Below are 93,459 nucleotides of genomic sequence, written 5' to 3'. Positions count from 1 at the left end.
TGACATAAAAAATCCTCCAGTTTGTTTTTTATAACAGTATACTGGAGGAAGGAGTGATTGGATAGATACCTTGTTATTGGGCGGTTACTTTGGAAAAAATGTCTCAAATAGATTCATAATGAAAAGCGACAAGAATATTTATTAGAATGATTAATATGGAATAAATTAAGTGTCAGTGAATCGGCCCTTGATTCCTGAGCTTAGAATTTGAAATTGAAGAAATAATCGCAAAAAAGAGAGAACGAATTTCGTCCTCTCTAGGTGTCAGATTTTCATCAACCCATTACAGTTTATAAAGAATAGATTTTATCACTCAAATAAGTCCTCTAAAGGTCTTTTATCAACTGCACTGTTGTATTCGAGCTGTAAATATGTTTGGTAGAGCGATAGGGTTGATAAGTCCTCAATTTGTTGGCCATTACCATCTAAATTACCCCAGCTAGTAATGATAGGCAGCTCGAGTTGCATATCACTCAAAAACTGCTGATAAGGTGATCGAGGAAGTGCATATTCAGATTCAGAGAGTATACTCATCAAATAAGGAACGAGATAGTTTGGGCTTATCGTTATAGCTTCCCGTTCATTGATATCAAAATTCGCCCAAATCACAAATGGAGTAGAATACTTGGAGGAGGGATTACTTTCATCCATAAACTGTGAATAAAATTCTTGACTTAAACTTGGTTGGTGATCACCGTACATAACGATGACAGTTGGTTCATTATAAGAACTGAAATAAGTAATTAAATCTGCAAAAGCTTCATCAGTTTTCTTCAAATTTGTCAGGAATTCTGTTTCAGCTAAGTATTCGGATGTTGAACCATTAATGCTAACTTCGCGAGGATAGGTTTCTTCTGAATTTAGATACCCACCATGACCTTGCATGGTAACTACAAAGCTAAATAATGGAGTATCTCCTTTTTGTTCATAGAGTTCTTTTATTCCGTTGAATAGAAATTGATCAGATGGCCAGCCCCTATCAATTGTCAGTGGTGCGAGTTCACTAATTGCACGTTCTGAATCTAAAAAATAGGATTTCGTAAATCCTAGTAAAGGATATACTTTTTGGCGATTGTAATTATTTCCTGATTGAGGATGAAGTGCAACAGTATCATAATCCTTATCCTTTAAATAAGATGCAAAACTTGGCCGTTCTTGAGTAATAATCTGTTGGTAAGGGAATAAATTTGAAGACAAAAAACTGATAGCGTTGCTTGTTAGAACTTCATATTCTGTATTTGCTGTACCACCACCGTAAACCGAGACGTTAAGCGTTCCATGTACAGAATTATCTAATAAAGCATGTTGATTCAAGAGTGGGTCTGGTTCCAAATTTAAACCTTGTAAAGTTGAAAAATCACTCTGAGATTCATTTTGTATAAAAATTATATTTGGTTTGGTTGCGCTTGTAATTGTATCTGAGGAGTATGTCTCAAGTAGTTGCTCAAGATTTGATGTTGAGTATCCCTCTGGTTTTGATATTTTACTATCTTCGTAGAACGATACAAGCGATAGTGGGAGTCCATACTGACCGTAGGTAATGTACATTCGCCAGTAATTTAATGAAATATTTGCATTAGAAACTATTGTTTGATTAATAAAAGGAAATACTGTTATTAAAGTTACGAAACTTAGTAAAATCCTACCTAAACGATTTAACCATTTAAAATCATGTCTAGAATAAAAAGTTTGTGATGGTAATAGTCTTGGTGAAGATAATTTAGGAATGAAAAGGAAGCACGTAAACAAAATATAAGAGAAAACTATACTTTGTAACATCCTATTATTGATATTGACTGTTACACTTGAAGCTACGTTTAAACCATCTGTAATTTGAAAGAAATTATAAAACAGTATTGGTGTTCCTCTGTTGTCAATCAATATTTGATTGCTTAATCCAATAATGATTGAAGCAGAAAGAATTATGAGGCTTGCCAATCGAAGAGAAGTTGCTAATGCTACAATTAGATAAATTACTCCAATAATGATTAGATTGTTCAATAGACTATTTTGAGAAAGAGTAGAGAATTGTGAATAGCTATTTTCAATAAGAAATAGTGAAAAAAAGGGAACTAAAAGATAAATCACGGATAGAATAATTCTTTGAAATGCGTTAAAGACTCGACCTCTAAGTTGTTTATATCCGAAAAGACCAAAAAATATCAGAATAGTTAGTGAAATTAATAGCTGTTGAGTTTCGATTTTATTAAAGTTCGAATTAAATAGCACTAATTCATTGCGGTATAACCGTGGGAATGCAAAAGTAGTGAATATATATTGAGCAATTAATAATAGTATTAAGAAAATGATCTCTCTTTTTTTTATTCTCGAGGTTGCTTTATTGAAAATAAAGCAGGTTATGCCAAAGGCAATGACTATTAAGTGGAGATACCAAAATTGATTGTTTTTAGTTATCCGTAAAGTAGAGGGAAGTTTAAAGAAGGCTAAATTTTTATATTTATCGCCATTTGAGGTATCAATAGTTCCAACCAATTGTCCTCCAACTTTAATATTTACAATAACCGGATTTTCACTAATAAAGTACTCAAAGGATATGGTTTTTACAGTAGAAGAAGATTTAATTACGAGTGAATTGTCTTCACTTAGAGAAGAAAAATTAGGAATTAACTCAGCATCATTGATTCCCCATTGGTTTTTGATAATTTCTGATGATTGAACATAGTGTCCATTAATTTGGATGCTGTCTATTACTTGGTTTGGTTGTTCTGCCATTATTTCTACAGTTCCATCATTTTTTATGGAACCCAATTCGTTTTGAATTAGATGTGCATACAGGAAAAAATTTCCGAGCAATCCTATGGAGATTAGTGTGTGAATAAGCTGCTTGATTAATTTCATATTTACTAACAATTCTAAGTTTTATATTTTTATGTGAAAACCAGTACACATTATAACAAATTTTTCTAATTTACTCAAAATTTGTTTTTTAAATTTAAAAGTTGAATAGGGAAAAAATAAGCATGTGTGTGAAGCCTAATTGATACTGGAAATATGGATATGAAACTAAAACTGCTGATAGAATTAGGAAATTATTTCAAAAAATGGTATAATGAAAAGAACTGCTATTTGATGGAGAGGATTCATGAAACACGTTTTTATTATCGGTAGTCGTGGACTGCCTGCAAAATATGGTGGCTTTGAGACCTTTGTCCAACAATTGGTCAGCCATCAGGAATCTGAGGAGATTCAGTACCATGTAGCGTGCTTGTCAGATACAAGTCATCATCAACATTCAACCTACCTGGGTGCAGATTGCTTTACCATTAATCCACCAAAACTTGGACCGGCTCGTGTGATTGCTTATGATATGATGGCGATTACTTATGCCCTTAAAATCATCAAGAAACAGCAGATTGAGCGACCAATTTTCTATATCTTGGGAAATACCATAGGTGGCTTCATAGTGCCTTTTGCAAAAATGATACACTCTGTAGGAGGTACCTTGTTTGTCAATCCAGATGGTTTGGAGTGGAAACGAGCAAAATGGGCTAAACCAATTCAACGTTATCTGAAATTTTCTGAAAAAATGATGGTTCGTTATGCGGATTTGATTGTCGCTGACAATGAAGGTATCGAAGATTACCTTCAGTCTGAATACTCAGCTACAAATACAACTTTTATAGCATATGGTACAGATTTGACACCGACAACTCTGACGAATGAATCAGAGAAGGTTCGTCACTATTTTGAAAAATGGAAAATAAAAGAGAAAGAATATTTCCTTATAGTTGGTCGCTTTGTTCCAGAAAATAATTATGTAACAGCTATCAAGGAATTTATGGTCAGCAAGACAAAACGTGATTTGGTCATTGTAGCCAATCATGAAGGATCTGCTTATTTCCAAAAGCTCAAAGAGGAGACGGATTTTGCATCTGATTCACGTATCAAATTTGTTGGAACAGTGTACGATCAAGAACTATTAAAGTATCTTCGACAGGAGTGTCGTGCCTATATCCATGGACATGAAGTTGGTGGAACAAATCCTGGTCTACTCGAGGCCTTGGCACAAACCAATGAAAATTTGGTTTTAGGTGTTGATTTTAATAAAAAAGTTGCCCTGAAAGGTGCTCATTATTGGAGCAAAGATGGAGGAAATTTGGCTCATTTGATTGATCAAATAGATGGACAAGCAGAATTCATCGAGCTAGGAAAAACTGCAAAAAAACACATGCAAGAAGCCTATACATGGGAAAAAATCGCACGTGAGTACGAGGAATTATTTTTACGATGAAAGTCAATATTTTGATGTCGACCTATAATGGTCAACAGTTCTTGGCTGAGCAAATTCGTTCTATTCAAGAACAGTCATACACAGACTGGACTCTCTTCATCCGTGATGATGGTTCCAGTGACAATACAAAAGAAATCCTTAAGGATTTTGAGCATCAAGATAGTCGGATTCATCTTATTGATAGTGATAAGAGTGACAATCTTGGAGTTATAAAAAGTTTTCACAAACTCGTGAACCACGATAGGGCTGACTATTATTTTTTTAGTGATCAGGATGATGTTTGGTTGCCAAATAAATTGCAACTTAGTCTAAAGGAAGCTCAAAACTATCTAGCTGACCTTCCCTTAATGGTTTATATGGATTTAAAAGTGGTCAATCAAGATTTAAAGATTATGACTGAAAGCATGGTTAAATCTCAATCTCACCATGCAAATACTGAATTAGTTCAAGAGTTGACCGAAAACACGGTAACAGGTGGGGTCGCCATGATCAATCATGCTCTCGCAGAAATGTGGCAAGAGACGGATGATATACTCATGCACGATTGGTACTTAGCCTTACTTGCTTCAGCCTTTGGGAATTTGGTGTTTATTGATCAACCAGGTGAACTGTACCGCCAGCATTCAGATAATGTTTTAGGGGCTCGTACTCTCTCAAAACGCTTTAAAAAATGGATTCGTCCTCACATTTTATTTGCGGTTTATTGGGACTTGATTAAAAATAGTCAAAAACAAGCCAGTCATTTACTACAAATGCCTCTATCTCAGTCAAATAGAGAGTTAATTGAAGCATTTGTAACCATTATGGATAAACCGATGCTTAAACGATTCAGGATTTTGAGAAAATATGGATTGAAAAAAAACAAAGCCTTCCATACATTAGTATTCACAACACTGATTGTGACAAAATTTGCATATAAGGAATAGTTATGAATTTATTTAATAAAGAAAATCAAATACTCTTGAGAGAGATGATTAAAACAGATTTTAAGTTACGTTACCAAGGTTCTCTCATTGGGCATCTTTGGTCGATTTTGAAACCATTATTACTTTTTACAATTATGTATTTAGTATTTGTCCGCTTTTTGCGTTTTGATGACGGAACTCCTCATTATGCAGTGGGGTTATTGTTAGGTATGGTAACCTGGAACTTTTTTACAGAAGCAACTAATATGGGGATGATGTCAATTGTTTCACGCGGAGATTTATTGCGGAAGTTAAACTTTTCGAAAGAAATTATTGTTTTTTCATCAGTAGCGGGAGCAGCAATTAATTATGCTATTAATTTAATAGTTGTATTTGTATTCGCTGCCATTAACGGGGTTCCTCTTACTTGGTCTATTTTTATTATTATCCCTTTGTTTTTTGAATTGGCATTACTAGCAACAGGTATAGCTTTCATTTTATCTTCATTATTTGTAAAATTTAGAGATATTGGTCCAATTTGGGAAGTGTTTTTACAAGCTGGAATGTATGCAACACCAATTATTTATTCATTAACGTTCATTTTACAGCGAGGGCAAGTAACATTTGCTAAGTTGATGATGTTGAATCCTGTTGCACAAATTATTCAAGACTTGAGACATTTTATCGTTTATTCTGGGAATACTACAGTTAGTGAATTGATAGAAAATCCTTTTATTGTGGCAATTCCGTACATTCTTCCAGTCGTTATTTACCTATTGGGTATAACTGTGTTTAGAAAAAATGCTAAAAAGTTTGCGGAGATTTTGTAATGGTAAAAAATAAGAATATTGCTGTAAAGGTAGAACATGTTAGCAAGAGTTTTAAACTTCCAACGGAGAGTAGTCAGAGTTTAAGAACTACATTAGTTAATCTTTTTAAAGGAATTAAAGGCTACGTGGAATATAATGTTTTGCAGGATATCAGTTTCGAAGTTGAAAAAGGGGACTTTTTTGGAATTGTTGGTCGCAATGGATCTGGTAAGTCAACACTGTTAAAAATTTTATCTCAAATATATGTTCCTGAAAGAGGGACTGTAGCTGTGGATGGTAAATTAGTTTCTTTTATTGAACTTGGTGTTGGTTTTAATCCGGAACTAACTGGTAAGGAAAATGTATACCTAAACGGTGCGATGCTAGGATTTACTGCAGAAGAAATTGATGCAATGTATGATGATATTGTTGAATTTGCGGAATTAAGTGAATTCATGAATCAGAAACTCAAAAATTATTCTAGTGGTATGCAAGTACGTTTAGCCTTTTCAGTTGCTATAAAAGCTCAAGGAGATATTCTGATACTTGATGAGGTTCTAGCAGTCGGTGATGAGGCCTTTCAGCGTAAATGTAATGATTATTTCCTAGAGCGTAAAAAAAGTGGAAAAACGACAATTCTTGTTACACACGATATGGGAGCTGTGAAAAAGTATTGTAATAAAGCTCTTCTTATAGAGAAAGGATACGTCAAGGCATTAGGAGAACCTGATGACGTAGCTAATCAATACAGTTTTGATAATGTGCTTGCCTCAATAAGCGAAGTTACAGAAAACGAAGAACCTCTGCATCAGAGTGATATTGTAAAAGATTTGCAGATTAACCTGGTCTCAAAAAATCAAATTGAACCAGATGAATCAATTGAAATCGAGTTTAGATATACGGTTTTAGAAGATATTGAAACACATGTTGCATTTACATTTTTAGATTTAGAACGTCATTTTGATGTATATAACGACAATTCTATGGATTTAAAAACATTTGGTAAAGGCGAGAAGTTTTTCCGAGTGAAATGTAAGCTACCTTCAATTAATCAGGCAAAATTAAAAATGGCGGTGTCAGTACGAAATAGTAATAAGCAGCCATTATTATTTGCCAAGACTTCTGATACACCAGCTATTATTATTAGTAGGAAGTTTAGCACTGATAATATTGCAGAGCAAGACGCAGCAACCGGGTTTATTCAGAGAAATAGCCAATGGGAGCTACTAGATTAATAAAATATAACGGAGGCAGAATGTCGCATTTGTTGGTATATGTTCACTATAATAAATATAATGTAGTCAGTGAATATATTTATTATCAATTAAAGTCGATACGAAGTATTTATTCAGACATAGTTTTTGTTTCTAACAGCCATGTTTCAAAGGACAAAGTACAATATTTACAGTCGGAACGACTGATTGATTTTTTTATCCAAAGAGATAATATTGGCTATGATTTTGCGGCATGGAAAGAAGGGCTGAATCAAGTAACAATTTATCAATATGATTCGGTAACTCTGATGAATGATACATGTTTCGGCCCCCTCTGGAACCTGGAGGATTATTATAGTCAATTTGACAGTGATGTTAATGTAGATTTTTGGGGGATGACCAATCACTTAGAGACAAGAATAGATAGTGTAGTTGTCCCTGAACATTTACAGTCATATTTTATGGTATTTAAAAAACGAATCTTGCAGAGTCAAGCATTTGTTGGATTTTGGTCATCTGTAAGTGAGTTAACAAATATTCAAGATGTTATAAAATTATATGAGAGCCAATTGACTAAAATACTTTTATCAGAGGGCTATAGCTATAAGTGTGTATTAGATACGTCCATTTGTTGTAAGAACCTTGAAAATAGTAACGTTACACTAGAATATCCAGAAGTTATACTTAAAAATAATGTTCCATTCATAAAAATAAAGAGTTTTACTGAATATCCAGATAGAATATACTCTTTATTACATCTTATTAGGATGAAAACGAAATATCCAGTTGAATTAATCGAAAGGCATTTGAGACAGATAATTATTCCGGGTACGAGTTTCATTCCTCAAATACAGGTTTCGCAAACGACGGAAACCGTTCTATCTTCGACGTCGGTACTTTTTCATATTCACATAGAATCAGTATCTATTTTTGAAGAGTATATTGAAGAGTTATGCAAAATAGCCGATAGGTGCCAGTTACTAATAACATTGCCAGAAGCTGATTTTTCAAATAAGTGTATTATAGTTGAGAGATATTTGTTCACCTACCATTTGAGAGCTCAGATTATAAAAGTCACAGATGAATTGCATTTTTTTGAAATAGTAAAAAACTATATGGGAAATGCCAAATATCTTGCTCATATAACTGTCAAACAAACAAAGGAAATAAAATATTCTGTAGAGGATATTATTGACAGGTATCAGTTGAGGAAAATGTTTTTTACATCATTTGATACAGTGATTTCTAATTTTGAATCCCAATCTAATTTGGCTGTAGTTATTCCAGACTTAACAACTAATCAAAGATATGATAGAAAAAGTCTTCGAGAGGGCAATCCAGAACTTATTCGTCAATTGAACATACTTTATGAATCACTTGTGAGAACTAAGAAAGTTGATTTTTATAAAGTACCTTATATAATTGGAGAAGAAGTAAGTTGGTATTGGATAAAAACAGAACACTTTAATAAGATTGAGGAAGAATTTAGAAACATTGATTTTTCAAAAGAAGTTAGATCATTGCTAGTTCCAATATTATTTATTTATAGCGCGTGGGATTTATCAAACGATTATGCAGTGGTCGAGAATACTGAAAATGTGAGTCCAATATTGGAAAAGATTAGTTTTTCAAGCGAAAGGGAATTGCGTTTAATTATTGAAGAAAAGGAATTTTTACAAATTGGACTGAAAAGAACACTAAAGATAATATCAGTTGGGATTGTAAGCGTGTTTAAGATGATAAAGAAATCTCTATTTAAAAATTAGGGATAATGGATAATAAACAAGAGGAAGATAGTGTGAAGAGCAGAATAGTATCACCAAAAACAATATTTATTTGGAATTTATTAGGAAGTGTTTCATCAGCAGCAATATCAATATTTTTATTGTTACTAGTAACACGTTTGTTGACGGAATTAGAGGCTGATATTTTTAGTTTTGCTTATGCAGTAGCAAATCTTTTTGTAATCATTGCTGGTTTTCAGGTAAGAGATTATCAAGCGACTGATGTTTCGAAAAAGTTTTCGTTTAGCCAGTATCTTGCAACAAGGCTTATAACAATCACTATTATGCTATTACTTGCCTTAAGCTATATTTTTCTGTCTAAATATGAATTTCAAAAATCTGCTTGTATTTTCCTAATATGTTTGTATCGAGGAAGTGATGCTCTATCGGATGTTTTTCAAGGATTGTTTCAACAAAATGCTCGGCTAGATATTGCAGGTAAATCACTTTTTTTGAGAAACTCTATTGTAATTTTAACATTTGGTTTTGGTTTGTTTTTAACTAATAACCTGCTACTCTCATTAATCTATCTAGTAATTAGCTCATATTTATTTGTTTTCTTTTTTGATGTTCCGAATGTGTTTCAATTTACGAGGGTTATCAAAGAAGAAATTAATTTGAAAGCCATTAAAAATATATTATTAGAATGCTTGCCGTTATTTATTAATGCATTTTTACTTGTTACTATCTATAATCAACCTAAATATGCTCTCAATACTTTTTTTGAGAGAGGTGTTATAGGAACAGGTGTTCAAAGAGATTTTAATATTTTATTTATGCCTGTTTTTTCAATGAATATTTTATTGATTTTGTTTAGACCCATGATAACTCAGTTAGCTATATATAGAAGAGCTGGGGACTATAATCAATTTAAACAATATCAGAAGCGTATCATTAAAATGGTTGTCGGATTGGCTGTGTTAGTTTTGGTTGGGGGAATAGTATTGGGGATTCCAGCATTAAATATTCTCTACGGAACGAATCTTAATAAATACTGGCTCAGCTTTATTATAACAATGCTTGGGGGAATTGCGAGTACCTTTGCAACCATTTGTGATAACATGCTTACTGTTTTGAGGAAGCAAAAGTATCTCGTAATTTCATTTGCAATTTCTTGTTTATTATCCATATTGATTTCTAATCCACTGGTAGAATATTATGGAATATTGGGGGCAGCTATTGCTTTTGTTAGTTCGATGTGGACTTGGTTTTTAATTTCTTTCGTAATATATCTAAAATTGCAAAAACATTTGAATTGGGAAGTACAAGAATGAAGATAGAAAAATTATTTTTAAGGTTAGCAATCCCCTTTTTGTTGATTTCAATATTTGTTATGCCTGTGACAAAGGTTCCTGATGAAGCAACACATGCTTTTATGTCGTGGAATATATTATTTGATTCTCCGACAAGTAGAGATACAGAGGCAATGAATGGATTACGGACAGCAGATTTTACGTATTCAGAACCGGAGATTCATGCAGTTGATTCTACAGAATATTCAAGCCTTTTTACCAAAATTCGTGATTTTTCAAAGGATAAATTATCTATCGATTTTTCTCTGAAATCGTTAATGAGTACACCTCAGCTAATTGGTCTAGTTGTAGGTAAATTGATTTATCCGTCATATGGTATGATGGTCACTATAGGGCGCCTTTTTAATACAATAGTCTATATTATAGGTATCTACTATTTGATAAAAAAAATAAAGTATGGGAAGATGACCCTGTTTTTTGTCTCACTTTTACCTATGATGATTCAGCAGGCTGGCTCACTGTCTTATGATGTGGTGAACTATCTGGCTGTTGTTGCATTTTTTGTTTTTTATGTTAACTTATTGGTAGACAAGGTACTGACCACCAGGAAATTTATTAACTTAATATTACTATCCTTGCTACTATATCTAACAAAAGCAAATAATGTTTTGCTCTTGGCGTTATTATTTTTTGTTGATTTTGAATTTGAAGGTATCTTATCTAAGTTTAATTCGATTTTAAAATGGATTCAAAAGAGAAGATTACCAATTCTTATTTTGGGGTTTGGACTAGTTTTACTTGTTAGCTATCTATTCCTACATAACAGAGGTGGTGTCGTGCACTTTGTGAAAGTGATGATAAACAGTTTATTTATCAATAATAGAAATGATCATCTTAATGGTATTTTAACGGTTGGTATTTTTGGTTATTTTGGCTGGTTTGTCACTCAACTACCTCTCTGGTTAATTTTTATAGATATTTTCATTTTTACGCTATTATTATTTAATGATGGAAATTTTAAAATAAGTAAAACAGAAGGTCTTGCTTCGTTATTTGTACTCCCTGTTCAGGTAGCTATCATTGTAGCGGGCATGTATTTTGCATGGACACCAACAGCTATTGGACCAAATGCAATAATTTCTCAGGGGGCTCAAGGAAGATACTTTACTCCGTTTTTAGTCTATCTATTTCCGGCATGTTTAATGTTAAAAGAGCAGGTAAGTGTATCGGTAAAACAGAAGTATTTGACACGGTTGCTCACTGGCACGGTAGTCATTAACTTTATCATGTATCTATTTTTGATAGTGGATTATTATTGGTTGTAAGAAGATAGTGGAAGAGGGAAACGTGAATATATTATTTACATTGAATGATGTTTTTGTCCCGCAAGTTGCAGCTTGTATGGGCTCAATCATGCGAACATTAAACGAAGACGATACATGCCATTTTTATCTTTTCTCAGATGGTATAAGTCAACAGAATAAAGAAAACCTTCATCAATTTGTTACCGACGGAGGTAATAAATTGACAATCGTTGAATTGGAAAACTTGGAATCATATTTTGATTTTGAAGTTGACACAAATGGTTGGGCTTCGGTTGTACTTGCAAGATTACTTGTAGATAAATTACTGCCCAAAGAAGTTGATAGAATCATCTATTTAGATGGAGATACTTTAGTTTTAGAAAATATTCGGGAGCTATGGGAAGTAGATTTGGAGGGGAAAGTCCTTGGAATGTGCCCAGAACCGACAGCTTCATCTGAGAGAAGAAAAGGCTTAAATTTGGGTACGTATACATATCATAATGCGGGAGTTCTTCTAATCGATTTGAAACGGTGGCGTTCAAAAAGTATAGGTACAATTATTTTTGATTATTATAAAGAAAAAAATGGAGAGCTTTTTGCTAATGATCAAGATGCACTGAATGGGGCATTGAAAGAAGAGATAAAAACACTCTCAATCACTTATAATTATTTTAATATTTTTGATGTTTATCCATATCGTACGTTGGAAAAATTAAGTAGGCCTTCAACGTTTATTTCAAAAGAAGAATTTGTAAAAATCCGTAAGCAACCACGTATTGTTCATTTTTTAGGCGAAGAACGCCCATGGAGAATCGGGAATAAACATCGATTTAGAGAGGACTATGTTTCTGCATTAAATCAGACGCCATGGAGAGGTACCCAGTTTGAGAGTGGTTGGCAGCTTTACTTTTTCTGCTTTAATCTTTTCAATATTGTTATGAAGCCTTTTCCTATGTTACGCTATAAAATTATTACAGTCTTAATTCCTGTATTTATGATATATAGAAAGACTAGATTGCAAAAAGGAGTGTAGGAGTGAAGTTTTCCGTTATTATCCCAGCGTATAACGTCGCTGATTATCTTGAAGAATGCGTGTATAGTGTATTGAATCAGACACACGAAGAATTTGAAATTTTGTTGATTGATGATGGTTCTACAGATGGAAAAACCTCCAATATATGCGATAAATTAGCAGCTAAAGATGATAGGGTAAGGGTATTCCATCAATCTAATGGGGGATTATCTGCAGCCAGAAATACAGGGATAAAGAATGCTAGTGGTGACTATATTTTATTTCTGGATGGAGATGACTTTTGGACCGATATATGCTTTTTAGATGAAGTTAATAGAGAAATAATTTCACATGATGAAGTTATTGATGCAGTCATCTATCCGTTTTCCTACTTTTACGGCAAGGATGATGTAGCAGTTCGAACTTTTTCTAAAAAATTACCGCTTCATCAGGTTATTACAGATACAAGATTACTTGTCGAAACAGGAGCACTAATCACTCCTGCTTGGAATAAATGTGTTAGAAGAGATAAATTTTCTTCAAATCTTAATTTCTTGAGTGGCTATCTATATGAAGACGGCATTTGGTGTGCAAATTTACTTAAGGAACTGAATAATTTTATAGTCATGGACAACACACAGTGCATGTATCGTCAGAATCGAACTGGAAGTATTACAAACACTATCACGCTTCGGCATATAGAACATGCCTTTAGAGGAATTGAAGAAAATTTAAAGAATTATAAACAACTATCGAATGAGAAGCAAGAAGCACTTTTGATTTATTTATCAAATTCTTATATTTCCATCTTGCCATTTGTATTTCCATATCTGAATAATTCTGATATAAAAATGTTTGTGAAAAAATTTAGATATTTGCTAAAATATTCACAGAGGGTAGAACTTGTTTCGTTTAGAATCTCAGGTTTACTGACCAGAGTTCTGGGGATATATTTATCGACATTTATTCAAAATAAACTTTTGAAAATTTATAAAAGTAGATAATAATAGAAAGTGATTGGTAACACTGTGAAAAGGTGGATTAGAAGTTTCACAACGCGATTATTTATCTTATCAGGTAAATACAAACTATTGTTTTATATATTGGAGCTTACCAAAAATGTTGCAAAGTTTTTCTGGAGAATTCCAAAAAATATTAAGAGAACACTACTAGCTTTGCAACGTGATAAGCAACGTAGAAATAATTATTCAGATATCAAAAATCGTTATTTGATTTACACAATTTATGAATATCAATCATCTTTACAGGACTATAAAGTAATTTTTTTAGAGGCATTAGCTAAAATTTCTCGAGATGTTTTAATTGTTGTAAATGGTAAACTTCCACAGGCTGATATAAATCGTTTAGCACAATATGGTAAGGTTGTGGAAAGAGAAAATGAGGGGTATGACGTTGCGGCTTTCCGACATGGGATAATACATACTGGAAAAGAGGCGTTACAACAGTATAATCAGCTCATCTTGGTTAATGATACGAATATTGGTCCTTTTAGAGATTTGGAAGAGGTTTTCTCCGAGTTTAATTCCGATCAGCTAGACTTTTGGGGAATTTCTATGGGTGAGGAGCAACTAGACTTTACTGGTTATAACCCTTATGGTAAAATTCCTAAGCACTTACAATCATATTTTGTTGTTATTGAAAATAGCTTGCTTAGGTATGAAGGATTCTATGATTATTGGGAAAAGCTCTCTGATACGGATTCTCGTAATAAGGCAATTGGAAAACATGAAACTGTGTTTGCAAAATATTTTTATGATCGAGGCTTTAAGTATGATGCACTGATTAAAGACACGAAAGATAGTGCATTGTATATTCATCCGCTTACATTATTAAAGCAAGGTTGTCCATTAGTTAAGTATTCGGCCTTTAGAAATTATGACAGAGAACAATATTTTTGGCATGGTTTAGAAAGAGAATCTGAGATTCCAGATTTGATGGAGTATATTGCTAAGGAAACAGATTATCCGATTGAAGTGGTGTCTTCTATATTAGAAGATTTTAAAACTAGAGAAAATCAATCTTATATTTTGATTATTGATGGTGTCGAAAATATTATTCCACAATGTACACGTTATCGTGTGTTAAATAAGGCTGAGCAATTGCGAGAACTTGGTTATACAGTTCGAGTGATAAATAATTCTCTTGTACAACTTCAGGATGTACAGTTTGCTAGTCATATTATTATTTATAGAGCTCCATTCAATGATATGCTGAAAGAAATTTGTAGGGCAGCACACACAAAGAACAGACCTGTTTATTTTGATATTGATGATTTAGTTTTTGATACAAAATTTACAGATGAACTTGTATTTACCCAAGGTTTGAGCAAGAGAGAGAAAAAAGGCTATGATACAAGTGTCTTAGCTTACAAAAAAATGCTTTCTCTCTGCGACTATGCTATCACATCGACTTCGAAATTGAAAGAGGAGCTCGAACAATATAAAAACAAGGTTATCTTGAATCGCAACGTCTTGTCTAAAGAATTAGTTAAGCGCAGTTTACAAGTTAAGAAAAATTCGAACGACAATAACGTCAAAATAGGATATTTCTCAGGATCGATTACACACAACGAAAATTTTGATTTAATTAGTCAAGCATTGCTACATCTACTTCAAAAGTATCCGCAAGTGGAATTGCATATAGTAGGATATTTAGACATTCCTAAACCATTCCAAAAATTCAAAAAACAGATTGTGAGTCATGAGTATGTTGATTGGAGAAAGCTTCCAAATTTAATTTCACAAGTTGATATTAACTTGGCGCCACTTGTAACCACAACCTTTAATGAAGCAAAGTCGGAAATTAAATGGATAGAAGCGGCAGCAGTCAAAGTTGTGACAGTCGCAAGTAATATTGGGGCATTTGAAGAGATGATTCAAGATGGAGTGACTGGAGTTCTAGCAGATGATAACGAATGGGAAAGTAAATTGGAGAGATTGATTCTTGATCAAGACTTGAGAGAACAAATAGCAGAAAATGCTTTTGAGTTTGTAATGAATCATTGCACTACAGCAAATAGAATTAATGATTTTTTGAAAGAAGAGTTAGTCTAATGAAACGTATTTTGTTTATTTCTCCTACGACTAGTATGGATAATGGTGCGGAGAAGTCGATTTATTATCTAATGAAGTACCTTATTCAACTGGGACACACAGTTATAAATGTTACTCATGCAATAGGAGGGGAACCACAAGATAAGCATGAGCAACTTTATAAAATGATAGGGGTTAAGAATTACTATTTGCCAACTATTAAGTGGTGGTGGCCGGATGCACCAGGTGGAGAAATCCTTAATAGAGAAGAGGCTACAAGCTACTATCGCCAGAATGTTCAAGACATAGCTGAAATTATTGAGCAAAATGAGATAGACTTGGTTATTTCAAATACTGTTAATGTTTTTCAAGGAGCAATTGCTGCCTCATGTCAAAAGGTTCCTCATTTCTGGCTAATTCATGAATTTCCTAAAAATGAGTTTGCTTATTATGTTGATAAAATTGACTTCATAGAAGAGTATTCTTCAGAATTATTTAGTGTGACTGGAGAGTTAAATAATTTTTTAACACCACTATTTAATAAGAAAGTCCATTCGTTTATTTCTTATACTGAGCAAGAAACAAAAGTTTTAAAAAAAGGCAATCAAGTTAGAATTGTTTCTGTTGGTCGATTAACAGAAGGAAAAAATCAATTAGAACTTATAAAAGCATATAAGACACTAAATAGATTAGATATTGAATTGGTTTTTATTGGAGGATGGGATAGTAAATACAAAGCTATTTGTGATGAATATATCCATGAAAATAAATTACAGAAAAATGTTAAATTTTTAGGTAACTTAGATAATCCTTGGGAAGAAGTAACTGATAGAGATATCTGTGTTTTCCCCTCATCTATGGAAACTTTTGGCTTAGTCTATGTTGAAGCAATCTTAAGAGGGCTTCCAGTAATTCTATCAGATAATTTAGGACATTTGACGGCATTTGAAATATTCTCAGCAGGTCAAATTTATAAATTGGGCGATATAGAGGAGTTGGTGACTAAGTTAGAGCAAGTGATTGAATCCTTTAGAAATTTTTCAGATAAAGCTCGGCTTGATGTGGAACGTTTACGTACTTTATATACACCGGAAGTTGCCTATAAAGAAATACTGAACGGCATCAATCACTTAGAATATACTGGACACCAAAATACAAATTTAAGTCACATAAAAGAGTTACTGACTTTAAATATGCGTCCAACAAGATTGGAGCGTTATGCAAGATTGATCAGCAATATCGCGACAAAAATCAGACATAAACTTCGACTTTAATGAATAATAGGATAGCTATGCTGAAATATGTATATTATAGTTTCTTCAAATGAGTAAGTAGAATCTAAAAAGTTATATAGAATTCTAGTTTTAGAGAGAAAAAATGAAAGTATTAATGATTATCCCTGCCTACAATGAAGAAGAAAGTATCCTTCAAACTGTTCAGGGAATTATAGATTATAGAAATAGTGTGAATTTCCAATTGGATTATGTTGTCATCAATGATGGTTCAACAGATAGCACGAAAGAAATTTTGATTCAAAATAAATTAAATGCTGTTCACCTAGTACAAAATTTAGGAATTGGTGGAGCTGTTCAGACGGGATATAAATATGCCTTGGACAATGACTATGACGTAGCAGTTCAATTTGATGGTGATGGTCAGCATGACATTCGTTCATTAAATAGCTTAATTCAGCCAATCTTAGTTGGTCAGGCTGATATGGTGATTGGTTCACGATTTGTTGGTGAAACTTTATCAGAATTTCAAACTAGTTTTATGAGACGATTTGGAATCGGGGTAATATCCAATATGATCAAATTAACGACAGGGATACGCATTTGGGATACGACATCAGGTTATCGCTTAGGTAATAAAAAAGTGATTGCTCAATTTGCAAGGAGATACCCTACAAAATATCCAGAACCAGAATCAAGTGTACATTTGATAAAACAGAATTTTAAGATTGTTGAATCACCTGCTAACATGTTCGAGAGGGCAGGAGGTGTTTCGTCAATTACTCCTTTTAAATCAATTCGTTACATGGTGGAAGTATGTTCTTCCATTTTGATTGCATCACTTATGAAGGAGGGAGAATAATGACAATTCAATCCCTTGCAATGCTCTTGGCTTCAATCGGTTTTCTCTACTATATTTTCCGAAATATCAATAAAAACAATATCCTATTTGAACATGCTTTTATGTGGATAGTGATTGGTTTTGGAATGATTGTTTTTGTTCTGTTTGAGGTTATTCCAGTTAAATTGGCTTATTTGTTTGGGTTTGGCCTAACTTCGAACTTCTTATTATCTGTGGCAATCTTTATTCTTTTGGTAATTGAATTTTTGCATAGTATGGCTCTATCTCAACAAAAGCAGCAGATTAAAAATCTTATTCAAGAAGTTTCGATGGCTAAAAAAAGAATTGATGAAATGGAGGAATCTGATGCAGAATAATCATACGTTTGTTATCTGTGCTTATGGAGATAGTAAGTATCTAGAAGAATGCATCCATTCGTTAAAGAAGCAAACACTTAAATCACAACTTATCCTATATACTAGTACTCCGAGTGAATATATAGAGCAAATTTGCCAAAATAATGCAATCGTAATGCATACCGCACAAGGAGGGGGTATTGGAAAAGATTGGAATTTAGCACTCTCTTTTGTAACAACCCCTTATGCTACAATTGCTCATCAAGATGATATTTATTTACCAGACTATTGTGAAAAAATAATGTCTCAGATGACAGAGGAAACGCTGATTGCCTATTCTGACTATCAAGAAGTGAAAGATGGTAACATTATTCCATTAACTTCAAACTTGAAAATCAAGCATCTCATGTTACGGACAATGGCCATGTTTCCCAAATGGAAGTTTTGGCGGAATAGGGTTTTAGCTTTTGGTAATCCAATTTCTTGTCCAGCTGTGACCTATAATTTGAAGAAACTGAATGATTTCAAGTTCAATGAAGAAATGAAAGTTTCTCTTGATTGGTTTGCTTGGTATCAAATTGCTCAGAAAAATGGTAGCTTTACCTTTGTAGATGAGAGTTTGATGTATCATCGTATCCATGAGGAATCTGAGACGACAAATAGCATTGAAAACAATATTCGTACAAAAGAAGACTATGAAATGTATTTGTTGTTCTGGCCAAAGTTTATTGCTAGTCTTTTGTTGAAGTACTATAAGAAAAGCCAAGACACAAATGTTTGATTGAAATTGTAATCAGTAGCTTTTTTCAAAAGTATATGAAAGAAAAAGTTTTCAATTTGTATTTATTCCCCTCCCCACCTTAACATGATAGTAACCAACCTACCCCAAAAGAAGGCCGCAAGGTCTTCTTTTTCTTACCATCCATTTTAGCAAACCTTAAGCAAAGGGACTTATAATGACTGTATGGTAAGAATATCATAGGAAAAGCGGAAGTGTGAGGAATGTTACCAAGAAATCAAAATGTAAGGTAATGTATGTCATTCTTAAGCAAATTAAAAGAGCAACCACTTATTTTACTAGCGAATGTGGGGATTACTGCAGCAACCTTTGGCTTTGCTGGAGGAATGGGGGTAGGCAAATTATCCAATTCTACTTCTACCCAAAGTCAATCAACTACTGTACAAAATCAATCTCCTGAAGGTTTTGATAAATCACAAATGCCCAATGAACCTGGGCAAGGTGGCGGTCGAGGTGGTCAAGGTATGACTCCACCAGATGCAACGATCGGGGCATCACAATCGGATTCAACTACAAGTGAAAATTCTAGCTCATCGGATGAAGTGAATGAGTTGAAGAAACGGAATGAAGAAATAAAAGCACAAATAGAAAACGAGGAAAGCTCAAGCGAGTAGAATCATAAATTATTTTGGTTTTTAAAATTCCGTGTTATAATGATGTTGATAATTTCCATGTAATAAATGGTCTTGGATAGAGTAAAGGAGTAGTATATGATAAAAATATTATTGATCGAAGACGATTTAAGCCTTTCTAATTCAGTCTTTGATTTTTTAGATGATTTTGCAGACGTTATGCAAGTTTTTGATGGTGAAGAAGGTATTTACGAAGCGGAAACAGGGGTTTATGATTTAATTCTTTTAGATTTAATGTTACCTGAGAAAGATGGTTTTCAAGTATTAAAAGAATTGCGTGAAAAAGGGGTCTCAACTCCTGTTCTGATTACGACAGCCAAGGAAGGCCTAGAGGATAAAGGACATGGGTTTGAATTGGGTGCAGATGACTATCTCACAAAACCATTCTATTTAGAAGAACTCAAAATGCGTATTCAAGCCTTGTTAAAACGAGCAGGGAAGTTCAATGAAAATACTCTAACATACGGAGATGTTACTGTCGACTTATCTACAAATACTACGACAGTCAATGGTCAAGAAGTAGAATTGTTAGGGAAAGAGTTCGATTTGTTGGTATATTTCTTACAGAACCAGAATGTGATTTTACCTAAAACACAGATTTTTGATCGTATTTGGGGATTTGATAGTGATACAACCATTTCAGTTGTTGAAGTTTACGTATCGAAAGTAAGGAAAAAATTGAAAGGAACCGCATTTGGAGAAAATCTTCAAACTCTTCGTAGTGTCGGCTACATTTTGAAAAATGTCTAAGCGATTTAAAAAAATCATTTCAACAGATAAATTTTCATTTTTTATCAGATATTTTGCTGTTTTTACACTCATTTTCGGATTAATGACCGCCATTATCTTCCAGTTAATGCGCTCAACTATGTATCAGACTTCTGATTCAACACTGGCTCGTATCAAAGATGCCCCTGCTTTGGTGGTTGGTTTTGCCATTGCACGGACCTATGAACCAAATTCAGAATTCATTATTCAAGATGGAAATATTGCTGATGAAAGTGATTCTGCAGAATCTAATTCAGATACACCAAACTCCCCTAAAAATCAGAAAGACGATCAGTTGAAACTTGGTTACAATACACATGTATTGCTTTATTCAAAAGATGGTCAAGTAGTTAACCCCGATAGCTTTACCGGTTTGTCTGATTTATCCTTAGACAAGAAAAATTTAGGCGAAATAAAGGAAGTAACGGTTGATTCTACATTCGGGGGTTCAGAAGATTATCGTTATGTTACTATTGAATTGGCACCAGATGACCTTGGCTATTATTCTTCCTATGATATTAAATACGCGACAATTTTCGTGAATGTGAGTCAGATAAAATCATCCATTGAGACGTATGAAACTGCTGTAGCTATTGTAATGGTATCTGCTTGGCTTATTTCCATCTTGGCTAGTATTTATCTGTCAAATTTGAGTATGCGACCTATCTTAATTAGCTATCAAAAACAAAAGGATTTCGTTGAGAATGCTAGTCATGAATTGAGAACGCCTTTAGCTGTGTTACAGAATCGTCTGGAAGGTCTTTTTAGACATCCAAATGCAACCATTTTGGAAAGTAGTGAGAGTATAGGATCAAGCCTAGAGGAAGTTCGTAATATGCGTATGTTAACTACGAATTTACTGAATTTAGCTCGTCGAGATGATGGTTTCAAATTAGATATAGTTGAAGTCCCACCTAGCTATTTTGATGAAATCTTTGAGAATTACATGATGATTGCAGATGAAAATGGTAAAACAGTCACGGTTAATAATTTGATTGATCAACCAATTCGGACGGATAAGGTGTTGGTAAAACAGCTTCTAACCATACTATTTGATAATGCAATGAAGTATACCGAAGATGATGGTGCTATACAAGTAACAGCCAATATCAAAGATAAGTTAGTTTACTTTACGGTAGCAGACAATGGATTGGGTATCAGTGATAGTGATAAAAAGAAAATTTTCGATCGATTTTATCGTGTAGACAAGGCCCGTACTCGGAGCAAGGGTGGGTTTGGTCTCGGTTTATCCTTAGCCTTACAAATTTCCAATAGTTTGAAAGGCACAATCACTGTGCGGGATAATCAGCCTAAAGGAACTATTTTTGAGGTAAGATTACCGAGATAAAATAAGAAAAATGATAGGAATGTGGCCTATCATTTTTTATGTCGGTTCAAAAGTATGATATACTAGGATGGAGGAGAGGAGTAGGTCATGAAAAAGAAGAGTTACTTAATTATATTAATCATATTGGCTTGCACCCAGTTGACAGGCTGTTCATACTTTCCTCAAAAAGAGGATTTTAGCAAGGTAATCAGCGGAGAAGCATCACAAGAAGCTAAAGTCCTTGAAAATGAGTTGCAACAGATGAGGGAGGAAGTTGCTGATTATTTTTATTATCAACAATTAGACACTGATGAGGAACGCCGTGTCTACCTCCAATTAGCTAATGGTTTGCGTACCTTCAAACAGCAGATTACAATTGACAGAGTAGACGATGAGACCTATACGCGTGCATTTTTCTCTGTAGCAAATGATTTCCCTGAGTATTACTGGATGACTGACGCAATGAGGGATGGCATTGATTATCAGGACCTTTCTGAGCCTGACTATCCGTTGCAGGTTGAAGAAGAAAGTGAAAAAATAGCAACTTTGGCACAATCTATCGTTAGTCAAGCTCCAAAGGATCACGTATACGATACTGTGAAATTCTTCTATGAATACATTATTCAGCATACGGATTATAATCTTGCAGCTTTGAGTGATAGTCAGATTAGTTGGGACAATCAATCCATAAAATCAGTTTTGCTAGCTAATAGCTCGGTATGTGCAGGGTATAGCCGAACCTTTCAATATTTATGTAAATTGGCTGGGATAGAAGCTGTCTATGTATCTGGTAATGTGACTGGAACAAATGGTGAAACCATTGAACACGCTTGGAATTTAGTGAAGATTGATCAGCAATACTATGGTGTAGATTCAACCTGGGGTGATCCAGTCTTTGAAGAAGCTATGGGGAGTCAAGCGCAATCTACTATTAGCTATGACTATCTATGTGTTCCAGATTCCATCTTGTATAGAAATAGAGTTGCTGATGTGGACTTACTGAGTTATTGGGGAACAGAATATCCATATACGGAAAGACCACTTGTCTATCCTTCTTGTACTGACAATGCCTTAAATTATTACGTTCAGCAAGGCACTTATTTTGAGAATTTTGATGAGGAATTAGTTGTTCAAACTGTTTCTAATCTTTATCAGGCAGGTCAGCGCCGGATTGCGTGTCAATTTTCTAATCAAGCAGCCTTGAATCAAATGGTGGAATATGCAGCTTCGGGTACGAATCGACTATTTGAAGTACTGGGCTGGATTGAAACTTACCAATATCTTTACAATGAACAGACCTTAACATTTGAATTAGTATTAGACTAGAAAAAAAGAAGTCCTTGATAGACTTCTTTTTTATTATGCAAGTTTTGATGCAAGACGTGCTTTGTCGCGGCTTGCTTTGTTTTTATGAATCAAACCTTTAGTTTCTGCTTTATCGATTGCTGAGCTAGCAAAGCGGAAAAGCTCTTCAGATGGGTTAGCTTCAAATGCTTTAATTGCAGTACGCATAGCTGATTTTTGTGCTGAGTTTTTTTTGTTTTGTTTAACGTTCAATTCAGCGCGTTTGATAGCTGACTTAATGTTTGCCAATGGTTTCACCTCCACCCTTTCTTGTACTAACTATAACATTATACATGAAAACACTGCATTTGACAAGTGAAATTTATTTTTTTAAGTAAATTTCATCGATTTCGTGATTCAATCCTTTGTGTAGGATGATATCTGCTCGGTTTCGTGTCGGTTCAATATACTTTTCTAGGTTGGCCAAGTTAATATTTTTCCAGATCCTTTGAGCCATTTCAATGACTTCTGCAAATGGTAAATGTGTGAACCGATGGTAATAGTTTGTGGGATCTTTTTCAGCTAGTTTCAGCAATTTTTGGAATCGTTCCAAGTACCAGGTTTCAATATTATCCACGTCAGCATCTACATAAATCGAAACATCAAAATAGTCGCTCACATACAATCGTTGGTTTTGAGGATTTTGGAATACGTTGATGCCTTCCACAATGAGGAAATCAGGTGCTTCGATGGTTTGATAAGAATCTGGAACGATATCGTAAATTTCGTGTGAATAAGTAGGAATGCTAAAAGATTCACCATTTTTTATAGTATCCACAAAATTCAGTAACAGCTCCATATTGTATGATTCAGGAAACCCTTTTTTGTCAAGAAGACCTTTTTCTTGAAGCACTGCATTTGGATAAAGAAATCCATCTGTCGTAACCAACTCAACTTTTGCATGCCTAAATGTTTGGGAAAGTAATATTTGCAGAAGTCGACTGGTTGTAGATTTTCCGACAGCAACACTACCAGACACACCTATGATAAAGGGTTGTTCTTCGATTTTCTTTTGTAAAAACAAACTTTTTGAAAAGGTTAAATCCGTGCGAGCTTTACGATAAATGCGAATGAGATTGATCAATGGTAAATAGACGTCCGAAACTTCCTGGAGTTTTATATTATCATTGAAACTCTTTATGGAGTTTAGATCTTCTTGTGTAAGTGGAACTGTCGTATGGCGGTGAAGTTGTTGCCAGGTTTCTCTGCTAATGCGTTCAAAATTTATAAATTCATTTTTCATGGGCCTATTGTAGCACGAATTAGATTTCAAGTAAAATATCTTGTAAACGCTTTTTGGAAATGATATAATTAAGACATGTCAAATATGTATTACGAGAAAAATCCAAGTACTGCACATGATATTCATGAACTTCGTGTTCTTTTACTGGATACCCCAATGACATTCCAAACAGACGCAGGGGTATTTAGTAAGAAAATGATAGATTATGGAAGTCAGGTGCTTTTAAAGTCTCTTCATTTAGAAGAAGGAAAGTCTTTGCTTGACGTAGGTTGTGGCTATGGTCCGATTGGCTTAACACTTGCAAAGGTCTATCATGTTGACACTACAATGATAGATATCAATAACAGAGCCTTGGCATTGGCTGAAAAAAATGCTACACTAAACAATGTTGCTGTCGATATTTTCCAATCCGATATCTATGAAAATGTGACAAAACAATTTGATTATATTGTTTCAAATCCTCCAATTCGCGCTGGTAAGGCGGTTGTTCACCAAGTGATTTCAGGAGCTAAGAATCATCTATCCGAAAATGGCACGCTTACTATTGTAATTCAGAAAAAACAAGGTGCACCAAGTGCAAAGGCTAAGATGGAAGAGGTTTTTGGAAACTGTGAAATTATCAGGAAAGATAAAGGATATTATATCCTCGAAAGTGTGAACAAATGAGAGCAGTTGACTTAATTCAAAAAAAAAGAGATGGTTTAGAATTATCTTCAGATGAGATCAAATGGTTGATTGACGGTTACGTAGCTGGAACTGTTCCAGATTATCAGATGTCTGCTCTTGCGATGGCTATTTACTTTAAGGGCATGTCAACGCGTGAAATTTCAGATTTAACCATGTCTATGGTTGCAACGGGTGAACAGATTGATTTATCGGCCATTCCAGGTATAAAAGTGGATAAACATTCTACTGGTGGTGTTGGTGACAAGGTCACCCTGATTCTTGCCCCTCTGGTTGCAAGTTTTGGTGTTCCTGTAGCAAAAATGAGCGGTCGTGGTTTAGGCCATACTGGTGGTACACTAGACAAGTTAGAATCGATTAATGGTTTTCAAATTGAAGTTAGTCAAGAAGATTTTATTAAACAAGTCCAAGAAATTGGTGTTGCAGTAATTGGCCAATCAGACAATCTGGTGAAAGCAGACAAATTACTCTACGCCCTTCGAGATGTCACTGCCACAGTTGATATTATTCCTTTAATTGCAAGTTCTGTCATGTCTAAAAAAATTGCAGCAGGTGCAGATGCGATTCTTCTAGATGTCACTGTTGGTGAGGGGGCTTTCATGAAGACTGTGGAGGATGCGCGTGTTCTTGCACAAACCATGGTTGATTTAGGGAATGCTGTTGGCCGTAAAACAATCGCAGTTTTGACAGACATGTCACAACCAGTAGGGACTTCAATTGGTAATCGATTAGAAATTTTAGAAGCCCTTGAAATATTGCAAGGGAGAGGTCGCGAGGATGTAACCAATTTCATTTGCGAGTTAGCACATATCATGTTAGGTCTTGCGAATGTTGAAAAAAGCGTTGAAGAAGTTAAACAGCATATTGATAATGGCCTCGCATTGAAGAAGTTTGAGGAAATGGTGCTTGCACAGGGTGGTGATTTATCTGATCTCTACCGACCTGTAGAAGTGTCACACCAAGTTCCTGTTTATGCAGAGAAAGACGGTTATATCGTGGCACTACCAGCATTAGAGTTTGGCTTATTTGCCATGAAACTTGGTGCAGGTCGCGCTGTAAAATCGGATCAATTGGATTACGAAACGGGAATTGTTTTCCATAAAAAAGTAGGTGAATCTGTTACAGAAGGTGAACAGATTGCGACAATATATGCCAATGAAAATATTTCGGAAAATATGCTTACAAATTTTCAAAAAAATGTTAAAATAGATAAAGTAAGTGTAAAGACGAAAGAAATTATTGAAATAATTTATTAATGTACGGAGAAAACCATGAGATTGAATAAATATATTGATCATACAATCTTAAAACCAGAAACAACACAAGAACAGGTTGAAAAGATTCTTTCTGAAGCAAAAGAATATGATTTTGCTAGTGTCTGTGTAAATCCAACATGGGTTTCATTGGCAGCAGAAAGCCTGAAAGACAGTGATGTTAAAGTTTGTACAGTAATTGGCTTCCCTTTGGGAGCAAATACTTCTGCAGTTAAAGCCTTTGAAACCAAAGATGCTATTGCTAATGGTGCTGATGAGATTGATATGGTGATCAATGTAGGTGCTTTAAAAGCAGGAAATGATGCCTTGGTTTTGGATGATATTAAAGCAGTTGTAGATGCTAGTGGTGATAAACTTGTTAAAGTAATCATCGAAGCTTGCTTATTAACAGATGATGAGAAAGTGAGAGCTTGTCAATTGTCAAAAGAAGCTGGAGCTGATTATGTGAAGACTTCTACCGGTTTTTCAACTGGTGGTGCTACAGTTGCTGACGTCGCCTTGATGAGAAAAACTGTGGGTCCAGACATGGGCGTTAAAGCTTCTGGTGGTGCACGTTCTTATGAAGATGCTATTGCCTTCATCGAAGCTGGAGCATCTCGAATTGGTGCATCGTCAGGTGTAGCAATTATGAACGGAGCACAGGCGGATGGAGACTACTAATTTAATAGAACTAGTTGTAGACAATAGCAAATATGCCTATGTGCCCTATTCACATTTTCCAGTCAGTGCTATTCTTGTTACAAAGTCTGGGCAACTATATTCAGGTGTGAATATAGAAAATGCTAGTTTTGGGTTGACGAATTGTGCCGAGAGAACAGCGATTTTTAAAGCAATCTCCGAGGGAGTACGTGACTTCTCTGAAATTATTATTTATGGTGAAACAGAGAAGCCAATATCTCCTTGTGGAGCATGTCGCCAAGTTATGACGGAATTTTTTGATAAGGATTTAAAAGTGACTCTTGTCGCTAAAGATAAATCGACAGTCGTGATGACAGTCGGGGAATTACTTCCATATTCTTTTACAGACTTATCTTAGTCTATATGGGCAGTCTAATGACTGTAGCAATCTCATTCTGCAACACAATAGTTGCAAAACTTTTTTTAGGAGGGTTCAGAAATGAACAAGAAATTTGTTGGCCTTGGTCTAGCTTCAGTTGCAGCTCTTTCTTTAGCAGCTTGCGGAAGCCGTACTGCAAAGAATGATTCGTCATCATCTGATAGTGCTTCAAACATTAAAGCAGCAATTGTTACCGATATCGGTGGCGTTGATGACCGTTCATTTAACCAATCTGCGTGGGAAGGTCTTCAAGAGTGGGGCGATGCAGCGGGTCTTTCTAAAGGTAATGGTTATGACTATTTCCAATCAGCAAGTGAATCAGACTACATTACTAACCTTGATTCAGCAGTTTCAGCTGGTTACAACCTAATATTTGGTATTGGTTTTGCGTTGGAATCAGCGATTAAAGAAGTGGCTCCAAATAACCCAGATATACACTATGTTATCGTTGATAGTGTTGTAGCTGACGAAGATAACGTAGTTAGCGTTGGTTTCGCTGACCATGAAGCTTCTTACCTTGCTGGTGTTGCGGCTGCTAAATCAACTAAAACGAAACAAGTTGGTTTTGTCGGTGGTATGAAAGGTGAAGTTATCGACCGTTTTGAAGCTGGTTTTGTAGCTGGTGTTAAATCTGTCGATGAGTCAATCAAAATTGATATTCAGTACGCTGGTTCATTTGGTGATGCTGCTAAAGGTCAAACTATCGCTGCTGCTCAATACGCTGCAGGTGCAGATATTATCTTCCACGCTTCTGGTGGCACTGGTAATGGTGTTTTTGCCGCTGCTAAAGCTGAAAACGAAACTCGTAATGAAGCAGATAAAGTTTGGGTAATCGGTGTTGACCGTGACCAATCTGCAGAAGGTGCTTACACTTCTAAAGATGGTAAAGAATCTAACTTTGTATTGGCATCTACTTTGAAACAAGTTGGTGCAGCAGTAAAAGATATTGCTACAAAAGCTGAAAATGGTGAATTCCCTGGTGGTGAAATCGTTCGTTATACTCTTGCTGATAAAGGTGTAGAGTTGGCTGAAACTAACCTTTCAGATGATGCTGCGAAAGCTGTTGCTGACGCAAAACAAGCTATTCTTGATGGTAAAATAGAAGTACCAGAAAAACCATAAGTTTTATATTGATGAATTCCGAAAGGGCGTCCACTCGGTCGCCCTTTTAGAAGCTGAGATTTTTCTCAGTAAAGCCTATCATAATTGGTAGGTTTTACTGGTAAAAATGGTACAGTTAGCTGGAATGAACCTGCTAGTAACCCTACTTTCTTAAATGGGAATTAGTGGTTGTGGTTGGCAGTCGGCTCACTCTGTTTAACTGTAATCAGAAAGGAACTAGATTATGACTAAGGATTATGTCATTGAGATGCGTAATATCACCAAAATATTTGGTGAGTTTGTTGCCAACGACCATATTAATTTGAATGTCAGACGTGGAGAAATTCACGCCCTTTTGGGTGAAAATGGTGCGGGTAAATCGACACTTATGAATATGCTTGCAGGCTTATTGGAGCCTACAAGCGGTGAGATTGTCATTAATGGTAAGGAAGTGAAAATTGATTCCCCTTCCAAAGCTGCACACTTGGGTATCGGGATGGTCCATCAACACTTTATGTTAGTGGATGCCTTTACTGTTGCTGAAAATATCATTTTAGGTAGTGAAACTACTAAAGCCGGTGTTATTGACCTTAAGAAGGCTATTGCAGAAATTAAAGAACTCTCTGCTCGCTACGGTCTTGAATTAGATCCGACTGCAAAAGTTGCGGATATTTCTGTAGGGGCACAACAACGTGTGGAAATTTTAAAAACACTGTATCGTGGTGCAGACTTATTAATCTTTGATGAACCAACTGCTGTACTTACTCCGGCAGAGATTGCAGAGCTGTTGAAGATTATGAAGACCTTAGTCTCAGAAGGCAAATCAATTATTTTGATTACACATAAATTGGATGAGATTCGTGCTGTTGCAGATAGTGTAACGGTTATTCGACGTGGTAAATCGATTCAAACTGTGCCAGTTGAAGGAGCAACTAACCAAGATTTGGCTGAATGGATGGTTGGGCGTTCTGTTTCTTTCAAAACAGAGAAAATTGAATCCCATCCAAAAGAAGTTGTTCTTTCTATTAAAGATTTGGTAGTCAATGAAAACCGCGGTATCCCAGCAGTGAAAGGTCTATCTCTTGACGTACGTGCAGGGGAAATAGTGGGTATTGCAGGTATTGATGGCAATGGACAAAGTGAATTGATTCAAGCAATTACTGGACTTCGCAAAGTGAAATCTGGTTCTATCATGATTAAAGGTGAGGAAGTGGTTGGTAAATCACCACGTAAGATTACTGAGATGCAGGTGAGTCACGTTCCTGAAGATCGTCACCGTGATGGTTTAGTGCTTCCGTTGACCGTTGCTGAAAATATTGCTCTACTAACTTACTATAAAGAACCAAATTCTAAAAATGGTATTTTGAATTACACAGCGATTAATGAAAAGGCCCGTCAATTGATGCAAGAATTTGATGTGCGTGGTGCAAGTGAATTAGTTCCAGCAAAAGCTCTTTCAGGTGGTAACCAACAAAAAGCGATTATTGCAAGGGAAATCGATCGCAATCCTGATTTATTGATTGTCAGTCAACCAACACGTGGTTTGGATGTTGGCGCCATTGAATATATTCGTAAACGTCTTATTGCTGAACGGGATAAGGGGAAAGCAGTATTGGTTGTCAGCTTCGAATTGGATGAAATTTTGGATGTATCAGACCGTATTGCTGTCATCCACGATGGTGTCATTCATGGTATTGTTGATCCTGCTAAGACAAACAAACAAGAATTGGGTGTCTTGATGGCTGGTGGTCACATCGAGGAGGGAGAAGTGCATGCTTAAGAAATATCAAACACTACTATTCCCATTGCTAGCGGCAATCAGTGGCTTAGTGCTTGGGGCAATCATCATGTTCATTTTTGGCTACGATCCAATTTGGGGATATGAGGAATTATTCTACTCTGCTTTTGGGAACATCAAATCAATCGGTGAGATTTTCCGGGCAATGGCTCCTTTAATCTTTACTGCGTTAGGATTCGCAGTCGCAAGTCGCGCAGGTTTCTTCAACGTTGGTTTGTCTGGTCAAGCCTATGTCGGCTGGGTCTTTGCAGGTTGGTTTGCATTGTTAAATCCTGATTTACCACGACCAGTTTTGATTTTGGGTACGGTTGTGATAGCGATGGTAGCAGGTGGTATTGCTGGCGCAATTCCTGGTATCCTTCGTGCCTATCTCGGAACGAGTGAAGTTATTGTTACGATTATGATGAACTACATCATTCTCTATTCATGTAACTATATCATTCGTGATGTATTTTCAGAAAATTTGATGAAAAATACAGATTCTACAATTAACGTTTCTGCTAACGCCTCTTATCAAACAGAATGGTTGCGAGCTCTAACGAACAACTCACGGATGAATATTGGTATTTTCTTTGCCATTATTGCTGTCATAGTTATTTGGTTCTTACTGACAAAGACAACGCTTGGTTTTGAAATTCGTTCAGTGGGTATCAACCCAACTGCATCTAACTACGCTGGTATGTCAGTTAAACAAACGATTATTCTATCAATGGTTATTTCCGGTGCTTTAGCTGGACTTGGTGGTGCAATCCAAGGGTTAGGAACTTTCCAGAACGTTTATATTCAAAGTGGTAATTTAGATATTGGATTCAATGGTATGTCAGTTGCCCTACTGGCTTCGAACTCACCACTGGGAATTCCTTTTGCAGCCTTCTTATTTGGTACACTTTCTGTAGGTGCACCTGGTATGGTTCGTGCACAAATTCCACCAGAATTGATAAACGTTGTTACAGCGTCCATTATTTTCTTCATTGGTGTGAAGTATATCTTTGAACTATTTTTGAATTCAAAAAAAGTAGCGAAAGGAGCTAAGTAAGATGAACTTATCTATTTTAACCCTACTCATTTCGCAAATGCTCATTTATTCAGCACCTTTGATTTTCACAAGTCTTGGAGGAGTATTCTCTGAGCGAAGTGGTATCGTAAACGTTGGTTTGGAAGGAATCATGGTTATTGGTGCCTTTGCTGGTGTTGTCTTCAACATTGAATTTGCTGAAACTTTTGGTAAAGCTACACCATTTTTAGCGGTCATTGTTGGTGGTTTGGCTGGTGTTGTCTTTGCCGCTATCCATGCGATAGCCACTATTAACTTTAGAGCGGATCATGTAGTTTCTGGTACCGTATTGAACTTACTAGCACCTGCACTCGGTGTTTTCCTTGTTAAGGTTCTCTATAATAAAGGACAAACTGATAGTATTCGTGAGTCTTTTGGTAAGTTCTCTTTCCCAGTATTGGCAGATATTCCTGTTATTGGTGATTTATTCTTTAAAAATACAAGTTTGATGGGTTATGTCGCTATACTGACTGCATTTGCTTCTTGGTTTGTTTTGTATAAAACAAAATTTGGTTTGCGACTTCGCTCTGTTGGTGAACACCCTCAAGCAGCTGATACCCTTGGTATCAATGTATACGCAATGCGTTATGCAGGTGTACTGATTTCAGGTTTCTTAGGCGGTGTTGGTGGTGCTGTAAGTGCCCAATCTGTTAATATCAACTTCTCGGCGACTACGATTGTTGGTTCTGGATTCATTGCCTTGGCGGCAGTTATCTTCGGTAAATGGAACCCAATTGGTGCAATGCTTGCTAGTCTATTCTTCGGACTATCACAAAGTCTTGCGGTTATTGGTAGTCAATTGCCTGGTTTGAAAGATATTCCATCAGTATATCTCCAAATCGCTCCATACTTGATTACAGTTATTGCCCTTTCTGCCTTCTTTGGACAAGCAGTAGCGCCAAAAGCAGACGGTGTTAACTACATTAAATCTAAATAAGGTAGGTACACTCTCAATTTTGAGCATGAGAATTGAGATAATCTAACAATAAAACGCATAAAATCAGTGTTTTTGGAACATAATTTTATGCGTTTTTTCTTTGTTTTTTTCCTTATGTAAAATAGCTGACCTGAAGTGAATATTTTTGACTTGATTGGATTTATTTTTGATGATACTTTTTCTTCTTTTCCTAGCTACTTGTGGTATAATAATTTTTCGATAAAACGTTGAATTGAGGGAAACATATGAGAAGATTAGTATTAAATATTGCAATGAGTCTAGATGGTTTTATTGCTAGAAAAGATGGAAGTTATGATTGGATTGAAGGACATGGTACAAATAAATATGATACCCCCTTGCAGTTTGACAATCCTTCATTTTTTCAGTCATGTGATACTGTTATTATGGGTCGTAAATCTTTAGATGATTGCCCCTTAGAGATGATTGAGGGCTATCAAGATAAGCAATTTCTTGTGGCTAGCCATGCTGACAAATCAGACTATGAAAATGTTCGTTTTGTCAAAGACATTCTTACCGAAATTGAGTGGTTACGACATGATGAAGGGGGAGATATCTGGTTGTTTGGTGGGGGCTCCCTTGTTCAAGAATGCTTGAAAGCTGGGGTCATTGATCATTTTATCATCGGCATAATCCCTACCATTTTAGGAGATGGAATTCCCTTATTCCAACAATTGCCAGAGGAACAAAAATTAACCTTAGTTGAATCAACTGTAACCGATGGAATTGCAATGTTGAGATATGATCGAAGAAATTATAGTCGAATGAATTAGCTTTCAGACAAGGAACTGAGATGCAGGTTATTAGAACAGCCTAGAGTCTGGCTGTTCTAGGTTTGAAATATGACTTACGTAACAAATCACTTTCGTGGAGTACGGCAAGCGGAAAATGACGATATATCAAAGCTAATTCAAATGGATATAAAAAAGGTGGCCTAATTGACTCACCTTTTTTGCTATTTAATAATAGAATTAGTTTTTAACACCAGCAGCGATTTCTGGGTTAGCGAAAGCATCGTCAATGATGTCTTTCAATTGGGCAGCAGATGCTTGCATTTTTTGCAATTCAGCTTCGCTCAATGGAATGTTAACTGGACGAACGATACCATGTGCACCGATGATAGCTGGTTGACCGATGAAGACATCTTCAACGCCTTCGTATTGACCAGATTGGTAAACTGACAATGGAAGTACTGAATTTTCATCGTCAAAGATAGCTTTTGTGATACGTGCAAGTGCAGCACCGATACCATAATATGTAGCACCTTTTTTATTGATGATTGAGTAAGCTGCATCACGTACAGATACGAACAAGTCTACAAGACCTTGCTCATCAATATCGCGGTTATCTTGTAACCAGTCATACAATTTCACACCAGCAACGTTTGCATGTGACCAAACAGCAAATTCAGAGTCACCGTGTTCACCCATGATGTAAGCGTGAACTGAACGAGCGTCAACACCGATTTTTTCAGCCAATGCTTGACGGAAACGAGCTGAGTCAAGAGAAGTACCAGAACCGATGACACGTTCTTTAGGGAAACCAGAGAATTTCCAAGTTGAGTAAGTAAGAACGTCAACTGGGTTAGCAGCAACAAGGAAAATACCATCGAAGCCAGATTTAACAATTTCAGATACGATTTGTTGGTTGATACGAAGGTTTTTCTCAACCAATTCAAGACGAGTTTCACCTGGTTTTTGTGGCAAACCAGCTGTCAATACAACAAGATCTGCATCATGAGCATCAGAATAATCTGCTGAATAAATTTTCTTAGGTGAAGTGAAGGCCAAAGCGTGGCTCAAATCCTCTGCGTCACCTTGTGTACGGTCTTTATTGATATCTACGATACCCAATTCTTGACCAATACCTTGGATTACAAGGGCATATGCATAAGCAGAACCTACGGCACCATCACCGACAAGGATCACTTTTTTGTGTTGTTTAGTTGCAGTCATTATCTAAACATCTCCTTAGTTTTATTTAGGGATAGCTATCCCAACCACTAACCATTCTAGCATTTTTTCAGACCTTTGTCACTAAAGAAAGATCGTTTGAAAATGTTTACATAGTGATTTCAAAAGAAGAAAACGTTTGAAAAATATGGTATAATAGTAGTATTAACGACAGTTGAAACGAGGCATATTAATGCAAGACAAAAATTTAGTTACGGTAAATTTGACTAATGAGATGAAGACCTCTTTCATCGATTATGCCATGAGTGTAATCGTTGCACGCGCTCTCCCTGATGTACGTGATGGTCTTAAGCCCGTACACCGACGCATTCTTTATGGAATGAACGAACTTGGTCTTACTCCAGATAAGCCACATAAAAAATCTGCACGTATCACTGGTGATGTAATGGGTAAATACCACCCTCATGGTGATAGTGCTATTTATGATGCAATGGTCCGTATGGCTCAATGGTGGAGCTATCGTCACATGCTGGTTGACGGTCATGGTAACTTTGGTTCCATGGACGGTGATGGTGCCGCTGCCCAGCGGTATACTGAGGCGCGCATGAGCAAGATTGCTCTTGAAATGTTGCGTGATATCAATAAAAATACGGTTGATTTTGTGGATAACTATGACTCGAGCGAGCGTGAGCCAGAAGTACTTCCAGCACGTTTCCCTAATCTATTGGTGAACGGGACTACTGGTATTGCGGTTGGTATGGCAACAAACATTCCACCGCACAATTTGGGTGAAACCATTGATGCTGTTAAGCTCGTGATGGACAATCCTGATTTAACGACGCGTGAAATTATGGAAGTCCTACCTGGGCCAGACTTTCCAACAGGAGCTCTGGTCATGGGTAAATCTGGAATTCACCGTGCTTATGAAACTGGTAAAGGCTCAATTGTTCTTCGTTCTCGTACTGAAATTGAAGAATATGGAAACGGACGTGAACGTATCGTTGTTACTGAATTCCCATATATGGTCAATAAGTCTAAGGTTCAAGAGCATATTGTTAAATTGGTTCAAGAAAAACGTATTGATGGCATTACAGCTGTTCGAGACGAATCTAACCGTGAAGGGGTTCGCTTTGTAATTGAAGTGCGTCGAGATGCCTCAGCTAATGTTATTTTGAACAATCTCTTTAAACAAACGCAAATGCAAACCAACTTTAGTTTCAATATGTTGGCTATTCAAAATGGGGTACCGAAGATTCTTTCTGTACGTCAAATTTTAGAGTCTTATATTGAACACCAAAAAGAAGTTGTTACACGTCGCACTCAATTTGATAAGGAAAAAGCAGAAGCACGCGCTCATATTTTAGAAGGCATGCTGATTGCTCTGGACCATATTGATGAAGTCATACGTATCATTCGTAATTCAGAAACGGATGCACTTGCTCAAGCTGAATTAATGGAACGTTTTGACTTGTCCGAACGACAAAGTCAGGCTATCTTGGATATGCGTCTTCGTCGTTTGACCGGATTGGAACGTGATAAAATCCAGTCAGAGTATGACGAATTGGTTTCTTTGATAGCTGATTTGACAGATATTTTGGCAAAACCTGAACGTGTTGTCTCGATCATCAAAGAAGAACTAGAAGAAGTAAAACGCAAACATGCTGACCCACGTCGTACTGAATTGATGGTTGGTGAAGTCCTTTCCTTGGAAGATGAGGATCTTATTGAGGAAGCAGATGTATTGATTACCTTATCCAATCAAGGCTATATCAAACGGTTGGCACAAGATGAATTCCAAGCTCAAAAACGTGGCGGACGTGGAGTCCAAGGTACAGGTGTGAAAGATGATGACTTCGTTCGCGAACTAATATCAACCAGTACCCATGATCACCTGCTTTTCTTCACCAATAAGGGGCGTGTATATCGTCTCAAGGGCTATGAAATTCCTGAATATGGTCGAACCGCTAAGGGGCTCCCAGTTGTCAACTTATTGAAACTGGAAGAAAATGAGTCTATTCAGACCATTATCAATGTGACAAAGGATCAAGCCGCTGATCACTATCTTTTCTTTGCGACGCGGCAAGGGATTGTTAAACGTACAAATGTAAATGAATTCTCCAATATTCGACAAAACGGTCTCAAGGCTTTGAATTTGAAAGATGATGATGAACTAATCAATGTTTTCCTTACTGATGGTCAAGCTGATGTTATTATGGGGACAAAATTTGGCTATTCTGTTCGATTTGCAGAAACAGATGTTCGAAATATGGGCCGTACCGCAACAGGCGTACGTGGAATAAAACTCCGTGAAGGAGATCATTTAGTCGGTGCGACCATTGTATCTGATGATCAAGAAGTGTTAGTCCTTTCAGAAAAAGGTTATGGAAAACGTACACCAGCCTCTGAATATCCAAGGAAAGGCCGCGGTGGTAAAGGTATCATCACTCTGAAAGTTGCTGATAAAAATGGCCCTCTTGCTGGTTTAACAACTGTACAGGGTAATGAAGATATTATGGTTATTACGGATACAGGAGTTATCATCCGTACAAGTGTTGCTAATATCTCACAGACCGGTCGTTCAACAATGGGTGTTAAAGTCATGCGACTAGATGAAGAAGCAAAAATTATGACCTTTGCCTTAGTTGATGCAGCAGATCAGAAAGATCAAGAGGAGTAGGGAATGTCAAAACGTTCACCGAAAAAGAAGGGCAAGAACAGAACATGGATGAATTTACTTGCCTTGATACTCTTTTTGATTTCACTAGCCCTTATTTTCAATACTTCGATTAGAAATTTTATTATTGGTTGGAATACTAATAAGTATCAGATTACAAATATCAGTTCTGAAGATATTGAAAAGAATAAACAAGCGGACTCAACTTTTGATTTTGATCAAGTTGAAGCCGTTTCGACGGAGGCTATTCTCAAGGCGCAATGGGAAGCACAGAGACTGCCAGTTATTGGTGGAATTGCTGTGCCAGAATTGGGAATTAATTTGCCAATTTTCAAGGGTGTAGGGAATACGTCGCTAATGTATGGAGCTGGAACGATGAAAGAGACTCAAGAAATGGGAATAGGAAACTATGCCCTAGCCAGTCACCATATCTTCGGTGTTGCCGGGTCTGCGAATGTCCTTTTCTCTCCATTGGATCGAGCTGAAAAAGGAATGAAGATTTACCTAACTGATAAAAATACAATCTATACCTATGTGATTGATAGTGTTGAAGTTGTAAGTCCAGAAAGCGTCTATGTTATTGACGATGTCGAAGGACGCACAGAAGTGACTTTGGTTACTTGTACGGACTACTATTCAACACAAAGGATTATTGTAAAAGGTATTCTTGAAATTTCTATTCCATATGCTGATGCAGCAGAGGATATAAAAAAAGCTTTCTCTCACGGATACAATCAGTTTGATTATGGTCAATAAGACAAGACGATTGCCAGCTTTTAAATCATTTTTATGTAACCTTCGAATTAATTTAGAAAGTTGAATGAATAGAGCACGTATTCTCTATATCTTTCAACTTTCTTTTTCCTTGTTTTACGAATAGATGTATGAGGAGGAAATTATGTATCAAATTGATTTTAAAGAAGAATCGCTTTTACCACGTGAGCGTTTAGTCGAAGTTGGGCCAGAACGCCTAAGTAATCAAGAGTTATTAGCTATTTTTATTCGAACGGGTACGAAAAACGAACCTGTCACCATTTTATCCAATAAATTATTGAATCAATTGGAGAATTTAGCAAGTTTAAGAGATTTATCTATCGAAGAATTGCAGACTTTAACGGGTATTGGTCGTGTAAAAGCAATAGAGATTAAAGCCATGATTGAGCTCGGAAAACGGATCAATCAATCCCACTTGTTGCTAAATGAGCAAGTACTAGGTAGTGAAAAATTGGGTCGCAAGATGATTCAAGAAATTGGAGATAAAAAACAAGAGCATTTGGTTGCGCTCTATCTCAATACACAAAATCAAATCATCAAACAGGAGACAATATTTATTGGAAGTGTGAATCGTAGTATTGCAGAACCACGGGAAATCCTGCATCATGCTATCAAATGCATGGCCACATCGGTGATTATTGTCCATAATCACCCTTCGGGGTCGGTTCACCCTAGTAAGAATGACTTACTTTTTACAGAAAATTTAAAACAGTCCTGCGATGTGCTAGGACTGGTCTTATTAGATCATTTAATTGTAGGTAATAAAAATTACTATTCCTTCCGAGAGGAAAGTGAGCTGTTTTAGAACTGATTGACGATGTAATCAAATAGCTTATTTTCCGTCTCTCGTTCGCCGTAAAGTAATTCAGGATGCCATTGAACACCCAAAAAGGTATGAGAGTCTCTTGTAGACTGTACCGCTTCAATGGTTTGTTTATCTGGGGATAGGGCGATAATTTCCAAAGAGGGAGCTAATTTGTTGATTGCTTGGCGATGGAATGAGTTAACGGTTGGCTCTTGAGCATAGATCTGTGATAATTGGCTTTCAATTGGGAAATAGAGATCTTGGCTAGGTTGATTGCCGGTATTTTCCTGCCAATGCCCTAAAACCTCTTGATGGAGTCTGCCACCTTGGGCGACGTTATAGAGCTGCAGGCCTCTACAAATGCCAAATATAGGTTTTTCTTGATGGTGAGCAGCTTCTATCAGTGCTAGTTCAAATCGGTCTCGCTCAGGAAAATAATTGCTACTATCTATGAGTAATTTTTCCTGATAGTGAATAGGCTCAACATTTTGTCCACCAGTCAATACTAATTTATCAACTAGTTTCATATACTGCTCAGCAAGTTGTGGACGAGTGACTGGAAAAATTAGTGGAATGCCACCAGCATCTTCAATAGCATTCACTAAGCAAGTTTGAGTATAAGAAAGCAGGGGTTCTGTATGATCCCCTGTTTTATAATGATTTCCGGAAATACCAATGATTGGTTGACTCATTTTCTATCCTTTGCGCATGAAATAAAGTAGTGTCTGTAGTTCACTTGTCAAGTCTACATATTGGACAACAACATCTTTAGGAACGGTCAAGTTGACTGGTGAAAAGCTAAGAATACCTTTAACGCCAGCTTCAACCAATACATCAGCAACTTCTTGAGCTTTAACGCTCGGAACCGTTAAGATGGCAGTCTGAGAATTAGCTTCCTTGATGCGATCTTTTAACTCTGAAATCGCATGGATAGGAACATTTTCATCTATGGTTCCGACTGCAGGATTATCATCAGCTTCAAAAGCCATGATGATTTTCATTTTATTTCTTTCGTGAAACTTGTAGTGAAGAAGGGCTCGACCCATATTCCCAACTCCGATTAACATAACATTGGTAATCGAGTTATCGTTTAAAATATCGGCAAAAAAGTCCATTAAATCCTTCACATTATATCCAAACCCACGGCGTCCAAGTTCACCAAAATATGAGAAATCTCGGCGGACAGTAGCAGAGTCGATTCCGATTGCCTCTGCAATCTCTTTTGAACTTGCTTTTTCGATTTTCTCCGCATAGAATCTTTTAAATACGCGATAGTAAATGGATAGTCGTTTAGCTGTGGCGCGTGGAATTTCAGTATTTTTATCGTTTTTCACATGTATCTCCTTAAAAACATTTTATGTTGTTCTACAAAATATAGAATAATATTTTTTTTGTAAATGATAGATTATCTTCTACTATTTTAGTGCAAGTTTGTGAAAAAATCAACAGATTGAACTGAAAAAGATTAAACAGTTTTCTGTTTAATCTATGGATTGTAAATACTGATAGAGGTCCCCAATTCTTCCTTGAAAATCCAATGGAATTCCATCTCTAAGAATTTGAGTTACTGGGTAATAATCAGGTAAAGTGACACAACCTGCAAATGCGAGTCTTGCTGCTTCCAGATTGTCAAATTCTTGATGTCTCTCAATTTGAAAAGCATCTTTATAATATATAGTAATCATAATTTTCCTTCTTTAGTAAAGATATCACGATCTACCAAACTATCCATCAGGAAGTAAAATTTTTCTTGAATGACTTTATTGTTTTCTGCTTTAAAAATATTCACTAAATGAAGTCCGGATTGATCAGTAATATTTATTTTAAAGCCTTGTAGATCTTGATTGATGATGATTTTTAGTAAAAATCCTTGGTTTGAATTTGGGACCTCTTCTAATAAGCGAGTGAGTTGGTAGTGACCAGCCTTTGTTACCTCAAAGGTATTGTCTCGTAATGTATATTTTTTTACAGTTGGACTAATATGGTAAATATAATCGCAATCTTTCAATGCTACGGTTTGTTGGAATGCCATGCTAACCTCCAATAATTATTTTTAAAGCTGATAGTAAGATATCAATTTCTTTTTTGGTATTCAATTCTGAAAAACTAATACGTACGGATTCTTTCAATCGAGGAGAGTCACTTCCATACATTGCCTCAAGTACATGACTATTTTCAACGACACCTGCTGTGCAAGCAGATCCAGTGGAAATAGCGATTCCTGCCAAATCTAATCGCATTAGCAATTGTTCGTTGAGTCGTCCCGGAAAGCCAATATTCAGTACATGAGGTAAGTGAGAACCGGCTTGATTAACGTAAAAATCAAATTCACTTAAATTTTTGAGTGTATAGGATTTCAAATCATGGATATACTCAATATTTTGAATCATTTGTGTTGATTGATGGACGAGCGCTGCAGCCATCCCTGCAATTGCAGGGAGATTTTCTGTTCCTGCTCTGTGTTGATTTTCTTGCTTCCCACCGTGAATCAGTGAATCGAATTTGTGAATTGAAGAGTAGAGAAAACCAATCCCTTTCGGTCCATGGAATTTATGGGCAGAAGCGGACAGAAAATCAATACCAAGTTCTTGTGGTTTTATTGGAATTTTCCCAACTACTTGAACAGCATCGACATGGAATACAGCTTGATGTTGAGACAAGAGAGAACCGATTTCCCTTATAGGTAGCAGTTGCCCAGTCTCGTTATTGGCATACATGACACTAACAAGAATTGTATCAGGTCGTAGGGCTTCTTTAATCTGTTGAGCTGTGATTTCTTGATTTTCTGGCTTTATATATGTAATTTCAAAGCCGAAACGTTGCTCTAAGTATTCCATGGTATGCAACACAGCATGGTGTTCAATGGCTGTTGTAATAAGGTGTTTTCCACGATGCATATTTGCTAAAGCGTAACCTTGAATAGCAAGATTATCTGCTTCAGATCCGCCAGATGTGAAAATGATTGTATCAGGACTTACAGAAAGTACTCTGGCAATATCTGCTCGTGCTTTTCTGAGTACTTTGTTAGCATCTCGGCCAAATCCGTGGATGCTGGAAGGATTTCCATAGTGACGTTGAGTAACTTCAAACATGCTTGATATGGCTGCCTGAGATAGAGCAGTAGTAGCAGCATTATCTAAATATATCAAAGACTGTACTCCTAGTTTTCTTTTTCTGGATTTGTAAATTTAAAGAGCGGGCTGAGTGGACGATGTTCTTGAATGCGGTGAATAGCATCAGCGATTAAGTCACTTGCAGTTAGGAATGCGATATTTTTTGGATGTTGTTCTTTACTTGCAACTGAGTCAGTCACTAAAATTTCTTTTATAGATGTTTCATCCAACAATTGCGCAGCTGTTCCAGCGAAAAGACCATGGCTGGCAACAGCGTAAATCTCAGTAGCTCCGCCATCTTCAACAATTTTTGAAGCTTGTGAGAATGTACGGCCAGTATTTAAAATGTCATCGACCAAGATTGCTTTTTTGCCAGCTACGTCACCGATGATATAGCCTTCTGCACGGTCAGAATCGTCTTGAGCATAATCAATAATCGCAATCGGAGCATTCAAAAATTCTGCAATATTACGAGCACGCTTGATACCGGAATTTTTTGGACTGACAATGACGACATCCTCGCCGCAGAGTCCTTTTTGCATGTAGTATGCTGCGAACAATGGTTCGGTCAGCAGGTTATCTACTGGAATATCAAAGAAACCTTGAATTTGAGAAGCGTGTAAATCAAGAGTCAATACACGATCAATACCCGCTTTAACAAGCATATTTGCAACTAGTTTTGCTGTAATTGGTTCACGTGGTGCAGCAGTGCGGTCTTGACGAGCATAGCCGAAATATGGAATGACAGCAGTTACTGAGTTTGCACTTGCACGTTTACATGCATCAATCATGATAAGCAATTCCAAAAGGTGGTTGTTGACTGGAAAACTAGTTGATTGAATAATATAAACGTCAACGCCACGAACGCTCTCTTCAATATTTATTTGAATTTCTCCATCTGAGAATTGGCGAGAAGAAAGTTTTCCTAGAGGCAGTCCAGCAGCAGCTGCTATTTTTTCAGCGATATCACGGTTACTGTTTAGCGAGAATAGTTTAATTTTATGATCACCAGTTGGTTGAACCATTTGAGAAACTCCTTTTTTAATGCTTTTTATGAAAAATCATAAAAGTAATTTAACAACACATAACTCCATTTTATCAAAAAATCCTATTTTTTTCAGTAGTAAAGTCAAAAAAATCAGCTTTATTGAGCTGATTTTATCTGAGCTGCAGTTCGAGCTACTTTGCTACTAGCGTATTTGAATTGGATAGATTTTTTCTTTAGGAATTCATCGAATAGTATTTTCCCTTCTTCAGCGTCTGATACTTCAACTTCTAGTTCATAATCCGTTTGCCCAAAATAGTCATTCTCATCAAGGGCCATCAATCCGATTGAGGTTTCTTTTTCCAATCGCTTGGTCTTTAAATGTCCCCAAACTGCTAGTTGATTTAATGGAATTGATGTTTTAGAAATAATATCAGAGATTGGACCGGATGGAAGTTCAAAATGGTCAATATAGCCCTGTGCAGTTTTAATATCTAACAATTGATTGTATTCATGATTTCCGATTTCTTGAGGAATTTTCAATGTTAGCTCTGCTATATCCGCAAACGTACGAATGCGAAGCGAAAAGCGGTGGTTTTTCAGGTCAAGATTCGGAGTATCAATGTAGTAGTTAGTTTGATAAATGGGGGTAACATCAGAAAATTCAGAGAGGAGCCGATTATATTCTGATTTTGTTAATAAGGTTTTATACTCAATTTCGAGATGGTTTTTCATACAGAAAACCCTTTCATATGTTATAATATATTCGTCTTTGTGTTATTCTAATACATTTTAATAGTTTTTACAAGAAAGGGGACCTTATGGAATTTAATTGGGAAGAATTTTTAGATCCCTATATTCAGACAGTGGGAGAATTAAAGATTAAATTAAGGGGTATTCGGAAACAATACCGCAAAGCCAATCGTCATTCTCCAATTGAATTTGTTACTGGTCGAGTTAAGCCGATTGAGTCTATTCAAGAGAAAATGGCGCTTAGGCACATTAAGTTGGAACATTTGGCTCAAGATATGCAAGATATTGCAGGCGTCCGTATTATGGTACAATTTGTTGATGACATCGAGGAAGTGTTGGCTATCCTCCGTAAACGGAAAGATATGAAAATTGTCCATGAACGCGATTATATCAACAATATGAAGGCCTCTGGCTATCGTTCTTACCATGTAGTGATATCTTATCCAGTTGATACTATAAATGGAAATGAAACTGTTTTGGCAGAAATCCAAATTCGCACCCTTTCAATGAATTTTTGGGCTACTATTGAACATTCACTCAATTACAAATATAAAGGGAATTTTCCTGAAGAAATTAAAAAGCGTTTGGAAATTACCGCAAAGATAGCTTATCAATTAGACGAGGAGATGCGAAAAATCCGCGACGACATTCAAGAGGCTCAGGCACTCTTTGATCCTGCTTATCGAAAGTTGAATGACGGCGTTGGAAATAGCGATGATACAGATGAAGAATACAGGTAGAAAAAAAGTCGCATTGCTCGCCAGTCGGAACCCAAAAAGCGAGGTTGTTTCTAAGGAGCTTTGGAAAAGGTTAAAAGAAGAGAATTTTATTTTAACACCTAAAAATCCAGATATTGTTATTTCGATCGGTGGTGATGGTATGCTTTTATCAGCCTTTCATAAATATGAGAAGTTGATAGATCGGGTCCGTTTTGTCGGTATTCATACTGGGCATTTAGGATTTTATACTGATTATAGGGACTTTGAGGTTGAAAATCTTGTCGAGAATTTAAAATTAGATACGGGAGCGCGTATTTCTTATCCGATTTTAAATGTAAAAGTGAAATTGACGGATGGAAGAATCGTTGAAATGAAAGCTCTCAACGAGGCGACAATCAAGCGCTTGTCTAAAACGATGGTAGCAGATATTATTATCAATAATGTGCCATTTGAACGTTTTCGTGGCGATGGTATTTCAGTTTCAACACCAACTGGTTCAACTGCCTATAATAAGTCACTTGGTGGAGCAGTATTGCACCCTACAATTGAGGCCATGCAAATAGCTGAAGTGGCTAGTTTAAACAATCGTGTTTACAGGACACTTGGGTCTTCCATCGTTGTGCCGAAAAAAGACAAGATTGTCATTGAACCAAAACATAGTGATCGCTACTCCATAGCGGTGGATAATAAAACGATTATCTACGACAACATTGATTGCATTGAGTATCAGATTGACAATAGCAAAATCCATTTTGTTGCGACACCTAGCCACACTAGTTTTTGGAATCGTGTTAAGGATGCCTTTATTGGAGAGGTGGAGTAATGCGATTTGATTTTGTTGCGGATCAGCACACAAAGGTGAAAACTTTTTTAAAAGCCCAGGGAGTTTCCAAAGGACTTTTGGCAAAAATTAAATATACAGGTGGTAGTATTTTGGTCAATGGTAGTGAACAGAATGCTACTTACTTGCTTGAAATTGGAGATAGCGTTACAATAAACATACCTGCGGAAGAAGATGTCACTGGAAGTTTGAAACCGATTTCTTTTCCTTTGGATATTGTCTATGAGGATGAACATTTTTTAGCAATCAACAAGCCTGTTGGTTATGCCTCTATTCCTTCGATTCTCCATTCTTCTACAATTGCTAATTTCGTTAAAGGATATTTAGTCGAACAAAAATATGAAAACAAACAGGTTCACATTGTAACGCGATTGGATCGAGATACATCTGGGCTCATGTTGTTTGCTAAGCATGGCTATGCCCATGCCCGATTAGATAAACAATTACAGGCGAAGCAAATTAGTAAGAGATATTTCGCCTTGGTTCGAGGGGATGGGGAGTTAGAGCAAGAAGGGGACATTATCGCCCCTATTGGTCGACCAGAGGATAGTATTATTACCCGTTGTGTAACGCAGAATGGGAAGTATGCTCATACTTCTTATAAACTTGTCCAGTCTTGGGGCAATATTCATCTTGTGGATATACAACTACATACAGGTCGCACTCATCAGATACGTGTCCATTTTTCCCATATTGGATTTCCACTACTTGGTGATGATTTATATGGTGGGAGTTTAGAGTGTGGTATGGAGCGTCAAGCTCTTCATTGCCACAATCTTGTGTTTACTAACCCTTTTTCAGTCGAAAGGGTTGATTTGGAAGCAGCGCTTCCGGAGGATTTTCAGGCTGTTATCAATCAGTTAAAAAGTTAATAAAATTTAAGGAGTTTGCTCATGAAAATTTTTGAACAGCTAGTTAGCAAGCTAGAGGGAAAAAAAGTGCGTATTGTTTTACCTGAAGGTGAAGAACCTCGTATCCTTCAAGCGACGAAGCGTTTGGTGAATGAATCAGATGTAGTGCCAGTCTTGCTTGGTAACCCAGAACGTATCAAGATTTATTTGGATATTGAAGGTATTACTGAAGGGTTTGAAATCATTGATCCTGCTCATTATGATAAGTATGATGAGATGGTTGGAGCTTTTGTGGAACGCCGTAAAGGGAAGGTAACGGAAGAACAAGCTCATGAATTATTGAAAGATGTCAATTACTTTGGTGTCATGTTGGTTTACATGGGCGTTGTAGAAGGAATGGTTTCTGGTGCTATTCACTCAACTGCCTCAACAGTTCGTCCTGCGCTTCAAATTATTAAGACTGAGCCAGGTGTTTCTAAAACATCCGGCGCCTTCTTGTTGGTGAGAGGTGAAGAACGCTATATCTTTGGTGACTGTGCCATAAACATTGATCCAGATGCCCAAACATTGGCAGAGATTGCAATTAACTCTGCACGTACTGCAAAAATGTTTGGTATTGATCCAAAAGTTGCGATGCTCAGCTATTCTACAAAAGGCTCTGGTGCGGGTCCTAAAGTGGATAAGGTTGTTGAAGCTACAAAAATTGCTCAAAAATTGCGTCCAGAATTGGATTTGGATGGTGAATTACAATTTGATGCAGCCTTTGTTCCAACTACTGGTAAATTAAAAGCTCCAGGTTCAAAAGTAGCAGGCCAAGCGACTGTATTTATATTCCCTGGTATTTCAGCTGGTAATATTGGTTACAAAATTGCTGAACGTATGGGTGGATTCGCGGCTGTCGGTCCGGTTTTACAAGGGTTGAACCAACCGGTAAATGACTTGTCTCGTGGTTGTAACCCAGACGATGTTTATAATTTGACCTTGATTACGGCAGTTCAAGCTTTGGAGCACCGTTAATATGAGATTTTTATCACGGTATTTTAAGGACTATATCAAGGAATCCATTCTAGGTCCAGTTTTCAAGCTATTGGAAGCTAGCTTTGAACTTCTTGTTCCGTTGATAATCGCCTATATCGTAGATACAATTATTCCAAATGGCAACCGGGAAGACCTGGTTGCTATGCTTTTTTTACTAGTTGGACTCGCTTGTATTGGAATTATTGTCTCGATTACAGCGCAATATTTCTCAGCCAAAGCAGCAGTCGGAGTGACAAAAGCATTAACGAATGATTTGTATCAGAAAGTCCTTTCTCTTCCAAAATCAAGTCGAGACATACTTTCATCTGCCAGTTTATTAACCAGATTGACGAGTGATACTTTGCAGGTTCAAACAGGTATCAATACTTTTTTACGTTTATTCCTACGGGCTCCGATTGTCGTATTTGGTTCACTGATCATGGCATTCTATATTAGCCCAAGTCTATCAATCTATTTTCTAGGAATGATTCTGCTGTTGTTGGTCATCGTAACGGGAATTTCAGTCCTGACCAGTCGTATTTATCAATCTATTCGAAAGGAATTAGATGGTTTGGTAGGACAGGTACGAGAAACAATTACTGGCTGGAGAGTGATTCGAGCTTTTGGGCAGAGAGAACGGGAAATCAAGATATTTCAAGGCATAAATCAACGATATAAGAAGCAACAGCTACAGGCTGGTTTTTGGTCCAGTCTCTTATCGCCTTTGACGTTTTTGGTAGTTAATGGGACCTTGATTCTTCTCATCTGGCAGGGCAATAGTGCTATTTCCGATAATCGTTTGGAGCAAGGAATGCTGGTTGCTCTAATCAATTATCTTCTTCAAATTTTAGTTGAATTGGTGAAATTGATTATGGTTGTGACAACTCTTAATCAGACCTATATTTCAGCACAGCGTATTCAAGAGGTTTTTGAGCAGAAATCTGAAGATGTGGATGCCAATTTGCCAGTAGTTTATAGTAGAGACAAGGAATTGATTTTTTCTGTGAACCATCTTTCCTTTTCTTATCCAAAATCTGCTGAGGAATCACTAATTGATATTGATTTTGAATTATGTAAGAGACAGTTTATGGGTCTGATTGGTGGGACTGGTTCAGGGAAATCAACCTTAGTAGACCTTTTACAGGCACTTTATTCCATACCGACCAGCCAACTCTCTTTCTTTATTGAGGGGAAAAGTCCTAGGAATTTGAAAGAGTGGCGGCAGCAATTAGCTATCGTTCCACAACAGGCTCAGCTTTTTGCTGGGACTGTGCGTTCTAACCTGTCATTAGGCTTAGAAAGTGTATTGGACAGTGAGTTATGGGCAGCGCTAGAAATCGCACAGGCTAGGTCCTTCATTGAGGACAAAGGAGGCTTGGATAGTCCTGTCGAAGCCTTTGGGAAGAATTTTTCTGGTGGACAGCGTCAACGTTTGACCATTGCACGCGCTATTTTACAGAAAGCACCGATATTGGTTTTAGATGATGCGACCTCTGCTTTGGATTATCTGACAGAGAGTCGGTTATTGTCCGCTATTCGTCGTGCATTTCCTGAGCAAACCTTAATAATGGTATCTCAGAGAACCAATAGTTTACGAACAGCTGATCAGATTTTGGTCTTGGATCAAGGGCGTCAAGTGGGACTTGGCCGTCATGAAGACTTGCTGAGAAGCTCTGCCATTTACCAAGAAATCGATCAATCACAACATAGGGAGGAGGACAGCCATGAAACAATCTAGTTTTAAGGAACTGGTCAGATTGGTTTTAGGCCAACCCTTTCGAATGTCCTTTATGTTGGTGGGAACTGTGGTGCAGGTGCTTCTGACAGTTTATCTGCCTATCTTGATTGGTCAGGCAGTTGATGCAGTATTGATAGCGGATGGTCAGGTCTTGCTAGGGATAATTGGCAAAATGGTGATGGTTATCTTGCTTAATACGCTGGTGCAATGGTATCTCCCACTAGTAACCAATCGCTTGGTTTATGGAATGGTGGCTGACTTGCGTGAACAGGTCTATGTTAAGCTGCACCACATGCCCTTGTCTTATCTGGATCGTCATTCAGTTGGTGATTTGGTAGCTCGTTTTTCAAGTGATAGTGAGCAATTAACCAACGGACTCTTAATGGTTTTCAATCAATTTTTCATAGGTATCTTAACCATTTTCTTAACCATTTTCACTATGGCTAGGCTTGACTTGACGATGATGTTGGTTGTTGTTGCCCTGACTCCTGTGTCTCTGCTTGTTGCACGTTATATCGCTAAGAAATCCTATGGTTATTATAGAAAACAAACACAGGCACGTGGGAAGCAAGCTCAACTTTTGGAAGAGTCCATCAGTCAACTGACCTTGGTCCAATCTTTCAATGCTCAAGAGCAATTTACGCATGGTTTTCAAGTTGTGAATGAACAGTATGCGACCTATTCCCAACAGGCTATTTTTGCCTCTTCAACGGTCAATCCAAGTACGCGGTTTATCAATGCTATTATCTATGCCTTACTTGCAGGACTTGGAGCGCTGAGAATTATGGCAGGGCAGTTTACAGTGGGTTCACTGACAACTTTTCTCAATTATGCTAGTCAGTACAGCAAGCCCTTTAATGATATTTCCTCAGTCCTATCGGAATTGCAGAGCGCCTTAGCTTGTGCAGACAGGCTGTTTGCTATCTTGGCTTTAGATAGCATTGACGATCAGGCTGAGCGGAAAATCGATTCAGAGGAGTTGAAGGGAGCTATTTCTTTTGACAATGTGTCTTTCTCATACAGCCCTGACCGTTCTCTGATAGAACATTTGGACATTGATGTCGAAGCTGGACAAAAGGTAGCCATTGTTGGACCTACTGGTGCTGGTAAATCAACCATGATTAACCTGCTTATGCGCTTCTACGATGTAACGGCTGGTCAGATTGTTTTAGACGGGGTTCCGATTAGCCAGTACAGTCGTGAGGATCTTCGCAGACAGATTGGGATGGTTTTACAGGAGACTTGGATCAAATCTGGTACCATTCATGATAATATTGCCTATGGCTATCCAAATGCCACGCGGGAATTGGTCATTGAGGCGGCTAAGGCAGCTAATGCAGACTTCTTTATTCGTCAGCTTCCACAAGGCTATGATACAGTTTTGGCAGATGGAGGAGAAGCCTTATCCCAAGGGCAACGTCAGCTCTTGTCTATTGCTCGTGTCTTTGTCAAGATACCTAAAATCCTGATTTTAGACGAGGCGACTTCTTCTATTGATACACGGACAGAAATTTTAGTACAAGAAGCATTTGCCAAATTGATGGAAGGACGGACCAGTTTTATTATTGCTCATCGCCTATCAACCATTCAATCAGCTGACTTGATTTTAGTCATGGTGGATGGAAAAATTGTTGAACAAGGAAATCATAGAGAGTTGATGAAGGAGCAGGGTGTATATTACCAAATGCAAACGAGTCAGCAATCAGAGGAGGATGAACGTGTTAGATAAATTAGAATTACAACCGATTACAGTTTTAGATGACTATCAAGCTACAATGCTCAATGAGAGAGAGGTGTTACTGACTACTAAGGTGACTGAAAATTCTCTCAATCCATATGGTATGGCTCATGGAGGCTTCCTCTTTACTTTAGCAGATTCAGTAGCAGGCTTGACAACAGTAGCAGGTGGTTCTTATTCTGTCACCCTACAGTCCAATATCCATTATATGAAGGCGGCAAAACTTGGTGATACCTTATCCGTCACTGGTTCTTGCACACATGATGGAAGTAGAACAAAGGTCGTTGAAGTAAAGATAGAAAATCAAGATAAACAGCTACTTGCTTCAGCAAGCTTTACCATGTTTGTAACAGGTAAAGTAGAATAATACTCAACGAACATCAAAAGCAGACAGTCTTGGTTAGATTGAGAGAAACAAATTCATTCGCTTATTAGTACAAACAGCGCAACAGCATTAAGTATCTGTCTGCATTTCTTTAGATTCATTGTGCTCCCACCGTGTATTATTATTTTTTATATAATACCCTCAAATGAAAAAATCTAATAGCGTGAAAGTGTAAAAATGTGTAAAAAAACAAGTAAAATTATTATCATAAGTTAAAATAGGAGGATATTTTGATGGCATATTGTCTATTTATTGGTAATTGTGAAGTAGTTAACCTATATTATATGTAGAGCAGAGTTAAAATATCGGCCCAAAAGTCATAAAACTTACATTAAACTGTTTAAGAAGAATGATGATGAAGCTAAGTATAAACAAGATAAGGGAGTTGGCAAAAGCTGGCTCCCTTTCTTTGTGTTATACTAAACTTATGTTAGATTTGAATGAATATGGAATTGAAATGTGGCCGGAGGAAAAGATTCAAGCTTTTCGCAAGGCACTCTTAGACTGGTATGATGATAATAAACGTGATTTGCCTTGGAGAAGGACAAGGGACCCATATGCTATATGGGTGTCGGAAATCATGCTACAACAGACAAGAGTTGACACTGTCATTCCTTATTATGAACGGTTTCTCCATCACTTGCCTACGATTAGTGATTTAGCACAAGCACCAGAGGAGGTCATTCTCAAACTCTGGGAGGGATTGGGCTATTATTCGCGCGTGCGGAATATGCAAAAGGCAGCGCAGCAAATGGTAGAAGATTTTGATGGGCAATTTCCGACCACGCATGCAGCCATTTCAAGCCTAAAGGGCATTGGTCCTTATACTGCTGGAGCAATTTCCAGTATTGCTTTTAATTTGCCAGAACCAGCGGTAGATGGCAATGTGATGCGGGTTCTCAGCCGCTTGTTTGAGGTTGATTATGATATTGGTTTGCCTGCCAATCGCAAGATTTTCCAAGCGATGATGGAGCTATTGATTGATCCAGAGCGACCGGGTGATTTCAACCAAGCCCTGATGGATCTGGGTTCGGATATTGAATCGCCAGTTAATCCACGTCCCCAGGACAGCCCAGTCAAAGCCTTTAGCGCAGCCTACTTAAACGGTACAATGGACAAGTATCCAATCAAAGCACCAAAGAAAAAGCCGATTCCCGTGGCCTACCAAGGATTTCTCATTAGAAATAAAGAAAATCAATTTTTATTGGAAAAAAATAATGAAGCAGGTCTTCTATCAGGTTTTTGGTCCTTTCCGCTTTTGGAAAAAGGAGCAGTCGTTGACAAACAAGTCTCTCTCTTTGATGTTGCAGAAGAAGTTGTTCAGCCAGATATTCGGCAGAGCTTTACGGAACTTTATGGTCTGACTGTTGATTGGCAAGAGCAAGAATTTGATAACGTACAGCACGTTTTTAGTCACCGCAAATGGCAAATCGAATTGATAGAAGGTATATCTGATTCAAGCACACTTCCAGATTCAAAAGAATTGAAATGGGTCTCTGTAGAAGATTTTCCTACCTATCCATTTGCAAAACCGCAGCAGAAAATGTGGGAATCTTTTGTAAAAGCAAAAGAAAGTTAAAAAAATTGAATTTGGAGCACATAATTATTTGAAAGCGCTTTACAATAATGGTATAATCTAATTGAAAAAAGGAAATAGTTTGATTTAAGATGTTGAACGCCATCTGGCTTAATTGAAAGGAGTCTATTTGCGTTCAGTAAGTTTGTTTATACTACTAGGATTCTGAATCTTTTGCAAAAGAGTTGCAGATTCTAGTAGGGGAAAAGTCTTTCATCGGTTATCCAAGTAATATTTTGGAAATTATAATTTCGTAATGTGAAGCATTTGTACCTTACATTAGCCTAGCTATCCGGTTCAATCAACATTAAAGGCTAATATTTTCGTACCATAATAACTCATTCTTAAAATATGTGTTTTAGAAAAGTGAGAAATCAAAACCTCTAGTGATTTTCAATAATAAGCAATCTCCACACTTTTAATAAAATAGTAGAGGACAATCAATCGACATAAGGATAGCTAAATTAATAATTAATTTACATATTAAATCAACTCTATCAAGATTAAAAGTTGACACCAGTTCATTTTGGTTTTGAAAAGAGTATCAATTGTCAACAGTCATCAGATGAGAGACTTTTCCATTAAAAGAAAAGGGAGGCGAGTAAGCCTCCTTTTTTTACTCATAAATTGCAACCACTTGACCAATTGGGCGGATATCGTCATCTGCATTAAGATATATATCATCATAGTCTGGATTGAGTGATTGTAAGTAGTCGCCTTTGAACTTTTTAACAAAATTTTCCCCATTTACGGAGAAAATCCCAATGGCATTTAATGGAATATGTGGAGTTAATCGAATAAATAAATAATCTCCATCTTGAATCTGTGGAGCCATGGAATCCCCAACTACTTGGGCGATTGTATCATATGTGTGGCTGTCGGGAATGTCATCACTGAAGAATGATACTAGGTTATTCAAATCAGTATCCTGCCAATAACCAGTACCAGCAGAGACTTTACCTGGAACGGCTAACTCAACCCGATCACGGTAATCATCCATTTGTAAAATATTTGTCTGACTAGTTTCCCGCATAGCCAGTAACTGTTCTTGACCAAAGGCTAGCCATTGACTGTGAAATGGTTCTTGTAACTCTTTATCCAAGAGCTGGACCTGAGGATGGATTGGTTGCTGAAAAAGCTTGAATTGCCTAGGAGTAATTGTCAAAGCAATATCTTGATTGGTGTCTAACTGTTCGATCAATTCCCCAACGGATATGGACATTCCTTTTGCTACTTTTTCAAGAGTATCCAATGTCGGCAAAAGAGCTTTTTTTGTTTTGGGATGTTGGTTCTTTTCTAACATGGAAATATATCCCTTTGTTAAACCAGATAGCTCCGCAAATTTATCCATTGATAATGAATGTTTGCTTCGGTATTCCTTTAATATTTCGCCTAGTATCATGGTTGTCTCCTTATTTGTTTAACTAATTATACCATTTTATATTTCTGTTTGCAAATATTGTTTAACATGTTTGACAAAACAGAAAATTGGTGTTAAAATTATCTCACATAAATGAAAAACGGAGGTAGGATCGATTATGAAGACAGTTATTTCTTGGAATGATATTTATAAGGAATGGGAAACATATGCTAGCCATTTTGGGTTGACCTCTCCGTTAAACATGGAAGATTTTGAAGGCAGGTGGTCTGAGGATTTTGGAAAGGGAAGTTTGTTCACAGCAAACTTATTACGTACTAACCAATTCGATGTTGAAAAGACAGCTGCTGTGTGGATTGCATCATTTTGTCGGGATTTGATGCAGGATTATGCCTATTTGTTAAATGGCAAAGCCTATCTCATGGTCAATCACCTATATTTTTTGGCCATCAAACAACTTAAAGATGAACAAGTTATTTGGTCAAAACCTCTGACACATTTACAGCCGAAGTTATTTTTATCTTACCGTTTGTTGGAGAATTTAGATTTAAGTCAGTATCCTTGTATTGTCGAGCTGGCAATGCTACAAGCGAGTATGATTCGGTCACAACTATTGGAAAATAAATAAGGATTTAAGGGAGAATGAAGATGTTAAAGATGTTATCTATGCAAAATACTAAAATGGATTTATCAAAGATTGAGGACTACTGGATGGACACCTTGGTTGAGCGAGGGATTTTTGATGATACAGAAGTTCACAACGGTCTATGTTGGAGATGTAAAACTTCTCATGCTATGGCTGCTTATCAAATTGTATCGCATAAATGGAAAACAGACATGACTAGTTTTGCGAATCAAATGGTACTCTGTCAATCGTGTCAGTATGAAAAACCAGATGTGGCAGATGCTGAAATTGTATGGCAGTGGTTAGAAGTCGAAAGTGATCACAGATATTGGGTGCTACAAGGTATGGCAGAGTATGAAAAGATGTATAATAAAACAGTACTTCAAGAATTGTGGGATATGGGGACTAGAGAAGGAGAAGAAGTGGAAAGACTTGTTACTAAAGTGATGAATTCTTCTCGTGAAAATAGTGTCGTTTTAAATCGTGCAACAATAGCAGGCCTCTTTCGAACTGAGATTGAACGGATGCGCAGAAAGGCTTTCTTGAATTGGACAGGAATTTTTAAGTTGGTTAGCTAGTCGACATACTTGTAAGGATAGATTCCATAAGGGTAAGAATAGTAGATAAATATAAAAACGCATTGGTTAGAATTCCAAGTAAAGGAATCTAAGCAATGCGTTTTAAGATAGAAGTTAACGAATAAAAATTAGGTGGGGTTATTCAATGTTGGAGATAAAACGGTTTTCTTTTCTGGAAAAACGTTGACCACAGTATTGGCAGCGATAATATGTTCTATTGGCTTCATAGAGCATTGCAAACATTGCTCCTTCAACACCGTTGATTGCATGGCCGACCATTCCAGCTTTACGAAAATATTGTTTTCGACTTGGAGTATAGGTTTGAAGCTTAATAGACTTACATTTTGGACACCTAGGTGGCTGTTTGGTATCCTTAGTATCGGGATGGAACCGCCGATAAAAACTATAAGAAATTATCAAGATAACAAGGAATATTGGCCCAATATATTCTAGTAATGTATTCATAATATCATTGTATCTGTTCTTCTTATTTTATTCAAGTAATATGAGTATTGGATTAAAATGGAAGAATTATTCAGTAAATAGCTATAGTTATTAACTATAGAGTCCCGTAACATTTAAATATTAGTCAAGATGGTAAAAATAAGGTAGAATACTGAAAAAGACCAAAGGAGTATCTTTATGGCTAGAGAATTTTCATTTGAAACCCTTCAACTTCATGCTGGACAGGAGGTTGATGCTGCTTCAAAATCGCGTGCGGTACCTATTTATCAGACAACTTCCTATGTATTTGAAGATGCTCAAGAAGCGGAGGATTTGTTTGCTCTACGTAAACCTGGTAATATCTACACTCGTATTACCAATCCAACGGTTGCTACTTTTGAGAATCGTATTGCTGCCTTAGAAGGTGGCATTGGGGCGCTCGCAACAGCTTCTGGTATGGCAGCGATTACCTATACTGTTTTAGCATTGGCACACGCTGGGGATCATATTGTGGCGGCAACGACGCTCTATGGTGGGACCTTTAATCTTTTCAAAGAAACCCTTCCTCGCTATGGTATTACAACAAGCTTTGTAGATATTGATGATTTTGAAGCAGTAGAAGCTGCCATTCAAGATAATACAAAACTGGTATTTATTGAAACTTTGGGAAATCCTGTTATCAATATTCCTGATCTTGAAAAATTGGCAGAAATTGCACACAATCACCACATCCCGCTTGTTTCAGATAATACCTTTGCAACTCCATATTTGATTAATGTATTTTCTCATGGTGTTGATATCGCAGTTCATTCTGCAACAAAGTTTATTGGTGGGCATGGTACGACCATTGGCGGTGTGATTGTCGATAGTGGCAAGTTTGATTGGGCGGCATCTGGTAAGTTTCCGCAATTTGTTGAAGAAGATCCAAGTTATCACAATATTAGTTACACTCGTGATATTGGTGCAGCAGCTTTTATTTTAGCAGTTCGTGTACAATTACTTCGCGATACAGGTGCAGCCCTTTCTCCATTTAACGCCTTCTTGCTTTTGCAAGGGTTAGAAACCTTGTCTCTCCGTGTAGAGCGTCATGTGTCAAATGCTGAAAAGATTGTTGATTTCTTGCTCAATCACCCTAATGTTGAGTCGGTCAATTATCCATCACTTCCAGATAGTCCTTATAAGGCTTTGGCAGATAAATACCTGCCTAAAGGTGTTGGATCTATTTTCTCTTTCCAAGTAAAAGGCGGAACAGAAGAAGCTCGTAAGGTTATTGATGGCTTGGAAATCTTTTCTAATCTAGCAAACGTTGCCGATGCGAAATCACTAGTAGTTCATCCAGCTACAACCACGCACGCTCAGTTAGCTCCAGAAGATTTGCTTGCTGCTGGTGTCACACCAAATCAAATTCGCCTATCCATCGGACTTGAAAACGTCGATGATTTGATTGAAGATTTGCAACTTGCTCTTGATAAATTATAGGCTATGAGTTAATTTGCTTGACTTCATTCTTTATGAATAAATAATAAAAGGAAATTTGGCATGTGCGCCAGTTTCCTTTTTTATATTTGTTGTAGTTCTTCCAGTCCACTTCCAGTTAGTCGGTAGATTCTTTGACAAACTTCTTTCAAAAAACGTCTGTCGTGTGATACGCATACCAAACCACCTGGATAATCGGCAAATAGTTGACGAATATATGGCTGAGAAGTAGGAGAGAAGTTTCGACTGGGTTCATCTAATAAGAGAAAATTGGCTTTATCAAGAACCATTTTTAACAAGAGTAACTTGGCTTTTTGTCCCCCTGAAAGTTCACAGTTCCTGTGATGAACTTCTTGTCGTGTAAACTGCAGACTGGCTAGATGTGTCAAGATTAGTTGTTCCTGCTCACGATTGCCATTTTCCAATAAAAAATCAAGTGGAGTTTTAGACTCATCAAGGACTTCTGAATAGTGCTGGGGCATGTATCCCAAGTTTATATCTGCTCGTTGCCCGAGTTCTTGATAGATTAGCTTTAGAAAACTGGATTTTCCAATTCCATTTTGTCCAATGATGCCAATTTTCTCTTGTCCATTTATGTTGAAATGGATATTGCTAACTAATTGCTGCTTGTCAACGTTCAATTGAAAGTTTTCTAAGTGAAGCACTTGCTTTCTAGCTGGTAGTGGTGAAATGTCTGAGAAGAAGAGGGAAATGGCATCTTCATGAAAAGGTACTTCTGTGAGATTTTCCTTCATTCTTTCATAGCGTTTTTCACGTGATAAGACATTCTTCATTTTCTTGGCAATGAGGCGTCCCATAGTAGCATCATGTGTATTGAGCAAGGTATTGCGCACCTGTGATTTTTGTCGTAGGTGCTTATTCATGGCTTTGTCAAATTCTTTTTGGTCATTCCGAGCTTGTTGAACTTGTTTCTGATAGGCTTGTTGGCGCTTCTGTGCGTAGTCCTGATAGTCCAATTCTTCAACTTTGGTTTGAGCAAGTGCTTTCTTTTTAACCGATTCTAGGTGAATAATTTTTGTAGCTGTTCTGCTAAGAAAGTCTTCATCGTGAGAAACAAATAGGATGGTCTTTGGGCTCGTGATGATATAGTTTTCAAGCCACAGTAAGGTATTTAAATCCAAGTCATTGGACGGCTCATCCAGAAAAATCATATCAGAAGGAGTGGCTAGCTTTTTTATCAACTGAATTTTTAGTTTTTCTCCACCTGACAGGCTTTCAATCAATTGTTGACTGGCAAATCGCTCGCTGTCAAACTGGAGCTGGTCAGCATAGAGGTAGAGTAGGCCGTAATCAATGTCGCTGTCCAAGTCAGCGAAGAAGTAGTCGTTCAAGGTTAGCTCTGCTATTTCCAGTGGAAGACTTTGGGGAATATAGACTGGTGAGTGAAAATATCGGTGAATACTGCCTGATTGAAGCAGGTAGTTGGCGACAAGTGTTGAATCCATCAAGGTTAGTAAGAGACTGGATTTTCCATTTCCTTCTTCGCCGATAATGGCTATTTTATCGCCAGGGTTGACATTGAGGTTCAGGTCGTGAACTAGATTTCGCAAATCTTTTTGATGGTCGAGGGATAGGTGATGAGTGGTTAGTAGCATAAGGCCTCCTTTACAAGAAAAAAACACACTACCTATTTAGTAGTGTGTCAAAATCTGCTCAAAAAGACCCTATTCAAGGAATAGAGGGAACAGAAAAATGGACGCAAGAAAACTACTAAATAAGCATTGAACTTAAATTGAGTTTACTTGTTACTGTCCATTTCTCCTTACCTCGCAATTACAATTTTCTAATAGTTTACCATATGTATTGAGATTTGTCAATTTTTAAAGAGATAGTCAGCAAGACGAATGATTGGTCGTAGGTGACTACTTGTTGAAAAATAATGAAAATAATTCATAGATAGGGTGTTACTTTTTTCCTTAACCTGTGCTATAATACACACAATGTTAGGTTTCTTTTACTTGATCATGCTGGTTAGGTATGATGTAGAGCTGACAGATGATTCAAATCTTTGGTTTGAAAATAAATAGGGAGGAAATGAAAAAAATTATGGATATCTTTTTAAGTGTCTTACCCATTGTTGTCTTGATTTTTCTGATGATAAAATTGAGGGTGGCAGCGAATTATGCCTTGCCAGCGATAGCAGGTTTGGTTTATTTGATTTTGCTTGTCTATTTCAAAACTGACTTTGCTTTACTTAATTCAGGTCTGGTGACAGGTTTTTGGGCAACTCTGACGCCAATTACCGTCATTATGGGAGCTGTGTTATTTAATAATTTTCAACAGAAAACAGGAAATCAGTCGATTATCAATAGGTGGATGTCTGGTTTGACTCCGAATCCTGTTGCACAAATGATGATTATTGGCTATGCCTTTGCTTTTATGGTTGAAGGAGCTTCTGGTTTTGGAACTCCAGCTGCGATTGCTGCACCCATTTTAATTGCCCTAGGATTTGAGCCTATAAAAGTTGTCATCGCAGTATTGATTTTTAACTCCATACCGGTTTCATTCGGTGCGGTTGGAACACCTACTTGGTTTGGTTTTGGAGCATTGGGGTTGACGAGTCAGCAGATAGGAGAACTTGGTTTTAAAGCCTCTCTTGTTCATTTAGCTGCTGGATTGGTTATTCCAATTATTGCTTTAAGGTATGTGTTCAGCTGGAAACAGATTAAAGAGAATCTTCTTTTTGTTTATTTGACTGTATTTTCATGCGCACTTCCAATGACACTTCTGGCAACTATAAACTATGAGTTTCCTTCCTTAATCGGGGGTGCAATTGGTTTTCTTATTTCCATTGTATTGGCTAAGAAAAAAATTGGATTAAGCAAATTTGATACGAGCATTACTGAACTGGAACCTGTGAATCTGAACGAATTATTTAGGGCTCTATTACCATTAATTAGTCTGGTGCTTATCTTAGTTGTGACACGGGTTCCTCAATTAGGAATTAAGGCCTTGATGAGGACAGATTCTATCTTGTTTAAGACTAATCTTGGCTTTGCAGATTTGGAAGTAACAAAGGCTTTAAAAATCACTTTGACCAATGTGTTTGGTACGAGTTCCAGCGAATCGTTTGAACTGCTGTATGCACCAGCATTTATTCCATTCTTCCTTATCGTTTTTATGTTATCTTGGTTGTATCCAAGTATGAAAGGGAATGTTTGGAGAACAATTGGACAAACAGCTCATCAAGTTGCAGAACCATTCTTTGCTCTTCTTGGCGGGGTGACCATGGTGAAATTTATGTTACTAAATGGTGACAATTCCATGGTCTCTATTATTGGTATGTCTCTTGCGACAGCGACAGGACCATTCTGGGGGTTGTTTGCTTCTTATCTCGGTGCAATTGGTGCATTTTTCTCAGGATCCGCTACCATTTCCAACCTGATCTTTGGAGGAGTTCAGCAGTCAATTGCTACTCAGACGGGGCTAAATATGACTAGTATTTTGGCGATGCAATCAGTTGGTGGGGCAATGGGCAATATGACTTGTATCAATAACATCATTGCAGCGTCTTCGGTATCTGGTGTTCGTCGCCAGGAAGGCTATATTATGCAGAAGACAGCAATCCCAATGTTTGTTTATGGAATTATCGCAGCACTGATTGGACTACTTTTATAAAATTCTAAACCTCATGAAAATGAGGTTTTTATGTTTATGAATTAATCCATCAATAAAATGATGTTGTTCGATAGCAGATTGTGATAAAATGGATAAAAAATATTACTTACTAAGGGGAAAAATGTGGCTATATAGGGAGTGGAACAACCGAAACTATTAGAAATCAACAAGTATCTTTGGTTAAGAAAATATGATGGATATCATGATTTTGCTTTGATATGGCATCAAGATTTGGAATTGGTCTGGCTTATTGATGGGGATGAGGAAGTTTATAGTGTGGACTTGCTTAATCGTATGTATGGCTATTTATCAAAAAGTGGAGAGTGCTATTTTATTGAAATTCTTGAAGATGGGAAGTATCAACCAATAGGTGATGTGACTCTTTTTAAAGATGATTTTGCTATTGCCATTGGAGACAGGAGGTATTGGAAAAAAGGGATTGGGACTAAGGTGTTACATCGAATGATCGAGCGTGCAAGGGAAGTGGGGCTTGAGGAAATACTTGTCAAAGAAATCTATGACTGGAATACAGGTTCTCGTAAGCTATTTGAGAAATGTGGCTTTGAAGCTGTTGAAAAGACACAGAAAGGTTGGTCCTATAGGTTAATAGTATGAAGAAAGTAATGATTATTGGTTGCCCTGGTGCTGGAAAATCGACCTTTTCACTGAAATTGAAAGAAATTACAGGACTGCCCCTCTATCATTTGGATCAGTTAAACTGGTTATCGGACAAGACAACAGTTGCTAGGGAAGTTTTTCAAGCTCGTCAAGAAGAAGTATTAAGGCAAGAAGAGTGGATTGTCGATGGTAATTATGGGGGGACTTATGAACTTCGAATGGCGGCTTGTGATACGATACTATTTTTAGATTATCCAGAAGCAGTTTGCGTGGAGGGGCTATACAGTCGTGTTGGCAAACCGAGAGTGGATATGCCATGGGTTGAGATTACTGTCGATGAAGAATTATTAGAGTTTGTAAAGAATTTTCGAACGCAGGTTCGCCCAAATATTTTTAATCTGCTTTCCGTTTATAAGGACAAGGAAATTTTTATATTTTCATCCAGAAAAGAGGCTAACTATTTTTTGAAGCAAATCAAAAAACCTTGACGCAAGTCAAGGCTTTTCGTTTAGCTTACACGTTCAAGACCTTATCTAGGAAGTCCTTGAGACGTGGATGTTGTGGGTTGTCGAAGATTTGTTCAGGTGTACCATCTTCAAGGAATTCTCCGCCATCTGTAAAGATAACGCGGTTAGCAACCTTGCGAGCAAAGCCCATTTCGTGAGTAACAATCAACATGGTCATACCTTGCTCAGCCAAGTCTTTCATTACGTTAAGTACGTCTCCGACCATTTCAGGGTCAAGAGCAGAAGTTGGTTCATCAAAGAGCATGATATCTGGGTTCATTGCAAGCGCACGGGCAATAGCTACACGTTGTTTTTGGCCACCAGATAAGCTATCTGGCATGGCATCACGTTTGTCTGATAAACCGACTTTCTCCAACAATTCCATTCCAACTTTTTCAGCTTCTGTTTTATCCAAAAGCTTGTGTTCAATAGGGGCAAATGTGATATTGTCCAGAACTGTCATGTGTGGGAAGAGGTTAAAGTGTTGGAATACCATTCCGATATTTGAACGAAAGGCATCAACATCTATTTTAGGATCTGTTAAATCATAACCATCAACTGTTACCTGGCCGCTTGTGATGGTCTCCAGTAAGTTCATTGTGCGGAGGAAGGTTGATTTACCAGAACCAGAAGGGCCGATAATACACACAACGTCACCTTCATAGAATTTTGTGGTTATTCCTTTTAACACTTCATTAGATCCATAAGACTTATGGAGATCATGTATATTGATTTTTAATTGTGCCATTGTTTACCTCCTTTTTCAAGTTTACGAGCTAAGCGAGTTAAGAGTGTAATCACTACCAAGTAGATGATAGCAAGAATTGCATACATACGGAATGACTGATAGTTACGTGCAATAATAATTTTACCTGCTTGGAAAAGTTCTACGAGACCGATAGCAGAGATAATAGTTGTATCTTTCAATGTGATTACAAACTGGTTAATGAAGTTTGGTAGCATGATTTTACCTGCCTGTGGCAAGATAATCTTACGCATGGTTGTTCCGTAAGAAATACCCAAGCTACGAGAGGCTTCCATTTGACCTACTGGGACTGCTTGAATACCACCTCGAACAATCTCTGCAATATAGGCACCAGAGTTGAGGGATAGGGCAATGGTACCAGCTACAAAGTCATTGATTGGTGACTGCTGTCCAGTGATGGATTCGATTAAGTTTGGAATACCCCAGAAAATGAAAGCGGCGACAATCATCAAAGGAATACCACGAACAACATCAACAAATACAGATGCAATAACACGGAGTGACTTAACTGGACTTACAGCAAACATACCGAAGATAACACCGATGATAATGGCAATTGCAAATGAAAGCAAGGCAAGTCCAACTGTGATACCTAAACCAGACAAGAGCTGACCGTAGTTGTTTTTCAAAAGTCCAATGATAGTAGTTTCATCTACTGTTGAAGTCGTAGCACTTGTCTCTTCTGTTGAGTTGAAATATTTGTTTAGAATTTCATCATATTTGCCGGATTCAACCAAGGCAGCTAAGCCATTGTTAAACATTTCAATCAATTCTGGGTTAGCCCCTTTTTTGACCGCAAATCCGTATTCACCAGATTTTTCACCTGGAATTGGTGTCGCAAAGTCGCGTCCTTGTTGGATGGCATAGAGAAGAACAGCTTCATCATCCATAAGAGCATCAATTGAACCAGAATTTAAACTATCATACATTCCAGAAGCTTCATCAAATGCTTTCAAAGTATAGCCATATTTGTCTTTGTTGCTCTCTAAGAATGTATATGAGGCTGTACCATTTTTAGCGCCGACTGTTTTTCCTTTTAGGTCTTCATAGGAAGCAATATCGCTTCCATTTTTTACGGCAAGTAAGATATTTGAAGAATAGTAGGCATCAGAGAAGTCAAAGATTTTTTTACGAGCATCTGTAATAGACATACCGGCGATAACAGCATCTGCTTGTCCAGCTTGGACAGCATTTAAGGCAGCATCGAAACCTGGGTTTTGAATTGTGATAGTAAATCCTTGTTGCTCAGCAATGGCTTTGATCAATTCCATATCAATCCCAACATATTTGCCGGATTCATCTTGGTATTCAAATGGTGCAAATGATGAGTCAGAAACAATGGTATAGCTTGATTTTACAGGTGTAGCTTTAGCAGTGACACTTCCTGTCAGGTTTAATCGAGAAGAGTAATCCGTACTTTCAGAAGAATCAGATGAACCGAACCATTTATTCATGATGGTTTCATAGGTACCATCTTCTTTCATTTCAGCCAGAGCTTTATTAAAATCATTCACTAGGTATTCGTATTTGCTACCTTTTTTAACGGAGAAACCAAATGACCCAATTGGTTCACCAGGTATATCTAAACTTAGATCTTGACCTTGTTGGATAGCATATTGAATAACCGCTTCGTCATCCATTACAGCATTAACAGAGCCAGTCGCTAAGCTATTGTACATCAAATCGCCAGTATCAAAGGTTTTGATTGAAAAACCATATTTGTTTTTATTTTCTTCTAAGAATGTTTGTGAAGTTGTACCGTTTTTTACACCGACGGTTTTGCCTTTCAAATCTTCATAAGACGAAATTTTGTTTGCTTTTGTTGTTGCAACAATAATCTTTGTATCAAAATATGGATCTGAGAATGTAAAGACTTGTTTACGGGCTTCAGTGATGGTGGTTCCAGCCATCAAGGCATCGGCAGAACCAGACTGAACAGCATTGACTGCAGCATCAAATCCTGGAAAACTTTGATTCATCTTCCAGCCAGAACGTTTAGCAACTTCGTTGATAATATCAACGTCTAATCCTTTATAAACTTGGTCTGAGTCCTTAAACTCAAATGGGGCATAAGCATTGTCAAATACGATATCAATTGTATCATCTGCTTTGACACCAGTAAAAACAAAGAATACTGGCAGAATACCTGCCAATAGCATGAGTAATTTTTTCTTCATTTTCATACTCCTTCTATATATTATATAAAATAACTTACCTAGTATATCATATTGTCAGAATTATTGCAAAATGAACGCTTTTTCTAATGTTATATCTTCTGACATAGATGGTAGTTTTTCATTGAAAAAATAACTTATTTTTCTTCGTTTCATTCAGATGTCTTTTTTTATTTAATAGGAAGAACTTATGATAGAATAAGGGTATGATAAATCGAAATACTGAAAACAAATTTAAACTTGTATCTAAATACTCACCGTCTGGTGACCAGCCCCAAGCCATTGAAACCTTGGTTGATAACATCGAGGGAGGCGAAAAAGCCCAGATTCTCATGGGGGCGACTGGTACGGGTAAGACCTACACCATGAGCCAGGTCATTGCCCGTGTCAATAAGCCCACTCTAGTCATCGCCCACAACAAGACTCTAGCTGGTCAGCTCTACAGCGAGTTCAAGGAATTCTTCCCAGAAAATGCGGTCGAATACTTCGTATCTTACTATGATTACTACCAGCCAGAAGCCTATGTACCATCTAGCGATACCTATATCGAGAAGGACAGTTCGGTCAATGATGAGATTGACAAACTCCGTCACTCAGCGACGTCAGCTCTTCTCGAACGAAATGATGTCATCGTTGTGGCTTCGGTTTCCTGTATCTACGGTTTGGGATCGCCCAAGGAATATTTAGAGAGCGTGGTTAGTCTGCGACCCGGCCAGGATATTTCCCGGGACCAGTTGCTCAATTCCTTGGTAGATATCCAGTTTGAGCGCAATGACATCGACTTCCAACGGGGACGCTTCCGTGTACGTGGAGATGTGGTGGAGATTTTCCCAGCTTCTCGTGATGAACACGCCTTCCGTGTGGAGTTTTTCGGGGATGAAATTGACCGCATTCGTGAGATTGAAAGCCTGACAGGTAAGGTTTTGGGCGATGTGGACCACTTGGCGATTTTCCCTGCCACCCACTTCGTGACCAACGATGACCATATGGAAACGGCTATTGCCAAGATTCAGGCGGAGCTGGAAGAGCAGCTCAAGGTCTTTGAGGCAGAAGGAAAACTCTTAGAAGCTCAGCGATTGAAACAACGGACCGAGTACGACATCGAGATGCTTCGGGAAATGGGTTACACCAACGGAGTTGAGAACTATTCACGACACATGGACGGGCGAAGCGAGGGCGAGCCTCCATATACTCTGCTGGACTTTTTCCCTGAAGACTACCTGATTATGATTGACGAGAGCCACATGACCATGGGGCAGATTAAGGGGATGTACAATGGTGACCGCTCACGCAAGGAGATGTTGGTCAACTATGGTTTCCGCCTCCCGAGTGCACTGGATAATCGTCCGCTGCGCAGGGAAGAATTTGAGAGCCATGTCCACCAGATTGTCTATGTATCTGCGACGCCGGGTGACTATGAAATGGAGCAGACCGATACCGTTGTTGAGCAGATCATTCGGCCGACAGGGCTTTTGGATCCAGAAGTGGAAGTCCGTCCAACTATGGGCCAAATGGATGACCTTTTAGGTGAAATCAATGCCCAAGTTGACAAAGGTGAGCGGACCTTTATCACTACCCTGACCAAGAAAATGGCAGAGGACTTGACCGACTACTTGAAAGAAATGGGTGTCAAGGTCAAGTATATGCACTCGGACATCAAGACCTTGGAGCGTACGGAGATTATTCGTGATTTGCGCTTGGGTGTCTTTGATGTCTTGATAGGGATTAACTTGCTTCGTGAAGGGATTGACGTGCCAGAAGTCAGTCTGGTGGCTATTCTAGATGCTGACAAGGAAGGCTTCCTCCGTAATGAACGGGGGCTCATCCAGACAATCGGTCGGGCAGCTCGTAATTCTGAAGGTCGTGTGATTATGTATGCGGACAAGGTTACCGAGTCTATGCGCAAGGCTATGGAAGAAACAGCTCGCCGCCGTCAAATCCAGATGGCTTATAATGAAGAACATGGTATTATCCCACAAACTATCAAGAAGGAAATCCGTGACCTGATTAGCGTAACCAAAGCTGTTACTCAGGACAAGGAAGAAGTGGTGGACTTCAATGCCCTCAACAAAGATGAACGCAAGGCTATGATCAAGAAACTGGAAGGTCAAATGCAGGAAGCAGCAGAAGTGCTTGACTTTGAACTGGCAGCCCAGATTCGTGATTTGGTCATTGAATTGAAAAATTTATAGAGTTTGATTGGCTCTTTAAAACACAACATCAATTGTTAAAAGCAAGAATGGTTGAATCATTCTTGCTTTTTTATAGGTTGGACCGATGGTATGTTAATTCAAACGACACAGTATTCATAAATTGCATACTACTATTTAAAATGTCCATTGTACAAAACAACAAAAGGGGATTATAGTATAGACAGAAAATGCAGTTCATATGGAAGGAGCAAGAAGAAATGAAATACACAAAATTAGGTCAAACAGGTAAGGAAAAGGCTCACACAATCCAGATGCGCCAGGTGTGGGAGAGTATCTTTTGACTGCCTATGATATTCATGCTCACGACTAAAAGAATGAAAACGCGAAAAGTTGAAATTGCTAGAAAATATGAGAAAACGACTTCTCAAGTTATGTTGCGCTGGCACTTGCAATCAGACCTAGTTTCATTTGCTAAGTCCGTTACACCAGCCGCATTCAAGAAAACTTCGATATTTTTGACTTTGAATGATCAGCTGAAGACATGGAAAAAATTTCTAGTCTAAATACAAATACAACACTTTTTGAAGATCATCACGCTGCAAAAGCTGTCGAAATTATTGCTGGATTTGTTGGCAAATCGTTCTAAGAAAAAAGATATTATACTCTGCGATTGTTTACATGTTGAACAGTGCAGAGTATTTTTTATAAGAGGAGAATAAGATTATGACAACTTTATTTATCAATGGCAGTCCAAATAAAAATGGGAATACGGTTGCTCTAGTTAAAAGATTGCTCAGAGATCAAGAATATGAAACCCTGCATTTAGCAGATTACAAAATTTATGACTACGGTCAAGATTTTTTAGACGATCAGTTCAAGGAAGTCATTCAGAAAGTCTTTGCTGCGGACACTCTGGTCATTGGCTCGCCCGTTTATTGGCACAGTATCAATGGCTTGGTCCGCAATTTTTTGGACCGCCAATACGGTGTGGTGACAGATGAGTTAGTTGGAAAAAAACTTTATTTTATCTTTCAAGGCTCTGCTTCGACACAAGAAGTGTTAGAGATGGGGGATTATACTATGTGTCGCTATGCGGGGCTTTATGGAATGGATTATCTGGGAATGGTGAATAGCTAAAAAACTAGACAACGCGTCTAGTTTTTTGTTAATTGGTCAAAAATAGCTTTGTTTTTCTTTAAGGCAGAAATATAGAAAGTTTTAGTGGCTTCCCTATCAGAAATGGGAATATGAACCCGCTGACTGTCATTTTCAGATGCCAGGTGGGTGATGTTTGTGGAGAAACTTGGTAGAGCAGAAGCGGAAATCAATTCTTCAAAGGCGTCCCAATCTTTTTGAACAATGAACTTTGTCCTTGTCAGACTGTCGACTAGGGGTTGCCAAATTCCCAAATCGGATCGTAATAACATGGTCAAATCGGCTAAGTCACCAAGAGTAATTTCCTCTTGCGTAGCGAAAGGATGTGTAGGGGGAATAGAGAGATAGAGTTGTTCCATAAAAAATCCATTTGATAAGATGTCGTCTTCATCTATTAGAAAATCCGTTACGATGAATTGATAGTGCTCATCCTTTAAGCCAGCTATTAAAGCCTCATTTTCTAGTAAATCCAAACGAATTACTTGATTACTCTCTTGTTCAGCTAGCCTAGAGCGTATTTCCCATTCGACCCCTGGAGAACAGATACCGCCAAATAAGGTGGTTGCTTGCATCGAAAAACGTCAGACATTTTCCAAACCAAAAATGTCTGACGTTGTTTTAACAATTTCTTGGCCTGTTGAACGGTGTATTTTCCTGTTTCTGTCAAGATAAGTTTGTTTTTACTACGCTGAAAGAGTTGAACGCCTAAATCGTCTTCTAAGCTCTGCATATTGTGCGTTAGCGAGGGTTGAGAAATCAGTAAAACCTCTGCTGCCTTGGACAAAGTTCCCTGATCCGCAAAGACGATGAGTTGTTCTAATTGTTGTAATTGTAGCATCTGCCCGTCCGATTCTATCTATTTTATTGTTATTCTACTATTTTTTAGGAGCTTGTAAATGTATTGGTCATCTCTGATAATGGGGTGGTGGAAAGCTGAAGTAATGGTTGACAATAAGCTTACAAGTGTTTGTTAAGTCCAGAAAAAATTCAAAATTATTTACTTAAAAAATCAGTTCGTGGTTGTTTTTCTTATAGACAACTGGAGGAAATTTTTGTATAATGTGTTTAATAAAACACATTGGGGGTGCTTATGTTTTCGGGAGAACGATTAAAAGAACTGAGAAAAGAAAAAGGCTTGACTCAGATGGAAATTGCTCAACAATTAGAAATCAATCGTGCTTCATATGCGAGTTGGGAGTTGGGGAGGGCAAAGCCAAATCAGTCCAATTTAGAGCGTTTAGGGAGCTTATTTGGAGTAGAACATACGTATTTTGAATCTGAATACATGATTGTATCCAACTATCTCCGCTTAAATCAAAAAAATAGGACGAGTGCTGATCATTTTGTAGAAGAATTATTGAAAAATCAAATGGAAGAAAGTTCTAAGAAGGTCATTTCCCTTTACCCTATTCAGGTATTGGAAGAAGTTCCCTTATCTGCTGGGTATGGTGAAAGTTACTACGACGAGTACCGGTTTAGTACAGTCTACTCAGATGAAGAGTACAGCTACGATTTTGCTTCATTTATTGTGGGACAGTCCATGGAGCCAACTTACTCTGATGGAGAAGTCGCCCTGTTCTCCGCCTCAGGATATGATTATGATGGTGCAGTATATGCCATATCCCTTAATGGGAAAGCCTATATTAAGCGCGTGTACAAAGAAAAAAATCGGTATAGGATTGTCTCCATCAACCCCAAATACCCTGATATGTATGCGTATGGATATGATGAATTTAAAATCGTTGGAAAAGTCGTTGGCCATTTCAGACCAATTGAGAAGCTTGAATAATGAGAACAACATTTGACAATATAATGTGATGTGATGAGTATGATTGATTACGAGAGAGAACCAAAAAGTGATATTGCCTTTGTTGACATGAAATCTTTCTATGCAAGTGTTGAATGTGCCAGCCGTGGTTTGCATCCTTTAAAAACTTCGCTATGTGTGATGAGTAGGGCAGACAACTCGAATGGCTTGATCCTTGCTTCATCACCCTTGTTCAAAGAAGTATTTGGCAAGTCAAATGTAGGAAGAGCCTACGATTTACCTTTTGATATACATACAAGAAAATTTTCTTACTATAATGCAAAAAGGCAAGGTCTATCGACAGACCCTGCTTATATTCGATTCATTGAGGAGTGGGCGCGAGCGACAGTTATTGTTCCGCCTCGTATGGATTTATATATTGAAAAAAACATTGAAATCCAGCATATTTTTCAGCAATACGGGAGTATCGAAGATATCATGCCCTACTCAATTGATGAAGGGTTCATTGACTTGACATCTTCTTTAAACTATTTCATTCCCAATCAATCAATTAGCCGAAAAGATAAATTAGATATGCTTAGTGCGAGAATTCAAAGGGATATCTATCGTAAGACAGGTGTTTATTCTACCGTTGGGATGTCTAATGCCAATCCCTTACTTGCAAAATTAGCATTAGATAATGAGGCTAAGAAAACACATAACATGAGAGCTAACTGGTCCTATAATGATGTAACTACAAAAGTATGGGGGATTTCAAGATTAACGGACTTTTGGGGAATCGGTGCTGCAATTGAAAAAAGACTTGAAAAACTTGGGATCTATACCATTAAAGAATTGGCGACTTACAGTCCAGATTTATTAAAGAAAGAATTTGGTGTATACGGTGTTCAATTGTGGTATCACGCAAATGGAGTTGATGAAAGCAATGTTCATGTACCCTATAAACCAAAATCGAAAGGACTTGGTAATTCTCAGGTTCTTCCAAGAGATTATGTTAAACAACAGGAGATTGAGCTGGTTCTGAGTGAGATGGCGGAGCAAGTTGCCATTCGTCTACGTTCCATTCGAAAAAAGACGACGACAGTTTCTATTAGTATCGGTTATTCGCGCTTTGAGGAGTCGACCTCATTCAGAGGACAAATGAAAACAGAGCCTACGAATCAGACAGAGGAACTACAAAAATATGTCATCTCTCTCTTTCGAAAAAAATACAATGGTGGTGCCGTTCGAAGTATCTCTGTATTCTACTCATCATTTGTTGATGAAAACATAACTATGCTCAGTCTCTTTGATGATCCTGAAGAAATATTGAAGAAAGAGAGACTACAGACCGCCATTGATGCAATACGCAGTCAATTTGGTTTTACCACGCTGCAAAAAGCCAATTCCTTAACAAGTGCATCACGCAGTATTGCGAGAAGTAAATTGGTTGGCGGACATTCTGCTGGCGGTTTAGATGGATTAAAATGATCGATAGAAGTTATTTGCCTTACCAATCAGCAAGAGAGTATCAAGATCGAGGCATGCAAAAATGGATGGGATTCTTTTTATCTGAGCATACCAGTTCCTTGATCGAAGATAAATATAAAATAGAAGTATCATCACAGCTATCAAAGAGTGAAATCCTCACTTACGTGACTCAATTATATACTTCACAATCTCAAGGAATGTTTGTCATCCTTCGTAAAGGCAAAAGACAAGCTTTTCAAGGACGCATAACCGAATTAAGTTCAAAGGAAATAACAATAAAAACAGCCGAAAAATATGAGTTGCTTCAAATTTCTGAAATCATTGAGATGAGTTTAGTGGAGGTACTAGATGAATAGGAAAACTATATATGAAGACTTGATTCAGTTCGATTATTTCTCTGATTCCTATCTTCAGTTCGAAAAGGACTTTAATAAATACTATAAAGGGGTAGATCCCCTCACATTTCTTATTGATGATATATTACTGACAATGGCGATGAAACAGAAAAATTATTTTCGTTTGCACAAAAGTAAGGCTACTGACGGTCGTGACCATTATTTTATTTTTAAAGTGAAAACCATGAAGGAGAACCCTCGCATTAGGATATATGAGTATCAGGAAATGAGGTTTTCGGTGAATCTCCCATTGAATAGATAATATCTCGAACTATTTATTTCTAGTTCATAATTAATATTGGACAATAGATTAAGAAAATGGTGAAAAAGTTATGACAAACATAAAAATACTTGAATGGAATATTAATCAACTCAAAAGAATTGATTCATGCGATTAATGATTGGATACGGTATTACAATAACGCATGCATTCAAACAAAATTAAACGGCCACTCATCGGTAGAATACCAACAAATGGCCGCTTAATCAGCTAAATTATTTTACTTTAAATTTTTGGGGACACCGCACAAATTGATGTCTACTCAGCACCTTTTTTTCGTGTCCTACCTAAATCCTTTTCCTAAAACTCAAGCGTTTCTTGGACTGAGGAGTCAGATACTTCCTGCACCTGAGTAATTTCCGCAAGTTGAGCCATAGAATAGTTGCTTGTTTGAGGTGTCGTTATCAAATCTACGTTGATAGCTTTTTTCGCCATCTAGTTCAAACGGATTGTACCATGCACCATGCCCAATGAGTTGCACTTCAACCATTGTGGCATTTTTGTTTGTCGCAGCTTCCTGTTCAATACGAACAAATCCCATCCCTCTGTCAGTTTTGTGACAGCAAAAACCACACGATAGAGGTTGTTTCCTTTAATAATCAGACTGTCCTTTTCCTTGCCAAAAGAAACAATCTCATTATCTATTGATGTCGGTTTTTCTCCATATCTTTTTACATTAGTCAACACTTTTTTATCAAATAAGCGGTCTATTTCATCCTTTTCAATGACTTTATTTAAGAAGGCATCATCGTAAAATAAACGCACTAGGACGAGTATTTCAGTGTGTTTTTGTGGTAAAATATAATAGATTAATAAATGAAAAGTAAGCATTTTGTAGAAATTCTAATAAATAACACGAAAGGTTGCTTTATGGCAATAGATATTAGTGAAGAACAGTTGGCTCTGGAGTCGGCTGATTTATTAAAAATTCTTTTAAAAGATCGAACGACCAAGAAAAATATTGTTTGGGCGACACATTCTTATGAATTGTTGAGAAAGGGATTTGCTCCAAGTGATCGCATCACTCCAAGTAGGGTAACGGGAACCTATGCAAACTTGATTCAACCTCGATCAGAAAAGTCTAAGTATGAGCAAAAAGACCGAACCAAGATTAGAGCCGAAGTTTTTACGCCAACTTGGTTGGTTGAAAAGCAAAATGGCTACGTGGAAGCTGAACTTGAAGCTCTGGATCTTGAAGATTATATCCAAGTGCGCTGGCTAGAAATTACCTGTGGTGAAGCACCTTATATGGTTACTCGCTATGATACAGTGACTGGTGAGGAAATTCCATTATCTGAACGAGTTGGTTTTCTTGATAGAAAATTGCAGCGCATTAGTCGTGAGGTCTCAGATGAAGCCGCCTTCTATGAGCTTGTAAAAAAAGCTTATCAAGCTTCTTATGGATATGAGTATCAAGGAGATTCTCTGCTTTTGGCGCGTGAAAATCTTTTAGCAACATTTGAGGACTACTATCTTGCAAAGACTGGAAATCAACCGACCTTAGAGCAAAAGAAAGCAATTGCGACTATTATCTCCTACAATGTCTTTCAGATGGATGGATTGAAAAAAATCAGTCCTTACTCAGCTAAACAAGAGCAATCTCAACAGCTAAGCTTGTTTTCAGATGAGCTAGAAGTCCAAGAAGTAGAAGAATCTAAAACCCAAATCAAAGACTGGAAAAAGAATAAAATGATAGGTTTTGAGAGCCTATCTAGTGAGGAAAGTGAAATGAAATTTGACGTCGTGATAGGGAATCCGCCGTATCAGGAAACAGGCGAAGCTAGGGATGAGCCAATTTATCACTTTTTTATTGATGAAGCAATTAAAATCGCAGATAAATCGATACTAATCACCCCAGCAAGATTTTTATTTAAAGCTGGTCAAACTCCTAAAAATTGGATGGAAAAGATGCTTGAAGATAAGCATTTAAAAGTTCAATTCTATGAACTTAAAAGCGGTAAAGTATTTACAGGAACGGATATTAAGGGTGGAGTAGCAATAACTTATCGTGATGCTGATAAAGATTTGGGACCAATCGGCGTATTTACTATTTTTGAACCTTTAAATAGTATTGTAAAAAAAATCGAAGAACATTCAGACTTTGAAACTTTTTCTGATTTAGTTTATCCTCAAGGTATTTATAGATTTTCAAATAAACTTTTTTCTGATTATCCAAATGCTGAAAAGCTGCAAGGAAAAGGGACAAAAAATAAAATTGTTTCGAAATCACTGATTCAATTAGATTTTGTTTTCAAAAATAAAGAAGAAAAAGAGCATGTTGCTTTACTTGGAAGAATTGGCTCTGAACGTGTCTTTCGGTATATTAAAAAAGAATATTTAGATTTACCGGAAACATTTGAAAATTATAATGTTTTTGTACCAGAAGCTAATGGAAGTGGTGCCTTAGGTGAAGTCTTATCAACACCCCTAATCGGGGAACCCCTAATCGGGCATACAGATACTTTTTTATCTATTGGTAATTTTAAAACAAAATTTGAAGCCGATGCTTGTATTAAATTTATTAAAACTAAGTTTGCTAGAGTATTACTAGGTGTTTTGAAAGTTACTCAGCATAACTCTCGAAAAACTTGGTATTACGTTCCACTCCAAGACTTTACGGTCAATTCGGACATTGATTGGACTCAATCAGTGGCTGATATTGACCGCCAGCTCTATCAAAAATATGACCTTTCTCCAGAGGAAATTGCCTTTATTGAGACTCATGTAAGGGAGATGGATTGATGGTAGAAATTAAAACCTCAAAAGAGATCCATCCTAAAATCTATGCTTATACCACCCCTACGGTAACCAGTAATGACGGCTGGATTAAGATTGGGTATACTGAGCGTGATGTCACGCAACGGATTAAAGAACAAACGCATACTGCTCATATAGATACAGATGTCTTATGGACGGGAGACGCAGCATATACGGAAGAACCTGATAAGGGAAAGACTTTTAAGGACCATGATTTCCACCATTTCCTTTCTTTCCATGATGTGGAACGTCGTCCTAAGACGGAATGGTTTTACTTTAATGGGACTCCGGAGAAATCTAAAAATCTTTTTGATAAGTTTGTTCAGCATGATTTGTCAGGTTATCAGCCTGGAAAAGGACAAGACTATACCCTGCGTCAAGAGCAAGAAGAAGCAGTTTCTAAGACCTTAGATTATTTCAAAAATCATCCAGGAGGTAAGTTCCTTTGGAATGCCAAGCCACGTTTTGGTAAAACCTTATCTACCTATGACCTAGCTCGTCGAATGGATGCTGTCAATGTCCTAATCGTAACCAACAGACCTGCCATTGCCAACTCATGGTATGATGATTTTGAAAAATTCATAGCAGGTCAAACGACTTACAAGTTTGTTTCTGAATCAGATAGCCTTAAAAATCGACCAACCTTGTCACGTAAAGAATTTGTTAGTATTTTAGATGACGATGTAAGACAACTTGCTTTTATCAGTCTCCAAGACTTGAAAGGCTCTGCTTATCTTGGTGGAGAGTACAATAAACTTAAATGGGTAACTGATCTACATTGGGATTTGTTGGTTATCGATGAAGCTCACGAAGGAGTCGATACCTTCAAGACAGATCAAGCCTTTAATAAAATCCGTCGAAACTTTACCTTGCATCTATCAGGAACTCCATTTAAGGCACTAGCCAAGGGAGATTTTACAGAGGAGCAGATCTACAACTGGTCTTATGCGGATGAGCAGGCAGCTAAAACTACTTGGTCGCCTGAGCAAGAAGAGGAAAATCCATATGAAAGCTTGCCTCAGTTAAATCTCTTTACCTATCAAATGTCTCAGATGATTGGAGAAGAGCTAGAAAAAGGTGCTCAACTAGATGGCGAAAATATCGACTATGCTTTTGACTTGAGTGAATTTTTCGCTACAGATGATAAAGGGAAATTTATCCATGAGCAAGATGTCAGAAATTGGTTAGATACTCTATCTAGCAATGAAAAATATCCATTTTCAACCAAAGAACTTCGTAATGAACTCAAGCATACTTTTTGGCTCCTAGAACGTGTAGCCTCAGCTAAAGCTTTAAAAGCTCTACTAGAAGAACATCCCATCTATGAAAACTATGAGATTGTTCTAGCTGCTGGTGACGGGCGTATGTCCGAGGAAGATGATAAGGTCACACTGAAATCCTTAGACTTGGTTAGAAAAGCGATAGCAGAGAATGACAAAACCATTACCCTATCCGTCGGTCAGTTGACGACAGGTGTAACCATCCCTGAATGGACAGGCGTATTGATGTTATCAAACTTGAAATCACCTGCGCTTTATATGCAAGCTGCCTTCCGCGCTCAAAATCCATACTCATGGAGCGATAGCAAAGGAAATCACTTCCGCAAAGAAAGAGCCTATATATTTGACTTTGCGCCAGAAAGAACTCTGATTCTCTTTGATGAGTTTGCAAATAACTTATCACTTGCGACTGCAGGAGGTGGTGGAACTTCCGCAACTCGCGAAGAAAACATCAGAGAACTCTTAAATTTCTTCCCTGTCATAGCAGAAGACCGTGCAGGCAAGATGGTTGAAATTGATGCTAAGGAAGTTCTGACTATACCTCGTCAGATAAAAGCTAGAGAAGTCCTCAAACGAGGGTTTATGTCCAATCTACTTTTTGATAATATCAGCGGCATTTTCCAAGCCAGTCAAACCGTTCTAGACATTTTAAATGAACTACCAGTAGAAAAGGAAGGAAAGTTACAAACACCTTCTGATTTATTAGATTTTTCAGATGTTAAAGTGGATGACGAGGGCAATGCAGTGGTTGACCATGAAATCGTGGTCAATCAACAAGCGCGACTTTTTGGTGAAAAAGTTTATGGACTTGGACAGTCTGTTGTTGAACTAGTCACAAAAGATGAGGAACGAACTCAAAAACAGTTGGTTAATGACTTGAGTAAGACCGTTTCTTCAGTAATTGTAGAGGAATTGAAAGCTGAATATGATTTGAAAACTCGGGAAACAGACCAGATCAAGAAACAAATCGTAGCAACATTTGAGAACGAATTTCGAAAAAATGAGATAGAACGTAAAATTACTGAAGCCCATATCAAGGAAGAGTTGCAACAACAGCTCAAGGAAGAAAGTGATAAAGAGCAAAAAGATAAGATTCAAAAAGTTCTTGAAAAACGTTTAGAAGAAAATAATCTCATTCATAAAGAAAAACTAGAACAAACACTTAAAAAAGAAGTGGAAAAAATGCCCGAGAAGTTTATTGAACAGGTTGAGATAAAACGTGTGGAACAGTTGAAACAATCAGCTCAGGATGAGATTCGAGACCGTCTTCGAGGATTTGCACGAACTATTCCAAGTTTCATCATGGCCTATGGTGATCAATCTCTAACACTTGATAATTTTGACACCTTTGTTCCTGAGCATGTCTTCTTTGAAGTGACTGGTATTACGATTGAACAATTTCGTTATTTGAGAGATGGTGGGCAGGATTTTGCAGGACATCTCTTTGATCGAGCAACATTTGATGAAGCCATCCAGGAATTTCTTCGCAAGAAAGAGGAGTTGGCAGATTATTTTAAAGATCAAAAAGAAGATATTTTCGATTATATTCCACCACAGAAAACCAATCAGATTTTCACTCCTAAACGTGTGGTGAAGAGAATGGTGGATGACCTTGAAAAAGAAAATCCAGGAATCTTTGATGATCCGTCTAAGACATTCATTGATTTGTACATGAAGTCAGGTCTCTATATTGCAGAGCTTGTTAAGCGGCTATATAACAGCAATGGCTTGAAAGAAGCCTTTCCAAATCCTGAAAAACGTCTAAAACATATCTTAGAAAATCAAGTTTATGGATTTGCGCCTTCAGAAATTATTTATAACATTTCGACGAATTTTATCTTTGGAAATCTCTCTCAAGATATCAGTAGAAAGAACTTTGTTTTAGAAGATACGATTCCAGCTGCCAAAGAAGGTAGAATTCAGGAATTGGTAGATAAATATTTTGGGTAGGATAGTAGTTGATTGTAATTGAAGCATACGAAATAGAACAAAGCTTTTACGTATTTAAAACATGAAGTGAAAAACATGAAGTGAATAGAAAAAGAGGTCAAGTTAAATCTTGACCTCTTTTGATTATAGAGTATATTATTGTTGTTTATGTAGAATAAGACAGAAGCAGAAAATATAAATACTTATTTTCATTTTATCGAAGTCTATTATCTTAGTTACACAATAAAAATTCTGGTGGGGTTTTTGGTGGGGAACCAATCAATTTTGATTGATTTTTAACCTTTTATAATAACTAAAAATGCTGTTAAATCAACTATTTCACTTTAAATTATGTTTCTAAATCACTCCCACTCAACTGTTGCAGGTGGCTTACTTGTGATATCGTAGACAATGCGGTTGACGTGAGCTACTTCATTTACGATGCGGACAGAAATTTTCTGAAGAACATCCCAAGGAAGTTTGGCGAAGTCAGCCGTCATTCCATCGACAGAAGTGATAGCGCGAATAGCAATCGTATAGTCGTAAGTACGACCATCTCCCATAACACCCACTGAGCGTACGCCAGTATTGACCGTGAAATACTGCCAAACATCGCGGTCTAGACCAGCTTTGGCAATCTCTTCGCGCAAAATAGCATCTGAATCACGAACAGTTTGGAGTTTTTCTTCTGTAATTTCACCCATAACGCGGATAGCAAGACCTGGACCAGGGAATGGCTGGCGCCACACAACTTCGTCAGGCATGCCGAGAGCAGTACCTAGGGCACGAACTTCATCTTTAAATAATGTATTGAGTGGTTCGATTAGTTTGAATTGCATATCTTCAGGCAAACCACCAACATTATGGTGAGATTTGATGGTTTCAGCTGTATCTGTACCAGACTCAATGATATCTGTATAAAGTGTTCCTTGAGCCAAGAATTCAACATCTGTTAACTTGCTCGCCTCATCGTCAAATACGTAAACAAATTCATTACCGATGATTTTACGTTTTTTCTCTGGATCAGATACGCCAGCTAGCAAATCTAAGAAGCGTTTAGCCGCATCAACACGGATAATATTCAGTCCAAATTTACCGCTTAGCATTTCCATGACTTGATCGCCTTCATTTTTACGAAGAAGACCGTGGTCAACAAAGATACAAGTCAATTGATCACCGATAGCACGTTGAAGAAGAACACCAACGACAGATGAGTCAACACCACCAGAGAGACCGAGTAAGACTTTCTTATCGCCAACTGTTTGACGAATTTTTTCGATTTCAGTTTCTATGAAGTTTTCCATCGTCCAATCGCCACGTGCACCACAGATGCCAAATGCGAAGTTTTTCAAAATGTCATTGCCATAAATAGAATGACGAACTTCTGGGTGGAATTGGATACCGTAGATACGGCGTTCCGTGTTTTCAATTGCAGCGTAAGGACAGTCAGATGAAAGACCAACAAGATGGAAATCTGCTGGGATTTCTGTGACAGCATCACCGTGGCTCATAAGCACTAGTTGTTCTTCTGGTGTACTCGCAAACAAAGCTGACTCGGTTTTCAATTGTAGGTTAGATTGACCATATTCACGATTTCCAGCTTTATCAGCAGGCACAACCTTACCACCTAGCTTGTGAGTGATGAGTTGCATTCCGTAACAAATACCCAAGATTGGAATACCCAATTCAAATATTTCTGGATCAATATCGAAAGCATTCTCTGCGTAGACAGAGTTAGGACCACCTGAAAGTACAATACCAATTGGATTGATGGCGCGAACTTCATCGGCAGTTATTTTGTGATTTTTCAATTCTGAAAAGACACCAAATTCACGAATACGACGCGAAATGAGCTGATTGTACTGGCTACCATAATCCAGTACAATGATTTTTTGGACATCTTGTTTTGTCATGTTTTACCCTTTCGTTTTGAAATAAATTCAAATACTAGTACATATTTTATCATAAAAGCGAACATTTTCCAAACTATATTTCATAAATATCTGTTTTGCAAACTATGAGTAATTTATAAAAACAAAGTGTTCGTATTTTTCTATTTTTTACATTGATTATTTTAGGAAATTCTTTCTTATTGTTTGCGGTATCATTTTTCCACATAAAAATCGGTCTATTTTTGTCAAATGAGAATATTTTTGGTACACTAGAAAGAAAAAGGTTGGTCGAGATGAAAGCAGCATATATTACGATTCATGATAAGATAAAAGAACAAATTGACCAGGGGATTTGGACCATCGGTCAGCGCTTGCCGAGTGAAAGAGATTTATCAGAAGAATTTGGAGTATCTCGCATGACCTTACGGCAAGGCATTACGCTATTAGTAGAAGAGGGAGTCTTGCAACGAAAAGTGGGTTCTGGCACCTATGTAGCCAGCACTCGAGTGCAGGAGAAGATGCGGGGAACAACTTCTTTTACTGAATTGGTACTGCTTCAAGGGAAAACACCTACGAGCAAGCTCTTGTCATACACTCGTACAAAACCAAACGAAAAGGAAATTGAAGAGCTTGGTTTGTCTCGAGGGGAATCAATCATTCGAATGGAACGGGTTCGCTATGCTGACAATGTACCGGTTGTTTATGAAGTAGCCAGCATTCCGGAGCGTTTGATTAAAAATGTTCCAAAAGAAGAAGTAACCAATCATTTTTTCAAAACACTAGTAGATAATGGTTATCGTATTGGAACAAGTAAGCAAACAATCTTTGCTCGTTTAGCGAATGAAAAAGTTGCTCAGTACTTAGAAATTACTAAGAATCAGGCTATACTTGCTTTAAAACAAGTTTCCTATTTGGAAGATGGTCAAGCATTTGAATTTGTTAATAGCCAGTACGTGGGCGAACGCTTTGAGTTTTATTTAGAAAATAATTAACATACATTAAATTATGTAATATATTTTAGAAAATCCGCTTGTTCTTTCAAAAGATGACGGATTTTCTTATTTATAAAAGATAAAAATTTTGATATAATAAAGTTTATGGAAATTGAAAAAACCAACCGAATGAATGCTTTATTTGAATTCTACGCAGCCTTGCTGACGGATAAGCAAATGAACTATATTGAGCTGTATTATGCAGATGATTATAGTCTGGCAGAAATTGCTGAGGAATTCAATGTAAGTCGTCAAGCGGTGTATGATAACATTAAACGAACAGAAAAATTGCTGGAAGACTACGAGATGAAACTACATATGTACTCTGATTATGTAGTGCGTAGTCAAATTTTTGATGAAATTCTTACTAGGTATCCGGGGGATGGTTACTTAGAGGAGAAAATCGCTATTCTAACTAGTATCGATAATAGAGATTAAGAGGAGAAGTATATGGCTTTTGAAAGCTTAACAGAACGTTTGCAGAATGTCTTTAAAAATCTGCGTCGTAAAGGAAAAATTTCTGAGAGTGATATTCAGGAAGCGACCAAGGAAATTCGTTTGGCCTTGCTTGAGGCTGATGTGGCCTTGCCAGTTGTGAAAGACTTTATCAAGAAAGTACGCGAACGTGCTATTGGGCATGAAGTGATTGAAACCTTGAATCCTGCTCAACAAATCGTTAAAATCGTTGATGAAGAGTTAACAGCTGTATTGGGGTCTGAAACTTCCGAACTCATTAAATCTCCGAAAATTCCAACTATCATTATGATGGCTGGTTTGCAAGGGGCTGGTAAAACGACTTTCACAGGAAAGTTGGCTAATAAACTCAAGCAGGAAGAAAATGCTCGTCCACTCTTGATTGCTGCCGATATTTATCGTCCAGCTGCCATAGACCAGTTGAAGACACTCGGTCAACAGATTGATGTACCTGTGTTCGAGTTGGGCAATCAAGTTCCAGCTCTTGAGATTGTCCGTCAAGGTTTAGAACAAGCCAAAGTCAATCACAATGACTATGTCTTGATTGATACGGCTGGTCGTTTACAAATTGACCAAGCCCTTATGGCCGAGTTGAGAGAAATCAAGGAATTTGCTCAACCAAATGAAATTCTCTTGGTAGTTGATGCCATGATCGGTCAGGAAGCTGCTAATGTTGCACGTGAGTTCAATAATCAGTTGTCCATCACCGGTGTGATTTTGACCAAGATTGATGGTGATACTCGTGGTGGTGCAGCTTTGTCTGTTCGTCACATCACAGGTCAGCCAATCAAATTCACAGGTACAGGTGAAAAAATCACCGATATCGAAACCTTCCACCCAGATCGTATGTCTTCGCGTATTCTTGGTATGGGTGACATGCTGACCTTGATTGAGAAGGCGAGCAAGGAATATGATGAGAAGAAATCATTAGAACTCGCTGAAAAAATGCGTGAAAATACCTTTGATTTCAATGACTTCATTGACCAATTAGATCAAGTTCAAAATATGGGCCCGATGGAAGACCTTCTCAAAATGATTCCAGGTATGGCTGGAAATCCCGCTCTTTCCAATCTAAAAATTGATGAAAAACAAATTGCCCGTAAACGTGCGATTGTGTCATCAATGACGCCAGAAGAGCGTGAAAATCCGGATTTATTGACTCCTAGTCGCCGTCGTCGTATCGCTGCTGGATCAGGAAATAGCTTTGTCGAAGTCAATAAATTCATCAAAGATTTCAACCAGGCTAAGTCAATGATGCAGGGAGTTATGTCTGGTGATATGAACAAAATGATGAAACAAATGGGTATCAATCCAAACAATCTTCCTAAAAACATGCCAAACATGAATGGTATGGATATGTCTGCTCTGGAAGATATGATGGGCGGAGCTGGTATGCCGGACATGAGCCAATTAATGGGTGGCGCAGGAATGCCAGATATGTCTCAAATGTTTGGCGGTGGTTTGAAAGGCAAAATTGGTGAATTTACCATGAAACAGGCCATGAAACGTCAAGCAAATAAAATTAAAAAAGCTAAAAAGAAGAGAAAATAAATCTTCTAATATCTAATATAGGAGTATACTTACGAAATGACAAGACCAACCATGATGCAATACTTTGAGTGGTATTTGCCAGCAGATGGCAAGCACTGGGAAAATTTGAAAAATGATGCTAGCCATCTCAAAGAAATTGGAATCAGCCATATTTGGATGCCTCCAGCTTTTAAAGCAACAGGAAAAGAGGATGTCGGCTACGGAATTTATGATCTTTTTGACTTAGGAGAATTCGATCAAAAAGGCACCGTCCCAACAAAGTACGGTACGAAAAAGGACTATATTGCAGCGATCCAGGCTCTTCAGGAGCAGGGAATAGTAACCATAGCAGATATTGTCTTAAATCATAAGGCAGGAGGCGACTACTTGGAACGTTTCCAAGTCCGCCGTATGAATCCTGATAATCGTCAAGAAAGTCTGTCAGAGCCTTATGAAATCGAGGGCTACACAGGTTATGATTTTGCCGGACGAAATAATACCTATAACGACTTTAAGTGGCATTGGTATCATTTTACAGGGCTAGATTTTGACGCCAAACACAAGGAAACAGGAATCTATCAGATTGTTGGAGATAATAAAGGCTGGGCCAATCAAGATCAAGTAGACGGAGAACATGGCAACTATGACTATCTGATGTTTAATGATATTGATTTCAAACATCCAGAAGTTAGTTCACATTTAATGGACTGGGTAGGTTGGTTCTTAGAGACTACGCAGATAGATGGTTTTCGAATCGATGCTGCCAAACATATCGGAGAAGACTTTATCAGCTCATTTATCCAAAACGTCAGAGAACAATACAAAGACAATCTTTATGTCTTTGCTGAATATTGGAAAAACAGTCAGGAAGCCCGTTTAGATTACATCAATGAAACGAATTTTCAAATGGATTTGGTGGATGTCCCCCTTCATATGAATCTTTTCCAAGCTAGCACTGACGGAGCTGGTTATGATTTGAGAACCATCTTTGATGGTAGTCTTGTCCAATCAAATCCAAACTTTGCGGTTACCTTTGTCGATAATCATGATTCTCAACGTGGACAGGCATTAGAATCAACAATCGCTGAATGGTTTAAGCCAGCTGCCTATGCACTCATTCTTCTGCGTCAACAAGGACTACCAACGATTTTTTATGGGGATTATTATGGTATTTCTGGAGAATTTGGCCAGGAGTCCTTTAAAGATATGCTGGATAAACTACTAGGAATTCGACAAAACCATACTTACGGTCCTCAGATTGATTATTTTGATCATCCCAACTGCATTGGTTGGGTCTGCCAAGGAGACCAAGATCATCCTAAAGGCCTGGCAGCTGTTATTAGCAACTCAGATGAAGGCTACAAAGATATGGATATGGGACAATTAAATGCTGGTAAAATGTTTATAGATGCCACAGGCAATCGACAAGACCAAGTCTTGCTCAATGAGACTGGTTGGGGGCGTTTCCCTGTCAACGCAGGTTCCTTATCGGTTTGGATTGAATCTGACTAAATTAAATAAGAAAATGCTGCATCGGTTCAACTGGTGTAGTATTTTTTATGTTCCAAGGGGAAGCAGAAGTAGTAGCAAATATAAAATGTCCACTATGGTGGAAATAATTAAAAATGTCTGTTTTTATGGACACAAAACAAAATGTCTGTTATAATGGACACAATAAGAAAAAGGAGGGAAACCTTATGCAATACATAGCAATTATTGGTGATATTATCAACTCAAAACAGGTATACAATCGTTCAAATATTCAGGAACGGTTAGGTCATGTTATCAAACGTGTCAATTATACTTTTTCAAGTGAATTTGCCTCTCCATTTACTATTACGAAAGGTGATGAATTCCAAGCACTTTGCAAACCAAGCCCACACATCTTTCTAATGATAGATCAGATAAAAATAGCTTTTAGAAATGAATTAGAAATTCGATTCGGAATAGGCTTAGGAGAAATCCTCACAGACATTAATCCACATCAAAGTATCGGAGCTGATGGTCCAGCTTATTGGGAAGCTCGAAAAGCAATTGACTATATTCATGATAATAACGACTACGGCACTAGTCAAATAGCCTTCTCATCTGAATACAAACAAATCAACCGCGTGATTAACTCTCTACTAAACTCAAGTGATTTTATCAGAGCTTCTTGGAATAATTCACAAACTGATTTATTTGGAACGTTAATTAGTAATAACATCTACAGTGAAGATTTTAAGCAAAAACCGATTGCTGAGAAAATGAAATTGACTCCAAGCGCGTTTACAAAACGTGTAAAATCTAGTGGAATAAAACTATATTTTCGGAATCGGCAAATGGTGATGAGTTTAATCCTACAACTTTGTCAGAAAGAGGTGTAGCAGCATGTACGTATCCGTATTATCACATTACTTTACTTGGTTCAATAACCAATCTTAACAGCCTTGTTGATTGCTTATTTCTTAAGTGATTTTACATTTCAAAGCCAACAATTAGCAAATGCCAAAAGAACGAATTTTTTAGCACTCGTACTCCATCTAACAGTGGTTGGAATTTCACTATCTATTCTGGCTTTTTTATTGCCAATTAATAATGGGGATCTTTTTTTTCAAGTTTGGCTAAGTCACCTAGCAATTGATTATTGTAAGCATTTCCTCAGTAAACATGGCTGGATAAAAGAAAAATGGGACGGAAATACCTTCGTCATTGATCAGCTATTGCATATTTTCTGTATCATCATTTTATATCAAACAATTGAGGTAAATAGTTCTGCCTATTCATTTTGGAGTGAGCCGAATAGTCTATTATTGCAGTTGTTATTTATCATATTGATTACTAAGCCGGTGGATATCGTTTTTAAACTTTTCTTCAACAAATATCAGGTAACGGAAGGAGAAGAAGAGTTGACTGTGACAGGTGCAGGTGCCTTGATTGGCCAATTAGAACGCTCGATTATGGGGATTTTTCTACTCATGGGGCAATTTACAGCTATTGGTTTGGTATTTACCGCAAAATCCATCGCACGCTATGATAAAATATCCAAAAGCCAAGCCTTTGCTGAATACTATTTGATTGGTTCACTGTTTAGTATCATTAGTGTCCTACTTGCTTATATTTTATTAGTAATATAAAATTTTAAAAATTTACATATAATTAGTTATGTAAAGTTTTTTTAGATAACTAATTATATACATATTTGACTATAGAAACATTGCAAGTCTCAAGTGTTATATGAACCATTTTGTTCATTTTTTATGATAGTCCGTGATATAATGTAAAAATTGCTGAGAATTTTATCAGATATTTATAGGTACAATTTTAAGCTAAACTATAAAAAAATACTCTTAACCAAATGAAAAGAAACGAAAAATAGGAGCATCTAACATGACAAATTTTGCCATTCTTATTCCGGCATATCAACCCGATTCAAAGTTAAATAAGTTAATAAAAGATATTACACTTGATTCATATTTTCAAAATGTTCAAATAGTTGTTGTAGATGACGGGAGTGGAATAGAATATGATCCGATTTTTAATGCGATTAACTCAAGTACTAGTCTCATTCGGTACGATAAAAATGAGGGAAAAGGTTTTGCTCTAAAAACAGGATTCAAATTTATTAAGGATCATCTGAAATCAGTAGAAGCAGTCGTAACGATTGATGCAGATGGTCAACACACTGTCGGTGATACAAAAAAATGTTTACAAGAATATGAACGAAACGCTCAAAAATATCCCCTTATATTAGGTTCTAGAAATTTTGGAAAAAATATTCCACTAAGAAGTAAGATTGGAAATCTAATGACACGAGATGTCTTAAGTTTGTCCCTTGGATTAGATATTTCTGATACTCAAACAGGACTTCGGGTTATTCCAACAACCTACTTTGATAAGATGATTTCTTTGGAAGGGAATCGATATGAATTTGAAATGCAGATGCTCTTGTTTGCAAAAGAAAATAACGTACCCATTATCGAAGTTCCTATTGAAACCATTTATATCAACGAGAATGAATCTTCTCACTTTAATCCAATTATGGACTCGATAAAAATATATAAAACCTTTTTGAAGTTTATTCTGTCGTCAGCAAGCTCGTTTATAGTTGATATTTCTGCCTTCAGTTTGATTGTATTTCTTATTGGAAATCAGCATACAGATACAATTTTTATTGCGTCATTCTTATCTCGTTTTTTTTCATCTCTATTTAATTTTATGATGAATAAATCATTTGTATTTCAAAAGGGAGATAAGACAAGTATTTTAAAATATTTTATGTTAGTAATTGGACAAATATCTGTATCAGCTCTGCTTGTTACCTTAGGAAATCATCTATTTCCTGGGGTACAATTATCACTTGTTAAAGTAGTGGTTGATACCATCTTATTTATGATTAGTTATAAAATTCAGAAAAAGTACATCTTTACCAAAAAAGCGGGGATATAAGGTGTTTAAAAGTAAAAAAATTAATCTAATAGTTTACATTTTAGCTTTCTTAACCAGTATTATCTATTTGGGTTGGAGAATTATCTATACCATTCCTTGGGAAGACTCACCTCTATCATATATTTTTGGGGTTATTCTGTGGCTCTGTGAATTAGTTTCATACTCTTCTGCCTTCGTTTTGATTGCCAATAAAAGCAAAAGGTTCAATCTTGAAAAAGGTGAACTGACAGCAGAGAATATGCCTGACATTGATGTTTTTATTGCAACTCATAACGAAGACTACACCATCGTGTATAAAACCCTGAATGCCTGTGTACAAATGGATTATCCAGATAAAAGTAAAGTCCATATTTATATTGCAGATGATACAAATCGACCTGAAATAAAGGCGCTGGCAGAGGAGTTTAACGTTGGTTATTGTGGTCTGGAGAATAATAAACATGCTAAATCGGGAAATTTGAATAATGCACTTAGCCAAACAAACTCTCCTTATATCGCTACATTTGATGCAGATATGATTCCTTATAAAGAATTCTTGCTAGAGACAGTCCCATATTTTTTAGCAGATAGAGAAAATCAGAAACCAATCGGTCTGATTCAGACTCCCCAGAGTTTTTATAACCCAGATATTTTTCAATTTCATTTTTATTCAGAAGATAAACTTCCAAATGAACAAGATTTCTTTTCAAAGAGTGTCAATGTCTTGAATAATACCAGAGGAGCAGCAGTCTACACAGGATCTAATACTTTATTAAGTAGACAAGCGATAGAAGATGCAGGTGGATTTCCAGTTGGCACCATAACTGAAGATTTCGAATTAGGTGTTCGGATGAATATTGCTGGATATTTAAATTATTCGACTACTAAACCATTGGCTAGCGGCTTAACTCCGACTGACTTACGTAGTGTTGTGAAGCAGCGCGTTCGGTGGGGAAGAGGGGTTATCAAAAGCAGTTATAATACAAATATTTTTTTCAATCCAAAACTATCTTTAGGACAGCGAGTTGTCTATGTTAATGGCTACCTTTATTGGAGTTCATTCTTCAGACGTTTAGTTTATATCCTTGCCCCGATACTTTATACGGTATTTCACATGCGAATTGTAAAGGCAAATGTTTGGTTATTGCTTATCTATTGGTTGCCATCTTATGTATTTTCAAAACTTGCTATGAGAGATGTAACAGATACCTATCGAACTCAGACATGGGGAGAAATTGTGGAAACTGTATTTGCACCTTATCTCGTATTGCCTTTGTTCTTTGAGTCAATCGGAATCAGTGAGAAAAAATTTAAGGTGACTTCAAAAGACATTAGCGACCGAAATTTTGATTATATGTTTGCCTTGCCCTATTTTATTCTTTGGGTGTTATCTGTTTATGGGTTAATCACTTTTAATATTGGAAAATATGGGTCCGAACTATTCTATGGCTCTGTCATTAGCTTTTGGTTGATTCATCACTTGATTAACTTGACTTTCGCGCTATTTGCTACACTTGGCCGACCAATCTATCGAAATGAGGAACGATTTTTAGTTGATGACGAAGCTGTTGTCGACATAAGTGGTTTAAAAGAGAACGTTACCCTAGTTGACGTTTCTGAACATGGCCTCTCATTTATAAGTAGACGGCCGCTTTATATAAAGGAGCACGTGTCAATTTCGTTAAACAATGGGTTATATTCTTTTACAGTAAATGGAAGACTAGCACGTATTGTGGATCAAGACAATATGTGGCGTTATGCGATTCGAATTGATGATAGCTTAGATGAAAAGGATAAAAAGTCTTACTATCACTATATTTTTGCCCGAACAAATGATTATTTAGCCAAAGAAAGGGATAGCTGGGTTACCATTTGGGATGACTTAAGTAACAATTTACTGCAGCGATTCTACTTACTAAAACAGCGTTCATCAACTCAAAAGAACAACAATAGTACAATGCCAAAAATACAAACAAAATACCCAATCCTGATTCAAAATCAATCATTTGACCTGATTAGCTTTGATGGTAACCAAGTTGAATTGTGGGGTGAAAATATCCAATCTCTTCCTGAAACATTTATTTATGAGACTGAAAAAATCAGATTACACTTTAATAAGCTGCACCATCAGTTATTCAGTCAAACAACAATTTATTCAATAGAACGTATGGAGGAAGTTTGCATGGGGGGAATACAACATTTTTATGATGAGCTATACAAGGAGAAGATAGATGTCAGTCATTAAATTTATTCTATTTCTTTGCTCGCTAATCGGATATACTTCGTATGTACGAACCCGAACAAGTATTTCTAAATACCTAGTTTATATTGGAATAATCAGTTTTCAAGTTGCTTTTTTGTATGTTGCATCCCTTTTGAATCTTTTAGCGGGTGCTGCATGGCTACTTTATATACTTGGTTTTACGTTATTTCTTTACACTAGTAAAGGGAGTATCCGCCATATTTTTGAGGCCATTATCAACAATCTTCATTTTGTTTCTTTATTCATGGCTATCTATGTAGTGCTTTATTGTCTAGCATTGTGGAATCAAACACTTGTCCATTATGATAATTTTACTCATTGGGCAACCATTGTAAAATTTCTACATCTGGAAAATAGACTTCCGAATATTAATGATACCATCATATCCTATAACAATTATCCAATCGGAAGTTCATTATATCTTTATTACATTACAAAGTTTGTTGGTTTTAACGACGGGATCCTGTTAATCGGCCAATTTATCGTTATCGCAGCAGCTCAATATGCAATTTTTGATACAGTAAAAGACAAGCGAAGATTGTTACCTAATGCGTTGATTTTTGCAGGCATAGGAGTGATGACTTATCTTAATTTTTCCATCCGCTACAATAATCTTTTAGTTGATGCTCTTATTGCGGCCTTGTCTGTTGCTGCCGTTTCTGTACTATTTGAAATGAAGAAGGAGAATTTCCTAGGAAGTACAGTCGTGGTGACATTGATTTTAAACTTCCTAGTGATGGTCAAGGCTAGTGCTCTATTTTTTGTAATCTGTATCATCCTTGCCTATTTTGTAATTGGCATAAAAAGGCAACTATTTAAAGAAAGCCGAAAGCTCTCCATTTATTCGTTGCTGACACTGTTGCCAATCATAAGTAATAGAATCTGGTCATTCCATGTGAAAACAACCTTCGGTGATTCAATTATCAAGAAACATGAAGTTAATTCAGGATCAATAACTGATGTTTTACAACTACAGCTGACAGATGATCAGACAAAAATACTACAAACTTATCTAGACACCGTCTTTTCATTAAAAACCCTTACTAGTATTCAAATATTACTAATTTATTGTTTGGCATTGGGCTTGTTAATCTTTTATGGCATTAAGTACAAACAATGGAAGTCTAATCTTCAAATTTATTTGGTATGTGCACTAGTTACGGTCCTGTATTATACTGGAAATTTAGTCATGTACCTAACAGCTATGCCGGTTGATGAGGCTTTAAGAGTTGCAGGTTTTGAACGATATATATTAACGATTATTCTAATCAATCTATTTATTTTTATCATTCAACTTGTTCGTCAGATGGATGATGTTTTTTACGAAAAAAATTATTTAAAAAGAAATAATCGTTCGTATAAATCTTTTAGAAATAAGAAGTTATATGAATTAACGACGATAGCTGCTTTAATGCTATTTACAGGATTTATCATTTCAGATACAAATGGTATGTCTGAGCAAATGAATACCGTCCTAGAAGAACAAAGGGCGTTAAATGAGATTACAGAAGAGAAACACCTAGAATCGGGAAATTATTTGGTAGTTTCGGCAAACCAAGAACAGGTAGATAATTATTTTCTACAATATTACGCCAGGTATGTTTTATGGAATCCACATGTTGATGCCCGATATGATTTTATTGTCACTGACAATGAGTTTGAAACTATTATCAAACAATATGATGGTGTATTACTGCTGGATAATCACTATACTTTCGTAGCAACTATGAAGAAATTAACTCAGCGCACACTATCACCTGGTTACTATCCTGTGGAACAATTTCATTTTGACAATTAGGAAAACCAAGCTGGTAAAAGATGTCTCTATTTGTTATACTAATAACTAATTACTCCGATGATTGAATATATGTTGGGAGAGTATATTTACAATGGAAGCAGATACAACTAAATTCAGAAAGAAAACACGACATCGAATCTTATTAATCTATGGGCTCTTATTATTGTTATTTTTGTTTTTCTTTTATACAGAAATAAGAAATGATGATTTCAAGTCGATTTTATTCATCTGCATCATAGCCTTAATCTTATTTGTATTATTTATTGAAATCGTGCGATTTTCCAGATTATTAAAAGCATCTGAAAAACAAAATATCCTATTACAAAATAGTTTTGACGTATTAGAAAACATCAATCTCTATATTATTGATAGAGATTACAATTATCTCTATATGAACCAACCAGATATAGCCTTCATGGAAAAGTATTTTCATGTTAGTCCGAAGGTTGGGAAAAATGTTTCTGATTACTTATCAGCAGAACACTTTGATTCTTTAAAAGCAAATGTGAATGCAGCATTAGAAAATAATTTTCATGCTTCTAAGGATGTCTTTGATCATGAGGGTGAGAGGATGTCTTTGATCATGAGGGTGAGAGTTTGGTGCTCTATACCTCATACTCCCCAATCAAAAATAAGGGGGGAGAATTAGTAGCCATATGTTGCATCACTACAAATGTGACAGACGTTGAAAATGAGAAGGAAAAAATGTTAAAATTAATTTATCAAGATCCTCTTACAGAAGTCTATAACCGTAGAAAACTCAACGAATATTATGCTGAAGTTATCCAAAAAGACAATTTAAGTATATGGGTTTTTGTTTTTGATTTAGATAATTTTAAATCCTCAAATGATGCGTTTGGGCATGCTGTAGGAGATCAAATTCTTATTCAATTTAGTAATATTCTAATGAATGAGTTTCCATCAAATGCACTTGTTTCAAGGTTGGGAGGAGATGAATTCTGTGTTCTCTTGCCAGAAACAACACATTTAGATATTTTACGCATTCAATCGAATATTGTCCTCAAAATGCAAGAGTTTAATCTCTTCGGGGTATCCGTTTCGATTGGTAAGACATTTGCTAGAAATCCAAGATATCATGAATTGGATGAGCTTTTGGTAGAAGCAGACAGTAATATGTATTCGCAAAAAAAATCTAAAAAAATACAGTCTAAATAATTATGATAACTCTTACTGTCTTGGAAAAAACGTGTGACAGTATCATCATTATTTATTATAGAAAGATTTATTATAGAAAGAAGTTGGAAATATTTAGTGCGAACCGATGATTTTTATTTGCTATTTCAACCCATTGTTAATGTGGAAACTAGCAAAACGAAAGTTGCAAAAGTTGACGAATATGAAGTATTGCTCCGTTCATACAAATCAGATACCTTCCCATCAGATGAATTTCACTTTATTCTATCTCATGAAGAATACTATATAATCTTTATGAACTGGTTTAGTGAAAAACTTGAAGAAAAATTAAATCAGCATCCCGAGATTCTACTTTCTGTAAATTTTGATTTAGATCAATTTCAATATATTGGAACCATTCAATTTTTAGAACGATTTAACTCTTATTCTGAAAATATCTTAATTGAAATAACCGAACACTTTCCAACTAGGAACCCTGAATTATTAGATAGTTTGCCTGACATCCTAAAAAAAATAAAACAATATCACTATAAAATTGTAATTGATGATTTTACAGAAGGAATTAATACATATTTTCTTTATAAAAAATATAGAAGCTATTATAACCGACTCAAGATTACCTATAAGAACAATGTTTTATCATGGCTCAATATTGTATTTTTAGCCTATTATGTGAGACTAATAAATAAAATATACTCTAAAGAGATTAGCATTGTAGTTGAGAAAATTGATACAGTGAATAAGGCGAAATGGATGAGAAAATTTGGTCTATACCGTCAACAAGGGTATTATTGGGTAGTGTAAAATAAGTTGTGTAAACACAAAAAGGAATAAATCCGTTATAGTAGAGTTGCAAAACATTACTAGAAAGAGATTTATTCCTATGACTCAGTTTACCACAGAACTACTTAACTTCCTAGCCCAAAAGCAAGATATTGATGAATTTTTCCGTACTTCTCTTGAAACAGCTATGAATGATCTGCTTCAAGCAGAGTTATCAGCCTTTTTAGGGTATGAACCTTACGATAAATTAGGCTATAATTCTGGGAATAGTCGTAACGGAAGCTATGCACGGAAATTCGAAACCAAATATGGGACTGTTCAGTTGAGTATTCCTAGAGATCGTAATGGGAACTTTAGTCCAGCTTTGCTTCCCGCTTATGGACGTCGAGATGACCACTTGGAAGAGATGGTTATCAAACTCTACCAAACCGGTGTAACGACTCGAGAAATTAGTGATATCATCGAACGAATGTATGGTCATCACTATAGTCCTGCCACAATTTCTAATATCTCAAAAGCAACTCAGGAGAATGTCGCTACTTTTCATGAGCGAAGCTTAGAAGCCAATTACTCTGTTTTATTTCTTGACGGAACCTATCTTCCATTAAGACGTGGAACCGTTAGTAAAGAATGTATTCATATCGCACTTGGCATTACACCAGAAGGACAGAAGGCTGTTCTTGGATATGAAATCGCCCCAAATGAAAACAATGCTTCTTGGTCCACCCTGTTAGACAAGCTTCAAAACCAAGGAATCCAACAGATTTCTCTTGTAGTGACCGATGGCTTCAAGGGGCTTGAAGAGATTATCAATCAGGCTTACCCATTAGCTAAACAACAA

General features: G+C 37.0%; 86 protein-coding genes and 2 pseudogenes. 67 read left to right on the top strand and 21 right to left on the bottom strand.

The window, feature by feature from the left end:
- Positions 1 to 309: 309 nt before the first annotated feature.
- Positions 310 to 2,859: an LTA synthase family protein gene (locus ACPC58_RS03770; protein ID WP_434065296.1), complete on the bottom strand. Its 2,550-nt coding sequence runs from the start codon at positions 2,857 to 2,859 to the stop codon at positions 310 to 312.
- 244 nt (positions 2,860 to 3,103) lie between these two features.
- On the opposite strand from ACPC58_RS03770, the gene cps2T reads away from it, so the two are divergent.
- From cps2T to ACPC58_RS03680, 18 genes are all read left to right on the top strand, one after another.
- Positions 3,104 to 4,252: a beta 1-4 rhamnosyltransferase Cps2T gene (gene cps2T / locus ACPC58_RS03765; protein ID WP_434065295.1), complete on the top strand. Its 1,149-nt coding sequence runs from the start codon at positions 3,104 to 3,106 to the stop codon at positions 4,250 to 4,252.
- Positions 4,249 to 5,178 (top strand): glycosyltransferase family 2 protein, encoded by a 930-nt coding sequence (locus ACPC58_RS03760; RefSeq protein WP_434065294.1) that lies wholly within the window; start codon positions 4,249 to 4,251, stop codon positions 5,176 to 5,178. Before cps2T ends, ACPC58_RS03760 begins: the two co-directional genes overlap by 4 nt.
- Before the next feature lie 2 nt (positions 5,179 to 5,180).
- A complete protein-coding gene (locus tag ACPC58_RS03755; RefSeq protein ID WP_434065293.1) occupies positions 5,181 to 5,987 on the top strand; it encodes an ABC transporter permease in 807 nt (268 codons plus the stop codon).
- Positions 5,987 to 7,201, top strand: coding sequence for an ABC transporter ATP-binding protein (locus ACPC58_RS03750; protein ID WP_434065292.1), 1,215 nt, complete (start codon positions 5,987 to 5,989; stop codon positions 7,199 to 7,201). The genes ACPC58_RS03755 and ACPC58_RS03750 overlap by 1 nt, the downstream gene beginning before the upstream one ends.
- A gap of 20 nt (positions 7,202 to 7,221) precedes the next feature.
- On the top strand, positions 7,222 to 8,946 hold the full coding sequence (locus ACPC58_RS03745; protein ID WP_434065291.1) for a rhamnan synthesis F family protein: 1,725 nt from the start codon (positions 7,222 to 7,224) through the stop codon (positions 8,944 to 8,946).
- A gap of 32 nt (positions 8,947 to 8,978) precedes the next feature.
- Complete coding sequence (locus tag ACPC58_RS03740) at positions 8,979 to 10,238, top strand: polysaccharide biosynthesis C-terminal domain-containing protein (RefSeq protein WP_434065299.1); 1,260 nt, start codon at positions 8,979 to 8,981, stop codon at positions 10,236 to 10,238.
- On the top strand, positions 10,235 to 11,542 hold the full coding sequence (locus ACPC58_RS03735) for a DUF2142 domain-containing protein (protein WP_434065290.1): 1,308 nt from the start codon (positions 10,235 to 10,237) through the stop codon (positions 11,540 to 11,542). The genes ACPC58_RS03740 and ACPC58_RS03735 overlap by 4 nt, the downstream gene beginning before the upstream one ends.
- 22 nt (positions 11,543 to 11,564) lie before the next feature.
- The gene (locus ACPC58_RS03730) at positions 11,565 to 12,554 is read left to right on the top strand and encodes a glycosyltransferase family 8 protein (protein WP_434065289.1); all 990 of its coding nucleotides are present in this window, start codon (positions 11,565 to 11,567) and stop codon (positions 12,552 to 12,554) included.
- A gap of 2 nt (positions 12,555 to 12,556) precedes the next feature.
- The gene (locus ACPC58_RS03725; RefSeq protein WP_434065288.1) at positions 12,557 to 13,537 is read left to right on the top strand and encodes a glycosyltransferase family 2 protein; all 981 of its coding nucleotides are present in this window, start codon (positions 12,557 to 12,559) and stop codon (positions 13,535 to 13,537) included.
- Positions 13,538 to 13,546: 9 nt separating this feature from the next.
- Positions 13,547 to 15,607: a rhamnan synthesis F family protein gene (locus ACPC58_RS03720; RefSeq protein WP_434065287.1), complete on the top strand. Its 2,061-nt coding sequence runs from the start codon at positions 13,547 to 13,549 to the stop codon at positions 15,605 to 15,607.
- Complete coding sequence (locus ACPC58_RS03715; protein WP_434065286.1) at positions 15,607 to 16,860, top strand: glycosyltransferase family 4 protein; 1,254 nt, start codon at positions 15,607 to 15,609, stop codon at positions 16,858 to 16,860. Before ACPC58_RS03720 ends, ACPC58_RS03715 begins: the two co-directional genes overlap by 1 nt.
- Positions 16,861 to 16,963: 103 nt before the next feature.
- Positions 16,964 to 17,680 (top strand): glycosyltransferase family 2 protein, encoded by a 717-nt coding sequence (locus ACPC58_RS03710; protein ID WP_130555212.1) that lies wholly within the window; start codon positions 16,964 to 16,966, stop codon positions 17,678 to 17,680.
- Positions 17,680 to 18,036, top strand: coding sequence for a DUF2304 domain-containing protein (locus tag ACPC58_RS03705; RefSeq protein WP_130555211.1), 357 nt, complete (start codon positions 17,680 to 17,682; stop codon positions 18,034 to 18,036). Before ACPC58_RS03710 ends, ACPC58_RS03705 begins: the two co-directional genes overlap by 1 nt.
- Positions 18,026 to 18,796, top strand: coding sequence for a glycosyltransferase family 2 protein (locus ACPC58_RS03700; RefSeq protein WP_434065285.1), 771 nt, complete (start codon positions 18,026 to 18,028; stop codon positions 18,794 to 18,796). The genes ACPC58_RS03705 and ACPC58_RS03700 overlap by 11 nt, the downstream gene beginning before the upstream one ends.
- Before the next feature lie 254 nt (positions 18,797 to 19,050).
- Positions 19,051 to 19,428 carry a hypothetical protein gene (locus ACPC58_RS03695; protein ID WP_434065284.1) on the top strand — a complete coding sequence of 126 codons (378 nt, stop codon included), beginning with the start codon at positions 19,051 to 19,053 and terminating at the stop codon, positions 19,426 to 19,428.
- A gap of 96 nt (positions 19,429 to 19,524) precedes the next feature.
- The gene (locus ACPC58_RS03690) at positions 19,525 to 20,196 is read left to right on the top strand and encodes a response regulator transcription factor (RefSeq protein WP_277745712.1); all 672 of its coding nucleotides are present in this window, start codon (positions 19,525 to 19,527) and stop codon (positions 20,194 to 20,196) included.
- On the top strand, positions 20,189 to 21,562 hold the full coding sequence (locus ACPC58_RS03685; protein ID WP_434065283.1) for a sensor histidine kinase: 1,374 nt from the start codon (positions 20,189 to 20,191) through the stop codon (positions 21,560 to 21,562). The genes ACPC58_RS03690 and ACPC58_RS03685 overlap by 8 nt, the downstream gene beginning before the upstream one ends.
- 87 nt (positions 21,563 to 21,649) lie before the next feature.
- Complete coding sequence (locus ACPC58_RS03680; protein ID WP_434065282.1) at positions 21,650 to 22,867, top strand: transglutaminase domain-containing protein; 1,218 nt, start codon at positions 21,650 to 21,652, stop codon at positions 22,865 to 22,867.
- Between the two features lie 33 nt (positions 22,868 to 22,900).
- Here the strand turns inward: ACPC58_RS03680 and rpsT are convergent, their stop codons facing one another.
- Both rpsT and coaA read right to left on the bottom strand, forming a co-directional pair.
- The gene (rpsT, locus tag ACPC58_RS03675) at positions 22,901 to 23,149 is read right to left on the bottom strand and encodes a 30S ribosomal protein S20 (RefSeq protein WP_434065281.1); all 249 of its coding nucleotides are present in this window, start codon (positions 23,147 to 23,149) and stop codon (positions 22,901 to 22,903) included.
- Between the two features lie 58 nt (positions 23,150 to 23,207).
- The gene (gene coaA / locus ACPC58_RS03670) at positions 23,208 to 24,128 is read right to left on the bottom strand and encodes a type I pantothenate kinase (protein WP_277843603.1); all 921 of its coding nucleotides are present in this window, start codon (positions 24,126 to 24,128) and stop codon (positions 23,208 to 23,210) included.
- Between the two features lie 75 nt (positions 24,129 to 24,203).
- Here coaA and ACPC58_RS03665 point away from each other — a divergent pair, with 75 nt between their 5' ends.
- The 9 genes from ACPC58_RS03665 to ACPC58_RS03625 all read left to right on the top strand — a co-directional run bounded on the left by ACPC58_RS03665 (position 24,204) and on the right by ACPC58_RS03625 (position 32,824).
- Entirely contained in the window at positions 24,204 to 24,794 is a 591-nt protein-coding gene (locus tag ACPC58_RS03665) for a class I SAM-dependent methyltransferase (protein WP_172006703.1), read from the top strand.
- Positions 24,791 to 26,068: a pyrimidine-nucleoside phosphorylase gene (locus tag ACPC58_RS03660; RefSeq protein ID WP_434065280.1), complete on the top strand. Its 1,278-nt coding sequence runs from the start codon at positions 24,791 to 24,793 to the stop codon at positions 26,066 to 26,068. The genes ACPC58_RS03665 and ACPC58_RS03660 overlap by 4 nt, the downstream gene beginning before the upstream one ends.
- Positions 26,069 to 26,083: 15 nt before the next feature.
- Positions 26,084 to 26,746, top strand: a complete 663-nt coding sequence (gene deoC / locus ACPC58_RS03655; protein ID WP_277837166.1) for a deoxyribose-phosphate aldolase — start codon at positions 26,084 to 26,086, stop codon at positions 26,744 to 26,746.
- Positions 26,733 to 27,122: a cytidine deaminase gene (locus ACPC58_RS03650; RefSeq protein ID WP_434065279.1), complete on the top strand. Its 390-nt coding sequence runs from the start codon at positions 26,733 to 26,735 to the stop codon at positions 27,120 to 27,122. Before deoC ends, ACPC58_RS03650 begins: the two co-directional genes overlap by 14 nt.
- Before the next feature lie 81 nt (positions 27,123 to 27,203).
- Entirely contained in the window at positions 27,204 to 28,265 is a 1,062-nt protein-coding gene (locus tag ACPC58_RS03645) for a BMP family lipoprotein (protein ID WP_434065278.1), read from the top strand.
- Between the two features lie 223 nt (positions 28,266 to 28,488).
- On the top strand, positions 28,489 to 30,024 hold the full coding sequence (locus ACPC58_RS03640) for an ABC transporter ATP-binding protein (protein ID WP_434065277.1): 1,536 nt from the start codon (positions 28,489 to 28,491) through the stop codon (positions 30,022 to 30,024).
- Positions 30,017 to 31,078, top strand: coding sequence for an ABC transporter permease (locus ACPC58_RS03635; protein ID WP_434065276.1), 1,062 nt, complete (start codon positions 30,017 to 30,019; stop codon positions 31,076 to 31,078). The genes ACPC58_RS03640 and ACPC58_RS03635 overlap by 8 nt, the downstream gene beginning before the upstream one ends.
- 1 nt (position 31,079) lies before the next feature.
- Positions 31,080 to 32,033: an ABC transporter permease gene (locus ACPC58_RS03630; RefSeq protein ID WP_418127417.1), complete on the top strand. Its 954-nt coding sequence runs from the start codon at positions 31,080 to 31,082 to the stop codon at positions 32,031 to 32,033.
- 245 nt (positions 32,034 to 32,278) lie between these two features.
- Positions 32,279 to 32,824 (top strand): dihydrofolate reductase family protein, encoded by a 546-nt coding sequence (locus ACPC58_RS03625; RefSeq protein WP_277837168.1) that lies wholly within the window; start codon positions 32,279 to 32,281, stop codon positions 32,822 to 32,824.
- Between the two features lie 198 nt (positions 32,825 to 33,022).
- Here ACPC58_RS03625 and ACPC58_RS03620 read toward each other — a convergent pair whose 3' ends face one another.
- Positions 33,023 to 34,006, bottom strand: coding sequence for an L-lactate dehydrogenase (locus tag ACPC58_RS03620; protein ID WP_217375064.1), 984 nt, complete (start codon positions 34,004 to 34,006; stop codon positions 33,023 to 33,025).
- A gap of 190 nt (positions 34,007 to 34,196) precedes the next feature.
- On the opposite strand from ACPC58_RS03620, the gene gyrA reads away from it, so the two are divergent.
- From gyrA to radC, 3 genes are all read left to right on the top strand, one after another.
- Positions 34,197 to 36,641: a DNA gyrase subunit A gene (gyrA, locus tag ACPC58_RS03615; protein ID WP_434065275.1), complete on the top strand. Its 2,445-nt coding sequence runs from the start codon at positions 34,197 to 34,199 to the stop codon at positions 36,639 to 36,641.
- A gap of 3 nt (positions 36,642 to 36,644) precedes the next feature.
- Positions 36,645 to 37,394, top strand: coding sequence for a class A sortase (locus tag ACPC58_RS03610; protein ID WP_274504864.1), 750 nt, complete (start codon positions 36,645 to 36,647; stop codon positions 37,392 to 37,394).
- Between the two features lie 142 nt (positions 37,395 to 37,536).
- Complete coding sequence (gene radC, locus ACPC58_RS03605) at positions 37,537 to 38,217, top strand: RadC family protein (RefSeq protein ID WP_130554875.1); 681 nt, start codon at positions 37,537 to 37,539, stop codon at positions 38,215 to 38,217.
- Here radC and ACPC58_RS03600 read toward each other — a convergent pair.
- The 7 genes from ACPC58_RS03600 to ACPC58_RS03570 form a co-directional block, all read right to left on the bottom strand.
- On the bottom strand, positions 38,214 to 38,909 hold the full coding sequence (locus ACPC58_RS03600) for a gamma-glutamyl-gamma-aminobutyrate hydrolase family protein (protein WP_434065274.1): 696 nt from the start codon (positions 38,907 to 38,909) through the stop codon (positions 38,214 to 38,216). The genes radC and ACPC58_RS03600 overlap by 4 nt on opposite strands.
- Before the next feature lie 3 nt (positions 38,910 to 38,912).
- Positions 38,913 to 39,551 (bottom strand): redox-sensing transcriptional repressor Rex, encoded by a 639-nt coding sequence (locus ACPC58_RS03595; protein ID WP_024403852.1) that lies wholly within the window; start codon positions 39,549 to 39,551, stop codon positions 38,913 to 38,915.
- A 147-nt stretch (positions 39,552 to 39,698) separates the two neighbouring features.
- Positions 39,699 to 39,902, bottom strand: a complete 204-nt coding sequence (locus tag ACPC58_RS03590) for a DUF4649 family protein (RefSeq protein ID WP_277837170.1) — start codon at positions 39,900 to 39,902, stop codon at positions 39,699 to 39,701.
- The gene (locus tag ACPC58_RS03585; protein ID WP_217375071.1) at positions 39,899 to 40,249 is read right to left on the bottom strand and encodes a DUF1831 domain-containing protein; all 351 of its coding nucleotides are present in this window, start codon (positions 40,247 to 40,249) and stop codon (positions 39,899 to 39,901) included. Before ACPC58_RS03585 ends, ACPC58_RS03590 begins: the two co-directional genes overlap by 4 nt.
- A 1-nt stretch (position 40,250) precedes the next feature.
- Positions 40,251 to 41,366, bottom strand: a complete 1,116-nt coding sequence (locus tag ACPC58_RS03580) for a cysteine desulfurase family protein (protein WP_312313885.1) — start codon at positions 41,364 to 41,366, stop codon at positions 40,251 to 40,253.
- 11 nt (positions 41,367 to 41,377) lie between these two features.
- Positions 41,378 to 42,355: a ribose-phosphate diphosphokinase gene (locus tag ACPC58_RS03575; protein ID WP_434065273.1), complete on the bottom strand. Its 978-nt coding sequence runs from the start codon at positions 42,353 to 42,355 to the stop codon at positions 41,378 to 41,380.
- A 119-nt stretch (positions 42,356 to 42,474) separates the two neighbouring features.
- Positions 42,475 to 43,050, bottom strand: a complete 576-nt coding sequence (locus tag ACPC58_RS03570; RefSeq protein WP_434065272.1) for a CYTH domain-containing protein — start codon at positions 43,048 to 43,050, stop codon at positions 42,475 to 42,477.
- Positions 43,051 to 43,136: 86 nt separating this feature from the next.
- Between ACPC58_RS03570 and ACPC58_RS03565 the strand changes: the two genes are divergently transcribed.
- The 8 genes from ACPC58_RS03565 (at position 43,137) to mutY (ending at position 51,936) form a co-directional block, all read left to right on the top strand.
- A complete protein-coding gene (locus ACPC58_RS03565) occupies positions 43,137 to 43,808 on the top strand; it encodes a GTP pyrophosphokinase (RefSeq protein WP_434065271.1) in 672 nt (223 codons plus the stop codon).
- The gene (locus ACPC58_RS03560) at positions 43,792 to 44,610 is read left to right on the top strand and encodes an NAD kinase (protein WP_434065298.1); all 819 of its coding nucleotides are present in this window, start codon (positions 43,792 to 43,794) and stop codon (positions 44,608 to 44,610) included. The genes ACPC58_RS03565 and ACPC58_RS03560 overlap by 17 nt, the downstream gene beginning before the upstream one ends.
- On the top strand, positions 44,610 to 45,500 hold the full coding sequence (locus tag ACPC58_RS03555) for an RluA family pseudouridine synthase (RefSeq protein ID WP_434065270.1): 891 nt from the start codon (positions 44,610 to 44,612) through the stop codon (positions 45,498 to 45,500). The genes ACPC58_RS03560 and ACPC58_RS03555 overlap by 1 nt, the downstream gene beginning before the upstream one ends.
- A 21-nt stretch (positions 45,501 to 45,521) precedes the next feature.
- Positions 45,522 to 46,496 (top strand): phosphate acetyltransferase, encoded by a 975-nt coding sequence (gene pta, locus ACPC58_RS03550; RefSeq protein WP_277837174.1) that lies wholly within the window; start codon positions 45,522 to 45,524, stop codon positions 46,494 to 46,496.
- A 1-nt stretch (position 46,497) separates the two neighbouring features.
- The gene (locus ACPC58_RS03545) at positions 46,498 to 48,234 is read left to right on the top strand and encodes an ABC transporter ATP-binding protein (protein ID WP_434065269.1); all 1,737 of its coding nucleotides are present in this window, start codon (positions 46,498 to 46,500) and stop codon (positions 48,232 to 48,234) included.
- On the top strand, positions 48,221 to 49,963 hold the full coding sequence (locus tag ACPC58_RS03540; protein ID WP_289648855.1) for an ABC transporter ATP-binding protein: 1,743 nt from the start codon (positions 48,221 to 48,223) through the stop codon (positions 49,961 to 49,963). The genes ACPC58_RS03545 and ACPC58_RS03540 overlap by 14 nt, the downstream gene beginning before the upstream one ends.
- On the top strand, positions 49,947 to 50,339 hold the full coding sequence (locus ACPC58_RS03535) for a PaaI family thioesterase (RefSeq protein WP_434065268.1): 393 nt from the start codon (positions 49,947 to 49,949) through the stop codon (positions 50,337 to 50,339). Before ACPC58_RS03540 ends, ACPC58_RS03535 begins: the two co-directional genes overlap by 17 nt.
- Positions 50,340 to 50,784: 445 nt before the next feature.
- On the top strand, positions 50,785 to 51,936 hold the full coding sequence (mutY, locus tag ACPC58_RS03530) for an A/G-specific adenine glycosylase (protein ID WP_434065267.1): 1,152 nt from the start codon (positions 50,785 to 50,787) through the stop codon (positions 51,934 to 51,936).
- A 613-nt stretch (positions 51,937 to 52,549) separates the two neighbouring features.
- Here mutY and ACPC58_RS03525 read toward each other — a convergent pair.
- Positions 52,550 to 53,335, bottom strand: coding sequence for a helix-turn-helix domain-containing protein (locus ACPC58_RS03525; RefSeq protein WP_434065266.1), 786 nt, complete (start codon positions 53,333 to 53,335; stop codon positions 52,550 to 52,552).
- Between the two features lie 136 nt (positions 53,336 to 53,471).
- On the opposite strand from ACPC58_RS03525, the gene ACPC58_RS03520 reads away from it, so the two are divergent.
- Together ACPC58_RS03520 and ACPC58_RS03515 are read left to right on the top strand one after the other, a co-directional pair.
- A complete protein-coding gene (locus ACPC58_RS03520) occupies positions 53,472 to 53,939 on the top strand; it encodes a hypothetical protein (RefSeq protein WP_434065265.1) in 468 nt (155 codons plus the stop codon).
- Positions 53,940 to 53,959: 20 nt separating this feature from the next.
- Entirely contained in the window at positions 53,960 to 54,514 is a 555-nt protein-coding gene (locus ACPC58_RS03515; RefSeq protein WP_434065264.1) for a hypothetical protein, read from the top strand.
- A gap of 138 nt (positions 54,515 to 54,652) precedes the next feature.
- Here ACPC58_RS03515 and ACPC58_RS03510 read toward each other — a convergent pair whose 3' ends face one another.
- A complete protein-coding gene (locus ACPC58_RS03510) occupies positions 54,653 to 54,979 on the bottom strand; it encodes a hypothetical protein (protein WP_434065263.1) in 327 nt (108 codons plus the stop codon).
- A 177-nt stretch (positions 54,980 to 55,156) separates the two neighbouring features.
- Between ACPC58_RS03510 and ACPC58_RS03505 the strand changes: the two genes are divergently transcribed.
- Complete coding sequence (locus ACPC58_RS03505) at positions 55,157 to 56,437, top strand: O-acetylhomoserine aminocarboxypropyltransferase/cysteine synthase family protein (protein WP_434065262.1); 1,281 nt, start codon at positions 55,157 to 55,159, stop codon at positions 56,435 to 56,437.
- Between the two features lie 80 nt (positions 56,438 to 56,517).
- Here the strand turns inward: ACPC58_RS03505 and ACPC58_RS03500 are convergent, their stop codons facing one another.
- Positions 56,518 to 58,050, bottom strand: a complete 1,533-nt coding sequence (locus tag ACPC58_RS03500) for an ATP-binding cassette domain-containing protein (protein ID WP_434065261.1) — start codon at positions 58,048 to 58,050, stop codon at positions 56,518 to 56,520.
- A gap of 439 nt (positions 58,051 to 58,489) precedes the next feature.
- On the opposite strand from ACPC58_RS03500, the gene ACPC58_RS03495 reads away from it, so the two are divergent.
- From ACPC58_RS03495 to ACPC58_RS03485, 3 genes are all read left to right on the top strand, one after another.
- Positions 58,490 to 60,073, top strand: a complete 1,584-nt coding sequence (locus ACPC58_RS03495; RefSeq protein ID WP_434065260.1) for an L-lactate permease — start codon at positions 58,490 to 58,492, stop codon at positions 60,071 to 60,073.
- A 138-nt stretch (positions 60,074 to 60,211) separates the two neighbouring features.
- Positions 60,212 to 60,688: a GNAT family N-acetyltransferase gene (locus tag ACPC58_RS03490; RefSeq protein ID WP_254451651.1), complete on the top strand. Its 477-nt coding sequence runs from the start codon at positions 60,212 to 60,214 to the stop codon at positions 60,686 to 60,688.
- The gene (locus tag ACPC58_RS03485) at positions 60,685 to 61,179 is read left to right on the top strand and encodes an adenylate kinase (RefSeq protein WP_277837182.1); all 495 of its coding nucleotides are present in this window, start codon (positions 60,685 to 60,687) and stop codon (positions 61,177 to 61,179) included. The genes ACPC58_RS03490 and ACPC58_RS03485 overlap by 4 nt, the downstream gene beginning before the upstream one ends.
- 25 nt (positions 61,180 to 61,204) lie before the next feature.
- Here the strand turns inward: ACPC58_RS03485 and ACPC58_RS03480 are convergent, their stop codons facing one another.
- Both ACPC58_RS03480 and ACPC58_RS03475 read right to left on the bottom strand, forming a co-directional pair.
- Entirely contained in the window at positions 61,205 to 61,945 is a 741-nt protein-coding gene (locus tag ACPC58_RS03480) for an amino acid ABC transporter ATP-binding protein (RefSeq protein WP_130555592.1), read from the bottom strand.
- Positions 61,933 to 64,140 carry an ABC transporter substrate-binding protein/permease gene (locus tag ACPC58_RS03475; RefSeq protein WP_434065259.1) on the bottom strand — a complete coding sequence of 736 codons (2,208 nt, stop codon included), beginning with the start codon at positions 64,138 to 64,140 and terminating at the stop codon, positions 61,933 to 61,935. The genes ACPC58_RS03480 and ACPC58_RS03475 overlap by 13 nt, the downstream gene beginning before the upstream one ends.
- Before the next feature lie 203 nt (positions 64,141 to 64,343).
- On the opposite strand from ACPC58_RS03475, the gene uvrB reads away from it, so the two are divergent.
- The 3 genes from uvrB to ACPC58_RS03460 all read left to right on the top strand — a co-directional run bounded on the left by uvrB (position 64,344) and on the right by ACPC58_RS03460 (position 67,427).
- The gene (gene uvrB, locus ACPC58_RS03470) at positions 64,344 to 66,329 is read left to right on the top strand and encodes an excinuclease ABC subunit UvrB (protein WP_434065258.1); all 1,986 of its coding nucleotides are present in this window, start codon (positions 64,344 to 64,346) and stop codon (positions 66,327 to 66,329) included.
- Between the two features lie 335 nt (positions 66,330 to 66,664).
- Positions 66,665 to 66,853 carry a hypothetical protein gene (locus tag ACPC58_RS03465; protein ID WP_434065257.1) on the top strand — a complete coding sequence of 63 codons (189 nt, stop codon included), beginning with the start codon at positions 66,665 to 66,667 and terminating at the stop codon, positions 66,851 to 66,853.
- A gap of 160 nt (positions 66,854 to 67,013) precedes the next feature.
- Positions 67,014 to 67,427, top strand: a complete 414-nt coding sequence (locus ACPC58_RS03460; RefSeq protein WP_434065256.1) for a flavodoxin family protein — start codon at positions 67,014 to 67,016, stop codon at positions 67,425 to 67,427.
- A gap of 17 nt (positions 67,428 to 67,444) precedes the next feature.
- Here ACPC58_RS03460 and ACPC58_RS03455 read toward each other — a convergent pair whose 3' ends face one another.
- On the bottom strand, positions 67,445 to 67,918 hold the full coding sequence (locus tag ACPC58_RS03455; RefSeq protein WP_434065255.1) for a LysR substrate-binding domain-containing protein: 474 nt from the start codon (positions 67,916 to 67,918) through the stop codon (positions 67,445 to 67,447).
- Positions 67,919 to 67,947: 29 nt separating this feature from the next.
- Positions 67,948 to 68,283 (bottom strand): LysR family transcriptional regulator, encoded by a 336-nt coding sequence (locus ACPC58_RS03450; RefSeq protein WP_434065254.1) that lies wholly within the window; start codon positions 68,281 to 68,283, stop codon positions 67,948 to 67,950.
- Between the two features lie 252 nt (positions 68,284 to 68,535).
- On the opposite strand from ACPC58_RS03450, the gene ACPC58_RS03445 reads away from it, so the two are divergent.
- From ACPC58_RS03445 to ACPC58_RS03425, 5 genes are all read left to right on the top strand, one after another.
- Positions 68,536 to 69,234, top strand: coding sequence for a helix-turn-helix domain-containing protein (locus ACPC58_RS03445; protein ID WP_434065253.1), 699 nt, complete (start codon positions 68,536 to 68,538; stop codon positions 69,232 to 69,234).
- Between the two features lie 33 nt (positions 69,235 to 69,267).
- Positions 69,268 to 70,683: a Y-family DNA polymerase gene (locus ACPC58_RS03440; RefSeq protein WP_434065252.1), complete on the top strand. Its 1,416-nt coding sequence runs from the start codon at positions 69,268 to 69,270 to the stop codon at positions 70,681 to 70,683.
- The gene (locus ACPC58_RS03435) at positions 70,680 to 71,039 is read left to right on the top strand and encodes a 50S ribosomal protein L23 (protein WP_130555569.1); all 360 of its coding nucleotides are present in this window, start codon (positions 70,680 to 70,682) and stop codon (positions 71,037 to 71,039) included. The genes ACPC58_RS03440 and ACPC58_RS03435 overlap by 4 nt, the downstream gene beginning before the upstream one ends.
- Positions 71,032 to 71,340, top strand: a complete 309-nt coding sequence (locus tag ACPC58_RS03430; RefSeq protein WP_418127454.1) for a DUF5960 family protein — start codon at positions 71,032 to 71,034, stop codon at positions 71,338 to 71,340. The genes ACPC58_RS03435 and ACPC58_RS03430 overlap by 8 nt, the downstream gene beginning before the upstream one ends.
- 89 nt (positions 71,341 to 71,429) lie before the next feature.
- Positions 71,430 to 71,564, top strand: a complete 135-nt coding sequence (locus tag ACPC58_RS03425; RefSeq protein WP_434065251.1) for an IS3 family transposase — start codon at positions 71,430 to 71,432, stop codon at positions 71,562 to 71,564.
- A 94-nt stretch (positions 71,565 to 71,658) separates the two neighbouring features.
- Here ACPC58_RS03425 and ACPC58_RS03420 read toward each other — a convergent pair whose 3' ends face one another.
- Together ACPC58_RS03420 and ACPC58_RS03415 are read right to left on the bottom strand one after the other, a co-directional pair.
- Positions 71,659 to 71,793 (bottom strand): hypothetical protein, encoded by a 135-nt coding sequence (locus tag ACPC58_RS03420; protein WP_434065300.1) that lies wholly within the window; start codon positions 71,791 to 71,793, stop codon positions 71,659 to 71,661.
- Positions 71,735 to 71,946 (bottom strand): annotated as a pseudogene (locus tag ACPC58_RS03415) (hypothetical protein); the annotation flags it as partial. The pseudogene ACPC58_RS03415 and the gene ACPC58_RS03420, both read right to left, overlap by 59 nt.
- A gap of 282 nt (positions 71,947 to 72,228) precedes the next feature.
- Here ACPC58_RS03415 and ACPC58_RS03410 point away from each other — a divergent pair.
- Positions 72,229 to 74,100, top strand: coding sequence for an Eco57I restriction-modification methylase domain-containing protein (locus ACPC58_RS03410; protein ID WP_434065250.1), 1,872 nt, complete (start codon positions 72,229 to 72,231; stop codon positions 74,098 to 74,100).
- Complete coding sequence (locus tag ACPC58_RS03405) at positions 74,097 to 77,345, top strand: DEAD/DEAH box helicase family protein (protein ID WP_434065249.1); 3,249 nt, start codon at positions 74,097 to 74,099, stop codon at positions 77,343 to 77,345. The genes ACPC58_RS03410 and ACPC58_RS03405 overlap by 4 nt, the downstream gene beginning before the upstream one ends.
- A gap of 341 nt (positions 77,346 to 77,686) precedes the next feature.
- On the opposite strand, the gene guaA is transcribed toward ACPC58_RS03405, so the two are convergent.
- Positions 77,687 to 79,237 carry a glutamine-hydrolyzing GMP synthase gene (gene guaA / locus ACPC58_RS03400; protein WP_434065248.1) on the bottom strand — a complete coding sequence of 517 codons (1,551 nt, stop codon included), beginning with the start codon at positions 79,235 to 79,237 and terminating at the stop codon, positions 77,687 to 77,689.
- A 272-nt stretch (positions 79,238 to 79,509) separates the two neighbouring features.
- Between guaA and ACPC58_RS03395 the strand changes: the two genes are divergently transcribed.
- The 13 genes and pseudogenes from ACPC58_RS03395 to ACPC58_RS03335 all read left to right on the top strand — a co-directional run.
- A complete protein-coding gene (locus ACPC58_RS03395) occupies positions 79,510 to 80,208 on the top strand; it encodes a GntR family transcriptional regulator (RefSeq protein WP_024392131.1) in 699 nt (232 codons plus the stop codon).
- Positions 80,209 to 80,313: 105 nt separating this feature from the next.
- A complete protein-coding gene (locus ACPC58_RS03390; protein ID WP_216658250.1) occupies positions 80,314 to 80,646 on the top strand; it encodes a putative DNA-binding protein in 333 nt (110 codons plus the stop codon).
- A gap of 12 nt (positions 80,647 to 80,658) precedes the next feature.
- Positions 80,659 to 82,233 carry a signal recognition particle protein gene (ffh, locus tag ACPC58_RS03385; protein ID WP_434065247.1) on the top strand — a complete coding sequence of 525 codons (1,575 nt, stop codon included), beginning with the start codon at positions 80,659 to 80,661 and terminating at the stop codon, positions 82,231 to 82,233.
- A 36-nt stretch (positions 82,234 to 82,269) separates the two neighbouring features.
- A complete protein-coding gene (locus ACPC58_RS03380; RefSeq protein WP_434065246.1) occupies positions 82,270 to 83,724 on the top strand; it encodes an alpha-amylase in 1,455 nt (484 codons plus the stop codon).
- A 185-nt stretch (positions 83,725 to 83,909) separates the two neighbouring features.
- Positions 83,910 to 84,578 carry a SatD family protein gene (locus ACPC58_RS03375; protein ID WP_434065245.1) on the top strand — a complete coding sequence of 223 codons (669 nt, stop codon included), beginning with the start codon at positions 83,910 to 83,912 and terminating at the stop codon, positions 84,576 to 84,578.
- A gap of 51 nt (positions 84,579 to 84,629) precedes the next feature.
- A complete protein-coding gene (locus ACPC58_RS03370; protein ID WP_434065297.1) occupies positions 84,630 to 85,328 on the top strand; it encodes a DUF3307 domain-containing protein in 699 nt (232 codons plus the stop codon).
- A 253-nt stretch (positions 85,329 to 85,581) separates the two neighbouring features.
- Positions 85,582 to 86,640: a glycosyltransferase gene (locus tag ACPC58_RS03365; RefSeq protein WP_434065244.1), complete on the top strand. Its 1,059-nt coding sequence runs from the start codon at positions 85,582 to 85,584 to the stop codon at positions 86,638 to 86,640.
- A 1-nt stretch (position 86,641) separates the two neighbouring features.
- Positions 86,642 to 88,864, top strand: a complete 2,223-nt coding sequence (locus ACPC58_RS03360; protein WP_434065243.1) for a glycosyltransferase — start codon at positions 86,642 to 86,644, stop codon at positions 88,862 to 88,864.
- Positions 88,851 to 90,680, top strand: a complete 1,830-nt coding sequence (locus ACPC58_RS03355) for a hypothetical protein (RefSeq protein ID WP_434065242.1) — start codon at positions 88,851 to 88,853, stop codon at positions 90,678 to 90,680. The genes ACPC58_RS03360 and ACPC58_RS03355 overlap by 14 nt, the downstream gene beginning before the upstream one ends.
- A gap of 91 nt (positions 90,681 to 90,771) precedes the next feature.
- Complete coding sequence (locus ACPC58_RS03350) at positions 90,772 to 91,329, top strand: hypothetical protein (RefSeq protein ID WP_434065241.1); 558 nt, start codon at positions 90,772 to 90,774, stop codon at positions 91,327 to 91,329.
- Positions 91,330 to 91,355: 26 nt separating this feature from the next.
- On the top strand, positions 91,356 to 91,856 hold the full coding sequence (locus ACPC58_RS03345; protein WP_434065240.1) for a GGDEF domain-containing protein: 501 nt from the start codon (positions 91,356 to 91,358) through the stop codon (positions 91,854 to 91,856).
- A gap of 33 nt (positions 91,857 to 91,889) precedes the next feature.
- Entirely contained in the window at positions 91,890 to 92,639 is a 750-nt protein-coding gene (locus tag ACPC58_RS03340) for an EAL domain-containing protein (RefSeq protein ID WP_434065239.1), read from the top strand.
- A 79-nt stretch (positions 92,640 to 92,718) separates the two neighbouring features.
- Positions 92,719 to 93,459, top strand: a pseudogene (locus tag ACPC58_RS03335) (IS256-like element IS1191 family transposase); the annotation flags it as partial.

The organism is Streptococcus sp. VTCC 12905, assembly GCF_049893385.1.
Classification (GTDB): domain Bacteria; phylum Bacillota; class Bacilli; order Lactobacillales; family Streptococcaceae; genus Streptococcus; species Streptococcus suis_AA.
The sequence above is the reverse complement of the archived record's forward strand: the minus strand, read 5'-3'. Positions and strand labels throughout refer to the sequence as shown.

Coding starts and splice junctions, on each gene's coding strand:
- ACPC58_RS03770 (WP_434065296.1), bottom strand. CDS start 2,859: ATGAAATTAATCAAGCAGCTTATTCACACACTAATCTCCATAGGATTG.
- cps2T (WP_434065295.1), top strand. CDS start 3,104: ATGAAACACGTTTTTATTATCGGTAGTCGTGGACTGCCTGCAAAATAT.
- ACPC58_RS03760 (WP_434065294.1), top strand. CDS start 4,249: ATGAAAGTCAATATTTTGATGTCGACCTATAATGGTCAACAGTTCTTG.
- ACPC58_RS03755 (WP_434065293.1), top strand. CDS start 5,181: ATGAATTTATTTAATAAAGAAAATCAAATACTCTTGAGAGAGATGATT.
- ACPC58_RS03750 (WP_434065292.1), top strand. CDS start 5,987: ATGGTAAAAAATAAGAATATTGCTGTAAAGGTAGAACATGTTAGCAAG.
- ACPC58_RS03745 (WP_434065291.1), top strand. CDS start 7,222: ATGTCGCATTTGTTGGTATATGTTCACTATAATAAATATAATGTAGTC.
- ACPC58_RS03735 (WP_434065290.1), top strand. CDS start 10,235: ATGAAGATAGAAAAATTATTTTTAAGGTTAGCAATCCCCTTTTTGTTG.
- ACPC58_RS03715 (WP_434065286.1), top strand. CDS start 15,607: ATGAAACGTATTTTGTTTATTTCTCCTACGACTAGTATGGATAATGGT.
- ACPC58_RS03710 (WP_130555212.1), top strand. CDS start 16,964: ATGAAAGTATTAATGATTATCCCTGCCTACAATGAAGAAGAAAGTATC.
- ACPC58_RS03705 (WP_130555211.1), top strand. CDS start 17,680: ATGACAATTCAATCCCTTGCAATGCTCTTGGCTTCAATCGGTTTTCTC.
- ACPC58_RS03700 (WP_434065285.1), top strand. CDS start 18,026: ATGCAGAATAATCATACGTTTGTTATCTGTGCTTATGGAGATAGTAAG.
- ACPC58_RS03695 (WP_434065284.1), top strand. CDS start 19,051: ATGTCATTCTTAAGCAAATTAAAAGAGCAACCACTTATTTTACTAGCG.
- ACPC58_RS03690 (WP_277745712.1), top strand. CDS start 19,525: ATGATAAAAATATTATTGATCGAAGACGATTTAAGCCTTTCTAATTCA.
- ACPC58_RS03685 (WP_434065283.1), top strand. CDS start 20,189: ATGTCTAAGCGATTTAAAAAAATCATTTCAACAGATAAATTTTCATTT.
- ACPC58_RS03680 (WP_434065282.1), top strand. CDS start 21,650: ATGAAAAAGAAGAGTTACTTAATTATATTAATCATATTGGCTTGCACC.
- coaA (WP_277843603.1), bottom strand. CDS start 24,128: ATGAAAAATGAATTTATAAATTTTGAACGCATTAGCAGAGAAACCTGG.
- ACPC58_RS03665 (WP_172006703.1), top strand. CDS start 24,204: ATGTCAAATATGTATTACGAGAAAAATCCAAGTACTGCACATGATATT.
- ACPC58_RS03660 (WP_434065280.1), top strand. CDS start 24,791: ATGAGAGCAGTTGACTTAATTCAAAAAAAAAGAGATGGTTTAGAATTA.
- deoC (WP_277837166.1), top strand. CDS start 26,084: ATGAGATTGAATAAATATATTGATCATACAATCTTAAAACCAGAAACA.
- ACPC58_RS03650 (WP_434065279.1), top strand. CDS start 26,733: ATGGAGACTACTAATTTAATAGAACTAGTTGTAGACAATAGCAAATAT.
- ACPC58_RS03645 (WP_434065278.1), top strand. CDS start 27,204: ATGAACAAGAAATTTGTTGGCCTTGGTCTAGCTTCAGTTGCAGCTCTT.
- ACPC58_RS03640 (WP_434065277.1), top strand. CDS start 28,489: ATGACTAAGGATTATGTCATTGAGATGCGTAATATCACCAAAATATTT.
- ACPC58_RS03635 (WP_434065276.1), top strand. CDS start 30,017: ATGCTTAAGAAATATCAAACACTACTATTCCCATTGCTAGCGGCAATC.
- ACPC58_RS03630 (WP_418127417.1), top strand. CDS start 31,080: ATGAACTTATCTATTTTAACCCTACTCATTTCGCAAATGCTCATTTAT.
- ACPC58_RS03625 (WP_277837168.1), top strand. CDS start 32,279: ATGAGAAGATTAGTATTAAATATTGCAATGAGTCTAGATGGTTTTATT.
- ACPC58_RS03620 (WP_217375064.1), bottom strand. CDS start 34,006: ATGACTGCAACTAAACAACACAAAAAAGTGATCCTTGTCGGTGATGGT.
- gyrA (WP_434065275.1), top strand. CDS start 34,197: ATGCAAGACAAAAATTTAGTTACGGTAAATTTGACTAATGAGATGAAG.
- ACPC58_RS03610 (WP_274504864.1), top strand. CDS start 36,645: ATGTCAAAACGTTCACCGAAAAAGAAGGGCAAGAACAGAACATGGATG.
- radC (WP_130554875.1), top strand. CDS start 37,537: ATGTATCAAATTGATTTTAAAGAAGAATCGCTTTTACCACGTGAGCGT.
- ACPC58_RS03600 (WP_434065274.1), bottom strand. CDS start 38,909: ATGAGTCAACCAATCATTGGTATTTCCGGAAATCATTATAAAACAGGG.
- ACPC58_RS03590 (WP_277837170.1), bottom strand. CDS start 39,902: ATGATTACTATATATTATAAAGATGCTTTTCAAATTGAGAGACATCAA.
- ACPC58_RS03585 (WP_217375071.1), bottom strand. CDS start 40,249: ATGGCATTCCAACAAACCGTAGCATTGAAAGATTGCGATTATATTTAC.
- ACPC58_RS03575 (WP_434065273.1), bottom strand. CDS start 42,355: ATGGTTCAACCAACTGGTGATCATAAAATTAAACTATTCTCGCTAAAC.
- ACPC58_RS03570 (WP_434065272.1), bottom strand. CDS start 43,050: ATGAAAAACCATCTCGAAATTGAGTATAAAACCTTATTAACAAAATCA.
- ACPC58_RS03565 (WP_434065271.1), top strand. CDS start 43,137: ATGGAATTTAATTGGGAAGAATTTTTAGATCCCTATATTCAGACAGTG.
- ACPC58_RS03560 (WP_434065298.1), top strand. CDS start 43,792: ATGAAGAATACAGGTAGAAAAAAAGTCGCATTGCTCGCCAGTCGGAAC.
- ACPC58_RS03555 (WP_434065270.1), top strand. CDS start 44,610: ATGCGATTTGATTTTGTTGCGGATCAGCACACAAAGGTGAAAACTTTT.
- pta (WP_277837174.1), top strand. CDS start 45,522: ATGAAAATTTTTGAACAGCTAGTTAGCAAGCTAGAGGGAAAAAAAGTG.
- ACPC58_RS03545 (WP_434065269.1), top strand. CDS start 46,498: ATGAGATTTTTATCACGGTATTTTAAGGACTATATCAAGGAATCCATT.
- ACPC58_RS03540 (WP_289648855.1), top strand. CDS start 48,221: ATGAAACAATCTAGTTTTAAGGAACTGGTCAGATTGGTTTTAGGCCAA.
- ACPC58_RS03535 (WP_434065268.1), top strand. CDS start 49,947: ATGAACGTGTTAGATAAATTAGAATTACAACCGATTACAGTTTTAGAT.
- mutY (WP_434065267.1), top strand. CDS start 50,785: ATGTTAGATTTGAATGAATATGGAATTGAAATGTGGCCGGAGGAAAAG.
- ACPC58_RS03525 (WP_434065266.1), bottom strand. CDS start 53,335: ATGATACTAGGCGAAATATTAAAGGAATACCGAAGCAAACATTCATTA.
- ACPC58_RS03520 (WP_434065265.1), top strand. CDS start 53,472: ATGAAGACAGTTATTTCTTGGAATGATATTTATAAGGAATGGGAAACA.
- ACPC58_RS03515 (WP_434065264.1), top strand. CDS start 53,960: ATGTTAAAGATGTTATCTATGCAAAATACTAAAATGGATTTATCAAAG.
- ACPC58_RS03510 (WP_434065263.1), bottom strand. CDS start 54,979: ATGAATACATTACTAGAATATATTGGGCCAATATTCCTTGTTATCTTG.
- ACPC58_RS03505 (WP_434065262.1), top strand. CDS start 55,157: ATGGCTAGAGAATTTTCATTTGAAACCCTTCAACTTCATGCTGGACAG.
- ACPC58_RS03500 (WP_434065261.1), bottom strand. CDS start 58,050: ATGCTACTAACCACTCATCACCTATCCCTCGACCATCAAAAAGATTTG.
- ACPC58_RS03495 (WP_434065260.1), top strand. CDS start 58,490: ATGAAAAAAATTATGGATATCTTTTTAAGTGTCTTACCCATTGTTGTC.
- ACPC58_RS03485 (WP_277837182.1), top strand. CDS start 60,685: ATGAAGAAAGTAATGATTATTGGTTGCCCTGGTGCTGGAAAATCGACC.
- ACPC58_RS03480 (WP_130555592.1), bottom strand. CDS start 61,945: ATGGCACAATTAAAAATCAATATACATGATCTCCATAAGTCTTATGGA.
- ACPC58_RS03475 (WP_434065259.1), bottom strand. CDS start 64,140: ATGAAGAAAAAATTACTCATGCTATTGGCAGGTATTCTGCCAGTATTC.
- uvrB (WP_434065258.1), top strand. CDS start 64,344: ATGATAAATCGAAATACTGAAAACAAATTTAAACTTGTATCTAAATAC.
- ACPC58_RS03465 (WP_434065257.1), top strand. CDS start 66,665: ATGAAAACGCGAAAAGTTGAAATTGCTAGAAAATATGAGAAAACGACT.
- ACPC58_RS03460 (WP_434065256.1), top strand. CDS start 67,014: ATGACAACTTTATTTATCAATGGCAGTCCAAATAAAAATGGGAATACG.
- ACPC58_RS03450 (WP_434065254.1), bottom strand. CDS start 68,283: ATGCTACAATTACAACAATTAGAACAACTCATCGTCTTTGCGGATCAG.
- ACPC58_RS03445 (WP_434065253.1), top strand. CDS start 68,536: ATGTTTTCGGGAGAACGATTAAAAGAACTGAGAAAAGAAAAAGGCTTG.
- ACPC58_RS03440 (WP_434065252.1), top strand. CDS start 69,268: ATGAGTATGATTGATTACGAGAGAGAACCAAAAAGTGATATTGCCTTT.
- ACPC58_RS03435 (WP_130555569.1), top strand. CDS start 70,680: ATGATCGATAGAAGTTATTTGCCTTACCAATCAGCAAGAGAGTATCAA.
- ACPC58_RS03430 (WP_418127454.1), top strand. CDS start 71,032: ATGAATAGGAAAACTATATATGAAGACTTGATTCAGTTCGATTATTTC.
- ACPC58_RS03420 (WP_434065300.1), bottom strand. CDS start 71,793: ATGGCGAAAAAAGCTATCAACGTAGATTTGATAACGACACCTCAAACA.
- ACPC58_RS03410 (WP_434065250.1), top strand. CDS start 72,229: ATGGCAATAGATATTAGTGAAGAACAGTTGGCTCTGGAGTCGGCTGAT.
- guaA (WP_434065248.1), bottom strand. CDS start 79,237: ATGACAAAACAAGATGTCCAAAAAATCATTGTACTGGATTATGGTAGC.
- ACPC58_RS03395 (WP_024392131.1), top strand. CDS start 79,510: ATGAAAGCAGCATATATTACGATTCATGATAAGATAAAAGAACAAATT.
- ACPC58_RS03390 (WP_216658250.1), top strand. CDS start 80,314: ATGGAAATTGAAAAAACCAACCGAATGAATGCTTTATTTGAATTCTAC.
- ffh (WP_434065247.1), top strand. CDS start 80,659: ATGGCTTTTGAAAGCTTAACAGAACGTTTGCAGAATGTCTTTAAAAAT.
- ACPC58_RS03380 (WP_434065246.1), top strand. CDS start 82,270: ATGACAAGACCAACCATGATGCAATACTTTGAGTGGTATTTGCCAGCA.
- ACPC58_RS03375 (WP_434065245.1), top strand. CDS start 83,910: ATGCAATACATAGCAATTATTGGTGATATTATCAACTCAAAACAGGTA.
- ACPC58_RS03365 (WP_434065244.1), top strand. CDS start 85,582: ATGACAAATTTTGCCATTCTTATTCCGGCATATCAACCCGATTCAAAG.
- ACPC58_RS03355 (WP_434065242.1), top strand. CDS start 88,851: ATGTCAGTCATTAAATTTATTCTATTTCTTTGCTCGCTAATCGGATAT.
- ACPC58_RS03350 (WP_434065241.1), top strand. CDS start 90,772: ATGGAAGCAGATACAACTAAATTCAGAAAGAAAACACGACATCGAATC.